Source organism: Marinobacterium nitratireducens, assembly GCF_014645375.1.
Taxonomy (GTDB): domain Bacteria; phylum Pseudomonadota; class Gammaproteobacteria; order Pseudomonadales; family Balneatricaceae; genus Marinobacterium_A; species Marinobacterium_A nitratireducens.
The window spans coordinates 504,653-617,950 of sequence record NZ_BMLT01000002.1; the positions used below are offsets into that span (position 1 = coordinate 504,653).

Here is a 113,298-nt window from a genome sequence, read left to right on the forward strand (position 1 = left end):
GCTAAAAAAGAAGGCGTCCATGCCTCAATCAAAAGGGGAGTGTGGAGGGGAAAATCAGAAACGGGGCGGCGCTGAATGCGCCGCCCCGGTGTGCCGGTGTCAGGCCAGCTGAGCGCGAATACGCTTCTTGTCGATCTTGCCGACCGAGGTTTTGGGGATGTCGTCGACGAAGTCGATCTGCTCAGGGATCGCCCACTTGTTGATATGTCCGGATTTGACGTACTGCAACAGGTGGAGTTTGAGGATGTCCGCGGTCAGCTCGTCGTTCCTGGCGATGACCAGCGCGTGCGGGCGCTCGTCCCAGCGCTCGTCTGGCACGCCGACCACGGCAACGCTGTCGACATCCGGGTGACTGCTGATCAGGCTTTCCAGCTCCAGCGATGACAGCCACTCGCCGCCGGTCTTGATCACGTCCTTGATGCGGTCGCGGATTTCGACATAACCGTCGGGGTGAATGGCGGCGACATCGCCGGTGTGCAGCCAGCCGCCTTGCCACAGCTCGTTGCCTTTTTCCGGCTCGTTGAGGTAGCTCTGGGTCATCCAGGGCCCGCGCGTGACGACTTCGCCGGTGGCCACGCCGTCGTGGGGCAGGGGCTTGCCGTCCGGTCCCCAGATCTGAATATCGACCAGGTTGGTCGGCACGCCGGCCTTTTTCCGATAGGCGATCTGCTGTTCGCTGTCCAGCGTACGCACATTGCGATCCAGACGGGTGGTGCTCATCAGCGGGCAGGTTTCCGACATGCCGTAGCCGCTGAAGATTTCGATGCCGAGGTCCGCAGCGGTGCGGGCCAGCCCTTCGGGCAGCGCGCTGCCACCGATCATCAGGTTCCATTTGGAGAAATCGGTTTTCTTCGCCTCCTCGCTGTGCAGCAGCATCTGCATGATGGTCGGCACGCAGTGGGAGAAGGTGACGCCCTCTTCGCGGATCGTCCGCACCAGACGGTCAGGCTCGTAGCGGCCCGGATAAATCTGCTGGGCGCCGAGCATGGTGGCGGCATAGGGAATGCCCCAGGCGTGCACGTGGAACATCGGCGTCACCGGCATGTAGACGGTGTCGTTGCTCAGCAGCGGCTTGCCATTGATGGTGGTCAGTGCGCTGATCATGTTGAGGGTGTGCAGCACCAGCTGGCGGTGGCTGAAGAACACACCCTTGGGGTTGCCGGTGGTGCCGGAGGTATAGAAGGTGGTGGCGATGGAGTTTTCGTCGAAATCCGGGAAGTCGTAGTGGCTGTCGGCGGCGCGCAGCAGGGCCTCGTACTCGCCGGCGGCGGGCAGGCGGGTGGCGGGCGCGGTATCGCCTTCGCTCAGCAGAATCCAGTTATCCACAGTGGTCAGCTCATTGCTGAAGCCTTCGGCCAGCGGCAGGAAGTCTTCATGCACCAGCACCACTTTGTCTTCGGCGTGGTTCATGGTGTAGACCATCTGCTCGGCGGACAGACGGATATTCACGGTATGCAGTACGGCGCCGATCATCGGCACGGCAAAGAAGCATTCGAGGTAACGGTGGCTGTCCCAGTCCATCACCGCAACGGTATCACCGGCCTTGACGCCGAGCTCGCCGAGCATATTGGCGAGGCGGCACACGCGCTCGTTGAATTCGCGATAGCTGAAACGCTGGCCGTCACGGTAGACGATGCCGTTCTCGCGCTCGTAGCGCTGGTTCGACAGCAGCAGCTGCTTGATGAGCAGGGGAAAATGATAGGCCTCTTCGGCCGGGGGCATGATACGTGTCTGCATGGTTCGGGTCTCGTGGTGTTGTAGTTATGCGAGAAGTTGCTGCGCGGGGATGCCGCCAGACCGGGCCGATCTTGCGCAGCAGATCAGCCTTAGGCTCGACAGACGCCCGGACGCAGTCAATGGTATTAAGATGCCCCCGGTGTTTTGGTGCGACAAGCCAATGGCATCAGGGGACAGCAAGTTGGCGTCTAGGGAATGCACAGGGTGCGGAATCGGGGTAATCTGTTGCCAATCGTGGTGCATTAACAGAACAAGGGCACAGGACGGCAAGAACCAGAATGGGCGAATCAGCGACGACGTTGGGCGGCTGGATACTGGCGATCGCACGGGCGCTGGATAGCTATGGCGTGGACGCCGAGCCGCTGATCCAAAGTGTCGGGATCGACCTCGAGGCGGCGCGTGACCCCAACGTACGTATCGACGTGCGCCGCACCAGCCGGTTGTTCCGGCTCGCCTCCGAAGCCAGCAAAGATCCCTGTTTCGGGCTCACAGTGGCGCGCCACGTCAGGCCACCCACCCTGCATGCCGTGGGCTTTGCGATCTGGGCCAGTGAAGATCTGCGCGCGGCGCTGGACCGCTTCAATCGCTATTTCGACATCCTCACCACCTGCGCCGAAACCGGCCTCGACGATCACGGCGACCGGCTGTGCTTCTGGGGCCGTGCCCGGCCCGGTTTTGCCGATATGCTCACCGATCAGCAGTTCGAGGCCATCATCGCGCTCAGTACCCTGACCTGCCGGCTGCTGGTACCGGGCGAATTCCGGCCGCTACGGGTTGGCCTGACGCGGCCGGAACCCGACGACATCAGCAGTTACCGGCGCATGTTCAAGTGCCCGATCCTGTTCGACCAGGGCTACGCCTGGCTGGAGGTCGACCGCGATACGGCGACGCAGCGATTGCCGACCGCCAACGCGGAACTGGCGCAGGCCAACGACCTGATCTGCGTTGAATACCTGCGGCGACTGCAGCAGGCCGACCTGCCGAAACAGGTCCGGCTTCTGCTGCGCGAGCGTCTTGCCGAGGGCGAGCCGGAAATGGATTTAGTCGCCCGCAGTCTCAACGTCAGCGTGCGAACCCTGCAACGCAAGCTGCAGGACCATGGCCGCAGCTACAAGCAGCTGGTGGACGACGTGCGCCGGGAGGAGGCGCTGCAGCTGATACAGCAGAGTCATATCTCCCTGGGCGAAATCAGTTACCGGCTGGGCTTCTCCCAGTCCAGCAGTTTCTGTCGTGCCTTCAAGCGCTGGACCGGCAAGACGCCGGCCGAATGGCGCAGCTGAAGACGGCGAGCCGCTCCTCCCGAGCGCCAGCATGACCTGCACCCTGATCGTCGAGGAATCCTGAGCCCCGGCCGGGGCTCAGGAACCTCAGAAGGTCCTGTAGGGCAGGAACTTGCCCGACAGCACCACCTTCACGCGGTCGCCCTTGGGATCTTCCTCGCGCTGGATGTCCATCGAGAAGTCGATGGCGCTCATGATGCCGTCGCCGAACTCTTCATGGATCAGTTCCTTGATGGTGCTGCCGTAAACGTTGACCACCTCGTACCAGCGGTAGATCAGCGGGTCGGTGGGCACCGCGGTCGGCAGCGAGCCCTTGTAGGGCGCAATCTGCAGCCAGGCGACCGCCTCGTCCGGCAGCTCGAAAATCCGGCCGGCGATCTCCGCCTGCGCCTTGCTGAAGGTCATCTGCCCCAGGCAGGCGGCGGTGACCCATTCCTTCGACTGGCCGATCTCGGCGGCCACGTCGCTCCATTTGATGCCCTTGCGAACCTTGGCGGCGACGATCATCCGGGTGACGGCTTCACGGCTTTCTATCATGGTGGTTTGCTCCTTTGGGATGGTCCTTTGGCCACTGCCGGTCAGGGCAGCAGCATGAAAACAATGACCAGCACCAGCGACAGCGAGACGCCCTGCCAGAACCGTACCGGATCGCGCTCCATCAACGGCGGTCGCGTGCGGTCGATAAAGGCCTGGCTGGGATGGCGCAGGTCGTAGACGAATTCCGACAGTTCCCCGTAGCGCTTTTGCGGGTCGGGGTGCAGCGCCTTTTTCAGGGTCTCGTCGATCCAGGACGGAATCTCGCGCTCGTCGTCGAGCAGCGGGCGGTACTGCAGGCGGCGCTGCGCGGCGGCGGTCCTGGCTTTGGGCACGTCGGTGCCATAGGGAAAACGGCCGGACAGCATGTGGTAGGCGATCACCGCCAGCGAGTAGAGGTCCGAGCGGGTGCTACCGGGCTCGCCGAGAAAGTACTCCGGCGCCGAGTAAAGCGCGGTGCCCAGCAGGTGCGGCTGCTCGTGCCCCTGGCCCGACTCGAGGATGCCGGCGACGCGGGTCGAGCCGAAATCGATGATCTTCAGGGTGCCCTGTTGGTCGATCATCAGGTTCTCGGGGCGCAGGTCCTGGTGCAGCATTTCCATGCGGTGGAAGGCGTTCAGGCCGAGGGCGATCTGCCCGACGAAGTCGCGCACCTTTTCCAGCCCGGGCTCCGGATTGTCGCGCAGCCACTGTGCCAGGGTGCGGCCCTCGATATATTCGCTGACGGTGTACAGGCAGCTGCGCGGGCGCGTCGCCGGCGCGGCCTTCAGCACGTGGACGCTGTTGATGCGCCGGGCGATCCACTCCTCCAGCATAAAGCGCTCGAGATAGGCCGGGTCCTCGCCAAGATCGATCGACGGGGTTTTCAGCGCCACCCGGGCGCCGCTTTCGAGGTCCTCGGCAAGATGGACGTGGCTGCGGCTACTGGCGTGGATTTCGCGCACAATGCGGTAGCCGTCCAACGGCAGGCCCGCTTGTGGCTGCGGCGGCAAAGGCAGTTCCTCGACCTGCAGCTGAAGCCCCCTGTGTTCGGGGCCCGGGACCTCGTCGACGCAGAGGATCTGCAGGCTGAGGTTGTCGCTGCTGCCGCGCTCCAGTGCGTGCCCGACGATCAGCTGTGCCGCGGCGTCGAGGTCATGCGCCTGGTCGCGCAGGCAGTCGAGCATGAAGCGGGTGTCGGCGTGTTCGTAGACGCCATCGGTGGCGATGAGGAAGGTATCGCCCGGATGCACCGGCAGCGCCTGATAGTCCAGTTCCAGCTGCTCGTCGATACCCAGCGCCCGGCTCAGGTAGCTTTCCTCGGCGGATAGCCACAGCCGGTGGTCCTTGGTCAGCTGCTCCAGGGCCTGGCCCCGGACGCGGTAAATGCGGGTGTCGCCGACGTGAAACAGATGTGCGGTGGCGCCCTTGACCACCAGGGCGCTGAGGGTGCAGACGTAGCCCCGGTCCCTGTCGTAGCGGTATTCGCTGTTGCGGGTCTGGGCATGGAGCCAGGAGTTGGTGGCGGTCAGCACGCGCTCGACGGCGTTGCGCACCGACCAGGCTTCGGAGGTGCAGTAATAGTCGTCGAGAAAGGACTGCACCGCGGTTGCGCTGGCAACCTGGCTGACACTGCTCGAGCTGATGCCGTCTGCCATCGCCAGGGCGGCGCCCTTGAGGCTAAGCTGCGGCTCGCGCGGGATCAGGGCGCCGTGGCAGTCCTGGTTCTGCGGCTTGCGGCCCCTGTCGGAGTGCTGGCCGATGCGAAGCTTGAGTCGGCTGGTCATAGTCTGGCCCGGAGAAGGCCCGGCCAGGAGCTGGCCGGGTAAGACAGGGGAGGGCTCAACAGGTTGTTAAACGGTTGCCACGGAGCCCTTGCCGGCCTGCGGCTTCACGGCACGCTTCTTGGCGGTGCGGACGTGGGTGGTGTAGAGGGTGAGGCCGGTGAAGGCCAGGCCGCCGACCAGGTTGCCGAGCGCGGTCGGGATTTCGTTCCAGACCAGGTAGTCCATGACCGAGAAGTCGCCGCCCATGATCAGCGCGAACGGGAACAGGAACATGTTGACCACGGAGTGCTCGAAGCCCATGAAGAAGAACAGCATGATCGGCATCCACATGGCCAGAATCTTGCCGCTGACGTGGGTGGAGATCATCGCGCCGACGACGCCCATCGACACCATCCAGTTGCAAAGCATGCCGCGGATGAAGATGGTCAGCCAGCCGTCGAAACCATAGGCGGCGTAGCCGACGGTGCGGGCTTCACCGATGCCGGCCACCTTCTCGGCGATGGCGCCGCCGTCGGTGTTGTAGCCGTAGGTGAAGACGAAGGACATCATGAAGGCCACGGTCAGAGCGCCGGCGAAGTTGCCGACGAATACCAGGCCCCAGTTGCGCAGAATCTGCTTTGGCGTCACGCCGGGGCGCTTGTCGAGCCAGGCCAGCGGCGTCAGCATAAAGACTCCGGTCAGCAGATCGAAGCCCATCAGGTAAAGCATGCAGAAGCCGATCGGAAACAGGATGGCGCCGATCAGGAACACGCCGGTCTGCACCGCGACCGTCACCGCGAACACCGCCGCCAGTGCCAGAATTGCGCCGGCCATGTAGGCCCGGATCAGGGTATCGCGGGTGGACATGTAAATCTTCGATTCACCTGCGTCCACCATCTTGGTCACGAACTCGGAGGGAATGAGATATGCCATCTTGGTTGCCTCGCTCAGTGGTAAAAAACCGGGTTGCGCCGATCCGCTCTGCTGCCTGAGCAGCACCGGCCCGATGCACAGATAAAAAAAACGGCGCCCAATGATCGCCCGCCTTTTCAGGAGGGGATTTGGACGCCGTTATCCAGGAAACTCATCAATTGTCGCGGGCCAACGCTGGCCCGACTCTTATCCGGTAAACAGCAATAGCCGTACCAGTTCAAAGGCTCATACTAAAAATCCTTTATATTCAATTGATTGAGCTGTCGGTGATGATGGAATTCGGGGCCGGAGCGAATCCATTTCGTGCGCCCGAGTGGTGCGGCCGCAGCGGGTTTTGCCCCGCAACGGCTCATCGGACGCTATTCGTGGCTGCCCCGGCCGAAATCGTCGATTACCAGCCGGGCGACATCGATCAGGCGCTTGTTGGCGGCCATTGCCGTCTGTTGCAGGGTGCGGTAGGCCTGTTCTTCGCTCAGGCCCTTGCGCTGCATCAACAGTCCCTTGGCGCGTTCGATACGCTTGCGGTCGCGCAGTGCTTCCCGCGCTTCGGTGAGCTCGTCATTGACTGTCTGCAGGCGTTCGGACTGCGCCTTGATCATGTCGTAAAGCGAACGCACCAGCCCGTGCTCCGGGGCCATGCCGGAGGCTGTCGCACTGTCCTCGTCCTCGAGCATCTGGCTCAGCGGCGAGGCGGTGGGGCCGGGCATCGAGGTGAGCAGTTGCAGGTGGTCGTGCTGCTGCTGCAGCTTGTCGCAGGCCTGACGCATCCGGTGACTGCTGAGCTGTGACAGCGACGCCGAGAGCTGGCGTTCCAGCGTCTGCATGGCGTCGATGCGCCGGGTGCAGACGTCGTACCAGACTTCGCTGATATCCGGCGGCAGGCCGGCGCCGGCCTCGACCCGGCTGATCACCTCGCGCAGCCGGGTCAGCTCGCCGGTGGCGTCGCCCTGTTCCAGCGTCTGCCAGCCGGCGACCTGCTCGGGCTCTGCGAACTGAACGAACAGCTCGAAGCAACGACTCTGGGAATCGCGCAAATGCGCCAGCCGTTCCAGCTGCACAGGCTCGAAGCGGCCGGCGGCAAAGCCCATCGCGCCCCAGGCGCGCTCCTGGCCGGCGTATTCCTTGCCCTGCATGAAGTTGAACAGTGCCACCAGCGAGCGGGTGAGCTCGGGGTCGCCGGAAATGTCCGCGGCCTCGAACACGACCGCCAGCAGGCCCGAGACCAGGTCGCTGAGGCTGGCGGTGGACTCCGTTGCGGTCAGGTGCTGGCGGTCCGTCGCCTCGCGCTGTGCCTGCAGCTCGTCGAGGCCGTGCAGTACATAGGCGATATTGTTGAACAGGCGGGCACTGCCCGACAGCGGCCCGGCTTCGGTATCGAGCTTGAGCAGATACTCGCGCAGCTGCTCCTCGGCGCAGCGACTGCGCTCGATCTGCTCGGCGCGTGGCTCACGGCTGCGCTGGCCGCCGGACTGCAGGAACAGGTTCGACAATCCGCGTTCGCGTTGCAGCTCGTGGATCAGGTCGTTGACCCGGGTGACCAGCTCGCAACTGGCGACCAGCTGATTGAGCGATGTGATCTCGGCGCGCTTGGCGGCGAGGAGGAATTCCGCCGTGGCATTTTTCGGTGAGTGCATACACAGTACCTCCCCGGTACTGACTGTGGGTATCCCCTGTCTTTAGCAAACCCTGTGCCAGTCTCCGCCCGTCGCCTTACCCGACGAACAGACGTACCGCGTCGACGTTCATGTCGGTATCCAGAGGGTCGGACGGTGCGACCGACGATTGTGGATATCTATAGTGTATGACCGAATCGGGGGATCGGGGGCGGCACTCGGGTCAGGGAACAAAGTTTCGGGTGGGACCGGTTTTGCTTTCCACCCGGCCATTTGGGTCTAGCCTTAATGGCAGATAGACGCACCGGCAAAGCCTGCGTCTGTATGAATCCGGAACGGGAGTGTGGAACGATGAAGGCAAGATTGGCGAAACGCCCGGGGCTTGCGCTGGTACTGGCGCTTAGTCTTCTTGGCAGTGCATCAACGGCAATCGCCCACGGCACCGGCATGATGTCCGGCTCGATGATGGACGAGGATGGCAAGGGCCGCCACGGCTGGGGCGAACACGGTTATGGTATGGGCTATGGCTGGATGATGGGTCCCGGCATGATGGGGCCGGGAATGATGGGCGGTGCTGGCATGATGGGGCCCGGCATGATGGGCGGTTGCGGACCGATGCACGGGGGCGATGGCATGGCCCAGCTGCTGGGGCTCAGTGACGATCAGCAGCAGCAGATTGCGCAGATTCATCAGGAACTGCGCAAAAAACACTGGGACCGGATGGGCACTATGCACGAGGGGGCCGGTAAACTGCGCCAGCTCTACCTCGCCGACAAGCGGAATCCCGACGCCATCCTCGAGCAGCAGCAGCGCCTGTTCGAATTGCGGCAGGAGATGACCCGGGACTGGCTGGAGGCGCAGAACCGGATCGAAGACCTGCTGACAGCAGAGCAGAAAGAGAAGCTGCAGCAGCACGGCCAGCACGGAATGATGGGCTGGTAGCGGCATTGCCCGGTGGCGTTGTCCGCCGCCGGGTGCCGCCTGAGTTCAGGGGCCGCATCTGGCTGGTGCCCGGAACGGCCTCAGACGTCGGGGCTTTTCACCCCCACGCGGCGCAACCTCAGTCGCAGCCTTATGCGCTGGCCGAAGACGTTGATCATCAGCCCCAGCAAAATCAGGACGATGCCAAACGCCTGGAGCAGGCTCACCCCTTCGCCCAGCACCAGCCAGGCCGTAAGCAGACCTACAACCGGCACCAGCAGGGTGAGTGGCGCCACGGTGGAAGCCGGATAGCGGCTCATCAGGAAGGCCCAGCTGCCATAGCCGAACAGCGACGCCACCAGTGCCAGATAAACCAGGGCTCCCACCGACTTCCAGCCCATGCCGGCCAGGCTTTCGGCGATCAGCGCCGGCCCCTCCAGCCAGAGCGAGAGCAGGAAGAACGGAATCGGCGGAACCAGCGCGCCCCAGACCACCAGGCTCATCAGGTTGAGGTTTCCGAGCTGGGCGATATGGCGGTTGATGATGTTGCCCATACCCCAGCTCGCCGCTGCGGCGACGGTCAGCAGAAAGCCGATCAGCGTCATTTCCGTGGTGGGAGTGGCCTGTGCCAGAAACACAAGACCGGTCACGGCAACCACGAGTGAGATAACCTGCGGCAGCTGCAGCCGCTCCCCCAGAAACAGCAGCGCGAAGAGCATGGTAAACAGCATCTGCGACTGCAGCACCAGCGACGCCAGGCCCGCCGGCATGCCAACATACATGGCGCTGAACAGGAGCGCGAACTGTCCGAGACTGATAAAGCCACCGTAGGCCAGCAGCCACTTGAGCGGCAGTTTCGGAGGTTTGACAAACAGCATCGCCGGAAAGGCGACCAGGGTGAACCGCAGCCCGCCAAGCAGCAGCGGCGGGAGTTCGTCCAGCCCGAAGCGGATAACGACGAAGTTCAGGCCCCATGCCAGCACGATCAGCAGTGCCAGGCCCCAGTGTGCAATGCTCAAGATAGCTCCGAACCGGCCGCTGCCGGAAGTTGCCCGATCGGGTTATCGGGGTGGGGGATAGTGAATCAGGTTGTGGAACACCGCCGGTTCAAGGCCCGGGTTACGATAGCCATGGGGGCGGTCGGCAGCGAAGCGGATGGCGTCTCCGGCCTGCAGCGGCTTCCACTGGCCGTCGATCAGCAGCTCCATCCCGCCACGCAACAGCACCACATGCTCGATCACGCCGGGTGCGTGGGGCTCGGAGCTGCGAGTATAGCCGGGCATCAGTGTCAGCTCGAACATCTCGAAGCCCAGCGCCGCATCATAGGGAAAGAGGGAGGCGACCAGCATCGCGTCGACGGCTGGCCGGTGTCTCAGCTCGTCGGTCTGGCGCACGGCGCTGTCGTCGTCCAGCGCCGGCGGCTCGAGAAAATCGGATAGCGCCGCGCCGAAACCCGTGGCGATTTTCCACAGCGTTGCCACCGTCGGGCTCGACTCGCCGCGCTCGATCTGGCCCAGCATGGCCTTGCTGACCCCCGTATGCCGCGAGGCCTGATCGAGGCTCCATCCTTTGGTCTGGCGTCGCGATCTGAGCGCCTGTGCCAGATACTGACCGGGTTCTTTCATCGGGTTCCCATACGGCAAAATGATTGTGCGTTATAACGCACGGGCGTATCCTTGCGGGTATTGTGCGTTATAACGTCCATCCTTTCCAGGCATGGGGTCGGCAAACGCGAAGCTCCGGTTCAGCAGCAGTGACATCGGCACCTTTATCGGCGGGAAACATTATGCGCTTTTCACCCAGCCTTTCTCATATTTCGGCCGGTTTCGTGGCCGTTCTCGTCGGCTATACCAGCTCTGCCGCGATCATCTTCCAGGCCGCCTCCGCCGCCGGCGCCAGCGCTGCCGAAATCAGCTCCTGGCTGTGGGCGCTGGGAATCGGCATGGCGCTGACCAGCGGCGGCCTCTCGCTGTATTTCCGCACGCCGGTGCTCACCGCCTGGTCGACGCCGGGGGCCGCGCTGCTGGTCACCGGCCTGTCCGGTCTGAGCCTGAACGAGGCGGTGGGGGTGTTCCTGTTCAGTTCGGCACTGATAACCCTCTGCGGCATCACCGGATGGTTCGATCGTTTGATGCAGCAGGTGCCCGCGCCGCTGGCGGCGGCCATGCTGGCCGGGGTTCTGTTTCAGTTCGGGCTGCAGCTGTTCACGGCGATGGAAAGCCAGCTGCTGCTGGTCGGTGCCATGCTGCTGACTTTCCTGCTGGGGCGCCTGCTGCTGCCCCGTTACGTTATCCCGCTGACGCTGGCGGCGGGCCTGTCGGTCTGCGCGCTTCAGGGATTGCTGCAGGTCGGGTCGCTCGGCTGGGAGCTGGCCATACCGATCTGGACCTCGCCGACGTTCTCCGTACCGGCCCTGATCGGTGTCGGCGTGCCGCTGTTCATCGTCACCATGGCCTCGCAGAACGTGCCCGGACTCGCGGTGCTGCGCGCCAACGGTTACGACACCCCGGCATCACCGCTGATCACCAGCACCGGCATCACCGGCCTGCTGCTGGCGCCGTTTGGCGGCTTTGCCTTCAACCTGGCCGCCATCACCGCCGCCATCTGCATGGGCCGGGAAGCGGACCCGGACCCGCAACGACGCTATCTCGCATCCGCCTGGGCCGGCTTTTTCTACCTGCTGACGGGTATCTTCGGCGCCACGGTCGCCGCGCTGTTCGCGGCCTTTCCGTCACAGCTGGTGATGGCCATCGCAGGCCTGGCGCTGCTCGGCACCATCAGCAACAGCCTGGCGGCAGCGCTGAAAGAGGATGCAATCCGGGATGCAGCCTTGCTGACCTTCCTGGTGACCGCCTCGGGCATGGCGCTGGCCGGTGTCGGCAGCGCCTTCTGGGGACTGGTGATCGGCTTGGTTGCTTACCATCTGCCCAGGGTTCTGCAGCGTGAACCGACGTAGGCGCGCTACCCCCTGCAGGAGCCCGCTCCGCGGGCGATGAGTTCGATCTGCCTCAACGGTTTCGGGCAAGGTGCATTACCCCGAGAAAGGAGCACGAAGCTGTGCGACAGGGGAGGGCTGGGCTTACATTTTGTTCCGGCATTTTATCGGTAGGCAAAAAGCAGAACCTGACCCCGTTCATGTACTCTCCCCTCTGAGCGGGATCTCCGCCGGGATCCGTCGGGCCGGCCCCGCGGCGGTCAGGCCGCCGCGGGAACCCGCCGCTCCAGGTCGCCGCCCCGGCGTGCCAGCAGGCGGCGCTGCAGCGTGGCGGCGAGGAGTCCCAGGCCGATGCCGCCGGCGATCGCCAGGGTGTCGACCAACGGGCCCTTTCCGTCGATTCCTGCCATCGGCAGTAGCACTTCGGGGACCAGACGGTGCAGCAAGTAGATCGGGAAGGCCGCCTGGGCGAGCCGCATCAGCGGCCGGACCGCCCGCCGCGGCAGCCGGATGAAGGGCACGAAGCACAGCAGGCCGACCAGCGCCAGCAGGCTCAGGTACTTGATCCAGCTACCGTGCCAGTTGCCGCCGAGGTAGGCCGCCAGCGGCATGATCAGGCAGGCGAGGCCGAACACCCCGAGGCGGCCCCGGGCCGTTACGACGGCGGTGATGCACCAGCCGAGCGCGAACAGGTATAGCACCCAGGGCAGGGTGAACAGCGCCCGGCCGTGCATCGGCCAGATTTCGGGCACGGTCAGGCGCAGCAACAGCGCCAGTGCCAGCAGGCCGAGCCCGAAGCGCAACCGCCGCGAAGCCCGTACCGACGGCGGCCCTTTCAGCCAGCGCCGCAGCGGCGGCAACAGGAACGGCAACGCCAGCAGCAGCGAGATCTGTACGTACGCCTCGACGAACCAGTAAAGGTACGGCAGCATCTGGTGCGTCTCGGGGGTGGTCAGTGCGAAGTTGCCGAGCATCAGCACCGACACCCAGGGTACCTGTTCCCAGGCCAGCGCGTAGCCGGCGAGTACCGCGTAGTAGGGCAGCAACACCCCCGCCATTGGCGCCAGGTAGGACCTGAAGTCGCCGTCGGCCAGCGCATCCCAGCGGTAGGCGGCAACGCTCATGCCCATCAGTATCACCATCGCCGCGGCGCCGCCGTAGACGGGCCAGAGCGTCTGGTGCGTAACCACCACCGCGAGGATCGCCAGCACCCGCGCCAGCAGTTCGGTGGGCACGCCGTGGCGCTGCGCGGGCCTGGCATTCTCGAGTTCGGAGATAGGCATCCGTTCCCAGCCGTTGGGTACGCCGCCGAGGCGTTCCTCCAGCGCCAGCGTCAGCTCCACGTGGCACAGCGAATCGCCGCCCAGCCCGGCGAAGGAATCGTCGGGACGCACCCGGCGTGGCGCGAAGGTAGCGCGAAACGCCGCCAGCACGCTGCCGGTCCCGGCGTTCGCGCCGGGTTCGGCCTTCAGTGCCGGGTAGTCGATCTTGCCATTGGCGCGACGCGGCAGCTCGCTCGGCAACCGGATCTCGAAGTGTCGCTCGCCGATGCCGGCGAGTTCGGCGGCGCGGGAGCGGATCGTCGTGACATCGACGCGGGCGCCGGTAACCGCGATGGCGATACGGCGGTCGTCGCCCCAGACAGCGACCTCGTTCCCGCAGTCCGCCAGCGCCCGCTCCAGGGCGTCGTGGCCAATGCGCAGGCCGGCGATCTTGGACATCCGCGAGAGCCGGCCGGAGATGCGGTATATGCCGTCGCGGTCGCGCCGGGCCAGATCACCGGTTGCGAGTTCACTGAGTTCGGCGCCGCGCATGAGGTCCCTGTGGTCCTCGGCATAGCCGAGCATCAGGTTCGGGCCGCGATAAACCAGCTCGCCCTCCGCCTCGGGTGTCTCGATGAGCAGGCCGTTCGCGTCCCGCAGCAGCAGCTCGCCGCCGGGAATGGCGATGCCGACGGCGTCCGGTTTCTCCGTCGCCAGGGCGGGCGGCAGCCAGGCGATACGCGCGGTGGCCTCTGTCTGCCCGTACATCACCACGAAGTCGCCGTTGCGGGTCGCCATCCGCTGCGCCCATTTGCGCACCTGTGGCGCCGGCATGGCGCCGCCGGCCACCGTCATCAAACGCAGGCGGTCCGGCAGCCGGGCGCCGAGACCGGCGCTCTCGAGCAGACTGTAGTGATGCGGCACGCCGGCGAGGTTGGTGGCCCCGCTTTCTTCAAGCGCGGCCGCGAATCCGGACTCGAGCACCGAATTCGGGTACAGCCAGAGGCTGGCACCGCACAGCAGGTGGGAGTGCAGTACCGACAGACCGTAGGAGTAGTGCAACGGCAGGATCAGCGCTGCGCGATCGTCGGCGCGAAGGCCGAGGTATTCGACGATGGACGCGGCGTTGGCCGCCACAGCCCGGGCGGACAGCCGCACGCCGCGGCCGTGCCCGGTGCTGCCGGAGGTCTGCAGCAGCAGCGCCAGGTCCGGGTGCAGTGGCGCTGCCGGCTCTTCGTGCCATACCAGTTGCCAGTGCCCGTCAATGCGGCGAAAGCTCGCTGCCGGGCGAAAGCGCTGCGCGAGTCGTTCGGCGGTGGCCGTATCGCCCGCCGGCACCGGCATCGCCGCGTGCCCCGCCGCCAGGGTACCGATATAGGCGGCGATGGCGTCCGGCTCCGAGGCCGCTTCTATGGCGATCAGCTGCCGTTCGCCACCGGAGCCCAGCGTCCGGGCGAAGGCTTCGGCGCGGTCGGCAAAACCGGCGTAGTCAAGAACGGTGCCGTCAGCCTCGATGAGGCAGGGACGGTCGCCAAAGGCGCGAAGGCGATCGATATCGAAAATCATTTAGGTTACGACTTGTGAAGCTATTTGCGATTGAGATGGCGACTATTCTAAGCCAGCCGGGCGGCGCTGGCGACAGTGGAGGGGCCTTTGGTAGGGAGTGCAGGCGCAGTTGTGTGGGGCGTCGACGCCAGTATGCGCAAAGTCTCGCTTGAACGAGTCGCCGACATAGATCAGCGTCCAGCTCAATTGTTTTCGCAGTGCGGCACCCAGTCGGTCAGGAGTGGAATCGAGTATACTGTCCCCGGAGCTGCAACCGAAGGGGCTGACCGAGGCGACGATAAATGCAGGCTACCCCTTCCGGTATCGAAAGGTAACGTCATCGTGAGCGACGTCATTCTAGAGTCCGAGTTAACCTGCCCGCATTGCGGGCATACCCACCGGGAAACCATGCCTACGGACGCTTGCCAGTTCTTTTACGAGTGCGGCCATTGTAAGGCGTTGCTGCGCCCCAAACCGGGTGACTGTTGCGTGTTCTGTTCCTTCGGCTCCGTGCCCTGTCCGCCAATCCAGCAGCAATGCGGGTGCTGCCATAAGAAATCCTAGCCGGTTCCAGGGAAGTGAAGCCAGGTCGTGCCGTTTTGCTTGAGCTTTTCAACTCGGTTGCAGGACGTTGATGCCGTTCAGGGAGCAGGGGGCGATGGGTTACGCCGCCGGAGGCCTGGTGCCAGGCGGTGAGCCTGGCACGGTGGCGGCTCCACCCATCCTACGGTGCGAGATTGCCTTCAAAATTGCACAAAAAAGGCCACCTTCGGTGACCTTCTTTTGTGCAATTTGGTGGAGGTGGCGGGTTTCGAACCCGCGTCCGCCAATCCTCTGCCTTAAGCTCTACATGTTTAGGCTTCTCTATTGGATTAACCCGTCACGACCCGAGAGCCAGGGTGTTGTGGGCGAGCCCTTTTAGTTTTAGCCGTTCAGCTTAGGGCAAAGCTTCCGGGCGATTCTGTCTCGTATGACACCGCAAAATCTTTAAGTTACAGACACCTTAAAGCGCGGCGCTGGCTGACTTAAGCAGCCAGAGCGTAGTTATCGTCGTTAGCAACTATAACTAGTGTAGTGACGGATTTACGAGATTCACTACGAACTCGACATGCACCCAAGGGTTCGTAATCGGCGTCGAAGCCAAGTCACCCCCGAATCTGACGGCCATTATACGGCGTTTGCGGCGCGGGTGGTATCCCTCATTTCCCGTGCTGCGAAGCCGATGTTCCCTGGCCTTTCTCTGTGACCGCCGCTTATTGCGGAAAGTTCACAGCATATTGCAAAAAAGATCAAAGGAGCCGTGAGCCGGTGCTTCAGTGCGCCGCCATCACGCGTTGCTTCTGGCGATCCCAGTCCTTCTCCTTCTCGGCGGCACGCTTGTCGTGCAGCTTCTTGCCCTTCACCAGTGCGATTTCGCACTTCACGCGACCCTGTTTCCAGTACAGTGCCAGCGCCACGCAGGTGTAGCCCTTGGCCTGGACGGCAGCAGAGAGTTTGTCGATCTGGCGTCGGTGCAGCAGCAGCTTGCGGTCGCGGCGCGGATCGGCGACGACGTGCGTGCAGGCGCTGATCAGCGGGGTGAAGTGCGCCCCGACGAGCCAGGCCTCATCGTTTTTGAGCACGACGTAGGAGTCGACCAGCTGGGCGCGGCCGTCGCGCAGGCTCTTGACTTCCCAACCGGTGAGCGCGAGTCCTGCCTCGAATTTCTCTTCGATGCTGTATTCGTGCTTCGCCTTCTTGTTGAGACAGATGGTCGAGCCGGTGTTCTTCGGTTTCTTCTTTGCCATGGCGGGCGATTATATCGGTGCGCAGTGTGGCTGGAAAGAGAACTGCTAACCTTTCCGTCATTGTGGGCGGCAATTCGGTGGCGGGACCTAAAAAAGTTGCCTGATCCGCGCGAAATATGAACAATGCCCCGCTTTGCGTTGCATATTTCACATCCGTCAGTCGATGCGTAGCGGTCGACCAACAGACCGGCGCCCCGACGGAGACAGCAACGCGGTTCACGTCACAGGAACAAGAGGCAATAATGCAGGAAAGGCAGTCTATACACGGTACCTGGGCCAGCCGCTGGGTGTTCATCCTGGCCGCGACAGGGTCGGCGGTGGGGCTTGGCAATATCTGGAAGTTCCCCTATATCACCGGTGAGCACGGCGGCGGCGCCTTCGTGCTGGTTTACCTGGTCTGCATCCTGCTGGTGGGCATTCCGATCATGATGGGCGAGGTGCTGGTGGGCCGTCGCGGCCGCTGCAGCCCGATCAACTCGGTCAAGGAAACCGCGCTCGAGTCGGGTCTCTCCAGCCGCTGGCAGCTGCTGGGCTGGATGGGCGCGCTGGCGGGCTTCATGATCTTCACCTTCTATTCGGTCATTGCCGGCTGGGTGCTGCACTACATCGCCGGCATGGCCAACGGTGACTACACCGATATCGGCCGCGACCAGGCCGGCAGCCATTTCGAGGCGCTGCTGGCGGCGCCGCAGACGATGCTGATCTATCACTCGATCTTCGTGGTGCTGGTGATGCTGGTGGTGGTCGGCGGCGTCAACAAGGGCCTGGAGCGCGCCACCCGCATCATGATGCCGGCGCTGTTCGTGCTGCTGCTGTTGCTGCTGGGTTACTCCTTCACCACCGGTTCCTTCGGTGAGGGGCTCTCCTTCCTGTTCAGCTTCTCCCTCGAGGCGCTGACCTGGGACAGCGTGCTGGTCGCGCTGGGGCATTCGTTCTTCACGCTGTCGCTGGGCATGGGCGCGATCCTGGCCTACGGCGCCTATATGCCGAAGAATGCCTCCATCGGCGGTACCGTGCTGACCATCGGTATTCTCGACACCGTAGTGGCGCTGGTCGCCGGCATGGCGATCTTTCCGATCGTGTTCGCCAATGACATGGACCCCGGCGCCGGCCCCGGCTTGATCTTCATTACCCTGCCGGTCGCGTTCGGCCAGATGCCGGGCGGCCAGATCTTTGGCTTCCTGTTCTTCCTGCTGGTGGGCGTCGCGGCCTGGACCTCGGCGATTTCGCTGATGGAGCCGGCCACCGCCTGGTTGGTGGAGCGCTTCGGCCTGGAACGTCTGCCGGCCTGCCTGTTGCTGGGCTTTGCCGGCTGGGCCGTTGGCATTGCCTGCCTGGGATCGTTCAACTTCCTGTCCGACTTCACGCTGCTGGGCATGAATACCTTCGACTTCCTGGACTTCGTGACGGCGAACATCATGCTGCCGCTGGGCGGGTTGCTGCTGGCGATCTACGTCGGCTGGTTCCTCAAGACCCGGGTGGTCGAGAGCGAACTGGCAATTGCCAAACAGCTGCATTTCCGTCTCTGGTATCTGGTGCTGCGCCTGGTGTCGCCGGTTGCCGTGGCGATCATTTTTGCGCTTAACCTATACCAGAAACTGGCCTGATAGCGATGGCGATGACCCGTGTAGAGCGCAGCGCTCTGGTGTTCCACACCGCCGAACAGATGTTCGAGCTGATCAACGACGTCCGGGCGTACCCGCAGTTTCTGCCCTGGTGCGCTTCGGTCGACGTGATCCGCGATACCGATGAGGAACTGGTGGCGCGGCTGCATCTGTCCAAGGCGGGGCTGAAATACAGCTTCGCCACCCGCAACCGGCTCGAGCATCCGGTGAAGATGACCATCGAACTGGTCGAGGGGCCGTTTTCGACGCTCAGCGGTGTCTGGACCTTCAAGCCGCTCAGCGACGAGGCCTGCAAGGTGAGTCTCGATCTGAGCTTCGATTTCACCGGCAAGCTGACCGGGCTCGCCATGGGCAAGGTGTTCAATCAGGTCGCGACGACGCTGGTTGACGCCTTCGTGACCCGGGCCGACCAGATTTACGCTTGAGAGGACTCAGGATGATTACAGTCGAGGTGGCCTACGCGCTGCCGCACGAGCAGAAGATCATTTCGCTGCATGTCGAGGATGACTGCACCGCGCACGAGGCGGTGGTGCGTTCCGGTATCGTCGAACTGTTTCCGGAAATCGACCCGTCGAACGCCCCCATGGGCATCTTCGGCAAGGCGATCGCCAATCCGCGCACCCAGGTGCTGAAAGACGGGCAGCGGGTCGAAATCTATCGGCCCCTGATTGCGGATCCGAAGGAGGCCCGGGCCAAGCGGGCGGCGAAAATGAAGGCGAAGAAGGAAGCCGGGAGCGGCTGAAGCGGGAGTCCGGCGGTGTCAAGGCACCGCCGCTCGGGCACTCTGTGCGGGGAAGGCTTACTGCGCAGCGCCACCCGGGCGGTAGTCGCCGCTGATGCGCTGGAGGCTGTTGTCGCTGAAGAACAGTGAAAGGTTTTTCTGCGTACGTTCCTCGCCGCCTTTCTGCTGGCTGTAGATGTAGTCCCAGCGGTCGGGGCTGAAGGTGTCGGTCACCAGCGGAGTGCCCATGATGTAGCGCACCTGATTGCGGGTCATGCCGGGCTTGAGCTGGTCGACCATCTCCTGGGTCACGACATTGCCCTGGGGAATGTCGATCTTGTGGACGCCGGGGAATGTGCAGCCGGTAATCAAGAGACTGACGGCGATGCTTGCGAGAAACTTTCGCATCTGCTTTAAACTTCCACTTTCGTGCATAAATAAAGATAATGGAGTCTAAGGAGCCGTTCGAAGGGTGTCAATTTGTTCGGCGGTCCGGGACTTAAATACGCGATTAGCATAGAGATTACATTGTATGGCGCTTGAAAATCAGGAACTGCGTAAAGCAGGACTGAAAGTCACCCTGCCGAGGGTAAAGATCTACCAGATTCTGGAACGAGCAGGTGAGGGCGATCACTTCAGTGCCGAAGATATCTACAAACTGCTGATGGAGCAGGGCGAGGACGTTGGGTTGGCTACGGTCTACCGCGTGCTGACCCAGTTCGAGTCGGCAGGCCTTGTGTCCCGGCACCACTTCGAGGGCGGTCATTCGGTGTTCGAGCTGTCCCGCGACGAGCAGCATGACCACGTGGTGTGCGTGAAATGCGGCAAGGTCCGCGAGTTCCACGACCCCGACCTCGTCAAGCGTCAGAACGCCATTGCCGAGGAATTGGGCTTCACCATTACCGACCGTACGCTGTACCTGTACGGCGTCTGCAAGGACGGGTGCGAGAAGAAGTAAAGTACGCGTGAGGGGTTAGGCGTGAGGCGTAAAGGGTGCTGGCTTCGTTGGTTCAGTGCTTTGCCAGGCGGCGAAGTAGCCCCGAAATCAGCATGCTCGTCCGGTTGATCTGCGCTTCCAGATCCTTGTCACGGCTATTGAATCCCAAGTCCGAAGCAATCAAGTACTGCGTTTCCAGTTCGCTCAGAGAGCCACGGGCTATTTTCAGGAAATAACAGAAGGCGCTGGTAGATCCCCTGCCAGCGCCTTCTGCAATGTTAGATGGAATGGATATGGCGGCACGGCGGATCTGAGCCGTGAGGCCGAACCGTTCATCCTCCGGAAATGGCTGGCTCCAGAGATAGATTGATCTTACGAGGGCCATAGCGGCTTGCCAGGCTTCCAGTCTGTAATGTGACTTCATCAGAGCCTCTCTGCTCGAACGACACCACCTGCCCGCGAAGTCTTATTGCCGGGGATTGATCCGTGGTTCAGTACAGCCATACTGATCCACGCCTCACGCCTCACGCCTCACGCCTCACGCCTCACGCCTCACGCCTCACGCCTCACGCCTCACGCCTCACGCCTCACGCCTCACGCCTCACGCCTCACGCCTCACGCCTCACGCCTCACGCCTCACCACATCACCCCAACCCAAGCATTTCCCGTGCGTGCGCCATCGAGCGTTCGGTGATGTCGATGCCGCCGAGCATGCGGGCGACTTCCTGTACACGGTCGTCGCGACCGAGGTTGCGGATGCGGGTCTGGGTACGGGCGGTGCCGTTTTTCTTGCTGACGAACAGGTGCTGGTGGCCCTGGGAGGCGACCTGGGGCTGGTGGGTGACGCAGAGGATCTGGGCGCGCTCACCGAGTTCGCGCAGTTTGCGGCCGACCACTTCGGCGATGGCGCCGCCGATGCCGACGTCGACCTCGTCGAATACCAGCGTCGGGGTCGAGGAGGTTTCGGCGGTGATCACCTGGATCGCCAGGCTGATGCGCGACAGTTCGCCGCCCGAGGCGACCTTGCCCAGCGGACGGGCCGGCTGACCGCGGTTGGCGGTGATCAGGAACTCGACGTCCTCCAGTCCCTGCGGGCCGCGGCGCTCCGCCGGCAGCTCGGTTAGGGCGACCTCGAACTGCGCCACCGGCATGCCCAGCTCGTGCAGCTGGCCGTCGACGGCCCTGGCCAGCTTGCGCGCCGCTTTCTGCCGCGCCTGGCTCAGTTTGGTGGCGTTGTCGAGATAGGCGTCGCGGGCCTTGCCGGCGCGCGCGGCCAGGGCGTCGAGCTCTTCGTCCGAGCGACTCAGGGACTCGAGTTCGCGGCGCAGGCGCTGGTGGAACTCGATCAGCTCTTCGGGCTGGATGCGGTGCTTGCGGGCAAGGTCGTAAATGCCGCTCAGGCGCTCCTCGACCTGCTGCAGCCGGCCGGGGTCGACCTCGACGCGGTCGAGGTAGTGCCGTACTTCCTGGCTCGCCTCTTCGATCTGGATCTGGGCGCTGCTGAGCATTTCGGCGGCCTGCTGCAGTGCCGGTGACTGGCTGTCGAGCGACGCCAAAAGCTGTTCGCAGTGGTTCAGCAGGCCAAGGCAGTTTTCCTGGTCGCTGTCGGCGGTCAGCTGCAGTAACTGGTGTCCGGTATGCAGGATCTGGCCGGCGTTCTCGAGCATTTTCTGCTCTTCTTCCAGCGCTTCGAGCTCGCCCTCGGCAAGGCCCAGCTGGTCGAGTTCCTCGGTCTGATAGCTCAGCAGCTGAATGCGGGCGGTCTGCTCCTCGCTCTGCTCGGTCAGGGTTTTGAGTTCCTGGTCGAGGCGGCGCCATTCCTGGTAGCGCTCGCGTACCTGCTCCGCGCGGCTCATCTGCCCGGCGTACTCGTCGAGCAGGGTGCGGTGATACTCGCGCTTGAGCAGGCGCTGGTGCTCGTGCTGGCCGTGAATGTCGACCAGGTGGCCGGACAGGGCGCGTACCGCGGCAACCGGACAGGGCTGGCCATTGATGTAGGAACGCGAGCGGCCCTCGGCGGTGATCACGCGCCGCAACAGGCACTCGCCGTCCTGATCCAGGTCCTGGGCTTCGAGCCAGGCGGCTGCGGTGGGCAGCTGGCTGAGATCGAAGCGGGCGACGATCTCGGCGCGCTCGGCGCCAACGCGCACCACGCCGCTCTCGGCGCGATCGCCCAGGGCCAGGCCCAGGGCATCGAGCATGATGGATTTGCCGGCGCCGGTTTCGCCGCTGACCACGGTCATGCCGGTTTGAAGTTCAAGGTCCAGACTTTCGACAATGGCGAAGTTGCGAATCGTCAACTGACTGAGCATGATCTGTTCGTACCTGTGTTTTCATACAGTGTTTTCATTGTATAGGTCATTTCCACGGGCGTTGCAATCGGCAAGCGCTCAGGCGTGCAAAAAATTTCCGGGGCGACGGTTGAATCGCCGACGAATAGCCCCATATAGAGCACCAGTATTACTGAGCAATCATCCTTGTGGTGGAGAAAACGCATGGCAGAACAGCAGAAGCATCCGGCGGACGAAACGCTTGAGACCCCGGTAACCGAAGACTCCGCGGCACAGAGCGCCGAAGCGGAAGCCCAGGCCGCCGACAGCGCCTCAGACTCGCCCGAGGCCGATGCCGCCGAGCTGCCCGACGCCGCCACCCTGGCTGCGGACCTGGAGAAAGCCTCCGCCGAGGCGGAAGCGCTGCGCGATCAGATGCTGCGGATCCAGGCGGAAGCCCAGAACGTTCGCCGTCGTGCAGAGCAGGATGTCGAGAAGGCGCACAAGTTCGGTGTCGAGAAGTTCGCCAACGAGATGCTGCCTATCGTCGACAGCCTGGAGCGCGCCATCGAGGCCTGCGGCGACGACGAGGCCAACAAGGCGATTCGCGAAGGTGTCGAGATGACCCTCGGCATGCTGCTGTCGGGTCTTGGCAAGTTCAATGTCGAGCCGGTGGATCCGCAGGGCGAAACCTTCGACCCGGCGCTGCACCAGGCGATGTCGATGGTGCAGGTACCGGACGCCGCACCCAATACCGTGGTGACGGTGGTGCAGAAGGGTTACACCCTGAGCGGCCGTCTGCTGCGTCCGGCGATGGTGATGGTCGCCAAGGGCTAGTTAGGAGCCTGTAAACCAGTCCCAATGAGGCTCTGGTTTTGATCAAAGTTTGCGCGTCCGCCCTTGAAACTGCATCCGGCGGACTCATATAGAGATTCAAGCTGTATTAATCGGATTTCGTGCCGCCCCCCGGGCGGGCACTGCTAAACACTGGAGTGAAGACGAATGGGTAAAATCATCGGTATCGACCTGGGGACCACCAACTCCTGCGTGGCTATCCTCGACGGTGAAAAAACCAAGGTAATCGAGAACGCCGAGGGCGATCGCACCACCCCGTCCATCATCGCCTATACCGATGATGGCGAGACCCTGGTCGGCCAGCCGGCCAAGCGTCAGGCTGTCACCAACCCGGACAACACCCTGTTCGCGATCAAGCGCCTGATCGGTCGCCGCTTCTCCGACGACGTCGTGCAGAAAGACATCAAGATGGTGCCGTACAAGATCGTCGAAGCCGACAACGGCGACGCCTGGGTCGAGGTCAAGGGCAAGAAGATGGCCGCACCGCAGGTTTCCGCCGAAGTGCTGAAGAAGATGAAGAAGACCGCCGAGGACTACCTGGGCGAGCCGGTGACCGAAGCGGTCATCACCGTACCGGCCTACTTCAACGACTCCCAGCGTCAGGCCACCAAGGACGCCGGTCGCATCGCCGGTCTCGAGGTCAAGCGCATCATCAACGAGCCGACCGCCGCCGCACTGGCCTACGGTCTGGACAAGGGCAAGGGTGACCGCACCATCGCCGTATACGACCTCGGTGGCGGTACCTTCGATATCTCCATCATCGAGATCGCGGACGTCGACGGCGAGCATCAGTTCGAGGTACTGGCCACCAACGGCGACACCTTCCTCGGTGGTGAAGACTTCGACCTCAAGCTGATCAACTACCTGGCCGAAGAGTTCAAGAAGGAATCCGGCATCGATCTGCACCACGATCCGCTGGCGCTGCAGCGTCTGAAGGAAGCGGCGGAAAAGGCCAAGGTCGAGCTGTCCTCCGCGCAGCAGACCGACGTCAACCTGCCGTACATCACCGCCGACGCCACCGGTCCCAAGCACCTCAACGTCAAGGTCACCCGCGCCAAGCTGGAGTCCCTGGTCGAGGAACTGGTCAAGCGTTCGCTCGAGCCGTGCCGCATTGCGCTGAAGGACGCCGACCTCGGCGCCTCCGACATCGACGAGATCATCCTGGTCGGCGGTCAGACCCGTATGCCGCTGGTTCAGCGTTCCGTTGCCGAGTTCTTCGGCAAGGACGCGCGCAAGGACGTCAACCCGGATGAAGCCGTCGCCATCGGCGCCGCCATCCAGGGCGCGGTCCTGTCCGGCGACGTCAAAGACGTACTGCTGCTCGACGTGACCCCGCTGACCCTCGGTATCGAAACCATGGGTGGCGTCGCCACGCCGCTGATCGAGAAGAACACCACTATCCCGACCAAGAAGTCGCAGATTTTCTCGACCGCCGACGACAACCAGGGTGCCGTCACCATTCACGTGGTACAGGGCGAGCGCAAGCAGGCGGCGCAGAACAAGTCGCTGGGCCGTTTCGACCTGGCCGACATTCCGCCGGCGCCGCGCGGCGTGCCGCAGATCGAAGTCACCTTCGACCTGGACGCCAACGGTATCCTCAACGTGTCCGCCAAGGACAAGGCGACCGGCAAGCAGCAGTCCATCGTGATCAAGGCCTCGTCCGGCCTGTCCGACGAAGAGATCGATCAGATGGTGCAGGATGCCGAGTCCCACGCCGAAGAGGACCGCAAGTTCGAGGAACTGGCGCAGGCCCGCAACCAGGGCGACGCCATGGTTCACTCCGCGCGCAAAACCCTCGAAGAGGCTGGCGACAAGGCGACCGCCGAAGAGAAGGAGCAGGTCGAGAAAGCCATCACCGAGCTGGAAGAAGCCCTCAAAGGCGACAGCAAGGACGATATCGAGACCAGGACCGCTGCGCTGACCGAAGCCATCTCCGGCATCGCCCAGAAGATGTACGCGGACGCCGCTCAGCAGGCCGAAGCCGGTGAGGCGGGCGCCGAGCAGGCTTCCGGCAAGACCGGCGACGACGCCGTCGATGCGGAGTTCGAAGAGGTCAAGGACGACAAGAAGTAAGTCGTCGAACCTGTGACGCACCGCGCCGGGCAGTCAGTGTCCGCGTGGGCGTCAGGCTCTGAAACGAGGCAGCGCGGGCGACAGCCCGCGTTGTCGTGTCCGGTTCCCGGCGGTCAGACCGCCGAAACATGACAGATCCGCTTATGTCGAAACGAGATTATTACGAAGTGCTGGGGGTGTCGCGCGATACCTCCGACCGCGATATCAAGAAAGCCTACCGGCGCATGGCCATGAAGTTCCACCCGGACCGCAACCCGGGGGACGCCGAGGCCGAGGACAAGTTCAAGGAGGTCAACGAGGCCTACGAGGTGCTGTCCGACGCGCAGAAGAAGGCCGCCTACGACCAGTACGGTCATGCCGGTCTCGAGCAGGGGGCCGGCGGTTTCGGTGGCGGCGGCTTCGATGGCAGCTTCTCCGATATCTTCGGTGACGTCTTCGGCGATATTTTCGGAGGCGGCGGTGGCGGTCGTCGTCGCAGCTCGGTGCAGCGCGGCGCGGATCTGCGCTACAACCTCGACCTGAGCCTCGAAGAGGCGGTTCGCGGCGTCGAAAAATCCATCAAGGTACCGACCCTGGTGCCCTGCGATACCTGTGACGGCTCCGGTGCCAAGCCCGGCACCAGCGCCAAGGCCTGCGGCACCTGCGGTGGCCACGGCCAGGTGCGCATGCAGCAGGGGTTCTTCTCGGTACAGCAGACTTGCCCGACCTGTCGCGGCGAAGGCAAGGTCATTTCCGACCCCTGCGGCAGCTGCCGCGGTCACGGCCGTGTCGAGAAGGTCAAGACGCTGTCGGTCAAGATTCCCCCGGGGGTCGACACCGGCGACCGTATCCGTCTGTCCGGCGAGGGAGAGGCGGGCAGCCACGGCGGGCCGGCGGGCGATCTCTATGTTCAGGTCAACGTGCAGCAGCATCCGATCTTCGAACGTGACGGGCGCAACCTATACTGCGAAGTGCCGATCAGTTTTGTCGACGCTGCACTCGGCGGCGAGCTTGAAGTGCCGACCCTCGATGGCCGGGTCAAGCTGCGGGTGCCGGCCGAGACCCAGACCGGAAAGCTGTTCCGGCTGCGCGGCAAGGGCGTGAGCCCGGTGCGTGGCGGCCCCACCGGCGACCTGCTGGTGCGTGTCGTGATCGAGACGCCGGTGCACCTGACCAGCCGCCAGAAGGAACTGCTCAAGGAGTTTCAGCAGGCGACAGAAGAAGGCAGCGATCACAAGCACAGCCCGAAAAAAACGTCGTTCTTCGATTCCGTGAAGCAGTTCTTCGAGGATATGACCTGATACCGACCCTGAGGGTCGTGACATTCAGTGGGGCGCCCCGGCGCCCCGGCTGCCCAACCAGGGGGAAGCATGAACAGCATTGCCGTGGAGCCCGAAGCGCTCTGGTCACGCATCCAGGATGAGGCGCGTCGGGAAGTGGAGCGCGAGCCCTTTCTCGCCAGCTTCTACCACGCCGCCATCATCAGCCACCAGGATCTGGCGTCCGCGCTGTCGTTTCTGCTGGCGTCGAAGCTGGCCGACGAAGTCATGTCGGCGGTCTCGATGCGTGAGCTGATCGAGAAGGCCTACGCCCAGGATCCCGTGATTATCGAGTGTGCCTGCCAGGACCTTCTGGCCGTTACCACCCGTGACCCGGCGGTCGACAGTCTCTGCACCGTGATGCTCTACCTGAAGGGCTTTCACGCGTTGCAGTCCTACCGTATTGCGCATTACTTCTGGCGCGAGGAGCGCCGCGCGCTGGCGCTGTATATTCAGAGCCGCGTCAGTTCCACGCTGCAGGTCGACATTCATCCGGCGGCCCGTATCGGGCGCGGGGTGATGCTGGACCACGCCACCGGTATCGTCATTGGCGAAACCAGCGTGGTGGAGAACGATGTCTCCATCCTGCAGAACGTCACCCTCGGCGGTACCGGCAAGGAAAGCGGCGACCGCCACCCGAAGATCCGCGAAGGCGTGCTGATCGCCGCCGGCGCCAAGATCTTCGGCAATATCGAGATCGGCGCCGGCGCCAAGGTCGGCGGTGGCAGCGTGGTGCTGGAGAGCGTGCCGCCACATACCACCGTGGTCGGCGTGCCGGCCCGGGTGGTGGGTCACCCCGGCTGCGACAAGCCGGCACTGGACATGAACCAGTCGTTCCCCAAGGACGATAGCTGAGGCAGTCGATGCCTCCCGAACAGTTTTCCGACAGAGATTCTGACACGATGATTCGAGTAGCGGTAACCGGTGCGGCCGGTCGAATGGGCAAGACCAATATCGAGGCGTTGCAGCTGGCCGAAGGCGTGGAGCTGAGCGCTGCCATCGTCGAGCCGGGCAGTTCGCTGATCGGTGCCGATGCCGGCGAGCTGGCGGGCGTCGGCAGGCTGGGCGTGGCACTGGTCGCAGACCTCACCAGCGTGCTGGACGATTTCGACGTGCTGATCGACTTCACCACGCCGCAGGCGACGATGGAAAACGTCGCCCTGTGCGCGCAGCACGGCAAGAAGATCGTGATCGGCACCACCGGTCTGACCGAAAGCCAGAAATCCGAACTCAAGCTGCGTGGCCGGCAGATTCCGATCATGTTCGCGCCCAATATGAGCGTCGGCGTCAACGTCTGCTTCAAGGTGCTGGATCTGATCGCCCGCACCCTCGGCGACGACTACGATATCGAGGTGATCGAGGCGCATCACCGTCACAAGGTGGATTCGCCCTCGGGCACCGCGCTGCGCCTGGGCGAAGTGGTGGCCGATGCGCTGGGACGCGATCTGAAGGAATGCGCGGTTTATGGCCGCGAAGGCCAGATCGGTCCGCGCACCCGCAAGGAGATCGGTTTCGAGACCATCCGTGCCGGCGATGTGGTCGGTGATCACACGGTGTTGTTCGCCACCGAGGGTGAGCGCATCGAGCTGACGCACAAGGCCAGCAGCCGCATGACCTTCGCCAAGGGCGCCGTGCGCGCCGCCCGCTGGCTCGGCGAACAGGAGCCCGGACTCTATGACATGCAGGACGTGCTGGGCCTGCGCTAGGCACGGCTGTTGGGTTACGCACCTTCGGTGCTAGACCCAACCTACCCGACTACGAAGTCGGAACCGGAGGGTGGGTCTAGCGATGCAGTCCAATGAAATTGAACGATTGTTCCGCCTTATGGGCATCGCGTAACCCCCAATATTGATCGCAGTACAGATCGATTGGTGTCAGTTGGCACGGCTGTTGGGTTACGGTCCTTCGGTGCTAGACCCAACCTACGTAAAACCCAGGGAGCATGCCCATGTACAAACTCTGCTTTTTCGTTCCGGATGCCAATCTCGAAGCGGTCAAGCAGGCGGTGTTCGACGCCGGCGCCGGCCGGATTGGCGACTACGACAGCTGCTGCTGGCAGACCCGGGGGACCGGTCAGTTCCGACCGCTCGCCGGCAGCAACCCGCACATTGGCGAACAGGGGGCGCTGGAGCAGCTCGAGGAATGGAAGGTCGAGGTGGTCTGCGCCAATGACCGAATCGACGCGGCGATTGCGGCGCTAAAACTCGCCCACCCCTACGAGGAAGTGGCATACGACGTCTGGCGCCTTGAGGCTCTCTGACGTCCGCCATCCGTTCGGTCCAAGCCGGCAGCTCCGAATAGGGCTGTACATGCCGTTTTCCTGCATCTATTGATCCAGGTCAGCCAAAAGCGCGGCCGCATTTGCAAGGCGATTGCCCCTCTGCTACAAGACGCGGTTTGTCAACTTTAGGCCCCGCTGGGCACGGCGCTGCTGGCACGGATACCGCTGACCTTGGATTATCGAATCAACTCGCAAGCTCTTCCCCGTTACCTGGTCCTGGGCATGGTCGGTACGGTGGCCGTACTGCTGCTGGTCATCATCGGCTATCTGATGGCGGCCAACTACTCGCAGCGCGAAGCGCAGCTCCAGACCCTGGAAGCCGAGTTCGACGCCGCCCTGCACGCACAATTACAGGCCAGTATCGAAACGGTCAGGGAGCAGGCCAGCTTCGTTTTCGACCGCGCCGAATCGATTCTGCGACAAGAGGCCCGGGAGCAGGTGAATCAGGCCCACAGCATTGCCTCTGCGCTTTACAGGCGAGAGCGCTGGCGCCTGCCGGACAGCGAGGTGCAGGCCCTGATTCTTGCCGCGCTGCGTGATCAGCGCTTCTTCAACGGCCGTGGATATTTCTTCGTCGACGACGGCAAGGGCTGGTCGCTGCTGTCCCCGGTCATACCGAGCGTCGAAGGCACCAATCAGCTTGAGCACAGCGACCCGCTGATGCGGCAAAGCACGCGCGCAATCCTCGATACCGTCGCCAATCACGAGGGGGCGGGGTTCGTCAGCTATGACTGGTACGTGCCGGGCGGCGACGGCGCCAAGGCGCAGAAAATCACCTATGTGCGCCGTTTCGATCCCTATGGCTGGATTCTCGGCACCGGCGATTACGTGTTCCGGATTCGCGAGGACCTCAAGGCGCTGGTGCTGGACCGGCTCGATCGGCTGGAACGGGATGGGCAGACCTTTCTGGCGGTGCTGGACGGCCGTGGAAAGGTGGTGCGTTACCCCAGTATCACGCTCCCTGACGGCGGCGTCAGGGCGGTGCAGGCGTTGCAGGACGCAGGTAACCTGCGGCCGCTGCTCGAGCGGTCACAGATGTCGAGCGAAGGCTTCATCGAGACTCGCTGGCGCCATCCGGTTTCGGGCGAGCTGGCGCCGGTGTTGCTGCGGGCGGAAAACCTGCCGATGGCGGACTGGGTACTGGTCTCGGGTATCTTCCCGGAGGATGCAGGCCAGCAGTTGCAGCAGCAATGGACGCAGATGCGGGACGGACTGCGTCAGAACATTTACCGGCTGCTGGTGGCGCTGGGCGTCGCGGCGCTGATCACGCTGCTGCTGTCGCTGGTCTACGCCCGCTGGCTGCGCCGGTTGTTCCGGCAATACCAGTCCAGCATCGATCGCAGTCAGGAGGCGCTGGAGCGCAATTCCCGGCAGTTGCAGCTGTCGGCGCGGGTGTTCGAGGCGGCGCGCGAGGGCATCATCATCTCCGATGCCGGCAACCGCATCCTGGCGGTGAATGGCGCTTACAGCCAGATCACCGGATACGTGGCCGATGAAGCGGTGGGGCGGGACCCGGGCTTCATGGGATCCGGGCGGCACGACAAGGCGTTTTACCAGAAGCTCTGGCAGGAGCTTCACCGCGACGGCCACTGGCAGGGCGAGGTCTGGAACCGGCGCAAGAGCGGCGAAATCTATCCACAGTGGCTGTCGATCAGCGTCTGCCGTAACGCTGCGGGCGATGTCGAGAATTACATTGCCACCCTCAGCGACATCAGTGAACACAAGCGGGTCGAGGAGCGCCTCAGCTATCTGGCCAACTTCGATCCGCTGACCGACCTGCCGAATCGGCGCATGCTGGAAGAGCGGATCTCGCAGGCCGTGGCGCTGTCGCGGCGCCACCCGGAAATCGGCTTTGCGCTGCTGCTGGTTGGCATCGACCGACTCGAATACATCAATGATTCCCTTGGTCACGCTACCGGAGACCGGGTGCTCCAGCAGCTGGCCCAGCGACTAAGGCATCAGGTGCGCGCGGAGGATACGGTATTTCGCCTCGGCGGCGACGTCTTTGCCGTTCTGGTACAGGACGGGCATTCGATGTTCGAGGTCGCGGGGCTGGCCCGCCGGCTGCTCAAGCATCTGTCGGAGCCGCTGCGCCAGAGTGGCGTCGACCTTGTGATGACCCAGAGTATCGGTATCGCCGCCTTCCCGGCGGATGGCGAAAACGTGGAAACGCTGCTGAGCAATGCTGCGGCGGCACTACATCACGCCAAGGCGCAGGGACGAAACCGATCTCAATTCTTCACCCGGGAAATCAACGACAGCCTGGCGCAGCGGCTGCAGATGGAGCAGGCGTTGCGCCAGGCGCTTGCCAACGATGAGCTGAGCCTGAACTACCAGCCCCAGTACCGATTGTCGGACGGCGCCCTGATCGGCTGCGAAGTGTTGCTGCGCTGGCATTCGGCGGAGCTGGGGCCGGTCGGGCCGGACCGCTTTGTTCCGCTGGCCGAGGAAACCGGCATGATAGGGGCTATCGGTCACTGGGTACTGCGCTCGGCGTGCCTGCAGGCGGCGCTCTGGCGGGCGCAGGGGCTGGAGATTCCGGTGGCGGTCAACGTCTCCGCCTGTCAGCTGACACCGGGGCTGGTCAACGAAGTGGCGGGCGCGCTGGCGGAGACTCGGCTACCCGCCGGCCTGCTGACGCTGGAGCTGACCGAAACCGTGCTGATGCAGCGTCAGGACGAAACGCGGGCGCTGCTGCATGAATTGCGGGCACTGGGCGTGGGGCTGGCGATGGACGATTTCGGCACCGGCTATTCCAGTCTCGCCTACCTGAAGCGCTTCCCGATCGACAAGCTGAAGATTGACCGTGCCTTTGTGCATGGCCTGCCAGCCGACGGTGATGGCTGCGCTATCATCCGGGCGGTGCTGGAAGTTGCGCGCCACCTTGGACTGGCGACGGTGGCGGAAGGTATCGAGACCCCCGAGCAGCATGCGTTTCTCAATGGTATCGGTTGCGAAGAGGGACAGGGCTATCTGTTCGCCAGACCGCTGCCGGTGGACGCGATGACCGATCTTCTGCTTGCCGCCCGCGCGCAGGAGGTTGAGCCGGCGTTGTGTCAGGGCTCGTCGCGCTGACGCATCAGCGCCTCGCTCTGCTCGAGCCGTTCGCGCACCTGGACTTCGCTTTGCTGAAGTTTTTCTTCAATTTCCTGCTTATGCATCAGCGTCTGCTGGTTCTGCAGCGAAACGGCGCTGTCGCAGCTTTTCATGCTGACAAAGCCGACTGCAACCACCGCCAGCACCATCATCAACCTCAGCATATTGGGATCTCCCTGTGGCCCTCCCGATGCAGTTTAGCAGGCTGATGAAAATCTATCTGCGTTGTCGAATACTGCGTTAAAAACAGGCTCAAAATGCTGATTTAGTTCACTAAACTGCGTTTTTTCGCCTGTTTTTGCCTTGTCTCGACTGCCTCGATGACGCTTCTCATCAGTCTGCTCGCGGGCTGTTCAGAGGCCGTTGCTTTGCATGAAGCCGTGGATCCCGGTCAGCACGATTTGCGACGCCATCGCCGACAGGATCAGGCCGGTTACCTTGCTGAGGATATTGAGGCCGGTGCGGCCGAGCAGTTTCTCCATCGCGCTGGCGGTATGCAGCAGCGCCAGCAGGCAGCCCAGCGCCAGCATCATGCCGCCGATGCCCCAGACCATGTCCATGCCCCGCATTTCCGCACCGTAGACCAGGATGGCACCGATGGTTGCCGGGCCTATGATGGTGGGCAGCGCCAGCGGCACCACGGCCACATCGTCCCGCTGCTCGTTGGGCACCTCGGCGTTGACGCGTACGCCATCCCTTACCAGGCTCACCCCGGACAGAAACAGCAGGATACCGGCGCCGATGCGAAAGGAGTCCAGGGTGATGCCGAGGGCCTCGAACATCGGTGTGCCGAAAAAGAACAGCACCAGGGAAATGCAGAAAGCGGCGAATACGGCCCGGTTGGCGATCGAGCGTCGTTCAGCGCGGCTCTCGTTGCGGGTCAGGGAGAGAAACATCGAGACCACGAAGAAGGGGGCGAACAGGAAGGAGAACTTGATCCAGGTGGTAACCAGCAGCGTCATGGTGGCGGACTCGCTCGCAAAGCGCGCATTCTAGCACCGGCGCGCTGGACGCCGAAGCAATACGGCACTCTGGCGATAAGTATTGCTAATGCAGATTAAAAATTATTCGCTTCACTTATCCGTTATCGGCGCTAATCTGCCCGGTCCGCCGTTGCACCCGCGACTCCGCCCTATCGAGGACTGGCCCATGAATTCCCGCGCTTTGCCGATGCTCTGTCTGATAGTCGCCATGCTGCTGTGGGGGAGTTCCTTTGTGGTGCTCAAGTACGCTTTTGCCCATTACCATCCGATGGTGGTGCTGACTGGTCGCATGCTGGTCGCGTCCTGCTGTTTTGTCTGGCTGCTGAAGCGCTTTGGCCCCGTCGACTACCGCCCCGGCGACTGGAAACTGCTCGCCGGACTGATGCTGGCGGAGCCCTGTCTCTATTTCCTCTTCGAAGCCAGCGCGCTGCAGTACACCAGCGCCGCCCAGGCCGGCATGATCACGGCGCTGCTGCCGCTGCTGGTGGCGGTCGGGGCCTGGTTCTGGCTGCGCGAGCGCCTGCACCGGCAGGCCTGGGCCGGCTTTGCTCTGGCCGTTGCCGGCGCGGTCTGGCTGAGCCTTGCGGCCGAGGAAAGCGCCGCCGCGCCGAATCCGCTGCTGGGCAACTTTCTCGAATTCTGCGCTATGCTCTGCGCCACCGTTTACACCCTGTGCCTGAAGCGGTTGTCGTCACGCTATTCGCCCTGGCTGCTGACGGCGCTGCAGTCATTCTGTGGCGCGCTGTTTTTCCTGCCGTCGCTGGCGCTGCCGCAGGTCAGCCTGCCCGATGCCTGGATACCGCAAGCCGTGGCGGCGATACTGTTCCTTGGCGTGGCGGTCAATATATTCGCTTACGGCCTCTACAACCTGGGGGTTTCCCGGATGCCGGCCAGCCAGGCATCCGCCTACATCAACCTGATTCCGGTTTTCACCCTGATCCTGGCGTACCTGGTGCTGCGCGAGACCCTGAATTACGAACAGCTGGCTGCCTCGGCGCTGGTGATCGGCGGCGTTGTCCTCAGCCAGTGGCAGCCGTCGCGGCGGTCTGCCGCCCTGGAAGTGGCCTGATCATGCCGTAGCGTGCCCACAGCGAAGCGAACGGCACCGATTTTGCGGCACGTTTCGCTTCGCTCAAGGTGCCCTACGGTTCCTGTGTGTGGGGTGGTTAGGGCCTAGTCTACCGCTGTGCCGGCTGAAACCAATCGATCTGTACTGCGATCGATATTGCGGGTTCCCTGATAACCGCTCCTGCGTAATCAGGATTTCCGCCTTCCCTGGCGGTTTCGCGATGCCTGCGAACCGGTGTGGGCGTGAAGGCCTCTGCGATGCATCGCTCTACCCAGCCTCCGGTCCGTGGTTTCGGCGCGGTTGGGTGTGGTGTTGTACAGGCTCTTCGTCCAACGCACTGCCATCCATAACAAAAAGCCGCCCGAGAGCGGCTTTTTATCACAGCGAGTTATGCGCTGTTAACGCCTAACGCGTCACTCGATCTCGATCAGGACCTCGCCGGGGGTGACGCGGTCGCCCTTGACCACGTGCACTGCGGTCACGGTACCGCCGATCGGCGCCTGCACCTCGGTTTCCATCTTCATCGCTTCGGTCACGAGCACCGCCTTGCCGGCGTCGACCTTGTCGCCCACCGCCACCAGAACGTCGACGATGTTGCCCGGCATCGAGGTGGTGACATGGCCCGGCGCGGAGGCCTTGGCGCGACCGCTGGCGCCGCCCGACACGTAGAGGTTCTTCGGCTCGAACAGCACTTCTTCAGGCATGCCGTCGAGGGTCAGGAAGACGTGGCGCTTGCCGGAGTCGAGGTTGCCGACGCCGGTGATCGAGACCTCGTAGGTCTCGCCGTGCACGTCGATGCTGAACTCGGTCGGCACGCCCTCGTCGACCGGGCGCTGGTCGCTGCCGGCCGGCGGCTGCAGGGCTTCGGGCTGCAGGGTGCCGGCGGCACGCTCGCTGAGGAACTGGCGGCCGATATCCTGGAACATGGCGAAGGTCAGCACGTCCTCGTCGCTCTGCGCCAGTTCGCCGATCTCGGCGCGCAGGCGCGCCATTTCCGGCGGCAACTGGTCGGCCGGGCGACCGTCGATCACCTCGCCGTTGCCGATGGCCTGCTTCTGCAACCCGGCGTTGACCGGCGCCGGCGGCTGGCCGTAGCCGCCCGCGAGGTAGCGCTTCACCTCGTTGGTGATGGTCTTGTAGCGCTCGCCGGCAAGTACGTTGAGTACCGCCTGGGTGCCGACGATCTGGGAGGTCGGCGTGACCAGCGGCGGGAAGCCGAGGTCCTCGCGCACGCGTGGAATTTCGGCGAACACTTCGCGGATCCGGCCCAGCGCATGCTGCTCTTTCAGCTGGTTGGCGAGGTTCGACATCATGCCGCCCGGCACCTGGTTGATCTGTACCGATACGTCCTCGCGGGTAAACTCGCTCTCGAACTGGTGGTACTTCTTGCGTACCTCGCTGAAGTAGTCGGCGATTTCCTGCAGCAGCTCCAGATCCAGTCCGGTGTCGTACTTGGTGCCGCGCAGCGCCGCAACCTGCGACTCGGTGGCCGGGTGGCTGGTGCCGGAGGCGAAGGCGGAGATGGCGGTGTCGATATGCTCGGCGCCGGCCTCGATGGCCTTCAGCTGGCACTGGGCCGCCAGGCCCGCGGTGCTGTGGGAGTGAATGAAGATCGGCAGGTCGACCGCTTCGCGCAGCGCCTTGACCAGATCATAGGTGGCGTAAGGCGTCAGCAGGCCGGCCATGTCCTTGAGCGCCAGGGAGTCGGCGCCCATTTCTTTCAGGGCTTTTGCCTGCGCGACGTAGAGCTCGGTGGTGTGCACAGGGCTGGTGGTGTAGCAGATGGTGCCCTGGGCATGCTTGCCGGCTTTCTTCACCGCGCGGATGGCGGTTTCGAGGTTGCGCAGGTCGTTCAGCGCGTCGAATACGCGGAACACGTCGATGCCGTTGGCCGCCGCCTTTTCGACGAATGCCTCGACGACGTCATCGGCATAGTGGCGGTAGCCGAGCAGGTTCTGACCGCGCAGCAGCATCTGTAGACGGGTGTTCGGCAGCGCTTCGCGCAGTTTGCGCAGGCGCTCCCACGGATCTTCCTTGAGGAAACGGACGCAGGCGTCGAAGGTGGCGCCGCCCCAGACTTCCAGCGACCAGTAGCCAACCTGGTCGAGCTTGTCGCAGATCGGCAGCATGTCTTCGGTGCGCATGCGGGTGGCGATCAGGGACTGATGGGCATCGCGCAGGATGACGTCGGTTACTTTTATCTTGCTCATATTTTACTCCTTCAGTCCCGGGTTAGAGCCCGGCGTGGGCCGCTACCGCGGCGGCGATCGCCAGCGCGAGTTCACTGGGGTGTCGTTTTTCCGAATACTGCAGCAGCTCCGGATGGTTCGGTACGAAGCTGGTATTGAAGACGCCGCTGCGGAATTCCGGGTTCTTGAGGATTTCCTGGTAGTAGGGTGCGGTGGTGCGAATGCCCTGAAGGCGCATGTCCGCCAGCGCTCGGGAGCCGCGATCGAGGGCGTCTTCCCAGTTCAGCGCCCAGACGATGAGCTTGAGGCACATCGAGTCGAAGTAGGGCGGAATGGTGTAGCCGGTGTAGATGGCGGTGTCGGTGCGCACCCCGGGGCCGCCCGGCGCATAGTAGCGTGTCACCTTGCCGAAACTCGGCAGGAAGTTGTTCTTCGGGTCCTCGGCATTGATGCGGAACTGCAGCGCAAAGCCGCGGTGCTGGATATCCTGCTGGCGATACTGCAGCGGCAGTCCGGCGGCGATGCGAATCTGCTCGCGCACGATGTCCACGCCGGTGATCTGCTCGGTGATGGTGTGCTCCACCTGGACCCGGGTGTTCATCTCCATGAAGTAGACTTCATTGTCGGTCTGCAGGAACTCGACGGTGCCGGCGTTTTCGTAGCCGACCGCCTTGGCGGCCTTGACCGCCAGCTCGCCGACGTAGGCACGCTGTTCCGGTGTCAGCTGGGGGCTGGGGGCGATCTCGATCAGCTTCTGGTTGCGGCGCTGGATGGAGCAGTCGCGCTCGAACAGGTGAATGGCGTTGCCCTGGCTGTCGGCGAGAATCTGCACCTCGATGTGTTTCGGGTCGACGATGCACTTCTCCAGGAAGACCTCGGCCGAACCGAACGCCTTGGTGGCCTCGGAGATCACGCGCGGATACTGTGCGCGCAGCTCGTCCGGGCTGTCGCAACGGCGAATGCCGCGGCCGCCGCCGCCGGAGGTGGCCTTGAGCATGACCGGATAGCCGATCTTTTCGGCCACGGTGATGGCTTCGTCGAGGTCGGCGAGGTTGCCTTCGGAGCCGGGGGTGACCGGCACGCCGGCCCTGATCATGCTGTCACGGGCGGCGGTCTTGTCGCCCATGCGGGCGATTACATCGGCGGCAGGGCCGACGAAGGCAATGTTGCGCTCGGCGCAGATGCGCGCGAATTCGGAGTTTTCGGACAGGAAACCGTAGCCGGGGTGGATGGCGTCGCAGCCGGTTTCGGCGGCGAGGTTGACGATACGGCGAGGGTCGAGATAACCGGCCAGCGGATCTTCGCCCACGAAGTGGGCCTCGTCCGCACGCTTGACGTGCAGGGCGTGCCGGTCCGGTTCGGTGTAGATCGCCACCGAGCGGATACCCATTTCGGCGCAGGCACGCACGATGCGCACCGCTATTTCGCCGCGGTTGGCGATCAGTAACTTCTTGAACATGCTGCTCCTCCGTCGGGTGCGGAATCCCTGAGGCTCGGTCACGGGACGCCGCTGAGTCTCTAAATTAGTACAGAGCCAGTCGTCAGTTAAAATTGATATTTTTTTTAATTTGTATAAATTTCTGCTTATGCCTGATTCTGACGTCCTGCTTGCAGCGCGTGCCAGGGGCTGAAACCGAATCTTTGATCGAGGACCTTTTATGGCTTACACGCTGCCGCAGCTGCTGAACCGACTGTCGTTCCGTCAGCTCCAGGTATTCGCTGCGGTCTATCGGCTCAAGGGCTACAGTCGTGCCGCCACCGAGCTTGGTCTGACGCAGCCGGCAATCAGTGCCCAGGTGCGCCAGCTGGAGCAGGCGCTGGGGCAGCCGTTGTTCGACTACGTCGGCAAGAAGCTCTATACCACCGCCGCCGGCGAGCAGGTCGCGCGTTCTGTGCAGCAGGTTTTCGGCGAGCTGGAAAACCTGCAGATGCAGCTGTCCGAGCTGGAAGGAACCGTCTGGGGCACCCTGAACCTGGCCGCGGTGAGTACCGCGCAGTATGTGGTGCCGCATCTGCTGGCGGGCTTTCTCAAGCAGTATCCCAAGGTCGATGTGAAGCTGAAGGTGGTGAATCGCGCCCAGGCGATCGAGCGGCTGGCGGAAAACCACGACGATCTGGTGATCATGGGCATGGTGCCGGAGGATCGCTCCCTGACCTTCATGCCGTTTCTCGACAACGAACTGATCCCGGTGCTGCCCCGCGGACATGCGCTGGCAGGGCGCAAGGATCTGACGCTGGCGGACTTTCTCGAGTATCCGCTGCTGCTGCGCGAGCAGGGGTCCGGCACCCGCAAGGCGCTGGAGGCCTTCTGCGTCGAGCAGCGGCTGCAACTCAACGGCATCATGGAGCTGGGCTCCAACGCGGCGGTCAAGCACGGTGTGCTGGCAGGGCTGGGGGTGGCGGTGATGCCGCGCCTGAGCGTTCAGCTCGAACTCGAGAACGGGTTGCTGGAGCAGGCCGAGCTGGCGGGATTCCCGCTGCGTCGCTCCTGGTGCACGGTTTACCCGCGCAGCAAACACCTGACGCCGGTGGCGGAGGCGTTTCTGACGTACGTGCAGGACAATCTCAAGCCGATCAAGGCGCAGTTCGAGGACCTGTACAGGCTCGGTTCTGGCGCGAAGTCGGCCTGAGCGGGAGCCGGGTTCAGTCCCGGGTCGGCCGGTCAGTTGTCGATGTACTGACCGGGCCGCGTTTCGAGGTCGATATGGCGCAGCGGGAAGTGCTGCCTGCGCCGGTCCTCGAAGTAGAACCGCAGGGCGTTGCGGATGGTCTGGAAGGCCAGTTCGTCCCAGGGGATTTCATCCTCGCGGAACAGCGCGACCTCGAGGGATTCATCGCCGGGGCCGAACTCCGGTTGCGGCAGCTCCGCCAAGTAGAGCATCTGCACCTGGCCCAGATGAATGATCGAGGTGACGGTGTAGAGATCGCCGATGCGTACCTGAGCGCGGGCTTCCTCGAGGGTTTCCCGGGCCGCGGCCTGCTCGGTGGACTCGCCGTTTTCCATGAAACCTGCCGGCAGCGTCCAGTAACCGCGGCGGGGCTCGATGGCTCGCCGGCACAGCAGCACCCGGTCACCATGGACCGGCAGACAGCCGGCGATGATCTTGGGATTGAGGTAGTGGATGGTGCCACAGTCATCGCAGACGTGGCGCGGACGGTTGTCGCCCTCGGGAATCTTCTTGCTGACGCTCTTTCCGCACTGGCTGCAGTATTTCAAACCCTTTCCTCGATCTGCCGGCAATGGGGTGTCCGGCCAAAGGTCATTCTAATGGCCCTTTTCCGCACATCGCAAGCCGGAGCCTGCGCAGGGGGCCTTCGCCTGCCGGTATTCGTCTTTGCCGCCGGGCCGGGGTATCATGATACTATTATCCTTTGATTGCGTATCCCGATGCTTGAGTTGTTACGTCATCGCCTGACGTCCTACCGACCCCGCCAGCTCGAAACCATGAAGTCCCGGGCAGGCGTCCTGATCGCCCTGACCGACGAGCCGGACCCCCAGGTCATCCTTACCCGGCGCGCCTCGCATCTGTCCACGCACCGCGGGGAAGTCGCCTTTCCCGGCGGCAAGCAGGATGCGACCGATCCGGACCTGCTCTATACCGCGCTGCGGGAGGCGGAGGAAGAGGTGGGGCTGGATCCGGCCCTGGTCGATGTGGTCGGTCCCCTGGGTCAGGTGATGTCGAAGCATCTGATCCAGGTCACGCCCTTTGTCGGTGTGGTGCCGCCGGATGTCGTCCTCAGCCCCAACCCGCATGAACTCGAGAGCCTGTTTCGGGTGCCGTTGAGCTTTTTTCTCGAGGATCGTCGCCAGCGTACCGATGTCGTCGAGTTTCGTGGCAAAACCCATTACGTGCCGGCCTACCGCTTTGGCGATTACATAATCTGGGGGCTGACCGCCTACATGCTGGTGGAGCTGCTCAATGTCGGGTTCGATGCCCGCATTCCGATGAAGCCGCGCCCCGAGCACCAGGAAACCCCCGCTTCCGGCACCCTTCGCTGATCTGAATAGGAACACCATGAGCAATACCGAAACCGAAGCGCCGGTCCGCAGCCCCTGTGTGGGCGTCTGCTGCCCCGGTGATCACGATCTTTGCACCGGCTGTCTGCGCAACGCGATGGAGATCGCCGAGTGGGGCGTGCTGAGCAACGATGAGAAACGCGAGATACTGGCGAAGATTCGCCGCCGCGAGAAAGGGGAGATCTGCTGATGCAGGTGATGATCGATCTGTGCGTGGTGCCGCTGGGTGTCGGCGTCTCGGTTTCGGAATACGTGGCGGCCTGTCAGCGCATCCTGCGCGAGGCCGGGCTCAGCTATCAGATGCACGCCTACGGCACCAATATCGAAGGCGAGTGGGACGAGGTGTTCGCGGCGGTGAAACGCTGCCACGAGGTGCTGCACGACATGGGCGCACCCCGCATCACTTCGTCGCTGCGGGTCGGTACGCGCACCGACCGCGACCAGACCATGACGGATAAAATATCCAGCGTGGAAGAAAAGCTGTCGGGTGATGCGTAAGACGTTAGGCGTTACTTGCAATGACATTGCAACCAGCCGTCCCGAACCCGCGAATCGGAGGGTGGGTCTAGCGATGCAATGGCAAGTGCTTGAACGCTTGGCAGGGATTATGCGCATCGCGTAACCCGTCAAATCGATCGCAGTACAGATCGATTGGTGTCGGCTGGCAGAGCGCATGCGGGGCGCCCCCGTAATGCGTAACGAGTATCCCGTCACCCGTCACCCTTCTCCCGTATTCAGCCTTCCTCGTCCTCATCGCTGATGCTGGGGATATTGCGCAGCACCCGCACCGTTTTGATCAGGTTGTCGCTGATCTGCAGCGTCTCGATGCGGTAGCCGTTCAGGTCGAGGCAGACGTTGGCGTCCGGGATCGACTCCAGGTGCTCGGTGATCAGGCCGTTGAGGGTCTTGGGGCCGTCGGTGGGCAGGTCCCAGCCGAGGTTCTTGTTGATCTCGCGGATGTAGGCGGTGCCTTCGATGAAGTAGCTGCCGTCCTCCTGCGGGTGGATCTCCTGATTGCTGGCCTTGTTGGTGGCGGACAGCTCACCCACGATCTCCTCGAGAATATCCTCCAGCGTGACCACGCCCTGGATGTCGCCGTATTCGTCGACCACCAGGCCGATGCGGCGGCTTTCTTTCTGGAAGTTCAGCAGCTGGGTCTGCAGCGGCGTGCTTTCCGGCACGAAATAGGCTTCGCGTACCACCTGCAGGATCGCGGCCTTGGTGACCTTGCCCTGCTGAATCAGCTGTGCCAGGTTGCGCATGTGCAGGATGCCGACCACCTTGTTGATGTCGCCGTGGTAGACCGGCAGGCGGGTGTGGCTGGTATGTGACAGCTGCTCCAGCAGATGATCGAGGTCGTGATCCAGATCGATCCCCTCGACCTCGTTGCGCGGGATCATGATGTCGTTGACGGTGACTTCGCTCAGTTCCAGTACGCCGAGCAGCATCGACTGGTTGGACTGCGGCAGCAGGGCGCCGGCTTCGTGCACCAGGGTGCGCAGCTCTTCGGTGCTCAGGTGATGGTTGTTGCCGGTGCCGGAGCGGATGCCGAACATCCGCAGGAGGCTGTTGGTGATGCCGTTGACGATCCAGACCAGCGGATAGATCAGCTTCAGCAGCGGCAGTAGTATGTAGGATGCGGGAAAGGCGATGCGTTCCGGAAACATGGCCGCGACCGTCTTGGGAGAGACTTCGGCGAAGATCAGGATCACCAGGGTCAGGCCGGCGGTGGCGATGGCGATGCCGGCGTCGCCCCAGAGTCGAACGGCGATGACGGTGGCGATGGCCGAGGCGAGGATGTTGACGAAATTGTTGCCGATCAGGATGACGCCAATCAGCCGGTCCGGTCGTTCCAGCAGGTGGCTCGCCTTGCGGGCACCGCGATGCTTGTTCTTCACCAGATGACGCAGCCGGTACCGGTTCAGTGACATCATGCCGGTTTCGGAGCTGGAGAAAAATGCGGAACAGAATATAAGGAAGATGAGAATCCCGATCAGGGTACTTATCGATGCGTCTTCCAAGACAGGGGGACCTTAGGATAACCGAGTGGATGTCCATTGTCTGGCCCGCTGTCGGGGCTGTCAAGGACTGCGCCGGCAAATGGGGTTTCGCTGCGGAAACTGCTGATTTTGCAGCTGTTGTCGGGCGGGTTCAGGCTGTTATCAGGAACTCGATCACCAGCTTGGTGCCGAAGAACGCCAGCATCAGCGCGACGAAGCCGCCAATGGTCCAGCGCACCGCCCTGAGGCTGCGCCAGCCCAGCAGCGCATGACCGGCCAGCAGGATGCCGTAGACCAGCCAGGCCAGCAGCGACAGCGTGGTCTTGTGCACCAGATGCTGGGCGAAGAGGTCCTCGACGAAGAGGAAGCCGCTGACCAGCGAGGCGGACAGCAGCAGGAAGCCGGTCCAGAGCATCTCGAACAGCAGTCGTTCCATGGTCTGCAACGGGGGCAGGCTGGCGACCAGCCCGCGGGTGTGGTGCTGTTTCAGTGCGGTATTCTGGCGCCACAGCAGTACCGCCTGCAGGGTCGCGAGGGTGAAGATGCTGTAGGCGAAGATGGACAGCAGAATGTGGGTGATCAGCCCAGGGCCGTAGCTGCGGTGCAGGCTGGTGTCGGGGTCGAGGCTTGCGGTCAGCACGGTGGCGGCGGCCAGTGGAAACACGCCGACGAACAGGTTGTCGATCTGCTGGCGGCAGCTGCTGAGCAGTACCAGCGCCGACAGGATCCAGGCGACCTGGCAGCCGACGCTGAAAAAGCCGAGATTCATGCCCTCGGGCTGGTTCATGACCTGGAAGACGGTGACGCTGTGGGCGATCAGGCCCGCGAGGCCGAGCCCGCGAATCAGGTTGCGCGAAGGCCTGGCCTGGCCCTTGAGGACCCGCCATTGCAGTGCGGTCGCTGCCAGATAGCAGAGCGCGGCAACTAGAATCGATGTCGGCAGCATCCGGGTTCCTCCATGGAAAGGCGCCAGCCCGCGAGTGTCATGAGGGGTTCTGATTCGGGTGATGCCCGGTGCCCGAAGCGGTCGCGGTCATCGCTCCGCCCGCAGGCAGAGTCCGCCGCCCGCAGCTTCGGTCAGGCAAAAAGCCGGCCTAGTTTGTCACAATTTACGCGGCGGTGAAATATGAGGTGCCCCGTGCCTCGGGGGTCCTGTATAATGCCCGACCTTTGCGGCGTCGGAAACTGAATCTTACTGAATCCCCCGAGTCGTCGCCCGCCCATCGCCGGCGTAGAGATACAGAGGCAGGATATGTTCGAGAATCTGACAGAAAGGCTCACGAAAACGCTCAAGGCCGTTACCGGCCAGGCGAAACTCACCGAAGACAATATCAAGGACACGCTGCGCGAAGTGCGCATGGCGCTGCTGGAGGCGGACGTCGCGCTGCCTGTCGTCAAGGAGTTCGTCGCGGGCGTCAAGGAGCGGGCTGTCGGCCAGGAGGTCAGCAAGAGCCTGACGCCGGGACAGGTATTCGTCAAGATCGTCCAGGAAGAGCTGGTCAAGGTCATGGGGGAGGCGAACGAGAAGCTGAACCTGGCCGCCAAGCCTCCGGCCATCGTGCTGGTGGCGGGTCTGCAGGGTGCAGGCAAGACCACCTCCGTCGCCAAGCTGGCGCGCAACCTCAAGGAGCGCGAGAAGAAAAAGGTGCTGGTGGTGTCGGCGGACATCTACCGTCCGGCGGCGATTCGTCAGCTCGAGACCCTCGCCAGCGAGGTGGGCGTCGACTTCTTCCCGTCCAGCGCCGACCAGGATCCGGTGGATATCGCCAATGGCGCCATCGGTCACGCCCGCATTCAGCACCATGATGTGGTGCTGGTGGATACCGCCGGTCGTCTGCATATCGACGGCGACATGATGGACGAGATCAAGCGCCTGCACAGTGCCATCGATCCGGTGGAAACGCTGTTCGTGGTCGACGCCATGACCGGTCAGGACGCGGCCAATACCGCCCGGGCCTTTGGCGAGGCGCTGCCGCTGACCGGCGTGATCCTGACCAAGACCGACGGTGACGCCCGCGGCGGCGCCGCGCTCTCGGTGCGTCATATCACCGGAAAGCCGATCAAGTTCATCGGTGTCGGCGAGAAGATCGACGCCCTGGAAGCCTTCCATCCGGACCGTGTTGCCTCGCGTATCCTCGGCATGGGCGACGTGCTGTCGCTGATCGAGGAAGCCGAGCGCAAGCTCGACAAGGACAAGGCGGAGAAATTCGCCAAGAAGATCAAGAAAGGCAAGGGGTTCGACCTCGAGGATTTCCGCGAGCAGATCCAGCAGATGAAAAAGATGGGCGGCATGATGGGGCTGCTCGACAAGATGCCGGGCATGGGGCAGATGGCGCAGATGGCCGATGCCGCCAAGGCGGAGAAGGGCGTGCATCAGATGGAGGCGATCATCAACTCCATGACGCCGGGCGAGCGCCGCAATCCCGATATCATTTCCGGATCGCGCAAACGCCGTATCGCCATGGGCTCGGGCACCCAGATCCAGGACGTCAACCGGCTTCTGAAACAGCACAAGCAGATGTCCAAGATGATGAAAAAGATGTCGTCCAAGGGCGGAATGGCCAAGATGATGCGCGGCATGAAGGGCATGTTGCCGCCGGGCATGGGCGGCGGTGGCGGTTTCCCGATGTGACCGCCGGCGCTGCAGGTGCGGCGCTGCCTAAAAAATATCCAGAAAATGCTTTTTTCGGGCGGGGGTTTGACGTAGAATCTCCGCCCTGATTTTTATAGGCCCGGTATCCTGGTTGCGGCGCAAGCGGCACCCCGGACCGGAAACCAGAACCGCGGGCGATCTCAAAACTCGCGAAAATAAAGGGACCATTCACATGGTAACAATTCGTCTGGCACGTGGCGGCTCCAAAAAGCGCCCCTTCTACCACCTTACCGTCGCTGACTCTCGCAATGCGCGTGATGGTCGCTTTATTGAGCGCGTCGGTTTCTTCAACCCGGTCGCACGCGGTCAGGAAGAAAGTCTGCGCGTCAACCTGGAGCGAGTCGAGTACTGGCAGGAGCGCGGTGCGACCCTGTCCGAGCGCGTTGCTCAGCTGGTCAAAGAAGCCCGCAAGGCTTCCTAAGCAGACGGGCCGGTTCGCAGGATGTCTCTGGTAACACTTGGCAAGATAACGTCGGTGTATGGTGTCCGGGGGTGGGTCAAGGTGCATTCGAGCACCGAGCCCATGGAAAGCATCCTCGATTACTCGCCATGGCAGCTCAAGATAGGCGGTGAGTGGAAAAACATCGTCGTCGAGAGCGGCAAAGTACATGGCAAGGGCCTGGTCGCCAAGCTGGCCGGTGTCGACGATCGCGAGGTGGCGCGGCTTTACTGCGGTGCCGAGATCGCGGTCGACGAAAGCGCTCTTCCGCAGCTGGAAGAGGGCGAATACTACTGGAGTCAGCTGGAGCAGCTGTTGGTATATACCCTGTCCGGCGAACTGCTTGGGCGGGTGGATCATCTGATGGAAACCGGCGCCAACGATGTCTTGGTGGTGCGGGGTACGGCAGAAAGCATCGATCGCCGCGAGCGGCTGATCCCCTATCTGCCGGATCAGGTGGTCCGTGAAATTGACTTGGAAAAGGGTTGCATTCGGGTCGACTGGGATCCGGAGTTCTGAGCCGTGAGGTTCGGTGTGGTCACCCTGTTCCCGGAAATGCTGGAGGCTGTGACGGCCTATGGCGTTACCGGGCGGGCCGTACGCAACGGGCTGATCGAGGTCGAGTGCTGGAATCCGCGGGATTTTACCCACGACAGGCACCGTACCGTCGATGATCGCCCCTACGGCGGCGGCCCCGGCATGCTGATGAAAGTTCAGCCGCTGAGGGACGCCATAGGTGCGGCCCGGGAAGCGCTGGGTGAGGGTGCGACAACGATTTATCTGTCGCCCCAGGGGCGCAAGCTCGATCATGCCGGCGTGCGGGAACTGGCCTCAAGGCGCAAACTGATACTGGTGGCCGGTCGTTACGAAGGTATCGACGAGCGGTTGCTGGAAACGGAGATCGACGAGGAATGGTCGCTCGGGGACTTTGTCCTGAGCGGGGGCGAGCTGCCCGCCATGACTCTGATCGATGCGGTGTCCAGGCTGGTACCCGGCGTGCTCGGGCATCAGGATTCGGCGGCCGAAGACTCCTTTTGCGAGGGGTTACTGGACTGTCCGCATTTCACCCGGCCGGAACAGTTTGACGGAATGCAAGTACCCGAGGTGCTGCTGGGCGGCAACCACGAGGAAATCAGGCGCTGGCGCCTGAAACAGCAACTGGGACGGACCTGGCAACGACGTCCGGACCTGCTGGAAGGCCTCGAACTGGATCGCGAGCAGCAGACGTTGTTAAACGAATACATCCGTGAGACCCAGGGGTCGGACGGTTGAATACTCTCTCTAGGAGCGAGCGATGAGCAGCAAAAACTCTATCATTCAGCAGATCGAAGCTGAGCAGATGGGTAAGCAGGTACCTGAATTCGGCCCGGGTGACACCGTTGTCGTACAGGTAAAGGTAACTGAAGGCACTCGTACCCGCCTGCAGGCGTTCGAAGGCGTTGTTATCGGCAAGCGTAACCGCGGCCTGAACTCTGCCTTCACCGTACGCAAGATCTCCCACGGCGTGGGCGTTGAGCGTACTTTCCAGACTTTCAGCCCGACCGTCGACAGCATCGACGTCAAGCGTCGCGGCGACGTGCGTCAGGCCAAGCTGTACTACCTGCGCGAGCGCAGCGGCAAGTCTGCACGTATCAAGGAAAAGCTGGGCTGAGTTCCGGTGCATTCCTGAAAAAGGCGGCCTGCGGGTCGCCTTTTTTGTTCGTCATTCCCGTGTATGCGGGGAGCCCTATGACCGGTATTGATGGATTCCTGCGTGCGCGGGGATGACGCTGCCTCACCATTCATGCCTGCCGGTCTACTGTTGTTCCATACCCTTGACAGAGCGATAGCCATTTCCCGGCAACAGTCCTAGAATAGGGGATCAGTAAGCCGGTACTGACGGATCGCAAGGAGCTGTATAGATGGGAAAGCTGGTCAAGGGGCTGGGTGTGCTGCTGGTGCCGGTGGCGGTCGCGGGTGGCGCCTACGGATATTACTGGTATCAGGTCAAGACCAGTGTCGATCAGCTCGCCGAGTCGATGGCGCCTTTCGCCCGTCTCAGCTACGACCGGGTCGTAGCGGGTCTCGATGGTACGGCCGGCGTCAGTGGCGTCAGGCTGGTGCCGGGTGGCAGCAATGATGCCATCAGCATCGGGTCTGTGCTGTTCCACGCCCCCGATCCCCTGTTTTACCTCAACGCCGAGGAGCGCCTGCGCCAGGAGGCCTGGCCGGAGCAGTTGTCGCTTGAACTCAAGGGGCTGCAGCTCGACCTGGGAGCCGACTATCTGGTCCAGTGGGAGCAGATGGCCGAGGCCCTTGAAGCCCAGAGTGGACTGCCCGCCGAAGCCGGCACCAGTTTCGAGGCGCTGGGCTGCGGCGATGTCGAGCGTTTCGATCTCGCAGCGACCCGGGCCATGGGCTATCAGCGTCTGAGTCTGGACGCGCGCCTGGGGATGCAGTTCGTGCCCCGCCAGCAGGTGCTGACACTGCGCAGCGACGCCACTGTCGATGGCATGGCTCAGACCGGCGTTGCCGTCGAGCTTTCAACCGGGACGGCCGTGCTGTCGGCGCAGGCGCTGGCAGCGGCGCAGCCGACTCTCAAGCGTGTCACCTTCGATTACAGCGACCTCGGTTACAACCCGCGGCGCAACAGCTACTGCGCCAAGCAAGCCGATATGGCGCCGGACGACTATCCGCAGTATCACAGCGGCCTGTTGCAGGCGGAACTCAAGCGCCTTGGCTGGTCGGTTCCCGACGAGCTGGTCAATGCCTACGCCGACCTGCAGCGGCCCCGTGCCATCATGCAGCTCTCTGCCGAACCGCCTCCGGGCTTTGGCCCCGAGTCGCTGGGCACCATCAGCTCGCCCGAACAGCTTTTGGACCTGTTCAACCTCAAAGTCTCCGTCAATGGTCGCCGGCAGGATCTGAGCGAGGTTCGCTGGTCGCTGCTCGACGACGAGGCGCTTGCCGCGGCCGCCTCGGGTGCGGACGGCAGCGTCAGCAGCGAAAGTGTCGGCTCCGTCGCCAGCGAAGCCGCGGCCGCGCAGCCCGAGGAACCGGCCGAGCCCGATCTGGTCGTCGAGCTAGAGGCGCCGGCACCCGAACCGCAGCCTCCGGCCGTGACCATCACCGACCCGGACGTGGTCGAGGTGATGCCGGGAATCGTGGTCAAGGCGAAAGAGGCGGAGAAAGGCTTCAAGCCAACGGCGCTCAAGGATGCCCATGCCTACTCCGGCAAACCCGTCCGTCTGCGGACCTACTTCGGCCGCAATATCGAGGGTACGCTGTTGCGGGTCAGCAACGGTACCCTGGAGGTCGAGCAGCGGCTCGATCGTGGCGTGGCGGTGTTTCCGATTGCCGCCGACAAGGTTTCCGAGCTCTCGATCTACCGCTGAGTCGTGACTGAAGCTGCAGTGGTCGATGGTCGCCTGCGGCGCCGTCTGCCCGGCGACGCCGACCAGCGCGATATCGAAGGCTATCTCGACGCGGTCTGGCTCGAAAAGGGACTGAGTCGCAATACCCTGGCGTCGTACCGGCGTGACCTCTCGCACTATGCCTGCTGGCTCAACGGGCATGATGTGTCGCTGCTGCAGGCCGACCAGGCCTGGCTGCGGCGTTATCTGGACTGGCGTTTGCAGGCCCGTCTCAAGGCCAGCTCCACCGCGCGTCAGCTTTCCTGCCTGCGAGGCTTTTACCGCTACTGGTTGCGGGAAGAGCGTATCGCCGCCGACCCCACGCTCAATATCGACAGCCCCCGGCGTGGTCGTCCCTTGCCCAAAACCCTGACCGAAGACGATGTCGACCGCCTGCTCGCCGCGCCATCGCTGGAGGAGCCTCTGGGGTTGCGCGATCGCGCCATGCTCGAGGTGCTGTACGCCACGGGGGTGCGGGTTTCGGAACTGGTGGAGCTGACACGTGGGCAGCTCAACCTGAGGCAGGGGCTGATACGGGTATTCGGCAAGGGCAGCAAGGAACGCCTGGTGCCGCTCGGCGAGGAGGCGGCCGACTGGTTGCAGCGCTATATGAGGGAGGCGCGGCCGGAGCTGGCGCCGCCGGGCTCGGAGGTGCTGTTCCCCAGTCTGCGCGGCCGGCAGATGACGCGCCAGACCTTCTGGCATCGTGTCAAGCGCCATGCCCAGGAGGCCGGCATCGACAAACCGCTGTCACCTCACGTGGTGCGTCATGCCTTCGCGACCCATCTGGTCAATCACGGCGCGGACCTGCGTGTGGTGCAGATGCTGTTGGGGCACAGTGATCTGTCCACCACTCAGATCTATACCCATATCGCGCAGCAGCGCCTGCAGTCGCTGCATCGCGAGCATCATCCGAGGGGGTGATTTTCCTGTAGGAGCTCGCTCTGCGAGCGAACCGGGATTCGCTTCAGGTTATGCAGTCGGTTCGCCCGGAAACCGGTCTCCTACGGCTCTACGGGGGCCGCGTCCTGGTCTTTGCGATATACTCCGGGAACTAGTGCCGCCCCGGCGCGTCTGACCGGACATGGCAAATTTCATCTGATATCGAGGACACTATGCGTAAAACGATCCTGAGCGCCCTGCTGGCGATGAGTGTGAGCGGGGCGCTGCAGGCGGCCGATGTCGACCAGGCCGTGGTCGACACCATCACCGGTCAGTTGATGAAAGTCGATGCCCGTATTCCGGTGGAGTCTGTGCTGCCCTCGCAAATGCCGGGTATTTACGAAGTGGTACTCGGAACCGGTGAGGTGCTGTACGCCGATGAGAAGGGTGAGTACTTCATGCTCGGTCAGCTTTATCGCCTCAACGACGAGCAGGGCTTCGTCAACCTGACCGAAGAAAAACTCAAGGCCAAGCGGCAGGAGTTGATCGCCGGGGTCGCCGCCGAGGATCGTATCTCGTTCAAGCCTGAAGGTGAAGTCAAGGCCACCATTGCGGTGTTCACCGACGTCGATTGCCCCTATTGCCGCAAGCTGCATCAGGAGGTCGACGAACTCAACGCGCTCGGCATCCAGGTCGACTATCTGGCGTTTCCCCGCGGCGGCGAGCGTTCCGGTGCCTACGCCAAGATGCAGTCGATCTGGTGTAACGATCCGGCGCAGCGCCCGGCCGACATGACCCGGGTCAAGAGCGGCGGCTCGATCGAGCCCAAGGACTGCGATTCGCCGGTGATGGAGCAGTTCGCGCTGGGCCAGAAGGTCGGCGTTACCGGCACTCCGGCGCTGGTTTTCCCAGATGGCAGCTTGGTACCCGGTTACGTGCCTGCCGATCGTCTGGCGCAGATGCTGGGCCTGAATGCGGTCGAGTAGGTGGCGAGTCGGAAGTGGTGAGTGCTTAGGCGTTAGGCGTAAAACGTACAGCTGCGACTGCGGTCAATCGGATCCTCGATGGGAGGATGGGTAGAGCGATGCACCGGTATGGGCATGATCGGTAGCAATACCGTTGGGGCATCGCGAACCCCGTTAAATCGATCGCAGTACAGATCGTTTGGCGTCCGTTGGCGCGGACGAGAACAAACGCAGGTAGGAGCTCGCTGCGCGAGCGAACCCTGGCAGCGTGCTGCAAGGCTGTTCGCCCACGGAGTGGGCTCCTACGTCCGCTGCGCGGGAGCTGCGGCGCGCGGCGAACGGGTTTGAGGCAGCGGTCGACAGCTAACGGCCGGCAATCACACTGATTCACGCCTCACGCCTCACGCCTCACGCCTCACGCCTCACGCCTCACGCCTTTCTTTTCGCCCCCTATCCAATCCGGGGCCTTTAACCGCTATAATACTTCCCCTTTTTTGCCGCGGACGCGGTGTGCGTCGTCGGATCCTCCGGCGTGCACGGGCAATCGGATCGACTCCGCAACGAGTGAGGTATTGATTTGAAACCGGTTAAAGTGGGTATCTGTGGGCTGGGTACCGTAGGCAGCGGTACTTTCAACGTACTGAAGCGCAACGAAGACGAAATCAGCCGTCGCGCCGGCCAGCGAATTATTGTCGCTCAGGTGGGCGCGCGTCGCGAGAACCCGAACTGCGATACCAGCGGCATTGACGTCACCTCCGATATTTTTGCGGTGGCCACGAACCCGGAAATCGATATCGTTATCGAACTCATCGGCGGCTACGACGTTGCCCGCAAGCTGGTGCTGACCGCCATCGAGAACGGCAAGCACGTGGTCACCGCCAACAAGGCGCTGATCGCGGTGCACGGCAACGAAATTTTCGAAGCGGCGCAGAAGAACAACGTCATGGTGGCGTTCGAAGCCTCGGTGGCCGGCGGCATTCCGATCATCAAGGCAATCCGCGAGGGCCTGGCGGCCAACCAGATCAACTGGCTGGCCGGCATCATCAACGGCACCGGCAACTTCATCATGACCGAAATGCGCGACAAGGGCCGTGATTTCGCCGACGTTCTGGCGGAAGCTCAGGCGCTTGGTTATGCCGAGGCGGACCCGACCTTCGACGTCGAGGGCATCGACGCCGCGCACAAGCTCACCATCCTGGCGTCACTCGCATTCGGCATCCCGCTGCAGTTCGAGAAAGCCTACACCGAGGGCATCAGCCAGATTACCCAGGACGACGTCAAGTTCGCCGAGGAGCTGGGCTACCGCATCAAGCATCTGGGCATCAGCCGCCGTACGCCGGACGGCGTCGAGCTGCGCGTGCACCCGACGCTGATTCCCAAGCAGCTGCTGCTGGCCAATGTCGAGGGCGTGATGAACGCCGTGATGGTCGACGGCGACGCTGTCGGTCAGACGCTCTATTACGGCGCCGGCGCCGGCGCCGAGCCGACCGCCTCTGCGGTGGTCGCGGACGTCGTCGACGTGGTGCGGACGCTGTCGCTGGAGAACGGCAACCGCGTGCCGCACCTGGCGTTCCAGCCCAGCGCGCTGTCGGACCTGCCGGTACTGCCGGCCGAGGAGATCGAAACCGCGTACTACCTGCGCATTCACGCCATCGAGCGTCCGGGCGTGCTGGCGCACATCACCAAGATCTTCGGTGACAGCGGTATCAATATCGAGGCGATCATCCAGAAGGAAACCACCGCCGAACAGGTGCCTGTGATTATCCTGACCCAGCGGGTGAAGGAACGCGTGATGAACGACGCCATCGCCCAGATCGAGTCGCTGGACGATATTCTCGGCAAAATCACCCGCATCCGCGTCGAGCAGCTGAAGGACTGAGGAGACTAACGTGAAGTACATTTCCACCCGAGGCCAGGCGCCGGCGCTCAACTTCGAAGAAGTTCTGCTGGCGGGCCTTGCCAGCGACGGCGGTCTCTACGTGCCGGAACAGCTGCCTTCCTTCAGCCAGGACGAGATCGCGTCCTGGGCCGGCCTGCCGTACCACGAGCTGGCGTATAAGGTGATTCAGCCGTTCGTTTCCGATTGCATCAGTGATGCCGATCTCAAGCGTATGGTCGACGAGACCTACGCCGGCTTCAAGCATCAGGCGGTCGCGCCGCTGGTGCAGCTCGACGCCAACGAGTGGGTGCTGGAGCTGTTCCACGGCCCGACCCTGGCGTTCAAGGACTTCGCGCTGCAACTGCTCGGTCGTCTGATGGATCACGTCCTGGCCAAGCGCGGTGAGCGGCTGGTGATCATGGGCGCAACCTCCGGTGATACCGGCTCCGCCGCGATCGAAGGCTGTCGCCACAGCGATCATCTGGATATTTTCATCCTGCACCCCTACAAGCGCGTATCCGAGGTGCAGCGCCGCCAGATGACCACGGTAATGGCCGACAACGTCTTCAACATCGCGCTGGAAGGCAACTTCGATGACTGCCAGCAGATGGTCAAGGACAGTTTCGCCGACCAGGGATTCCTCAACGGTCTCAAGCTCGGTGCGGTCAACTCCATCAACTGGGCCCGCATCATGGCCCAGATCGTCTACTACTTCGCCGCCGCGCTGGCGGTGGGCGGCCCACACCGCCCGGTGGCCTTCTCGGTGCCGACCGGCAACTTCGGCGATATCTTCGCCGGTTACCTGGCCAAGCAGATGGGCCTGCCGATCGCGCAGCTGGTGGTCGCCACCAACCGCAACGACATCCTGCACCGCGTCATTTCCGGCAACGACATGAGCCGCGGCGAGCTGGTGCACACCCTGTCGCCGTCGATGGATATCATGGTGTCGTCCAACTTCGAGCGCCTGCTGTTCGACGTTTACGACCGTGACGGTGCCGCGGTATCCGACCTGATGGCACGGTTCCGCAACGAGGCGGTACAGCTGGATCAGACGCGCTGGGACAAGGTGCGCGAGCTGTTCGACAGCTACGCCGTCGACGACGAGACCACCTGTCAGGTGATTCGCCAGGTGCACGACGAGAGTGGCTACCTGCTCGATCCGCACACCGCCATCGGCGTCAAGGCTGCGCGCGAGTGCAACCGCGACAGCAGCGTGCCGATGATCACCCTGGCCACGGCGCACCCGGTGAAGTTTCCGGACCCGGTGGTCAAGGCCGGGCTGGAGTCGCCGCAGTTGCCGGAGCCGATGGCAGACCTGTTCGAACGCGAAGAGCGCTACGAAGTGCTGAGCAACGACCTGTCGGTGGTGCAGCAGTTCATGGCCTCGCACGTTCACAAAGCCTGAGTGCCGAGCGGCCGTTCGGGCCGCTCGACCATAGCCTGTGGAAAACGCGCTCTTTCTGCTGTCCAAGACGGCCTGGCTGCTGCTGCAGCCCGATAACCTGCTGGTATTGCTGCTGCTGGCCGGCGTCGCCGGCCTCTGGCTGGGTCGGCGTGGCGCCCGCGCGTTGCTGACGCTGCTCGCCATTCCGGCTGCGCTGCTGCTGGTGCTGCCGGTCGGCGACCTGCTGTTGCGACCGCTGGAAAGCCGCTTTGCGCAGCCGCCACTGCCCGAGCGGGTAGCGGGCATCCTGGTGCTGGGCGGAAGCGAGGATGCAGAGCTCAGCGCCCGCTTCGGACAGCCGCAGTTCAATATGGCGGCGGAGCGGCTGATGCTGCTGCCGGCGCTGATGCAGCGTTACCCGACGGCGGCTGTTGTGGTCACCGGCGGTTCGGCGTCGGTGCTCCGTCCCGATTATCGCGGTGCCGACGTGGCCGAGGCCTGGCTGCAGGGCCTGCCGCTGCAGAGCGACAGGGTGATCTTCGAGCGCGATGCCCGCAATACCTGGGAAAACGCCCACGCAAGCGCCCGGCGTCTTGGCGGCGTGCCGTCCGAACCCTGGCTGCTGGTGACGTCGGCGTTTCATATGCCGCGCTCGTTCGGTATCTTTCGCCGGCTTGGCTGGCAGGTTATACCCTATCCGGTCGACTACTACGACACCGGCGGACGCTACCGGCCGCAGTTTGCGGTGAATCTGCGTGATCTTGTGACCGCCGTGCGCGAGTGGACCGGATTGCTGATCTATCATCTGCTGGGGCGCACCGATACGCTGTTCCCTGCGCCCAGAACCTGAGGACAGGATGCCGGAAGTACTGATCGAACGCCGACCCGAGCCGGATGCCTCGCTGCCGATATTCCGCGAGACCGATCCGGTGCTGGCGCGTATCTACGCCGCGCGCGGGGTCGACTCCCTCGAACGGCTCGGCCGTACCCTGCACGAGCTGCTGCCCGACTCGGGGCTGCAGGGCCTTGACGCCGCGGTCGTACGCCTGGCGCGCGCGGTCAGGGCCGACGAGCCGGTGCTGGTGGTGGGCGACTTCGATTGCGACGGCGCCACCAGTACCGCGGTGGCTGTGCTGGGCCTGCGCATGATGGGCGCATCCCGGGTCGACTATCTGGTGCCCAACCGTTTCGAGTACGGCTACGGACTCAGCCCCGAAATCGTCGAGGTGGCGGCGCAACAGGCGCCGCAGCTGCTGGTTACCGTCGACAACGGCATTTCCAGTATCGAGGGTGTGGCGCGTGCCAACGCGCTGGGGCTCGACGTTATCGTCACCGATCACCATCTGGCTGGCAGCGAACTGCCGGCGGCCTGCGCCATCGTCAATCCGAACCAGCCGGGCTGCGGTTTCATCGCCAAGTCCACCTGCGGTGTCGGCGTCATCTTCTACGTGCTGATCGCGCTGCGCCGGGCGCTTCAGGCCGACGGCTGGTTCCAGCGGCGCGGTATCGCGGCGCCCAACCTGGCATCGCTGCTGGATCTGGTGGCGCTGGGCACGGTGGCGGATGTGGTGGCGCTGGAGCACAATAACCGGGTGCTGGTGCACCAGGGGCTGCAGCGCATTCGGGCCGGCCAGACCCGGCCCGGCATCCGCGCGCTGATCGAGGTGTCGGGACGCCGTCGGGATCGCCTGGTGGCGAGCGACCTGGGCTTCGCGCTGGCGCCAAGGCTCAACGCCGCCGGGCGCCTCGAGGATATGTCGATCGGCATCGAGTGCCTGCTGTGCGATGATGGCGACAAAGCGCTGGAGCTGGCGCGTACGCTGGACGATCTCAATCGCGAACGCCGCGGTATCGAGCAGGAGATGCAGCAGCAGGCGCTGGACTCGCTGGAGCGGCTGTCACTGAACGAGTCCGAGCTGCCGCTGGGCCTTTGTCTCTACGACGAGAGCTGGCACCAGGGGGTGATCGGCATCCTGGCCTCGCGCATCAAGGAAAGGGTGCACCGGCCGGTGATTGCCTTTGCGCCGGGAGACGGCGGCGAGATCAAGGGCTCGGCGCGCTCGATACCGGGTTTCCATATCCGCGATGGCCTCGATGCCATCGCGGCGAGGCACCCGGGTCTTGTGACCAAGTTCGGAGGACACGCCATGGCGGCCGGGCTGACCCTCGAGGCCGACAGCCTGGAGACCTTTCGCGCGGCCTTCGATGCCGAGGTGCGGCGACAGCTTGACGAGGGCGCGCTGCAGCGGCGGCTGTTGACGGATGGTGCCCTGAGTGCAGCCCAGCTTAACCTGGAGCTCGCCGAACGCCTGCGCGAAGGCGGTCCCTGGGGGCAGCAGTTTCCGGAGCCGCTGTTCGACGGCGAGTTCCGGCTGCTGCAGCAGCGGATCGTCGGTCAGCGTCACTTGAAACTGGTACTGATGGAGCCCGCTTCCGGGCTGGCGGTGGATGCTATCTGGTTCAATGTCGATACCGCCAGCTGGCCCAACGAGTCGGCACAGCGGGTGCGCGTGGTTTACCGGCTCGACGTCAACGAGTTCCGCGGTCAACGCAACTTGCAGTTGATGGTGGAATATCTTGCAATTATTAACATTTGAGTAAGTATCCCTCTGAAGGGAATCCTCTGGAGAAAACCGATGAATGACCTGACCCTCGATGAGCTCAATACTCTGCTGGCCGTATTCGAACGGGCCAATGTGGTCGAAGGCGAAGGCGCCGAGGGCTCCCTGATGGCGCGCCTGCGCGTCAGCCGGGACGAGCGCGCGGAGCTCGAGAGCATGGACTTCGACGACTGTCTGGGTGGAGCCTGCAAGCTCTGATGTGTCGTTGAGCCGGAGTTCAACGTGACGACGAAGCTCAAACCCCGCAACATCGGCGACCGCAACTGCGGTGGCCGGACCTCCAGGCGTCTGCCGTGATCGCGGGACGTCGGTCACAATCCGTGCCGGCTGCTGCCGCGCGGGTCGGCCTGTGCATGACGGCGTTGCTGGTACCGGCGCGGGCCCGGGCCGGCGACTGGTTATGGCAGCCGGACGTCACGCTGCTGATGGTCGGACTGGTGATTCTGTCGACGACGCTGTCGGCGCTTTACTGGTACGTGCACCGGCGCGCGCTGCTGCGCCGGATCGACGGGCTCGAAAACGATATCGGCAACCTGCGTGCGGCCTTCGATGCCATCCCCTATCCGATCACCCTCCAGGGTCCCGACGGACGCTATCGCGACTGCAACGAGTCATTTCGGCAGCTAAGCGGTCTGCCCGCGCAGGCGGTCGTCGGTCAGAACGCCAGCGATATTTTCCCGGCGCCGGTGGCACTGCGCATCATGGCCCAGGATCGCCTGGCGTTAAACGGCGGCAGTCCTCAGTGTGACGAGGATTGGGTCAATTTCGCCGGCCAGCGGCCGCGGCTCTACAGCATCCAGCGTCTGCCCCTCGGCGACGACAGGGGGCTGATGCTGCTGAGCCAGGATGTGACCCGGCAGCGCCAGCAGGAGCTTGGCATACGCCTGCAGAGCATCACCCTGGACTGTCTGTTGCGCGGCGAAGCGCTTAACCGGGTGCTGGATCGCCTGGCGGCCATGGTAGAGGATGCCTATGGCGGTATTGCCTGTTCGGTCATGCTGCTGGACAACGAGGGCAATCTGCGGGTCGCCGCCGCGCCCAGCCTGAGCCCGGCGTTTGTCGCTTCGGTCGATGGGCTGCCGGCGCTCGAGGGGGCCGGTTCCTGTGGCAGTTGTGCGGCGACCGGGCGGCGGGTACTGATCGATGACGTCCAGACCCACCCCTGGTGCGAGGGGATGCGTGAGCTGGCGCTGGATGCCGGGGTCTCGGCCTGCTGGTCGGAGCCCGTGATCGGCAGCCAGGGGGAGGTGCTCGGCACCTTCTGCCTCTACAGCTTCGAGATCGGCCTGCCGACGCCGGCGCAGATCGCGCTGCTCGAACAGGTGGTGCGGCTGGTATGTCTGGCGGTCGAGCGCAGCCGGCAGGAAGAGCAGCTGCGCAAGCTGTCCCGGGCGGTGGAGCAGAGCTCCAGCATGGTCATCATCATGAACGAGCGCGGCGCCATCGAGTATGTCAACGCCGAATTCTGCGAGGTCACCGGCTACCGGCTCGAGGAAGTTCAGGGGCAGGAGCTGCGGCTGCTGCAGGGGGACGAGTCCGACGACGATACCTTCCGGGAAATGTGGGAGCTGCTCAGAAGCGGATGCGACTGGCACGGCGAACTGCGGGCACGCAAGAAATCCGGCGCCCTGTACTGGTCGACGCTGTCGGTTTCGCCGATCGTCGAGGACGATGGCAGCGTCATCCACTTTGTCGGCATCAGCGAGGATATCTCGGCACAGAAGCAGAGTCAGGAGCAGATCGAGCAGCTCGCCTTCTACGATCCGCTGACGCAGCTCGGCAACCGGCGCCTGTTCCGCGAGCAGCTCGACCAGGAGTTGCGCAAGGTGCGGCGCAGCGGCAAGCAACTGGCGCTGTTCTACCTCGATCTCGACAACTTCAAGCAGATCAACGACACCCTGGGGCATGACGTCGGCGACCGGCTGCTGCAGGCCGTGGCGGAACGGTTGCGCCAGACGCTGCGCGAGTCCGATATCATTGCCCGCCTTGGCGGCGACGAGTTCATTATCCTGCTGCCTGAGCTCGAGGGTCTGCAGCAGGCCAAACGGGTGGCGGAAAAACTGCTGTCGGCGCTGCTGACGCCGATCGTTCTGGGCGCCCACGAAGTGCTGATTACTTTCAGCATCGGTATCACTCTGGCACCGGAGGACGGGGATTCCTGGGCGGTGCTGATGAAGAACGCGGATCTGGCGATGTACCGCGCCAAGCGTCAGGGTCGGGACAACTACCAGTTCTTCACGCGCGAAATGAACGAAGAGGTGATGCGCCGCGCCCGTATGGAGGGCGAACTGCGCATGGCGCTGGAGGAAAAACAGTTCCGCCTGCATTATCAGCCGCAGTGGAACCTGCTCGGCGGGTTGCAGCTGGTCGCGGTGGAAGCGCTGATCCGCTGGGACCATGCCGAACGCGGGCCTGTCTCCCCGGCGGAGTTTATCCCGGTGGCTGAGGAGCTAGGGCTGATCGTTCCGCTGGGGCACTGGGTGATCCGCGAGGCCTGCCGCGCCGGCAAGGTATTGTTCGATCAGGGGCACGAGGTGCGTGTGGCGGTCAACCTGTCGTTGCGCCAGTTCCGCGACCCGCTGCTGCTCGATACAGTCCGCAGTGCGCTGGATGACGCCGGCCTGCCGGCGCGTTTCCTGGAGTTCGAGATCACCGAATCGATGATCATGGACGATATTGGCCGGGTGCTCGAGATTCTCGGCGCGCTGAAGGCGCTTGGAGTCACCCTGGCGATCGATGACTTCGGTACCGGCTACTCGTCGTTGAGCTACCTCAAGCGACTGCCGGTGGACCAGCTCAAGGTCGATGCCTCCTTCGTGCGCGACATCCCCCAGGACCGCAACGATATGGAAATTGCCGCCGCGGTTATCGCCATGGCGCACAAACTCGGCCTCAAGGTGGTGGCCGAGGGAATCGAGACGCACGATCAGCTGGCGTTCCTGCGCGACAATCGCTGTGAGATGGGACAGGGCTATCTGCTGGCCCGACCGGCGCCGCTCGACGAGGTGCTGGAGATGCTGGAAGTCGAAATCGCCGACTGAAGCCCGGACTTCGGGCCTGTCACGGGGTTGTCATCAATGGTCGTTAATCTGGCGGCTATTTCCCCCGGTGATGCCACGAAATGCAAGCAACTCTTCGCGCCGAACCGGCGCCGAACCTGACCAGCCTGCTGGACCAGGTGATTCGCAATGAGTCACTGACCCCCGTTTTCCAACCCGTCGTCGATATTCAAAGCGGTGAGGTCATCGGTCACGAGGCGCTGATCCGCGGCCCGGTGAACACTCCGTTGCACATGCCGGGGCCGCTGTTCCAGACGGCGATGGGCGCCGGTCGCCTGTCCGAGCTGGAGCTGCTGTGCCGGCGCCTGGCGTTGCAGCGTTTCGCCGAGCTGAACCCGGCCGGCAAGCTGTTCATCAACGTCAACGCATCGCTGCTGGGGCTGCCGGGACACCCCCAGGGACTGACGCGGGAATGGCTCGAGGAACTCGATATTCCCCAGGAACGCATTGTCATCGAACTGTCGGAAGAGCACCCGTTCGACCATTCCGGCATCACCCGCGCTGCCGTACAGCACTACCGGGAGATGGGATTCTGGATCGCCATCGACGACCTCGGCTCGGGCTATTCGGGACTGCGGCTCTGGTCCGAGCTGGAGCCGGCCTACGTCAAGATCGACAGGCATTTCGTGCAGGGCGTCGACCGCGACAGCGTCAAGCGCGAGTTCGTCAAGTCGATCATCAATATCGGCAACAGCACGGGCTGTCGCATCGTGGCCGAGGGCATCGAAACCCAGGGCGAACTGCATACGCTGCAGCTGCTGGGTGTACGCTATGGACAGGGTTTCCTGCTGGGCAAACCCGAGGCATTGCCGGTCGCCGCCGGCGCCTGTCGCCATATCGCCATGCAGCCGCTGGATCGCACGCCCGGCCGCCAGCATACGGAAACCGCTTCCGTACTGCTGCGCCAGGCGCCGGCCGTGGCGCTTGACGACCCGATTGCGGCCGCTGCCGAGCTGCTGCGCCAGCATCCGGATCTGAGCGTGCTGCCGGTGCTGGAGGACGGACAGCCGGTGGGCGTGATTCGCCGAAACCAGCTTTGGGAACTCTATTCGACGCCCTACGGGCGAGCGCTATACGACCATAAGCCCGTTACCCGGCTGCTTTGCACCGACTTTCTTGCCGTCGATCAGACCATGCCGCTGGAGGAGGTCTCGCGGCGTCTGACCGGGCGCGACAGTCAGGATCTGCAGCAGGATATCCTGATCACTCAGGATGGCGGCTACCTCGGCATGGGCCATCTGCGCGACCTGTTGCGCAGTATTACCGAGCTGAAAATACGCAGCGCGCGCCAGGCAAATCCGCTGACCCAGTTGCCCGGCAATGTGCCGGTGAAGGACGAACTCGACCGGCTGCTCGAGGGGACCTGCGACATTCACGTCGCCTATATCGACCTGAACAACTTCAAGGCCTACAACGACCGCTACGGTTATGCCCGCGGTGATCAGGTCATCCGCCAGCTCGGCGACATGATCGACCGGCATGCCGGCGGGCCCGAGAGCTTCGTCGGTCATATCGGCGGCGACGACTTCGTGGTGATCTTCCGTCACGCTCTCTGGCGCGAGATCTGCGAGCGTATCGTGGAGGTGTTCGAACACTCCGTGAGCGAGTTTTACAATCCCGAGCACCTCGAGGCCGGCGGTATTCACGCCCTCGATCGTCAGGGCAAGCGTCAGTTCCACGGGCTGCTGTCGGTGTCGGTCGGGGTCGTCCACCCGGACCCCTATCGCTGCTCCAGCAGCCAGGAGGTGGCGGAGCTCGCCGCCGGGGCGCGCAAGGCGGCCAAGGGCAGCCTGGGGCCGGTGTACCTGTCCGCGCGCCGGGCGTTGTGATGGTGCATCCTGAGTGGTGAGTCGTTAGTGGTTAGGCGTTAAGCGTAAGGCGTAAGGGGCGGCGGCCGATAGATGTGTAGGAGCTCGCTCCGCGAGCGAACCGAAGATTGGCTGCGTGCTGCAAGGCTGTTCGCCTGTAGGAGCCCGGTCTCCGGGCGAATCCTTTCTGGCACTGCGGTTGTTCGCCCACGGAGTGGGCTCCTACGATTCACCACTAACCACTAACCACTCACCACTCACCACTCACCAATCTTTGCTATAGTGTCGTTTTTTGCGTTGGCAGGACGGCATGGGCAAGGACTGGAAACCCCAATTCGGGCACCGGGATTTTCGCATCGAGCAGGACGAGCCGCTGTATCACGGTTTCTTCCGCCTTGACCGCCTGAGGGTGACCCACCGCTGCTTTCTCGGCGGCGAAGTGACGATTCAGCGGGAACTTTATCGTCGTCGCGATGCCGTTTGTGTGCTGCCTTACGATGCGCAGCTCGACTGCCTGGTGCTGATCGAGCAGTTCCGCGTTGGCACCCTCGATCATCCGGACACGCCCTGGCAGCTCGAGCTGGTGGCGGGGCTGGTGGAGCAGGGGGAAAGCGCCGAGGATGTGGCCTGCCGGGAGGCGGTCGAGGAAGCGGATCTTGCGCTTGGCGAAATCGAGCACATCACCCGTTTCACACCGAGCCCCGGAGCGGCGCGCGAATATATCGACCTGCTCTGCGCCCGGGTCGACGCCCGCGATGCCGGCGGCGTTCATGGCCTTGCCGAGGAAGGTGAGGACATCAAGGTGCACAGGATAGCGAGCGACGCGGCCTTCGCGATGGTACGCAGCGGGCGCATCGATAACGCCCCGGCGATCATTGCGATACAATGGCTGGAAATGAACCGTCCCCGCCTGCGGGCGCGCTGGACGAACGCGGAGAACGAATGAAACGCAAGTACGTCCCCGACCTGACGCGGCAGATGGCCCAGTGCGAGGCCAACTACGCGCGCATGCTGAAACTGCTGCCGGAACTGGATAGCCGCGATAGCCGCGAGTTCCAGGTCTGCTGGCAGCAGCATCAGGTCGTGGTGCGTCTGCAGATCGAGGAGCGTTTCGCCTACACCACCACGGTGCTGGTGCAGCAAAAGCACGAGGGTGTATCGGCCTGGCTCGAGCCGCCGTCGCTGGTGGTGCGTCTCTATCACGATGCGGCGATGGCCGAGGTCATCTGTCTCAAGAGCCGGCGCCAGCTCGCCGGCGTCTACGGTTACCCCAACCGGGACATGCACCACCCTGATGAAAAGGTCCAGCTCAACGAGTACCTGGGCGAGTGGCTGAGCCTATGTCTCAGTCACGGTCACCATAACGAACCCGTCTTTGTGTAAGCGCCTGCATGGGGTTGGTTGCACGCGGCGTCGTCGGCCAGTGAGGCGCTGAGCATGGGGCGACTGCTCGTTCAGATCAGCGACTGTCATCTGCCGGCAGAGGCCGGCGGGCTTTTTCGCGGTACCGATCCACAGCGGCGGCTGCAGGCCGTGGTCGCCGATATCCGCATGCGCTTCCCCGATGTCGACTGCCTGCTGCTGACCGGCGACCTGACACACCACGGCGGCGCCGATGCCTACCACCGGCTGCTGGAGACGGTGGAAGGCCTGGCGCCCGACTGCTACTGGCTGCCGGGCAATCACGATCGCTGCGAGGTGATGCGCGATGTCGCCACCGGGCCGCTGCAGCAAAAGTGCATCGATCTTGTCCGCTGGCGCCTGCTGATGCTGGATTCGACGGCGCAGCCCGACGGGCGCGGCGGCGGCAGCCTGGCGCAGTCGGAGCTGAACTGGCTCGAGGCATCGCTGGCGGCGGCGGGGGAGCGGCCGGTGCTGATTGCACTGCATCACAATCCGGTCGCGGTCGGCAGCGCCTGGCAGGACGAAATCATGCTTGGCAATGCCGCCGACTTCTGGCGTATCGTGGACGCTTATCCACAGGTGCGGGGCGTGATCTTCGGACATGTGCACCAGGCCCATGCGTTGCAGCGAGGCGAGGTGTCGCTGTTTTCGGCGCCCTCGACCGCGGTGCAGTTCCAGGCCCATCAGGCAGAGTTCGCGCTGGAGCCGGATCCGCAGCTGGCGCGGCCCGGCTATCGACTCTACCGGCTGCAGGACGACGGGCGGCTGAAATCCCGCGTGATCCGGGTCGATGAGCTCACCGTGGCCGATCCCGGACAGCGCTGACCTTGCCTATTTGATCGGACTCCCCGAGAATCGGGCGGGTATTTACAAAATCCTTGATTTTCAATGACTCGCATTGGGCCTATCGAGTTTTGCCGGTGCGAGCCCGCGCGGCGGTGTCAGCCAGGTATCCGGCTGACGGGCTATCTTGTTGCGGCCATGCGGTCTTCGGAAGGATGAGAATGACGCAGACGTTAATAATCTATATCCACGGTTTCAACAGCTCGCCGGCGTCGGCCAAGGCGCGACTGCTGCACCGTTACCTCCTGACGCTCGGACTGGCCGAGCACTACCGGGTACCGGCACTGTCGCACTGGCCCGTCGAGGCGATGCAAAAGCTCGAGGCGCTGGTGAGCGCCGAGCCCGAACGCCCGGTGCTGCTGATTGGCAGCTCCCTTGGCGGCTACTACAGCACGGCGCTGGTGGAACGTTACGACAATTGTCGTGCGGTGCTGATCAATCCGGCGGTGGAGCCCGACCGGCTGCTGGCAGGCTGGCTGGGCGTCAACGAGAATATCTATACCCACGAAGCCTATATGCTGACGCCGCAGCATCTCGAACAGTTGCGGGCTCTGGGGCAGGGGCCGTTGCGCGATCCGTCGCGCTACCTGCTGCTGCAGCAGACCGGCGACGAAACGCTGGACTACCGCGAAGCCGTCGAACGCTACCGCGACTGCCCGCAGTTCGTTCAGCCCGGCGGCAGCCACGGCTTCGACCGCTTCGAGGATCTGCTGCCGGCGCTCCTGCCGTTCGCCGAAGGCCGGGTCGAGCTGCCCGAGCCCGTGGCATTGCCTTTTTCCCAGCTTGAGCACTGACAGGATTCGTAGCGATGGCGACACAGTACACAGCCGAGGCGATAGAAGTCCTCAGCGGTCTGGACCCGGTCAAGCGCCGGCCGGGCATGTATACCGAAACCGACCGCCCCAACCACCTGGCCCAGGAGGTGATCGACAACTCCGTCGACGAGGCCCTGGCCGGGCATGCCAGCCAGATCGATATCGTGCTGCACAAGGACGGCTCCATGACGGTCAGCGACGACGGCCGTGGCATGCCGGTGGACATCCACCCCGAGCAGGGCGTCAGCGGCGTCGAGCTGATTCTCACCAAGCTTCATGCCGGCGGCAAGTTCAGCAATGACAACTACCAGTATTCCGGCGGCCTTCACGGCGTTGGCGTATCGGTCGTCAATGCGCTGTCGAAACTGCTGGAGGTACAGGTCAAGCGCGACGGCAACGTTTACCGTATTGGCTTCGCCGACGGCGACAAGGTCTCGGAACTCGAGGTCGTCGACAGCTGCGGCAAGCGCAACACCGGCACCAGCCTGCGCTTTTTGCCGGATCCCAAGTACTTCGACAGCCCGAAGTTCAGCGTTTCGCGCCTCAAGCACGTGCTGCGCGCCAAGGCGGTGCTCTGCCCGGGGCTGCGCGTCACCTTCCACGACCAGAGCGATGCCAAGGCGGAGAAGGAGGAGTGGTACTACGAAGATGGCCTGGTGGCTTATCTCAAGGGCTCGACCCAGGTGTACGAGGCGCTGCCGGCGGAGCCGTTCAGCGGCAGTCTGCAGGGGGACGAGGACGCCGTCGAGTGGGCCGTGCAGTGGCTGGTGGAGGGCGGCGAGCAGATCACCGAGAGTTACGTCAACCTGATACCGACCGCCCAGGGCGGCACCCACGTCAACGGTCTGCGTACCGGTCTGCTGGAGGCGATGCGCGAATTCTGCGAGTTCCGCAATCTGCTGCCGCGTGGCGTCAAGCTGAGCCCGGACGATGTCTGGGAGCGCTGCTGCTACGTGCTGTCGGCCAAGATGCGCGACCCGCAGTTCGCCGGCCAGACCAAGGAGCGGCTGTCGTCACGCCAGATCGCCGCCTTTATCTCCGGTGCCATCAAGGATGCCTTTTCGCTGTGGCTCAACCGCCATGTCGAGGAGGGCGAGCAGCTCGCCGAGCTGGTGATCGCCAACGCCCAGCGCCGCCTTCGCTCCAACAAGAAGGTGGTGCGCAAGAAGGTCACCCAGGGCCCGGCGCTGCCCGGCAAGCTGGCCGACTGCGCCGGTGGCGATACCCAGGCCTCGGAGCTGTTCCTGGTGGAGGGCGACTCTGCGGGCGGCTCCGCCAAGCAGGCGCGGGATCGCGAGTTTCAGGCGATCATGCCGCTGCGCGGCAAGATCCTCAACAGCTGGGAAGTCGAATCCGGCGAGGTGCTCGGTTCCCAGGAGATCCATGATATTTCGGTGGCGATCGGCGTCGAGCCCGGCTCCGACAAGCTCGCGGGGCTGCGGTATGGCAAGGTCTGTATCCTTGCCGATGCCGACTCCGACGGTCTGCACATCGCCACCCTGCTGTGCGCGCTCTTCGTGCGTCATTTCCGCCCGCTGGTCGCTGCCGGCCACGTCTATGTGGCGATGCCGCCGCTGTACCGCATCGATGTCGCCAAGGAAGTGTTCTACGCCCTCGACGACGACGAGAAGAACGGTATCGTCGAGCGCATCCGGGCCGAGCGCAAGAACGCCAAGATCGGCGTCCAGCGCTTCAAGGGACTGGGCGAGATGAACCCGATGCAGCTGCGTGAAACCACCATGTCGCCGGACACCCGCCGGCTGGTGCAGCTGACCATCGAGGATGAAGACGGCACCGACGAGATCATGGACATGCTGCTGGCGAAGAAACGCTCCACCGACCGCCGCAGCTGGCTCGAGGACAAGGGCAATCTCGCTGACACCTCGATTGGTTAATGGATTGAGCAAATGAGTACAGAAACCACTTTCGAGAACGGCGTCGAACGCCTCTCGCTGAAAGATTTTACCGAGAAGGCGTACCTCGACTATTCGATGTACGTCATCCTCGACCGCGCCTTGCCACATATCGGCGACGGCATGAAGCCGGTGCAGCGTCGCATCGTTTACGCCATGTCGGAACTGGGCCTGAAGGCGACCGCCAAGTACAAGAAATCGGCGCGCACCGTCGGTGACGTCCTGGGTAAGTTCCACCCCCATGGTGATTCGGCCTGTTACGAGGCCATGGTGCTGATGGCGCAGCCGTTCAGCTACCGCTATCCGCTGATCGACGGCCAGGGCAACTGGGGCTCGCCGGACGACCCCAAATCCTTCGCCGCCATGCGTTACACCGAATCGCGACTGGCGCCCTACGCCGAGGTGCTGCTGAAGGAACTCGGCCAGGGCACGGTCGAGTGGGCGCCGAACTTCGACGGCACCCTGAATGAGCCGACGGTGCTGCCGGCGCGGCTGCCCAACGTGCTGCTCAACGGTACCACCGGTATCGCCGTGGGTATGGCCACCGACATACCGCCGCACAACCTGCGCGAGGTAACGGCGGCCTGCGTGCACCTGCTGGATCACCCGGAAGCGGACCTCGACCAGCTGTGCGAGTTCATCCCGGGGCCGGACATGCCCACCGAAGCGGAGATCATTTCCTCCCGCGCGGACCTGCGCAAGCTTTACGAGACGGGGCGCGGCTCGGTGCGCATGCGCGCGGTCTATCAGCGCGAGCAGGGCGAGATCATCATTACCGAGCTGCCGCACCAGGTGTCCGGCGCCAAGGTGCTGGAACAGATCGCCGCCCAGATGCAGTCCAAGAAGCTGCCGATGGTGGCGGACCTGCGCGACGAATCGGACCACGAACACCCGACCCGCCTGGTCATCGTGCCGCGTTCCAACCGCGTCGACGTCGAGCAGTTGATGGCGCACCTGTTCGCGTCGACCGATCTCGAGCGCACCTATCGCGTCAACCTCAACATGATCGGTATCGACGGCCGGCCCCAGGTCAAGGATCTGCGCCAGATCCTGACCGAGTGGCTGGTATGGCGTACCCAGGTGGTACGGCGCCGGCTGCAGCACCGTCTCGACAAGGTGCTGGACCGGCTGCATATCCTCGAAGGCCTGATGATCGCCTACCTCAATATCGACGAGGTCATTGCCATCATCCGCTACGAGGATGAGCCAAAGCAGGAGATGATGCGGCGCTTCAACATCAGCGAGCGTCAGGCAGAAGCGATTCTCGAGCTGAAGCTGCGCCACCTGGCCAAGCTTGAAGAGTTCAAGATCCGCGGCGAGCAGGAAGAGCTTGAAGCCGAGCGCAAGCGCCTCGAGGAAATCCTGGGCTCCGACAGCCTGCTGCGCCAGCTGATCAAGGAAGAGCTGGAGGCGGACGCCGAAACCTTTGGCGACGCGCGCCGTTCGCCGATCGTCGAGCGCGGCGAAGCCCAGGCGTTCAGCGAGAAGGACCTGCTCAGCGCCGATCCGGTCACGGTGGTGATCTCGAAGCAGGGCTGGATACGCGCTGCCAAGGGGCATGACATCGACGCCGAGGGGCTCAGCTACAAGTCCGGCGACGGTTTCAAACTGGCCTGTCCCGGCCGCATGAATCAGCCGACACTGCTGATCGACTCCACTGGCCGCAGCTATACCATCGATACCCATACGCTGCCGTCGGCGCGCGGTCAGGGCGAGCCCGTGACCGGCAGCATTTCGCTGCCCAAGGGCGCGACCGTCGAAGGCGCGATTTCCGGGCGCGACGATGACCGGGTGCTGCTGGCGTCCGATGCCGGCTACGGCTTCGTCGCCAGGGTGGCGGATCTGACCAGCAAGACCAAGAACGGCAAAGCCGCGCTGACGCTGCCGCAGAACAGCCAGACGCTGCCGCCGCTGCTGCTGCAGGATCCGGCCCGGGACTGGCTGGCGGCGGTGACCAGCGAGGGTCGCCTGCTGCTGTTTCCGGTCGCCGACCTGCCGGAGCTGGCCCGCGGCAAGGGCAACAAGATCATCAATATCCCGAGTGCCCGCGCCAAGGCGCGGGAGGAGCTGGTGGTGGCGCTGGCGACACTGCCGCCCGACGCCACGCTGCAGGTGCATGCCGGCCGCCAGCATCTCAAGCTCAGGGGCGCGGATCTCGAGCACTACCGCGCCGAGCGCGGCCGCCGCGGCAACAAGCTGCCAAGGGGTTACCAGCGTGTCGACAGGCTTGAAGTGCTGAGCCAGGAATGACACGGGAGGCTGCCGCGGCAGCCAACTAAGGTCTGGCCAAGGGGGGTTACCAGCGCCTGGGTTCGTAGGATGGGTCTAGCGATGCAATGGCAATTGCCTGACCGTCTGGCATGGCTCTCGGGCATCGCGTAACTCATCGTTGCCGCCCGCCAGAGCGATTTGGTGTGGCGGGTGCTGGAAGCGTAGGTCGTAGGATGGGTCTAGCGCTGCAATGGCAATTGCCTGACCGTCTGGCATGGTTCTCGGGCATCGCGTAACCCGTCATATCGTTCGTCGTCCAGATCGATGAGTATCGGACGGCACTTGACCACCCTGAAGCTTCCGTTGTTGGGTTACGCGGCTGCGCCGCTAGACCCAACCTACGAAGCCAGACCCAACAAGATCCGGTGTTGGCTCGGAACAGTCGTAGGAGCGGCGTCTCGCCGCGAATGACCGCGTAGCCGGACCGGTTCGCCGCGAGGAAGTGCCCGTAAGTTTGGGTGCGCGGCTCTACGGCTTGTTGATCAGGTGCTCGGCCTGTTTCTGCAGCAACTCTTCGTAGCCTTCGCTCAGGGTCAGGATCAGCACCTTGTCCTCGCTTTCGCGCCGCACGTCGGCGCCTTCGAGCAGATGCTGCTTGAGCATCGGTGCTTCGGTGAGCGCCGTGTGGCTGATCAGCTCGTTGCTCTGGGTCGAGCGGGTCAGGAACTGGGCCTCGTCGAGAATCCGTTCCCGGCGCTCGCGGTTGCCCCGTACCAGCGCCATGTGCAGGCTCAGCACCGGCTGGAAGTTGCGGATGCGGGACTGATTCCAGGTCCGGTACAGCAGCGTGAACAGCTTGGCCGCGCACAGGGCATTGGCGCCGTGGCCATCCTCTTCGACCGGGTCGCGGAACCAGATGCGGATATCGCCGTTGGCCAGGGGTTCGACTTCGCCGCTGTAGATGCCGGCGATCTGCTCGGCCTGGCGGCGATACTGCTGCAACAGTGCGGTGCGTTCCTCTTCCTCGACAAAGTCGGCGTGGCCGCTGGCGGCGTCGATCAGCAGCAGATACTGGGCGTCTTCCGGCGCCAGTATCAGTTCCAGCTCATGTTCGAAGCTGTAAAGGCCCAGTTGCTCCTCTTCGTCGTCGCGCGCGCGCAGCGGGTTGGCGCGGCGTGGCGCGGGTGCCGGCGGCGGCAGGTCCGGCTCGTCGTCGATATCGACGAACTGCTCGTCGTCCGTGCCCTGGGGCGCCGAGGGCTGGAAACGCGGCATCAGGCGCTCCTTGACCGGGCGCAGCAGGTCCAGCAAACCTTCGAACCCCGGCTCCTGGCGGCCGTTCTCCGGCGCAGGTTCAGGCTCTGCCACTTCTTCGTCCGTCGCGCCGGCTAGCGGCTGTGCCGCGTCGGCAACAGGCTCCTCCGGCTCCTGTTGCGCCTCCGGTACGGGCTGCGGCGGCTCCGTTGCGGGCTCGGGCGCCGTTGCGATCACGACAGGCTTCGGTCGCAGGCTGGTCCAGAGCGTTGCCAGCACCGCCAGCGAAGTCAGCAGCCAGAACAGGCCAAGCGGGTAGAGCTGCGCCAGTTGCCGGCGCTCCAGCGGCGCCGGGTCGAGCCAGAACTGCAGGCGGCCCAGGTTCTGCTGCTCTCGCTCCAGCGTCATCGACTGCTCGATTGGTCCGTCGCCGGCGCCGCTGCGGGCGACCAGCTCGCCGTCGGCGCTATGCAGGGCGATACCGGCGACGTCGGGTCGCTCGCCGAGCTCGTTGACCAGGTAGTTGAGACTGACGCGGTCGTCGGCCAGCAGCAGCGGCTGCAGCAGACGGGCGGCCTGGTGCATCAGGGCATTGCCGGTGTCGACGGTCTGCTGGCGTGCACTGTTGGCGGCGTCGTAACGCAGGTAGCCGACGCACAGCAGCAGCCCCAGGATCAGCACCAGGCCGACCTGGGTCAGGACACGGCGCCGCCGCGGGCGAAATTCGGTTGTCGGAGTGGCTTGGGCAGCGGACATGGGATCTGGATCGGTCTCGTAATCCGGGAACGGGAAAGAAGCCGATCATAGCAGCTATGCGAACAAGTCCCAATCAGGCGATGGCGTCAGGTTCCGCTCGTTGCCGGAGCACGGTTCCAGGGCGTGCAGGCGCCTGCCCGGGAGCCCTGCCCGCGGGGCGGCAGCAGGGCGCTGCGGACCTGCGCTGCGGAGCCGGCCGCTGCGTCGACGGCAAAATTCCAAATCCCTCATGCAATTAGGGAATCCGCGGCGGTATAATGCGCAGGTTTACGACCGGAATCCAAGGGCGGGGAATGAACGTAGAGTCATACATGATCGAACTGGGTCAGCGGGCGAGGGAGGCTTCCCGGCTGATGGCGCGTGCCGATACCGGCAAGAAGAATGCTGCGCTTAAATACATGGCGGAGGCGATCGAGGCCAGTCGCGAACGGCTGGCCGAGGCCAACCGCGAGGATCTCGAACGCGGCCGCGAGAACGGTCTCGATGCGGCCATGCTTGATCGCCTGGAGCTGACGCCGGCCCGGATCGACACCATGATCGAGGGGCTGCGACAGGTTGCCGCCCTGGCCGACCCGATTGGCGGCATCACCGATATGAATTACCGCCCAAGCGGTATCCAGGTCGGCAAGATGCGTGTGCCGCTGGGCGTCATCGGCATCATCTACGAGTCTCGCCCCAACGTCACCGTCGAGGCCGCCAGCCTGTGCCTGAAGTCCGGTAATGCCACCATCCTGCGCGGGGGATCCGAAGCGATCCACTCCAACCAGGCGGTAGCGGCCTGCATCGCCGAAGGTCTCAAGCGCGCCGGTCTGCCGGAAACGGCGGTGCAGGTGGTCGAAACCACCGACCGTGCCGCCGTCGGCCAGCTGATCACCATGCCCGAGTACGTCGACGTCATAGTACCGCGCGGCGGCAAGGGTCTGATCGAGCGCATCAGCCGCGAGGCGCGGGTGCCGGTGATCAAGCACCTCGACGGTATCTGCCATGTCTATCTCGACAGCGAGGCGGACAAGGCCAAGGCGATCAATATCGCGCTCAACGCCAAAACGCACCGTTACGGCACCTGCAACACCATGGAAACCCTGCTGGTCGATAGCGCCGTGGCGGGCGAGCTGCTGCCGGAGCTGGCCGAAGCCTATCGCAAGGCCGGCGTCGAGTTGCGCGGTTGCGAGCGCACCCGTGAGCTGCTGCCGGACGCCAAGGTCGCCACCGAAGAGGACTGGGCCACCGAGTATCTGGCGCCGGTGCTGGCGATCCGGGTGGTGGATGGGCTCGATGCGGCCATCGAGCACATCAACCGCTACAGCTCTCAGCATACCGATGCCATCGTCACCGAGAACTACACCAAGTCGCGACGCTTCCTGCGCGAGGTCGATTCCAGCTCGGTAATGGTCAACGCCTCGACCCGTTTCGCCGACGGTTTCGAGTATGGTCTCGGTGCCGAAATCGGTATCTCGACCGACAAGATTCACGCCCGTGGCCCGGTGGGCCTCGAGGGCCTGACGTCGGAGAAATACGTGGTACTGGGCGATGGTCATATCCGTCAGTAAGCCCGCATGAGCCAGGAGGTACGGGCCGTCGAGGGCGCGAATGCCTCCGGCGCCTACGTCTTCATGGGCGGCACTTTCGACCCCATTCACAACGGGCACCTGCGCACGGCGCTGGAGCTGCAGCAGTGGATGGGGGTCGAGCGTGTCTGTCTGGTGCCGTCCCGCAAACCGGTGCACCGTGAGGCGCCGGGCTCGTCGTCCGAAGCGCGGCTGACGATGGCGCAGCTGGCGGTGGCCGATGAGCCGGCGCTGGATGTCGACGACCGGGAGGTACGCTCCGGCCAGCCTTCCTTCAGCTACCTCACCCTGCGCTCGCTGCGTGCGGAGCTGGGGCCCGAGCGCCCGCTCTGCATGGTGCTGGGGATGGACGCCTACCTGGGCCTGCCAAGCTGGCATCAGTGGCAGGAGCTGATCGAACTTTGCCACATCATCGTGGTCCGTCGTCCCGGTTACATCTACGAGCCGGATCCCGGTATGGCCCGTTTTACGCGGGCCCATGAAACGACGTCTCTGGCGGCGGTGCTCGGTTCGCCCTGCGGCCGGGTGCTGATGCACGAACTGACGCCGCTGAGTATTTCCGCCACCCAGATACGACAACTGGTGGCCAAGGGGCTGTCGCCCCGCTATCTGTGCCCCGACCCTGTCTGGCACTTTATTCAACAACACAGGCTTTACGGTCTTAACGAGGGTAGTTAACCGAAGATGCAGATCGATCAACTGATCAAGGTGGCGCAGCAGGCGCTGGAAGACATGAAGGCCAAGGATGTCGTATTGCTGGATGTACAGGGAAAGTCCAGCGTCACCGACTTCATGCTGATCGCCAGCGGCACCTCCCGCCGGCACGTCAACTCCATCGCCGACGAGGTGGTCGAGAAGGTCAAGGAAGCAGGCCTGCGTCCGCTGGGTACCGAAGGTCAGGAAACCGGTGACTGGATCCTGGTGGATCTGGGCGACCTGGTCGTTCACGTCATGATGCCGGATGCCCGCAGCTTCTACGACCTGGAACGACTCTGGCGCTTCGAAGAGGACACCGCCGAGGCATCGGAGTAGGAAATGAAGGTCCGTCTGATCGCCATCGGCGGCAAGATGCCGCGCTGGGTGACCGAAGGCTACGACGAATACGCCAAACGGCTGCCGCAGGATCTGTCGCTGGAACTGGTCGAGCTGCCGCTCGGCCATCGCGGCAAGGGCGCGGACCTGGCGCGGGCCAAGCGCCAGGAAGGCGATCAGATGCTGGCGGCGATCCCGAAGGGCGATCGGGTGGTGGCGCTGGAGGTCGGTGGCCGTAACTGGTCGACCGAGCAGCTGGCGTCGCAGCTCGAGGACTGGCGCATGGACGGCCGCAACCTGTCGTTGCTGGTGGGGGGGCCGGATGGCCTCGATGCCCGCTGTGTCGCGGCGGCGGACCTCAAGTGGTCGCTGTCGGCGCTGACGTTGCCGCACCCGCTGGTGCGGGTGCTGCTGGCGGAGCAGCTGTACCGCGCCTGCACCATTTTGCAGGGTCATCCCTACCACAAATAGCGATTTCATGGCCTTCGAACGCTTCAAGGATTACAGCCAGGAGAGCCGCACCTTCCGTATTCGGGCGGCGCTCGCCTTCCTGGTGGTGCTGGCGCTGGTCGGGCTGCTGGTGGCCCGGCTCTACTATCTTCAGGTGCTGGAGTACGACCGCTTCGCGGCGATGTCCGAGGACAACCGGGTGCATCTGCAGCCGGTTGCGCCCACACGCGGGCTGATTTACGACCGCAATGGCATCCTGCTGGCGGAGAACCGGCCCAGCTACAGCGTTACGCTGCTGAAGGAGGAGGTGAAAGATCTCGAAGGCACCCTCTCCATGCTGCAGCAGCTGATTCCGATCACCGATCGCGAGCTGGAGCGGTTCCGGCAGCGCTACGCCCAGCGTCGGCGTCCCTTCGAAACGGTGCCGCTGCGCTTTCGTCTGACCGAGGATGAGATTGCCCGCATCGCGGTCAACTATCATCGTCTGCCCGGGGTGCAGGTCGAGGCGGACCTGATCCGTCACTATCCCTTCGGCAAGGCGCTGGTACACGCGCTGGGTTACGTCGGCCGTATCAACGAGGCCGAACTGCAGCGACTGGACCCGAACAACTACGCGGCCACTCACTACATCGGCAAGCTCGGCATCGAGAAATTCTACGAGCCGGTGCTGCACGGCAAGGTCGGCTTCCAGAAGGTCGAGACCAACGCCCGCGGCCGCGTGTTGCGGGTGCTCGAGCGTACCGACCCGGTGCCCGGCGAGGATCTGGTGCTGAGCCTCGACCTGCGGCTGCAGCAGATCACCGAAAAGCTGATCGATGGCCGTCGCGCCTCGGTGGTGGCGATCGACCCCAAGACCGGCGGTATTCTGTCGCTGGTCAGCGAACCGGGTTACGACCCCAACCTCTTCGTCACCGGCATCTCCAGCAAGGACTACAGTGCGCTGCGCGACTCGCCGGACCTGCCGCTGTTCAACCGCGCGCTGCGCGGCGGTTATCCGCCCGGGTCCACCATCAAGCCGGTCATCGCCCTGGCGGCGCTGGACGGGGGGGTCGTCACGGCCAACCATACGGTCTGGGATCCGGGCTTCTTCACCCTGACCCAGGGCGGGCGTCGTTACCGCGACTGGAAGCGCGGCGGTCACGGCCGTGTCGACATGAATCTGGCCCTCGCCCAGTCCTGCGACGTCTGGTTTTACGATGTGGGCTACCGCATGGGTGTCGACCAGATGTCCAGCTACCTCGGTCGTTTCGGCTTCGGTGCGGTGACCAGCCTCGACCTGCCGGAAGCGATTCCGGCGGTACTGCCGTCCAAGGAGTGGAAGCGTGCGGCGCGCAACCGGCCCTGGTATCCCGGTGATTCGGTCAACCTCAGCATCGGCCAGGGCTTCCTGGTGGCCACTCCGTTGCAGCTGGCCACCGCGGCGACGGTGCTGGCGAACCGCGGCGAGTGGGTGCAGCCCAAGCTGCTGCGGGGAGCCCTGCACGAGGATGAAGCCGGCAACCAGGTCATCGAGATGCCGGAACTGGAAGATCCGAGGCCGACGCCACCGGACATCCTTACCCGCAGTCCCGCGTACTGGGATCAGGTGATACAGGGCATGGTGGATGTCATGCACGGCGAGCGCGGTACCGCGCGCAAGGTGGGTCACGATGCGCCCTACACCATCGCCGGCAAGACCGGTACGGCCCAGGTGGTCGGCATCAAGCAGGACGAGCGCTACGACGCCAGCAAGCTCGACGAACGTCACCACGACCACGCGCTGTTCATTGCCTTTGCACCGGTCGAGGATCCGCAGATCGCCGTCGCGGTGGTGGTCGAGAACGGCGGCGGCGGCTCCAGTACCGCGGCCCCCATTGCACGCCAGGTCATGGATGCCTGGCTGCTGGGCGTGGACCCGACCGTCGATCCCATCGACGAGGACGCCGTGCAGGAAATGGAGGTATCCCGATGAACTCGCGAGGTAGGGTGCCGGTGAGCGAAGCGAACCGCAACGCTGTGATCGTATTCTGGCGGGGGGGGATGCGATGAGCCTTCGCGATTTTCAGCGTTCGATGCCCGAGTCCGGACAGCATCTCGCCGCCCGTCCGGGCTGGTGGTCGTACACCCATCTCGACGCCTGGCTGATGCTGTTTCTGCTGATGCTCTGCGGTTTCGGTCTGTTCGTGCTCTACAGTGCGTCGGGGCAGGATATCGACTACGTGACGCGTCAGGCCGTTCGCATGGGCGCCGGATTTGTCGTGATGATCGTGCTGGCGCAGCTGACGCCCCGTTTTCTGTCGCGCTGGTCGCCCTGGCTCTATGCCGTCAGTATCGCGCTGCTGGTGGCGGTTCTGCTGTTCGGCGTCGGCGCCAAGGGCGCGCAGCGCTGGCTGGCGCTGCCGGGTTTCCGCTTCCAGCCGTCGGAGATCACCAAGCTGGTGCTGCCGCTGATGATCGCCTGGTATCTGGCCAGCCGGCCACTGCCACCGCGCATCTGGCATATTCTGCTGTCGCTGGTACTGATCGGCATCCCCACGGTGCTGATCATGAAACAGCCCGACCTTGGCACCTCGCTGCTGATCGCGGCATCCGGCGTTTTCGTGCTGCTGCTGTCGGGCGTCTACTGGCGTTATGTCTTCATCGCGCTGGCGGCCGCCGGTGCCGCGCTGCCGGGCCTGTGGATGGTGATGAAGGAGTATCAGCGCCAGCGCGTGCTCACCTTCCTCGACCCCGAGAGCGATCCGCTGGGGTCGGGCTGGAATATCATCCAGTCCAAGACCGCGATCGGCTCGGGCGGCGTCTGGGGCAAGGGGTATATGGACGGCACCCAGTCGCAGCTGGATTTTCTGCCCGAGTCCCATACCGATTTCATCATTGCGGTGATTGCGGAGGAACTTGGGCTCGTCGGTGTACTCACACTGCTGATCCTCTACCTGCTGGTGATCGGTCGCGGCCTTATCATCGCCAGTCAGGGGCAGGACAGCTTCGGCCGGCTGGCCGCCGGCAGTATCATTCTGACGTTTTTCGTCTATGTGTTCGTGAACATCGGCATGGTCAGCGGACTGCTGCCGGTGGTCGGTGTGCCGCTGCCCTTGATCAGTTACGGCGGTACCTCTATTGTGACGCTGATGGCCGGGTTCGGCATCATGATGTCGATCCATACCCACCGGCAGATGCTGCGTCGATAAACTGCAACGTGCCCACGCCGGTGACAGTACCGGTTTAAAGGATTGAACATGCGTAAAGTACTAGCCCCCGCAATGGTTACACTCGCACTGGTGCTGCAAAGCGGCTGTGCCTCCACGGCGACCGGTATGGGTACCGGCTATGCCAATCACCCCGACGCTCAGCCGCTGATCAACGAGCTGGTTGCCGAGGGCTTCGATCGCCGTTATCTGGAGGATCTGCTGGGCGACGCCAGCCGTCAGGAATCCATCCTCAAGGCAATGTCCCGACCGGCGGAGCGGCGCCTGAACTGGGGCGAATACCGCAAGATATTCATCGAACAGCAACGCATCGATCAGGGCGTTCAATTCTGGCGAGAAAACGCCGCCGCTCTGGCCCGCGCCGAGCGCGAGTACGGCGTGCCGGCCGAGATCATCGTCGCCATCATCGGTGTCGAGACGCGCTATGGCCGTATCACCGGCAGCTATCGCGTGATCGACGCGCTGGCGACACTCGGCTTCGACTATCCCAAGCGCGGCGAGTTTTTCCAGGGCCAGCTGAAGGAATACGTGCGCCTGGTGCAGGAGGAGCAGATCGACCCGCTGTCGCTCAAGGGCTCCTACGCCGGTGCCATGGGCTACGGTCAGTTCATCCCGTCGAGCTACCGCGCCTATGCGGTGGACTTCGACGGCGACCACAAGCGCGACATCTGGAACAACAAGACCGATGCCATCGGCAGCGTCGCCAACTACTTCGCCGAGCACGGCTGGAAGAACGGCGAACCGGTACTCAGCAATGTGGTGATCAACAAACCGGCCGATCCGTCCTGGTTCAATGCCGGCCTGAAGCCGGAAGTGTCGCTGGCGCAGTGGCGCGAACGCGGCATCACCACCCGTCAGGGACTCGATCAGGACCAGTTGGCGACGCTGATGGAGTTCCAGACCGCCGACGGTGAGTTCTATCGCCTGGGACTGCACAATTTCTACGTCATTACCCGCTACAACCACAGCCGTCTCTACGCCATGGCCGTCTACGAGCTCAGCCAGCTGATCCGCGACGCCTACGGTCGGAGCACCCAGGGATGAAGCGGCCGGCGTCGGGGCTGGCCTTGATGCTGGCGTTTGGCCTTCTGGCCGGGTGTGCCGGCAAGGTTAAGGACGAGCAGGCCGGCCAGTCCGGGGAGGCGTCGGCCGGACCCAACGCCGGTCGCTATGCCCTGGAGCACGATGTCGCGCCCAAGGACCCGATCGATGTCTCCCGGGTGCCCGATGCGGTGCCCCGCATCGAGCCGAAAAGCCGGGGCGGCAATCGCAGCCCCTACGAGGTATTCGGCAGGACCTACCATGTCATGAACAGCGCCAGCGGTTACCGCGAGCGCGGTACCGCGTCCTGGTACGGCCGCAAGTTCCATGGCTACGAGACGTCCAACGGCGAGGTGTACGACATGTACAGCATGACCGCTGCGCACAAGTCGTTACCGCTGCCCAGCTACGTGCGGGTGACCAACCTCGACAACGGCCGCCAGGTGGTGGTGCGGGTCAATGATCGCGGACCTTTCCACCAGGGGCGCATCATCGACCTTTCGTACGCTGCCGCGCATCGCCTGGGGATGCTCGGCAAGGGTACCGCCCGGGTCGAGGTGACGGCGCTCGATGCCCGCCAGTCGCTGAGCAGCGGCGAGCTGGTCAAGGCTGGCGCGGCAGCGCTCGAATCGGAGTCCAAGGGCGCGGCGGTATCCCCGCCTGCCGTGAAGCCGCGCGCGCCGGCGCCTGTGTCCGCACAGGGCCGCTATCTGCAGGTCGGGGCCTTTGCCGACGTCTCCGCCGCCGACCGTATCGGCAAGCGTCTGGGACCCCTCTCGCCGGGGCTGGATCTGCGTGTCACACCTGTGCAGCTTGATGGCCGTACGCTTTATCGCGTTCAGCTCGGGCCGGTGCCGGATACCGCGACCGAACAGCGGCTGATGCGCCAGCTGGCGGACGCCGGCTACGGCGCGGCGCGGCCGGTGGACTTGCCCTGAGTGGCTGGGTAGAGTAGAACCTTTGCCCGCCCGGCGCGTCTACCCGACAGCTTTTTCCTTTTAATCTCCAGCAATCACTGACCATGGCATATAGACTGATTTCAAAACCGTTTCTTTACCTGTTTTTGTTCGCATTCGGCCTGGCAGGACAGCTGCAGGCTGCCACCATGATTCCGGCTGCGCCGCAGATCAACGCCACCTCCTATCTGGTGATGGATGCCGATACCGGCGAAGTATTGCTGTCCGATCGTGCCGACGAGCAGTTCGCCCCGGCGAGCCTGACCAAAATGATGACCAGCTATATCGTCGAGTACGAGCTGGCCAAGGGCAACCTGTCCAAGGACGACATGGTGCCGATCAGCGTCAAGGCCTGGCGTACGGAAGGCTCGCGCATGTTCGTGCGCGAGGGGACGTCGGTGAAGCTGATCGACCTGCTCAAGGGCATCATCATCCAGTCGGGCAACGACGCCTCCGTGGCCGTGGCCGAGCATATCGGCGGCAGCGAGTCGGCTTTCGCCGACCTGATGAATCAGCACGCCAGCCGCCTCGGGATGCGCAATACCCACTTCGTCAACGCCACCGGTCTGCCGGCCGACGGACACCTGTCGACGGCGCACGACCTGGCCAAACTGGCGGCTGCCATCATCAAGCAGTTCCCGGAAACCTACCCGATCTACGCCGAAAAGTACTTTACCTACAATGATATTCGCCAGCCCAACCGCAACCGCCTGCTGTGGCGCGACGACTCGGTCGATGGTCTGAAGACCGGTCATACCGAGGAGGCCGGCTACTGTCTGGTGGCCTCGGCCAAGCGCGACGACATGCGTCTGATCACGGTGGTTCTGGGTACCTCCAGCGAGGAAGCGCGTGCTCAGGAAACCCAGAAACTGCTCTCCTATGCCTTCCGCTATTTCCGTACCCACAAGCTGTACGACAGCGGCTCGCCGCTCAATACCGCCAAGGTCTGGGGTGGCAGCAGCGATGAGGTTCACCTGGGACTGACCGAGCCGCTGGCGGTCACAGTGCCCCGCGGCCAGTCCGAGCAGCTCGAAGCGTCGCTGGATATCGACCGGGTGATCGAGGCGCCCATCGCCCTGGGGCAGGAATTCGGCAAGGTCAGGGTGACGCTCAACGGCGAAACCGTACGCGAGGTGCCGCTGGTGGCGCTCGAAGAGGTGCCGGCCGGCGGTCTGCTCAAGCGCATCTGGCACAGTATCCTGCTGTTCTTCTTCAGCCTGATCGGCTAAACCTAGAGCAGGGCTTATCGCAACCGCCCACGGCCCGGCCGTGGGCGGGCGGACCTTGCGTTTGGGGTGAAGATGGATATCGTATATCTCGACGGACACTATATCCCCGCCGGCGAGGCGCGCATCTCGCCGTTCGACCGCGGATTTTTGTTCGGCGACAGCGTCTATGAAGTGATACCCTATTTCCGTGGTACCGGTTTCAGGCTGCGGGAGCACATTGCGCGCCTCGAGCACAGCCTGCGGGCGGTGCGCATTCGCAGCGGGCGCGACTGGTATGCCATCCTCGACCGGCTGGTGGAACTGAACGGCGGAGGCAATCTATCGGTCTATCTTCAGGTGACCCGTGGCGACAGCGGCAGCCGAAGCCATGCCTATGATGCCAGTCTCGAGCCCACCGTCTTTGCCTGCTGCGCGCCGGTGCGCGACTTCGCGTCGGTTGCGGCAAAGGATGTGAAAGGGCTGGCCGCGATCGTCACCGCGGATCTGCGCTGGCATCGCTGCGATATCAAATCCACCTGCCTGCTGCCCAACATCCTGGTGCTGCAGCAGGCAAGAGACCACCAGGCCGACGAGGCGCTTTTGCTGCGTGACGGCCTGGTCACCGAAGGGACTTCGTGCAATATCTTTCTGGTGCGCCAGGGGGTGGTTTACACACCCAAGCGCAGCTCGGAAATACTGGGCGGCATCACGCGCGAACTGGTGCTGGAACTGGCCGACGAGAACGGCATCCAGTATCAGGAAGCGGATATCGACTACGATGCGCTTATGGCGGGCGACGAGGTCTGGATCACCAGTTCGACCCGCGGTGTATTGCCGGTAACCCGCATCGACGGTCAGCCTGTCGGTGACGGCGAGAAAGGGCCGCTCTGGGCCCGGATGTTTGAACTGTTGACCCGTTACCAGCGCAGGCTGATGACGGGGGAGTGACTGATGAGCGAGCAACAACCCCCGAAAATCGAGTTTCCCTGTCCCGACTATCCGATCAAGGTGATCGGTCACAATGCCGACGACTTCCGCGGCTTTGTCATCGAAACGGTGCAGATTCACGCACCGGATCTCGATATCACCCAGGTGACGGTGCAGGACAGCCGTAACGGCCGTTTCCAGTCGGTGCGGTTTACCATCACCGCCACCGGAACCGACCAGCTGAAGGCTCTGCATACCGAATTGATGGCCTCCGGTCGCGTACAGATGGTGATCTGATGGCGCCGGCCGAACAGCAAGGTTCCGCGGCTTTGGCCAGTGCCGCCGATACCCTGTATCTGCGCGAACTCGGACGGGTGCCGTATCTCGACACCTGGCAGCGGATGCAGGATTTTACCCAGAATCGCGACGATACGACCCCGGACGAAATCTGGCTACTCGAGCACGAGCCGGTCTATACCCAGGGGCAGGCCGGCAAAGCCGAGCATGTGCTAAATGCCGGCGATATCCCGGTGGTGCAGGCTGACCGGGGTGGCCAGGTGACCTATCACGGTCCCGGCCAGCTGGTGATCTACCTGCTGCTGAACCTGCGCCGCAGGGGCCTCGGCGTGCGCGAGCTGGTGGATCTGATGGAGCAGTCGGTGGTCGAACTGCTGGCCGGGTACGGCGTCGAGGCCTATCCCAAGCCGGACGCTCCCGGTGTCTACGTTGGCGACGCCAAGATCTGTTCGCTGGGACTGCGGGTGCGCCGCGGCTGCTCCTTTCACGGCCTGGCGCTGAATCTGGACATGGATCTGGAGCCGTTCCTGCGCATCAACCCCTGCGGTTACGCCGGCATGGCGATGACCCAGCTGTCGAGCCTGGTCCCGCAACTCGACAGCGCGGAGGCCAGTCGCCGCCTGGGCGATATTTTGATCAATAAAATCGGGTATACTACTGTTCTTTTCCACGCCAACGGGCGTGATGAAGCAGAGACCCGCGAAAACAGAGTGGATTAGAGCGTTTATATGGCAGAAACCGAAAGCAAGTCCGCGACGCGCGTCGAGCAGGGCGTGAAACTGCGTGGCGCAGAGAAGGTCGCCCGCATTCCGGTCAAGGTCATCCCGACGGAAAAGGACGCAATGCCGCGCAAGCCCGAGTGGCTGCGCGTACGCATGGGTTCGTCGGCTGAGGTCAAACGCATCAAGGACAAGCTGCGCAAGCACAAGCTGGCATCGGTCTGCGAGGAAGCCAGCTGCCCGAACCTGGGCGAGTGCTTCAGCCACGGCACCGCGACCTTCATGATCATGGGCGATATCTGTACCCGTCGCTGCCCCTTCTGCGACGTTGCCCACGGGCGTCCCAACGCCCTCAACCCCGATGAGCCGCGCGAGCTGGCCACCGCGATCGCCGATATGGGGCTGCGTTACGTCGTGATCACCTCGGTCGACCGTGACGACCTGCGTGACGGCGGCGCCCAGCACATCGCCGACTGTGTCCGCGAAACCCGCGAGCGCTGCGAGACGATCCAGGTCGAAACCCTGGTGCCGGACTTCCGCGGTCGTATGGATATCGCGCTGGAGATTCTTGCCGCCACGCCACCGGACGTGTTTAACCATAACCTCGAAACCGTGCCGCGTCTGTACAAGCAGGTACGTCCGGGTGCCGATTACGAGTGGTCGCTGGACCTGCTCGAAGGCTTCAAGCAGCGCCAGCCCGATATCCGCACCAAGTCCGGTCTGATGGTCGGCGTCGGCGAGACCAACGAGGAAATCATCGAGGTCATGCGCGACCTGCGCGAGCACAAGGTCGACATGATCACCATCGGTCAGTACCTGCAGCCGAGCCGCAGCCATCTGCCGGTGGATCGCTTCGTGACGCCGGAGGAGTTCGACGAGTTCGCACGTATCGCCAGGGAGCTGGGCTTCAGCCACGTGGCGTCCGGCCCGCTGGTACGTTCGTCCTACCATGCCGACCTCCAGGCCAAGGGCGAGAAGGTCGGTTAAATCACCGCATCGTCCCGACTTGCAAGGGAGCCTCAGGGCTCCCTTGCTGTATCTGTAGGTTGGGTCTAGCGCCGAAGGCGCGTGACCGCCAAGAAACCAATCGATCTGCACAACGATCGATATGATGGGGGCGCGATGCCCTTACCTCGCAGCAACCGGCATGATAGCGGCACCGCATCGCTTGCCCCATCCTACGACTTGCCGCTTACCGCTTACCGTGGAGCTGTTCGACGAAGCCCGCTTCGTCGCGGATACCGACGCGATTGCCGTCGGGGTCATGGATATTGATCGTCGAGCCCCAGGCGCTGCGCACAATCTCGGCTTCGATATCGAAAAGCCTCAGGCGTGCGAGCATGGCGTCAAGATCATCGACGTTGAAGCGCAGCTTGGTGGCGTTCTGTTCGATCGATTTGCCCGCAGGGTTGGCGACCCCTTCGCTCTCGATCATCAGATAGCTGCCGCCGAACGACAGGCAGCAGAGCCTGAAGTCTCCTTCCGTTTTCGAGAACAGCACGGGCAGATCGAAAAGATCGCGATAGAAGGCGACGCAGTCATCAAAATGTTCGGTATTGAGAATGATGCCGGTGCGGGCAAATTCCATGGCTAAGCTCCCATAAACTGGAAGGCCTATATTCGGTCAATTGTGGGGGCTTGTCACAGGACTGCCCGACCAGGCTGCAAACATCCGCGCCCCGGCGATGCCCTGATAAGGCCGCAGTAAGTTGTAGTGCTACTACATAAAGTGGTGGCCGCGGCGCGGCGCTCCGGGATGGGCGTACCGGCGCCTGTGGGTATCGGAAACACCTCTGTCCTGGCGCCGCCCGGCACCGGTTGGCGTTGCCGAATGCTGACCTGGATCAACGTAAAACGCGATATACGGTCGTTTCGGATCAATATAAAGATGGTGAATGTTAAACATAACACCCATAAATACTATCTCTATAGAGTCTGGAAAAGCCGCTGTAAGCTACGGATTTTCGGGCTTTTACCGGTTTTGTAGTCGATGCCAAAAATAGCCAATTGGTCGTAATGGGGCGCGAATTTGGTTCTGACTACTTAAGTCCTGAGAGCGCTCGTCATACAATAACGGCCGGAAAACGAATCCTTCGGCCCCGGGCCTGCAGGCGGCGACCACAAGTTGCCGCTCGCCGGGGGCGTAGGCACTTTAGCCGCGCAAGACGGCCAGCCGTAAGACTCAGGGGGCACCATGACCGACAAATCCACTATCGTTTATACACTGACCGACGAAGCACCGTCGCTGGCGACCTGCTCGCTGCTGCCGATCGTGCGTACCTTCACCCGCGCCGCCGGTATCGAGGTCACCATCAGCGATATTTCCCTGGCGGGCCGTATCCTGTCTGCATTTCCCGAGCGTCTGAAAGAAGAACAGCGTGTCGTCGACGGTCTGGCCGAGCTGGGCAAGCTGACCCAGGACCCGCACGCCAATATTGTCAAACTGCCGAACATCAGCGCCTCCGTACCGCAGCTGCGCGCCTGCATCGCCGAACTGCAGGGCCAGGGCTACGACGTGCCGGACTATGTCGACGCACCGAAGACCGATGCCGAAAAGGACGCTCGCGAGCGTTACTCGAAAATTCTCGGCAGCGCGGTGAACCCGGTACTGCGCCAGGGCAACTCCGACCGTCGCGCTCCGGCCGCGGTCAAGGCATACGCCCGCAAGTACCCGCATTCCATGGGCGCCTGGAGCAAGGCCTCCCGTACCCACGCCGATTACATGACCGGCGGTGACTTCTTCTCCAGCGAGCAGTCCATCACGTCCGAAAAGGCGCAGGACGTACGCATCGAGTTCGTCTCCAAGTCCGGTCAGGTCGAGCTGAAGAAGACGCTGCCGCTGGAGCAGGGTGAAGTGCTTGACAGCATGTTCATGAGCAGCAAGGCACTGCGCGCCTTCTTCGAACAGACGCTGGAAGATTCCAAGAACACCGGAGTGATGTGGTCCCTGCACGTCAAGGCGACCATGATGAAAGTGTCCCACCCGATCGTCTTCGGTCATGCGGTTTCGGTTTACTACAAGGACCTGTTCGACAAGCACGGCGAATTGTTCAAGGAACTGGGCGTCAACCCGAACAACGGTCTGAGCTCGGTCTACGACAAGATCAAGTCGCTGCCGGACTCCAAGCAGGAAGAAATCCTGCACGATCTGCACGCCTGCTACGAGAACCGCCCGGAGATGGCCATGGTCGACTCTGTCAAGGGCATCACCAACCTGCACATCCCGAGTGACGTAATCGTCGATGCCTCCATGCCGGCGATGATCCGCAACTCCGGCCAGATGTGGGGGCGTGACGGCAAGCAGAAAGACACCAAGGCGGTGATGCCGGAGAGCACCTACGCCCGCATCTACCAGGAAGTGATCAACTTCTGCAAAACCAACGGTGCCTTCGATCCGACCACCATGGGCAGCGTGTCGAACGTCGGTCTGATGGCGATGAAGGCGGAAGAGTACGGCTCCCACGACAAGACCTTCGAAATGACCGAAGACGGCACCATGCGCGTCGTCGACGCTGACGGCAATGTCCTGATGCAGCACGAAGTCGAGAAAGGCGACATCTGGCGCGCCTGCCAGACCAAGGACGCGGCTATTCGTGACTGGGTCAAGCTGGCCGTTACCCGTGCGCGCAACTCCGACACTCCGGCGGTGTTCTGGCTGGACGAGGAGCGCGCCCACGACAACGAACTGCGCAAGAAGGTCGAAGCCTACCTGCAGGAGCATGACCTGGAAGGCCTCGATATCCGCATCATGTCCTACAACGAAGCGATCCGTTTCTCGATGGAGCGGATGAAGCGTGGCAAGGACACCATCTCCGTCACCGGCAACGTCCTGCGCGACTACCTGACCGACCTGTTCCCGATCATGGAACTGGGCACCTCGGCCAAGATGCTGTCCATCGTCCCGATGCTGGCCGGCGGCGGCATGTACGAAACCGGTGCCGGCGGTTCCGCGCCCAAGCACGTGCAGCAGCTGATGGAAGAGAACCATCTGCGCTGGGACTCGCTCGGTGAGTTCCTGGCACTGGCGGTGTCGCTGGAAGAGCTGGGTATCAAGGAGCACAACTCGCGTGCCAAGGTTCTGGCCAAGTGCCTCGACAAGGCGACCGAAAAGCTGCTGGAGAACGGCAAGTCGCCGTCGCGCAAGACCGGCGAGCTGGACAACCGTGGCAGCCATTTCTACCTCGGCCTGTACTGGGCTCAGGAGGTTGCGGCCCAGACCGAAGATGCCGAACTGGCTGCCGAGTTCGCGCCTTTCGCCAAGGCTCTGAGCGACAACGAAGAGCAGATCCTGGCCGAACTGGCTGCGGTGCAGGGCAAGCCGGCCGCTGAAGTCGAAGGCTACTACCACGCTGACCGTGAAGGCGTGAAGAAGGTTATGCGTCCGAGCGCGACCCTCAACGGTATTCTGGCGAGCGCGAACGCCTAAGCGTAGATAACGGTACATCAGTTACCGTTAACAGAAAACGCTACGTCTGCGCATCCATGCGCTGGTAGCATGACCGCCAGGGAGGGCGGGAACACCGATTTTGCAGGAGCCTCAATCGGTGATGGAGTTCCTTGTACAAAGGCCCGGGCTGCTTCGCAGCCCGGGCCTTTTTCGTTGAGGCTGACGGGTTATGACCCGCGTTACCGGCCTTGGTCTGTTTTCATGGCAGATGGAATGCACGAACCGGAGGGTGGGTGGAGCGATGCACGGCAATGATCGTTCCGTTTCCCATGTGATTTGGGCATCGCGAAACCGCCATGGACGGTGGAAATCCCGAAAACGCAGGAGCAGTTTTTCGGGGAACCCGCCATATCGATCGTATTGCAGATCGATTTGCGTCAGGCTGCACAAGCAGTTGTTCCCACTTTCTGTGGAAAACTATCTGAATAACTTATGGGTACCTGGCCCCGGGGCAGCAATGGCGGCGCCAAAGCCCCCGTGGCTACTAAATAATCGGAGAATATCCCCGTTTTTCAGGCATTTGAAGAAGTCAAGCGGCGGTGGATAAGTTGGATTTTTGAGGCCAATGTCAAGTCATCTGCAGGGTCTTTCAGGCCTGTGGAAAATCGTTTTTCCACAAGGCTGCGATTGGCAGTTCAGGCCCCGTAGCAGGCCTTGACCGCGGCCGGTCCCTGTTGTGCCATCGCCTGGTACTTCTTCCAGAATTCGGCGTCGATGGCGCGCAGGTGTTGCTTCGTCGTGTCCTTGCGGTAACGGCTCAGGTGCCCGGGACCGCCGTTGTAGACGGCATAGGTGGCACGGGCGAGGTCGAGTGGATTGCCGGTTATTTGGTGTTCCTTTTTTTTGATCGCGATATCAACCATGTAGTGCACCAGTATCTCGTTGCCGGCACGGGCGTTGTAGCCGATATCCCGGCTCAGGGAATCGATGTTGTAAACCCCGCGCCAGACATGGCGGTTGATCTGCATCAGGCCCAGTGCTCCGCCGGAGGACTGGATTGTTTTGACCTCACTGCCACTCCTGATGAACTGCCGCCAGCAGCTTTCCTGCCAGGCGGTCGTCCGCAACGCGTTGGCGTAGATCTCGAAGTACGCGACCGGAACCTTGGCCTTCTGGCGTTCCGTCGAAATGACCTGGTCGAGCAGCTGCGAAAGGGTGCTCAGATAGGTATCAATCTCCGCCGCCGTCGGAACCCAGCCGGTCAGCTCGGTCACCAGCACAGGGTCGATCGGGCCCGCCTGGGCCACCGGGATCAGCCAGGCAAAAGGGGACAGGGGGGGCTCCGGCTCTTCGCTGAGCTCCGGCTCGAGACCCAGCAGGGTGCGCAGCGCCGGGTCGATCTCGGTACCGTAGCGGAGATTGTCGTCGCTGACACCGGGCACCAGCAGCCGCGCCATGCTGCGCAGGCTGTTACGGTCGAGTACCAGGCCCAGGTGGGGAGCTGCCTGGTCGAGGGCCGCAAGCGCATCGGCTGCGCTGACGAAGGTGGCGAACTGGAGGGCATCCGCGCCGGGTATGTTTAGCCGTCTGTCGTGCAGCAGCGGTGCCAGACGCTCCCAGGTTTTCAGGAACAGGTCGCGCACAGGATCCCGGGTGTGATCCTCGAGTGCCAGGGCATCGCGCAGATCGTAGCGCGCCTCGAGCAGCAAGTCCGCCAGGGCGTTCGCGAGTTCGGGCCCGGCCGACACAGCCATGGTCTTGATCAGCCAGGTGGCGAAGCCGTCCCAGGCCTGCCAGGCGGCATCCCAGCGCGCCAGCTCTTCCTCGGTCAGCGGCATGAGCTCCGGCGGAAACTGATCGGGCACCGGCGGCGGGACCTGCAGCGCGAGCTGCACGCGAAGGCCCCGAGGCGTCGCCTCGACATCCTGGAGGCTGATGGCGACCGGCGATTTTTCCGGCGACACCGCCAGCTGCATCAACTGGTCCAGTCCGGCAAGGGTCGGTGACAGGTCGATACTGACGGTCTCCAGCCGGGGATGGACAATGCCCTTGATCCAGTTCCAGAGCACACCGGGAGGCGTCCGGGTCTGCTCGTCGGCTTTCAGGATATCGGAATCGACGACGCGAAAATCGAGACCCTTGCCGCCGGCGTCGGGATACACCTCCAGCCGGGTGTCGAGCACCGCCTGCCACTGCAGCGGAAAGAGGCACTGCGGGGGCGCGGGCGTACCGATCCGGGCGTCGATATCGCTCAGGATGCGAATGCGGCCGAAGGCATCGGTGTCGATGCGTGGATGGGCGAGCTGCAGACTGTTGCAGCCAGCGGTGTCCGAGTACAGCCTGGCCGACTGTTCGGGTCCCTGAAACAGCTGCTCCGCGAAGGCCTTGGCGAGAATTCGGTAATCGAGGGTAAGGGGAACTGTCAGCTCGTCCGGCCGGGCCTGGGCGGGCAACATCAGCAGCAGTACCAAAGCGACCCGGAGTGCCGCTAGCATGAACGGAACCTCTTTGTAGGTAGATCGAGTTTACACCCTGGTGCCGTCTCGGCGGGAGACTGCTGAAGAAAAAGTTTGCCGGGCAGGCTTCAGTCAGTGCGTTGCAGCCTGGCAAAATCCTCGGCGCCCGGGCCCAGCGGCTGTCCGTAACTGAACTCGACGTAGTTGCCGTTGGGGTCGCGCATGCCGCAGTAATAACCCACGGGGAAGGGCTCGTCGCGCGGGGCCCAGACCAGGCAGCCGGCCTTGTCGGCCCTGTCCGCGATACGGTCCACCGCTTCGCGGCTTTCGAGCGCGAAGCCGAAGTGACGGTAGTCGTTGTCCGGCAGGTCGAGATCCCGGCCGCCGTTCATCAGCACAAAGATGAAGTCGGTCTCCCGGTCGGGCTCGGCCATCCAGGCAATGGTCTGATGGGCGCTGTGCCGCTCGTGGATCACCGCCATGCCGCAGAAATCGCGGTAGAAGGCGATGCAGGCGTCGATATCGCTGACGTGCAGCGCGATATGGGTGATGCGGGGCGTAACGGGCATGGGAAGCTCCGGTTCAATGGCCTTCCTTAAAGCTAGAGGAGAAAGGTGCAGGACGAAAGGGACGCCAACCGAATCCACGACAGGAGTGTCGGTACAGCGACGCATCCGGCGGATTCAACGGGCTCCTCGCCGTGCGGTTATCGCGGAACCGCCAGGGATGGTGGAAATCCTGGCAACGCAGGAGCGGTTGTCAGGGAACCTGCTATATCGATCGCAGGTAGGATGGGACAGGCGATGCGTGAGCACCGGCGCGCCGCCGCCCCGTCGTTCGGGCATCGCGGCCCCATCATATCGATCGCAGTACAGATCGATTGCTATCGGTTGGCACTGTGCCGCCCCAATATCCTCTTGTTGGGTTATGTGGCTCCGCCACTCCAGCCTGCCTGCCCGGCTGGCAGCTTTCCCCCAAATTCTGTGGAAAACATTCTGGATAACTTATGGGTACTTGTCCCCAGGCCTGAAACGGCGCCGCCGGCGCGTTCTTGAACACCGATTGAACGGCCAAAAGCCCGTATTTTCGGGTGATTGAAGAAGTCAAGCAGCGGTGGATAAAGTTATCGAAAGGGCTTGATGTCAAGCTTGAAGCTGAAATTTGTTTGGCTGTGGAAAAGATGTTTTCCACAAAATGCCGGGGTAAGTCTGTGGGTATCATCGGGGTAAGCGTCAGGGTTGCCATTGTTGCAGGACTGCAATCTGCTGGCCAATCGATGTACAGCGGTTATTCGCCGCGACTGTGGAAGCCGCGCCCGCGGCGAATGAGATGCGTCATGGCGCTGGAAATATTCGCCCGGAGACCGGGCTCCTACGGATCAGCCCGGGGCTCTCAGCGGCAGCGGATGGCCCGAGAGATGCAGCACGATGCCAGTGAGGGGAACCCAGGGATCGCCGGCGGCGGCGCCCTTGATCATTCTGTCGACTTCGGCGCACGCCTGCAGCATTTCCTCGAGACTGGCGCGGCTTGTACGCTTGGCGCAGTTGCGCACCAGTTGCTTGCGCTTGCCGAAGATTCGCTGTTGCTGGCACAGGGTGTCGAAGGGCAGACCCTGGCTGAGTCCCGCCTGCACCGCGTACAGGGTGCGAATTTCGCGGGCCAGTGCCCAGAGAAGTACCGGGGCTTCGGTTCCCTCCTGGCGCAGTACCTGGATGATGCGGGTGCAGCGCTGGGGCTGTCCGTCGAGGGCGGCGTCGGTGAGAGCGAAGATATCGAAGCGTGAACTGTCGGAGACGGCGTCCATCACCTCGTCGGCGCCAAGAGTCATGTCCGGATAGAGCAGCTGCAGTTTGCTCATCTCCTGCCGCGCCGCCAGCAGGTTGCCCTCGACCCGTTCGCTCAGCAGCTCAACCGCGCTCTCGTCGAGTGAAAGGCCCATGGCGGCGGCACGCTGGCGGATCCAGCCGGGCAGTTGTGACGGTTCCACCGGCCAGATCTCGACGATGACGCCGGTCTTGTCGAGGGCCTTGAACCAGGCGCTCTTCTTGGCCGAGCCGTCGAGCTTGTCAGCGATGATCAGCAGCACATTGTCCGGGGCCGGATTGGCGAGGTACTGCTGCAGGATTTCGCTGGCATTCTTCTGCAGCTTCTGACTGCCAAGACGCAGCTCTATGATTTTGCGCTCGGCAAAAAGCGACAGCGCGCTGGCGCATTCGAGCAGGTATTCCCACTTGAAGCTGCCGTCGACGTGCAGCACCTCGCGTTCGGTGAACCCCTGTTGCTGGAAGGCCTTGCGCAGGGTATCGACGCTTTCCTCGCACAGCAGCGGCTCGTCGCCGGTTACCAGATAGCCAGGGGCGATGCCCTGTTTCAGGCGCCCGGCGAGCTGTTCGGGCTTGAGTTTCATTGCCCGGCGGACGACTTTCCGGCTGCGGCGACGTAGCGGCGCAGGATCTGTCGGGCGATATCCTGCTGCATTTCGCGGCGCAACAGGTCAGCCTGCTCGTTTTCCGCGGTAATGGCGCCGCTGTCGTAGCTGTAGACCCGTTCGGTACGGGCGACGCTCGGAGGCACCAGCAGTTTCTCGCCCTGGATGACCTGGAAGTGGACTTCGGTTCGCAGTTCGTATTCGTCGACCTTGATTTCCTCGTCCAGGCTGGCGGTACGGCGACCCTGCTTCTCTTCGAGGATTTCCAGCTGCTGCGGTGCCGCGGCGACCAGCTCGATGCCGTTGGCACGGAGGGTACGGGTCAGCTCGGTGCGCAGGGTGCTGCGGCCGGCGGGCATGACCAGTTCCAGTTCGCGCATCGACTCGGGCACGTCTACGTTGCCGCGCAGATGGAAGCCGCAACCGGCGACCGCCAGGGAGGCGAGCGCCAGTATCAGGTATTTCAGTTTCAGTCGCATCGAATCTGTCCATCCTTGCGTGTGCCGGCGCCGGACGGCGGTGACCGCCCGGCGCCGGGAAGGGGCTGTCAGCCCACGACGATATTCACCAGCTTGCCGGGAACGACGATTTTCTTGCGCAACTGCTTGTCGCCCATGTGCTTGCGTACGTTCTCGTCGGCGAGTGCCGTGTGCAGAATGACGTCCTGGTCGGCATCGGCGGCGACGCTGATTTTGGCGCGCACCTTGCCGTTGACCTGTACCACCATCTCGATGGAGCTGCGCTCGAGCGCGGCTTCGTCGACCTGCGGCCAGGCGGCGTCGAGCACGTCGCCGTCGTTGCCCAGCGCCTGCCACAGCACGTGGGTGATGTGCGGCACGATCGGCGACAGCAGCTGAGTCGCGGCCTGCAGCGCCTCGTGGGTCACGGCGCGGCCCTGTTCGCTGACGTCGACGAACTTGCCGACGGCGTTGGACAGCTCCATCACGGCGGCGATGGCGGTGTTGAAGGTCTGACGGCGCTCGATGTCGTCGCTGACCTTGCCGATGGTCTCGTGCACCTTGCGGCGCAGGTCGCGCTGCGCGTCATTGAGCGCGTCCGGCTTCAGAGCCGCCACCTCCGGGCCCTGCTGCAGGTGGTCGTGAACCTGCTTCCACAGTCGCTTGAGGAAGCGGTGCGCGCCCTCGACACCGGAGTCGGACCACTCCAGCGACTGCTCCGGCGGCGCCGCGAACATCATGAACAGGCGCACGGTGTCGGCACCGTAGCGGTCGATCATCAGCTGCGGATCGATGCCGTTGTTCTTCGACTTCGACATCTTCGACATGCCGGCGGGCTCGACCGGCTGGCCGTCCTCGCGGTGGCGGGCGCTGACGATGCGGCCCTTGTCATCGCTTTCGGTGACGACATCGGCCGGCGAGATCCAGTTCTTGCCGCCCTTTTCGTCTTCACGGTAGTAGGTCTCGGCCAGCACCATGCCCTGGCAAAGCAACCGGGTGAAGGGCTCGTCGGAGCCGACCAGGCCCTCGTCGCGCATCAGCTTGTGGAAGAAGCGCGAGTACAGCAGGTGCAGGATGGCGTGCTCGATGCCGCCGATGTACTGGTCGACCGGCAGCCAGTAGTTGGCCTGTTTCGGGTCCAGCATGCCTTCGCCGTTGCGGGCGCAGGCGTAGCGCGCGTAGTACCAGCTCGACTCCATGAAGGTGTCGAAGGTGTCGGTCTCGCGCTCGGCGGCGGCGCCGCACGTCGGGCATTCGCACTGGATGAAGCTGTCCATCTTCTTGATCGGCGAGCCGACGCCGTCGAACTCGACGTCTTCCGGCAGCACCACCGGCAGCTGGTCTTCCGGCACCGGCAGGGCGCCGCAGCTGGGGCAGTTGATAACCGGGATCGGCGCGCCCCAGTAACGCTGACGGGATACGCCCCAGTCGCGCAGGCGGTAGTGAATGGTGGTATGGCCGCGGCGGCGATTGTCGAGTTCCTTGGCGATGGCCTTGAACGCCAGTTCGAATTCCAGGTCGTCGAAGTCGCCGGAGTTGACCAGTACGCCCTTCTCGGTGAAGGCTTCCTTCTCCAGGTCGACCTCGGTGGAAGCGTCGAGCGGCTTGATGACCTGTTTCAGCGCCAGGCCGTACTTGCGGGCGAACTCCCAGTCGCGCTGGTCGTGGGCCGGCACGGCCATGACGGCGCCGGAGCCGTACTCCATCAGCACGAAGTTGGCGGTCCAGACCGGAACCTTCTCGCCGGTCAGCGGGTGCACCGCCTGGAAGCCCAGCGGCATGCCCTTTTTCTCCATGGTCGCCAGATCCGCCTCGGCGACCTTGGTGTGGCGGCACTCCTCGACGAAGGCGGCCAGTTCCGGATTGCCGGCGGCGGCGCGCTGCGCCAGCGGGTGCTGCGGCGCCACCGCGACGTAGGTCACGCCCATCAGGGTGTCCGGACGGGTGGTGAAGACCTCGAGGTCGCCGTCACCCTCGACGTGGAATTTCAGCTCCACGCCCTCGGAGCGCCCGATCCAGTTGCGCTGCATGGTGCGCACCTGCTCGGGCCAGTGTTCCAGCTTGTCGAGGTCGTCGAGCAGCTGGTCGGCGTAATCGGTGATCTTGAGGAACCACTGCGGAATCTTCTTGCGCTCGACCAGAGCGCCGGAACGCCAGCCGCGGCCGTCGATCACCTGCTCGTTGGCCAGTACGGTCTGGTCCACCGGGTCCCAGTTGACCTCGGATTCTTTCTTGTAGACCAGCCCTTTTTTCATCAGCCGGGTGAAGAACCACTGCTCCCAGCGATAGTATTCCGGATGGCAGGTGGCGACTTCGCGGTTCCAGTCGTAACCGAAGCCCATCTGCTGCAGCTGGTTGCGCATGTAGTCGATGTTTTCGTAGGTCCACTTGGCCGGTGCCACGTTGTTCTTGATCGCGGCATTCTCGGCCGGCAGACCGAAGGCGTCCCAACCCATCGGCTGCAGCACGTTCTTGCCCTGCATGCGCTGGTAGCGGGAGATGACATCGCCGATGGTATAGTTTCGCACGTGCCCCATGTGCAGCCGACCGCTGGGGTAGGGGAACATGGACAGGCAGTAGAATTTTTCCCTGGAAGGGTCGTCATCGCAGCGGAAGCTGTCGTTGGCTTCCCAGTGGGCCTGCGTCTGGGGCTCGATCACCCCGGGCTGGTATTGTTCGTTCATCGGCTCTCTAAACGCTAAAACCGGCATTCGAGAATGCCGGTCGTCCCGGAGCCTGCCGGCAAGCTGGTGTTCGGCGGGTTCCGTCGGTTCAATGGAAAGTTCACAATATGCGGCATAGCATACAATAGAAGCTACGCCATCAACAGTGGAACGCATTTTATGAGCGATGCCCCGCGCGACCCCAAAGACAAACAGGACAAGGCCACGACTGCCTACGACCGTATCCTCAAGCGCCTGCTCGACGACCTCGAGCATGCCGAAAACCGCTCCTGGGATTACCTGCAGGAGCGTATCGAGGACGCCGCACGGCTCGAGCTGACAGCGGAGGAGATGACCCGCGACGAGATGGACCTGCTGACCGCCTATCTCAAGCGGGATCTGAAGCGGCTCGGCTACTACGCCCACGAGACCGGCGAGGGGATTGCGGCCTGGCTGCACTTCGACCTCAACATCCTGGAGAGCCGCCTGGTGACCCTGCTGCGGGGACTGGCGGACCGTACCCGGATCGACCAGGAAGTGCTGCGCGAACGCCTCGATCACGGCGCAGACGACTATATCGCCGGCGAGATCGCCACCGCCGGAACCCTGGCCTGCCTCAGCTGCGGCGCTACCCAGGAACTGACGGAAACCTCCCGCATCGGGCCCTGCGCCACCTGCGGCAAGGAGTATTTCCGCCGTATCTCCCGTCCCTGGCCCGGGGCCTGAATCGACGCCGGAGGGATGACAGGATGACCGCGATGGATGCGAACAGACTGCTGCGCGAGGATGGCGAAGAACGCCGTCTGGGGATCGAGATCGAGCTTGCGGGTATCGAGCTGGATGATATCGCGGCTTGCATCCGCGATACCTTCGGCGGCCATGTCGAGCGCGTCTCTCCCTGCGAGCAGCGGGTGGTGGGCACGGCGTTCGGCGATTTCAAGCTCGAGCTGGACCTGAGCTACCTCAAGCAGCTCGGTCGCGAGCAGAGTCACGGCCACAGCAGCGAGCTGGAGCAGTTCGCCACCGAGGCGCTGGCCGCGGTGGCGAAGAACCTGGTGCCGTTCGAGGTGGTGGCGCCGCCGGTGGCGATATCGCGACTGGCGGAGCTGGAGCAGCTGACGAAGGCATTGCGCGAAGCCGGCGCGCTGGGCACCCGCAGCGCCGCGCGCTACGCCTTTGGCGTGCACTACAACCCGGAGCTGCCGGCGACCGATATCGCCACCGTGCTGCGCTACTTCAAGGCCTACCTGTGCCTGCACGACTGGCTGGCCGCCCGCGAACGGACCGATCTGGTGCGGCGCCTGAGCACCTTTATCCAGCCGTTCTCGCGTGACTACTGTCGTCACGTCCTCGATCCCGGTTACTGGCCCGATCAGGACGCCTTTATCGACGACTACCTGGCCTGGAATCCGAGCCGCAACCGCTCCCTCGATCTGCTGCCGTTGCTGGCCTGGCTGGATTCCGATCGCGTGCGTGCGGCGCTTCCGGACGAAAAGATCAGCAAACGGCCGACGCTGCACTACCGTTTACCCAACTCCGATATCGACAACCCCGAGTGGTCGCTGCTCGATGCCTGGAACGACTGGCTGCAGGTGGAGTCGCTGGTTGGGGACGCGGAACGGCTCGACGACCTTTGCCGGCGCTATCTGCAGCATTTTTCCCGGCTGGCGCCGCAATTGCTGGCGCCCTGGGCGGAACGGGTGGAACCCTGGTTGTGCGACCCGTCATAGGCGTCACCGGTCCCGACCACCGCTTCGCGCCGGCCTGGTGGGCCACGCGCCTGGCCGTGAGTCTGACCGGAGGCCGGGCACTGCGGCTGACCCCGTTATCCTATCAGCAGCACAGCCACGACAAGCTTCAGGGGCTGATCATCGGTGGCGGCGACGATATCGATCCGAGCCTCTATGGCGGCCAGGACGACGGCAAGGCACCGATCGATCCGGATCGCGACCGCTTCGAGATAGAGATGATCGAGCACGCGCTACAGACCCAGCTACCGCTTATGGGCATCTGTCGCGGCGCCCAGCTGATCAACGTGGTGCTCGGCGGTTCCCTGTTCGGCGACATTCGCGGCATGCGCAGCCGGACCTCCAATTTTCGCACGCCACTGCCACGCAAGACCGCGCTCGGCATCGAGTGCCGGCGGCTGTCACAGATTCTCGGCAGCCGGCGCTGGCGTATCAACAGTCTGCACCATCAGGCGATCGACCGTCTGGGCGACGGTATAGTGGTGGCCGCACGGGATCTCGACGGCTTCGTTCAGGCGGTGGAGTGCGAGCAGGGGCGCGAGATCATCGGCGTGCAGTGGCATCCTGAGTACCTGCCGTACCTGTCGACCCAGCGGCGCCTTTTCCGCCACCTGGTCGACTGCGCCCGCAGGTCCAAGCCGGAGTCGCTGGATGAATAATGCTTGAATATTTTCTTCTATTTGCCGGCGCTTTCGCCGCGGCGACGATTCTGCCTTTCTATTCCGAGGTTTACCTTGCGGCGCTGCTGATGGAACGGCCCGAACAGTGGCCGCTTTTGTGGCTGGTGGCGACGCTGGGCAACACCGGCGGCGCTGTGGTGAACTGGTGGCTGGGCCGGTTTATGCTGCACTATCAGGACCGGCGCTGGTTTCCGGCCAGGAAGCAGGAACTGGAGCGGGCGCAGCGCTGGTTCCAGCGTTTCGGCGTCTGGAGCCTGCTGCTGGCCTGGCTGCCGATCGGTGGCGATGCGCTGACCTTTATCGGGGGGCTGATGAAGGTGCGCCTCGATCTTTTCATCGCCCTCGTCGCCATCGGCAAGGGCCTGCGCTATCTGGTGGTGATCCTGTTCGCCGATGCGCTGCTGTTTTGAGTGATGGGTTACGCGTGACGGGTTACGCGTTACGTGTCACGCATTTTCCAATACGTCATCCACCCAGGACAGGGCCGCCATCACCGCCGGAAAACCGATGGTGCTGACGAGCAATAGCAGTGCATGGCGGATTTCGTCGTCGCTGGCGCCGGCATCGCGGGCGCGGCGGGCGTGGCTGTGCACGGCGCCTTCCGAGCGGGAGCTGGCGGCGGCGGCAAGCTGGATCAGCTGGGCGCTCTTGTCGTCGAGTGGGCCTTCGTCCCGTGCCGCCTGCCCGAGCGCATCGATGGCGCCGGCGAGGTGCTTGTAGCGGCTGCGAAAGCGGACGTAATTCTGCGGAAGCTGCTTTTCGGCCATGGCGGGATCTCGGGTTATCAAGCCATTAAGGCTTATCGCAAGTTAGCGGGAAGAAACCGTAATTTTCGGCGATGATGATGGGTTATGCCGCCGTCGGGGCTCGGTTGCAATTGCGCAGATCGTGCGGATGGCGACGTCACCCATTGTACAGCTTAGCAGCTTTGGCTGGCTGCGCCGGCAACGGCGGCTTTGCGGCGCGGGCGGGCCGCCACAAGGCAGCCGAGCAGCGCCAGACCCAGCACTGGCCAGACGCCCAGACGCTGATAGGGGGTCAGCCCCTGCATGCCCTGAACCTCGCCGGACAGCAGCGCCGGCTGGTAGCGCGCCGCTTGCGCATGGACGCGGCCGTCCGGAGCGACCAGCGCGCTGATGCCGTTATTGGTGGCTCGGATCAGCCAGCGGCCGGTTTCCAGCGCGCGCATCCGGGCGATCTGCAGATGCTGGTCCGGAGCGAAGGAGCGGCCGAACCAGGTATCGTTCGAGACCGTCAGCAGCAGGTCGGCATCGAGACTTTCGCGTCGCACCAGCTCCGGATAGGCGATTTCGTAGCAGATGGCGGCGCCGATGCGGTGATCGCGAAACGGCAACGGTCCCTGTTCTTCGCGGGGCAGGCTGAAGCTCGACATCGGCAGGTCGAAGAAGTCGATCAGTCCGCGCAGCAACCCTTCCAGCGGCACGTATTCACCGAAGGGCACCAGCCGCTGCTTGTGATAAACCGCCGTCTGTGGCGCCAGCAGGGCCAGGCTGTTGTGGAAAATACGTCGCGACGGATCGGACGGGTCCTGCAGGATCGACGGCAGGCCCGCGATCAGGCCGGTATCGCTGTGCTTCAGTTCGCGCAGGAAAGCCGCCAGGTGCGGTTCGGCCTGATCCAGAGTGGTCGGGATCGCGGTTTCCGGCCAGACCAGCAGGTCGACAGGTCCGAACTCGCGGCTGAGTGTTTCGTAACGCAGCAGAATGTCGGGCAGCAGTCCGCGCCGCCATTTCAGCTCCTGCGGGATATCCGCCTGCACCAGGCCGACCCTGAGCGGCTCGCCAACCGGTCGGGTCCAGTGGGATGGCAGCAGCAAAGGCCCGAGCAGCACCAGGCTGATCAGCCCGGCGGGCAGAATACGCTTTTGTGGGAGGCGCGTAGCCAAACTTAGGGGTACTTTTCCACCGCGCGGAGCCCTATCCATTCGCCGCGAGGCGCGGCTCCCACAGGCGCCGGTCCTGCGGGGAGATGGCGGGTTCGATTGCGTTTCGTAGGAGCGACGCCCCGTCGCGAATTCTTGTGCAGCGGTGCCGGATCGCCTCGGGGCGAGGTTCCTGCGGTGCTGCGAGCGCGGTGCCAGCAGCAGCTGGGCGCCGCCGACGCCGATCAGCAGCGCCGCCAGGCTGGCCGCCCAGACGCCGCCCAGCGGCGCCCAGGCCGCCAGCGGGGTATCCAGCAACGGGTATCCGAGGAAGAGCCAGGGAAAGCCGGTCAGCAGCCAGCTGCGTATCCATTCCCAGATGACCCACAGGCCGATGAATCCGAGCCAGTGGCCACTGCGACCGAACAGACGGCCGTAAAGCCAGCTCTGGGCCGCCATGAACAGCGCCATGCCGGCGACGAAGCCCGCCGTCAGCAGGCCCGCCAGCGGCACCGTGGCGTTGCCATAGGTATGGATGCTGACATAGACCCAGGAGGTGCCGACGCCATAGAAGCCAAGGCCGTAGATCCAGCCGAGCCAGCCGCTGCGCGCGGCACTCTGGCCGCGCAGCGTGAGCCAGAACAGCGCCGGCATGACCAGCACCAGCGGCCAGAGACCGAAGGGCGCGAATGCCAGCGGCGTCAGGGCGCCGGCGAGCAGGGCGGCAAGCGCCCGCGGCCAGAAGGACATTGGGCTTGATGTCGCTGTCATATCGCGGGCTTGTCTCAACGGCCTTTGCGGCTGACCTGCAGCAGGCGTATGCGGCGGTTGTCGGCCGCCAGTACCTTGCAGGTGAAGTCGTCGAGCTCGACGCTCTCGTCCTTGCGCGGCAGGTGGCCGAAGCGCTGGGTCACCAGGCCGCCGATGGTGTCGAAGTCGTCATCCGGCAGGCCGACATCGAAGTACTCGTTGAAGTCCTCGATCGGCGTCAGTGCCTTGACGATATAGCCGTTGTCGTCGAACGGACGGATGTTGCCGTCGTCGTCGTCGATATCGGTCTCGTCCTCGATCTCGCCGACGATCTGCTCGAGCACGTCCTCGATGGTGATGAGGCCGGCGACGCCGCCGTACTCGTCGACCACCACCGCCATATGGTTGCGGTTGGCGCGGAATTCCTGCAGCAGGGTGTTGAGACGCTTGGATTCCGGGATCACCGTTACCGGCCGCAGGGCGTTGCGAATGTCGAAGCTGTCGCAGTTGTCCTCCAGGATCAGCGGCAGCAGCTCCTTGGCCAGCAGGATGCCGAGCACATCGTCGGGGCTTTCGCCGATCACCGGGAAACGGGAGTGGGCGCTGGAGATGATCACCGGCAGGAAATCGCGCGGAGACTGTTCCACCTGCACGACCACCATCTGGGATCGGGGGACCATGACGTCGCGCACCTGCATGTCCGACACCTGCATCGCGCCCTCGATGATACCAAGGGCCTCGGAGGTGAGGATGTTGTCTTCGACGGATTCGCGCAGCAGGTACAGCAGGTCGTCACGGGTTCTGGGTTCGTCGGTCAGGGCCTGGGCAAGCCGGCCCAACCAACTTCGGGGTTGGCCTCCCGATTTGTCAACGCTCATCAAGGGTCCTCTGCTAGCGTTCCTGGTAGGGGTCTGGAATGGAAAGGCTTTCGAGGATCCGCCGCTCAAGCGACTCCATCTCCTCGGCGTCCTCATCATTTATATGATCGTAGCCAAGCAGATGCAAGGTTCCGTGGATGACCATGTGGGCCCAGTGGTGTGGCTCGGGTTTATGCTGTTCCACCGCTTCGTCAGCGACCACCTCGGCGCAGATCACCAGATCGCCGAGCAGGTCGAGCGGGACACTCTCGGGCACCTCGAACGGGAAGGAGAGCACGTTGGTGGGCCTGTCCTTGCCGCGATACTGGTGGTTGAGCGCCCGGCTTTCGTCGGCATCGACGATACGGATGCAGATTTCGCCGCCGTCGCGGCGCCCGTCGAGCGCCGCGTCGACCCACTGCTGAAGCTGCGCCTGTGATGGCAGCCCGGGCCTGTCGGTACCGATCTGCAACTCGATATCGGCACTCACGGTCTCGCGGCTCCCATGGCGTTGTTCTGCGACTCTTCTGACAGTTGCTCGAAGCGGTCGTAGGCTTCGACGATGTGCTGCACCAGCGGGTGGCGCACCACGTCCTTGGCCGAGAAGTGGGTAAAGCCGATGCCCTTGACGCCGTCCAGCACGCGCATCGCATGCAGCAGGCCGGACTGGGTATTGCGCGGCAGGTCGACCTGGGTGATGTCACCGGTGATGACCGCGGTGGAGCCGAAGCCGATGCGGGTCAGGAACATCTTCATCTGTTCGCGGGTGGTGTTCTGGCTTTCGTCGAGGATAACGAAGGAGCCGTTGAGCGTGCGGCCGCGCATGTAGGCCAGCGGTGCCACCTCGATGACATTGCGCTCGATCAGCTTGGTCACGCGTTCGAAGCCGAGCATTTCATAGAGCGCGTCGTACAGCGGACGCAGATAGGGATCGACCTTCTGCGCCAGGTCCCCGGGCAGGAAACCGAGCTTCTCGCCGGCCTCCACCGCCGGGCGCACCAGCAGAATGCGGCTGATTTCTTCGCGCTCCAGCGCCTCGACCGCGCAGGCCACCGCCAGATAGGTCTTGCCGGTGCCGGCCGGGCCTATGCCGAAGTTGATATCGTAGTCGCGGATCGCGCGCACATACGCCTGCTGGTTGGCGCCGCGCGGACGGATATGAACCTTCTTGGTGCGGATGCTGACTTCGGCATCGTTCGTTTCGAGACGGTTCTGCAGCTGTTCGACACCGGACTGCTGCAATTGCAGGTGCACCGCATCCGGTGTCAGCTGCACGCCCCTGGTGGCATCCTGGTAAAGACGTTCGAGGATCTCGGCGACGACCTTGACGATCTCCAGATCGCCAATCAGCTGAAAATGATTGCCGCGATTGCGGATCTCGATATGCAGGCGTTGCTCGATCAGCTTGAGGTGTTCGTCGAACTGGCCGCAGAGGTTGGCCAGGTGTTCGGGATTGTCGGGTTCGAGGGTGACTTTAAGCGTTTGCGCAGTGTTCAAGTTCTCTCCTGTCGTCCGGGCGGCCTCGCCGCCCGGTCACGAGTGCGGTGTTCAGTGGGTTTGATCCAGCTCCGAGCTGATCAGTTCCCCGCGCAGCGAGTTGGCATAGGCTTCGACAATACGAACATCCGCGAAGCGACCGATCAGATCGGGATTGTCGCAGCGGAAGTTTACCACCCGGTTATTCTCGGTGCGGCCCGACAGCTCGCCCGGGTCTTTCTTGGAATAACCGTTGACCAGTATACGCTGGTTGCTGCCGACCATGCGACGACTGATCTGCATGGCCTGGGCAATGATGCGGTCCTGCAGAATCTGCAGGCGCTGCTTCTTGGTCTCATCGGAGACGGTATCCGGCAGGTCCGCGGCGGGCGTGCCGGGACGGCGGCTGTAAACGAAGCTGAAGGAGTGGTCGAAGCCGATCTCCTGAATCAGATTCATGGTGGCTTCGAAATCGGCGTCGCTCTCGCCGGGGAAGCCGATGATGAAGTCGGACGAGAAGCTGATGTCCGGGCGCAGCTTGCGAATGCGGCGCAGTTTGGACTTGTACTCCAGCGCGGTATGGCCGCGCTTCATCGCCATCAGAATGCGGTCGGAGCCGCTCTGAACCGGCAGATGCAGGTGGCTGACCAGCTCGGGCACTTCGGCGTAGACGTCGATGAGACTGTCGCTGAACTCCACCGGGTGAGAGGTGGTGAAGCGGATACGGTCGATGCCGTCGATGCCGGCGATCAGGCGGATCAGCTCGGCCAGGTCCGCGGTGTCGCCATCATGGGTGGCGCCGCGATAGGCGTTGACGTTCTGGCCCAGCAGGTTGACCTCGCGCACGCCCTGTTCGGCCAGTTCGACGCATTCGGCGATGACGTCGTCGAGCGGACGGCTGACTTCCTCGCCCCGGGTGTAGGGGACGACGCAGAAAGTACAGTACTTGCTGCAGCCTTCCATCACTGAAACGAAAGCTTCGGCGCCTTCGACCTTCGGCGCCGGGAGGTGGTCGAACTTCTCGATTTCAGGGAAGCTGACGTCGACCACGCCTTTCTGGCCCTGATGTGTCAGGTCGATCATCTCCGGCAGGCGGTGCAGCGTCTGCGGGCCGAAGATCATGTCGACGTAGGGCGCGCGCTGATAAATGGCCTCACCTTCCTGGCTGGCGACACAGCCGCCGACCCCGATCACCAGATCCGGATTGCGTTCCTTGAGCTTGCGCCAGCGGCCCAGCTGATGAAAAACCTTTTCCTGGGCTTTTTCACGGATGGAACAGGTGTTGAGCAGCAGGACATCCGCGTCGTCGGGGTTGTCGGTCAGCTCGAGTTCATGGCTCTCGCCGAGCAGGTCCGCCATGCGGGCGGAATCGTACTCGTTCATCTGGCAGCCATGGGTTTTGATAAACAGCTTTTTCGCCATCTCTCACCTGTATCTGGTTGATCTGTTGCGTCGTCGGCCCGGTGTTGACGGTGCGGCATTTGCGGGCGCAGGCGTCGGGGTTTTGGCCGGCCCGAGACCCGCCCCCCGAAAAGGACCGCGCATTATACTGAAAGCTGAGGGGGCTGGCCAGAATTTGAGCAGCCTTGTAACTTGCCGGGGCGCCCCCATTATGAGTGCATGGAATTCAATGTTTTGAGCGAGATCGATTAGCAATGGCCAGTGACGATCGCATGTACCGGGTCCAGTTCGTCAACCAGGATCAGGTGTACGAACTATACGCCCGGCATGTCTACCAGAGTGAGATGTGGGGCTTTATCGAAGTGGAAGCGTTTGTCTTCGGCAATCGCTCCGAGGTGCTGGTGGACCCGGGCGAGGAGAAGCTGAAAAAGCAGTTTGGCGACGTCAAGCGATCGTTTATCCCGATGCAGGCGATCATCCGCATCGACGAGGTGCAGCACGAGGGCGTGCCGCGGATCAGCGAGGCGAAGGGCACCGTCACCGCCTTTCCGGTGGCGGTGCCGCCGCGCGGCAGCAAGTAGTTCCGGAGCACCTGCGCAGCCGCCTGCAGGCAGCCGGGCAGGCGCCCCGACAGATGATTACTGAGGCTGGCTTTGCTGCTGCGCCACGACGTTTTCGAGGCGGCAGCTGTTGTTCAGCGCCGGATCGATAATGTCGCCGAGGCGGGTTTCGTTGTAGTACTCGTTGGCGCCGTCCATATAGATGATTTCGACGCCCTCGACTTCGAAGCAGGCCAGATCGTTGCTCTGCCAGATCTTGTCCCATTTGTGATCGGTGGCGGGCTTGAACGGCTCGAACGGGCCTGCGACTCTCAGCCAGGCGGTGGGACGGTTGGTTTTCTTGGCGCGCACCACCCGGCCCTTGCTGTCATAGGCCGTGGTCTTGAACATCACGAACTGCAGCCGCTCGGCGGACACGTTGCTGAAGTTGATATGGGCATCGGTCAGGCCGCCGCGGCTCGGCTTGCCCGGCTTGAACCCGTGAACCTGTACCACCGGTTCCTTGAGCTTCTTCACTTTGACCACAGGTTCCGGTTCGGGGACCGGTTCGGGCTTCTTGCTGAACAGACTGTTGCAGCCGGCAATTGCAGTGGAGCAGGTTACAAGCAACAGTAGTTTCCAGGGTTTCATCTGACCAGGCTCCTGTTTACTTCCTGAAACGGTTGTATATCCATACGGAATTATTGTTGATCCTTATATCGGCGTTTGCCGGATCAAGCTGATTGAAATTTATGCAAGTTCCATTCTGCACCAGCTTTGGCCCGATTGTCGCACGATGCGAGCCAGTCTTGAACTGTCGCTTAATGGCGGCAAAAAAATATCATCGTTCGGGCAGGCCCAGCAGGGTTTTGGCCGGACGGCCGGGGATCTCCCGCGCCAGGCGCGGTACCAGGAAGCCCGGCAGTTCGGCCTGCAGCGCCAGCATCAGCCGGCGCGCCTCATCATCCGGTACGTCGAAGTGGGCGGCGCCGGCGACGGCATCCAGCACGAACAGGTAGTAGGGCAGTACGCCGGCCGCGAACAGGCGCTCGCTGAGGTCCTGCTGCGCCGCTACGCTGTCGTTGACGCCGCGCAGCAGCACCGCCTGATTGAGCAGGGTGACGCCGGCGCGGCGCAGACGTTCGAGCGCCTGTTCGACCTCGTCGTCGATCTCGTTGCCGTGATTGACGTGCAACACCATCACCGGTCGCAGCCGGCTGGAGGTGAGGGTATCGACGAGGCTGTCGGTCACGCGCTGCGGAATCACCACCGGCAGACGGCTGTGGATGCGCAGGCGCGTGAGGTGCGGGATCTCGCCGAGGTCGGCGATAAAGCGCGCCAGCCGGCGGTCGCTGGTCGCCAGCGGGTCGCCGCCGGAGAAAATCACTTCGTTGACCTCGGGGTGCGCGCGCAGATAGCCGAGCACCTCGCGCCACTGCTCCGGGCCCAGCCGGTTGTCGTCATAGGGGAAATGGCGGCGAAAGCAGTAGCGGCAGTTGATGGCGCAGGCCCCGCTCAGAATAAGCAGCACCCTTCTTTTGTACTTGTGAATCAGACCGTCACGGCGATTGGCGTTCGCCTCGGCGAGCGGGTCGCTGACGAAACCGGGCACCGGAATGCGTTCGGCGCCGAGCGGCAGTACCTGACGCAGCAGCGGGTCCTCCGGGTCGCCCTTGCGGATGCGCCGCAGGTAGGGTATCGGAATACGCAGCGGAAAATCGCCGGCAGCCTCAAGGGCCGGAGCCAGCAGCTCGTCCGGCAGCGCCAGCTGACGCAGCAGTTCGGCAGGGTCGTCAAGGGTGTGACTGAGCAGCGACTGCCAGTCGTCGAGTTGGGTCAGGGGGAGGTTCAAGGCACGTCCGGACACGGGAATTTGCTCGCATTCTCCTTTCAAGTAGAATAGCTGTCAATTTTCGGGCCCGCGCCCGTATCAATCCATGCTCATCAAGCTCCCGAGTCCTACCGAATATGGCAAATTATTCCGCGAACCAGTTCAAGAATGGCCTGAAAATCATGCTGGACGGTGATCCGTGCACCATGACCGACGTCGAATTCGTCAAGCCCGGCAAGGGGCAGGCGTTCACCCGCGTCAAGATGCGCAACCTGATCACCGGCCGTACCTGGGAGAAGACCTTCAAGTCCAACGAATCGGCCGAAGGCGCCGACGTCATGGATCGGGATATGGAGTTCCTCTACTTCGACGGTGAAATGTGGCACTTCATGGAGCCGGCATCGTTCGAACAGTACGCCGCCGACAAGAATGCCGTGGGCGACAGCCATCAGTGGCTCAAGGAACAGGATCGTTGCATGATCACCCTGTGGAACGACAACCCGATTTCCGTGACGCCGCCGAACTTCGTCGAGCTGGAAGTGACCGAAACCGATCCGGGCCTCAAGGGCGACACCGCCCAGGGCGGCTCCAAACCGGCGACTCTGAGCACCGGCGCCGTGGTCCGCGTGCCGCTGTTCGTCGAGGTGGGAGATGTACTGCGCATCGATACCCGTACCGGCGAATACGTCAGCCGCGCCTGATTTTTCGCGGTACCGCCCCTTCGCAACGGCAGCTTCGGCTGCCGTTGCCCGTTAAGGATGGGCGGTGACCATTTTGCTTTTGCAACAAGGCTGTTTCAGCCATCCCCCGGCGGTCTGCGCCACATGTTCCTGCACTGGCGACATCCAAACGGTAGTAACGATGACTTCAGAACACTGGCGCCCGAGTGCGCCGATCGATAACCTGCGCCGTCGCGCCGAGATTCTTGGCCGCATCCGGAGTTTCTTCGCCCACCGCGATGTGATGGAGGTGGACACCCAGCAGCTGTCGCACCGGGCCGTTAGCGATCCCTTTATCGACTCGATCGAAGCGCAGTTCCGGCCTACGCCGGAATCGCCGGCGCAGAGTCTGTACCTGCAGACTTCGCCGGAGTATGCCATGAAGCGGCTGCTGGCTGCAGGTGCCGGCGCCATCTATCAGCTTGGCAAGGTTTTCCGCAACGGAGAGGTGGGCGGGCGTCACAATCCGGAGTTCACCATGCTGGAGTGGTATCGTCCCGGTCTTGACGACTTCGCCTTGATGGACGAGGTCGAGGCGCTGGTAGCGGCGGTTCTGCCGGGCTTTGCTCCGGAACGCCTCAGCTACCGGACTCTGTTCGAGCGCGAGCTCGGCATCGATCCGCACCGTGCGAGCCTGACGCAGCTGCAGGCCGTTTGCCGCAACCATCTGGATGCGGATTTCGAGGACGACAGCCGGGACACCTGGCTCAATCTGCTGATGTCGCATGTGATCGAACCGCGGCTGGAGGGCGGCGTCTTCGTCCACGATTTCCCGGCGTCGCAGTCGGCGCTGGCGCGGGTGCGTGAGGACGCCACCGGCACCCGTGTCGCAGCCCGTTTCGAACTCTTTATCGATGGCATGGAGATCGCCAACGGCTACCACGAGCTGACCGACAGCGCCGAACAGGCGCGCCGGCTCGAGGCAGACCAGCGCTGCCGCAGTGAACTCGGCCTGCCGCAGCGGCCGCTGGAAACCCGCCTGGTGGCGTCGCTGGAGGCCGGCCTGCCGGAGTGCGCCGGCGTCGCCCTCGGCGTCGACCGACTGGTCATGCTGGCGCTCGGCACCCGTTCGATCCGGGATGTGATCGCCTTTCCGTTCGACCTCGCATAGTTGGTTACGGGTTACGGGTTACGGGTTACGGGTTACGGGTTACGTGGGATCATCAACCTCACGCCACCCCCTGAACCTCCCCGAAGCCACGAACCGGAGGATGGGTCTAGCGATGCAATGGCAGTTTCTCGGCCGGTCAATGATAGGTCAGGGCATCGCGTAACCCGTCAAATCGATCGCAGTACAGATCGATTGGTGTCGGTTGGCAGAGCCTCACCCGAAACCACTCGAATGGCACGTTTCGTTACACTCAAGGTGCCCTACGACTGGCAGCGGGTAGGATGGGACAAGCGATGCATCGGCACAGACGTACCGCTTCCGCGTCGCTCGGGCATCGCGGCCCCATCATATCGATCGCAGGACAGATCGATTGGGGCCGGTTGGCAGAGCGTTGGGCGTCACCCGTTACGCCGGCAGCGAATTGAGCATGGCGCTGCGGATGCGGTGCACCGCTTCTTCCAGCAGCCCGCGCGGGCAGCCGAAGTTGAGGCGCATGTAGCGGTCGTCGCCGAAATCGCGGCCCGGCGACAGGCCGACGCCGGCCTGTTCGAAGAAGTGCGCGGGGTTTTCCAGCTTGGCGGCGGAAATGTCGATCCAGGCCAGGTAGGTGGCCTCGACCGGCTCCATATGCAGCCCCGGTATCTGGTTGATCTCCGACACCAGGTAGTCGCGATTGGCGCGCAGGTACTCGAGTTGGCGCCGGTTCCAGTCATCGCCGTCGCGGTAGGCCGCGAGCGCTGCGGTATAGCCGAGCAGGTTGACACCCGGCACGATGCCCTTGCGCACCCGACGGAAGGCGCGGCGCAGCTCCGGGTCCGGGATGATGGCGAAGGAGCAGCCAAGTCCGGCGATGTTGTAGGTCTTGCTCGGCGCCATCAGTGTAATGGTACGCGCCTCGATGGCAGGTCCGAGGGATGCCAGCGGAACGTGACTGAGTTCTGGCTCCAGAATCAGGTCGCAATGAATCTCGTCGGAGCAGATCACCAGGTCGTGCGCCTCGGCGATCGCCGCCAGACGCGCCAGTTCCTCGCGCCGGTAGACGGCCCCGCCCGGGTTGTGCGGATTGCAGAACAGCAGTAGCCGGCTGTCCGGCTCGATAGCCGCCTCCAGCGCATCGAAGTCGATCAGCCAGCGATGGCCCTGCTGCTGCATCGGCACGGTGATCAGCTGGCGGGAGCTGAACCTCGGGGCCGACATGAAAGGCGGATAGACCGGCTTGGGCACCAGCACGCTGTCGTCATCCCGACCGACGGCGCGGCAACTGAGGTTGAGTCCGCAGACCAGCCCCGGCAGCCAGACCAGCCAGTCCGGCTCGATATGCCATCCGTAAAGCTGCTGCAGCCGCGCGATGACCCGCTCCACCAGTTCATCCGGCGTGTTGGTATAGCCGAAGACGCCGTGATCGATGCGCTGCCGCAGGGCCTCGATGACCGCTGGCGGCGACATGAAGTCGGTGTCTGCCACCCACATTGGCAGGATTTCGGTGTTGCGGTATTTTTCCCATTTCTCGCTGGCGGTATCGCGCCGGTCGATAATACGGTCGAAATTCTCAGGGGCCATGGTACACCCGTCGTTTCTGTTGCATCGAAGGCACCTGTCGAGAGGTCCCTTTGGCATTGTAGCGGCCGCGGGTTGCAAATGGCCAAGGCGGCGTTTAAGTTACCGCCACGAATCCCGCGCGCAGCGCCCGTGCCGGCCCAGGCCGACGTTCTCCTTCCCGCCGGTTTGGCTGTATTCTTAATTCAGGCACGACGTCGGTGGTCGGGCAATCCATTTGGAGCATTTCCGATGAGCGATAACAACAGAGTCATTATTTTCGATACTACCCTGCGCGACGGCGAGCAGAGCCCCGGCGCCTCCATGACCCGGGACGAAAAGCTGCGTATCGCCCGGCAGCTGGAAAAAATGCGCGTCGACGTCATCGAGGCGGGCTTCGCCATCGCCAGCCCCGGCGATTTCGAGGCGGTCAAGGCGATCGCCGATACCGTGAAAGACAGCACCATCTGCTCGCTTTCCCGCGCCCTCGACACCGATATCGACCGGGCCGGCGAGGCGCTGCGCGGGGCCAACAGCGGCCGTATCCATACCTTTATCGCCACTTCGCCGATCCATATGAAGTACAAGCTGCAGATGGAGCCGGATCGCGTGGTGGAGCAGGCGGTACGGGCGGTAACCCGGGCGCGGGGCCTGATCGACGACGTCGAGTTCTCCCTCGAGGACGCCAGCCGTTCCGAGTTCGACTTCATGTGCCGCATCATCGAGCGGGTCATCGATGCCGGCGCGCGCACCATCAATATCCCCGATACCGTCGGTTACGCGGTACCGGAGGAGTTCGCCACCACCATGCGACGCCTGCTCGAGACCATTCCCAACGCCGACAAGGCGGTGTTCTCGGTGCACTGCCACAACGACCTGGGCCTCGCGGTGGCCAACTCCCTGGCGGCGGTTTCCGCCGGGGCGCGTCAGGTGGAGTGTACCGTCAACGGTCTCGGCGAGCGTGCCGGCAACGCCTCCCTCGAGGAAATCGTCATGGCGCTGCGAACCCGCCGCGACTGCCTGGGGCTGGAAACCAATATCGATACCACCCAGATCGTGCCGGCGTCGAAGCTGGTTTCCAGCGTGACCGGTTTCCCGGTGCAGCCGAACAAGGCAATCGTCGGCGCCAACGCTTTCGCCCACGAATCCGGCATCCACCAGGATGGCGTGCTGAAGCACCGCGAGACCTACGAAATCATGACCGCCGAAGACGTCGGCTGGAACACCAACCGCATGGTCCTGGGCAAGCATTCGGGTCGCAACGCCTTCCGCACCCGTCTCGAGGAGCTGGGTACCAGCTTTGCATCCGACGCCGAGCTCAATACCGCCTTCGCGCGTTTCAAGGAGCTGGCGGACAAGAAGCACGAAATCTTCGACGAGGACCTGATGGCGCTGGTGTCCGATGCCCGCGCCATTGCCAACAACGAGAAGTACCAGCTCAGCAGCCTCAGGGTCACTTCCCAGACCGGCGAGGTGCCGGAAGCATTGGTGACGCTGAGCATCGGCGGTGTCGAGAATACCTCGGTGTCCGAGGGCTCGGGGCCGGTCGACGCCACCTTCAAGGCGATCGAGGCAATGGTCCATTCCGGTGCCAGCCTCGAGCTCTACTCCGTCAACGCCATCACCAGCGGCACCGACTCCCAGGGTGAGGTGACGGTTCGCCTCGAGCTGGGCGGCAGGATCGTCAACGGGCTCGGCGCCGACACCGACATCATCATCGCCTCGGCGAAAGCGTATGTGCATGCGCTCAACATGCTCGACGCCAACGTCCAGAAAGCGCATCCGCAGGTCTGAACCGGTCGATGATTCAGGAGCAGCGGCGCCATCAGTATCTCGATGCGCTCGGGGTCACCAGTTGGCTGCCCAGGGCGCCGTTGCCGGGCGCCCGCGCGTCCCGGGACTGGGTCTGGGGGTTTCGTCAGGGCGAGAACTCCGTCGGGGAGGGTGACTTCTTCGACGACGACGTTGCCGAGGCTGCGCAGGAGGCGACGGCGGCCCCGTCCGCTCCGCGACCGCAGCCCAGCGGTGTTGGGCGTGCGGCGCTGCTCGACAGCCTCGGCGCAGACGCCGAGGCGCGACCGGCGGCGCCGAAGCCTGCGCCACAGTCGCAGCCACGGGCGCCTGTCGCGCCCAGCGCCGCCCCGGCCCCCGAATCCGCTGCGGCAGCGGCGCCCGTGCCTCTGCCGCCGCTGGCGCCGCAGGACATTCCGCAGTTCAAGCTGGCCTTCCTGCGCCTCGGGGACGTCCTGCTGATCGATTCGTTGCCGCCCCAGTCCCGTGGAGGCCTGACGCCGGCCCATCAGCGCCTGTCGATGGCGCTGGTACGGGCCCTGGGACTTGCCGTGGAACAGCCGCCGACCGCGCAGATGCTCCCCTGGCCCGCGTTTACCAGTCGTACCCTGGATCAGGGCTGGGAGCAGGCCGAGGCGGCGGTGCAGCGCAAGCTCGAACGCATGCTCGAAAGCACTTCGCCACGCTTTGTGCTCCTGCTTGGCGAGACGGCGGCCAGGCTGGTGCTACGCACCCGCGAGGCCGGGGACGGCGTGCGCGGCGTCGTCTTCCGTCCCCGCAGCGACCTGCCGGCCATTGCCACCGCAAGTCTCAGCGAGATGTTGCAGGTGCCGGGCTGCAAGCGCGAGGTCTGGCGTGACCTGCAGCCGTTGATCGGTCTGTTGGCCGATGGCTGAAGTCCGCGCGCTGTCCGCTGCCCACCTGACGGCGCTGAGCCTGCTGGAGGCGAGCAGCTTCGAGCCGCCCTGGAGCGAAACCCTGCTGCAGCGCCAGCTCGGTCAGCCGGGCGGTTTCAATCTTGGACTGTTCGAGGGCGACGAGTTGCTGGCCTTTGCACTGTGCAGTCGCCTGTTCGATGAAGCGGAGCTGCTGCAGATCGCGGTGCAGCCGGCGCGCCGGCGCGAAGGGCTGGGTCGCCAGCTGCTCGAGGAGGTAATGGCGCGTCTGGCCGGGGACGGATGCGAACGGCTTATGCTCGAAGTGCGGGCATCCAATGCCGCCGGGCTCAGCCTCTACCGCATCCTGGGCTTCGCGGAAGACGGCCGGCGAAAAGGCTATTACGCCAGCGGATCCGGCCGCGAGGACGCGGTGCTGATGAGCCGAATACTGTCCGGAACGCCCTGAACCATGAGTATCTCGCAAGGGTTGCTGAGCCCGCTGCTGGTGTGGATCGCTTCTCCGCTTTTCGCGCTGCTGCTGTTGCTGGCGCTGTGGCGTCTGCCGTGGCGGGTGCTGGCGTCGAACCGGCAGCTCCAGCATCTGTTTTTTGGCGCGACCGTTACGCTGATGCTGCTGTGGGTGCTGCGCGCCGGCATCTCACCGGGGCTCGGCATCCACTTCCTTGGCATGACAACGCTGACGCTGATGTTCGGCTGGGACCTGGCCGTGGTCTCGGCAACGCTGGCGTTGCTGGGGATGACGCTGACGGGCCAGGAGAGCTGGGAGGGCTTCGGGCTCAACGGACTCTGCTCGGTGGTGTTGCCGGCGTGGGTCAGCTATGGCCTGTTGTGGCTGGTGGAAGCGAAGCTGCCGAAGAACTTTTTCGTTTATCTCTTTCTCTGCGCCTTCATTGGCGGCGGACTGGCGGTGGCCGTGTCCGGGCTGTCGACGGTACTGCTGCTGTGGCTGGATGGCGTCTACGACTGGTCGCGGCTGTACCGCGAATACGTCATGCTGCTGCCGCTGATCATGTTTCCCGAAGGGCTGCTCAACGGCATTCTGATGACCGGCATGATGGTTTTCTACCCGGACTGGATCCGCACCTTCAATGCCCGGGCGTATATCGATGAACAATAACGGCGTGACGGGTGACGGGTTACGGGTTACGGGTTACGGGTTACGGGTGACCCGTAACCCGTAACCCGTAACCGAATTACCGCCTCACCGGCCTTTTCAGCAGTTTGCGCTGCAGGGTGCGGCGGTGCATGCCCAGCGCCCGGGCGGTGGCGGAGATATTGCCGTCGTGCTCGCTCAGAACCTTCTGAATATGCTCCCATTCGAGCCGGTCCACGGACATCGGCTGGGCCTCGATCTCGGCTTCGACGCGGGCCTCCTGCTGCGACAGCGCGGCGAGGATCTGGTCGGCATCGGCGGGTTTGGGCAGGTACTGGGTGGCGCCGAGCTTGATGGCGTCGACCGCGGTGGCGATGCTGGCGTAGCCGGTCAGCACCAGAATACCCATCTCGCCGGATGCCGCCCGCAGATCCGGAATCAGCGCCAGGCCCGACGCGCCCTCCATCTTCAGGTCGACGGTTGCCAGCACGGGAACCCACTCGCTCAGCAGACGGCGGGCCTCTTCGACGCTGCGTGCGACCTTGACCGCATAGCCGCGGCGGGTCAGGGCGCGGGACAGCACGCGGGTGAAGGTGGCGTCGTCGTCTACGATCAGAAAGGGTGTCGGGTCGGTCATGGCTGTGCTCGTGGCTGGCGGTCGTCGTTGGCGGTTGCCCGGGGCAGGCGGACCTCGGTCAGGGTGCCGCCCTCCGGATCATTGTAGAGGCGCACCTCGCCGTCGAGGCTGGCCAGGGTGCTGGTGGTGAGGAACAGCCCGATCCCCAGGCCCCGCCCCTTGGTGGTAACGAATGGCTTGCCCAGCTCCTCGCTGCGTTCTAGCGGCAGTCCGGGACCACGGTCGCGGATGCGCAGCCAGCAGTCGCGGGCGTCCCACTCCAGGCGGATGTCGATGTTGTCGGGGCAGGCGTCGGCGGCGTTGTTGAACAGGTTCAGCAGGGCCTGGATCAGGGTCGTCTGGCAACGCAGCCACGGCGAGTCTCCGGACGGCTGGTGGCGCGAGAAACTGACCTCCGGTCGCATCAGCAGCCACTGATCGATGACCTCGTCCAGTATCTCGACGAACGGCCTCAGCGGGGCCTGCAGCGGTTCGTCCTGCACCGAGCGGGCCAGGCTCTGCAGCCGGTCGGAGCAGACTGCCACCTGCTGCTGAAGCAGGTGGATATCCTCCAGCAGTTCGCTGTCGTTCCGGTGCTCGATCTCCATT

The 113,298-nt window shown here is 63.5% G+C and carries 103 protein-coding genes and 1 other RNA gene (1 of these 104 running past the window's edge); 66 read left to right on the forward strand and 38 right to left on the reverse strand.

Going from position 1 to position 113,298, the window contains the following annotated elements:
* Nucleotides 1-99 precede the first annotated feature (99 nt).
* A complete protein-coding gene (locus tag IEX85_RS05220; protein WP_188859051.1) occupies nt 100-1,737 on the reverse strand; it encodes a fatty acid--CoA ligase in 1,638 nt (545 codons plus the stop codon).
* Nucleotides 1,738-2,015: 278 nt separating this feature from the next.
* Between IEX85_RS05220 and IEX85_RS05225 the strand changes: the two genes are divergently transcribed.
* Complete coding sequence (locus IEX85_RS05225) at nt 2,016-3,017, forward strand: AraC family transcriptional regulator (RefSeq protein WP_188859053.1); 1,002 nt, start codon at nt 2,016-2,018, stop codon at nt 3,015-3,017.
* A gap of 87 nt (nt 3,018-3,104) precedes the next feature.
* Here IEX85_RS05225 and cynS read toward each other — a convergent pair whose 3' ends face one another.
* The 4 genes from cynS to IEX85_RS05245 form a co-directional block, all read right to left on the reverse strand.
* Complete coding sequence (cynS, locus tag IEX85_RS05230) at nt 3,105-3,554, reverse strand: cyanase (protein WP_188859055.1); 450 nt, start codon at nt 3,552-3,554, stop codon at nt 3,105-3,107.
* Between the two features lie 41 nt (nt 3,555-3,595).
* Nucleotides 3,596-5,317, reverse strand: a complete 1,722-nt coding sequence (locus IEX85_RS05235; RefSeq protein ID WP_188859057.1) for a bifunctional protein-serine/threonine kinase/phosphatase — start codon at nt 5,315-5,317, stop codon at nt 3,596-3,598.
* Nucleotides 5,318-5,383: 66 nt separating this feature from the next.
* Nucleotides 5,384-6,229, reverse strand: coding sequence for a formate/nitrite transporter family protein (locus tag IEX85_RS05240; RefSeq protein ID WP_188859059.1), 846 nt, complete (start codon nt 6,227-6,229; stop codon nt 5,384-5,386).
* 359 nt (nt 6,230-6,588) lie between these two features.
* Nucleotides 6,589-7,863, reverse strand: coding sequence for a nitrate regulatory protein (locus IEX85_RS05245; RefSeq protein ID WP_188859061.1), 1,275 nt, complete (start codon nt 7,861-7,863; stop codon nt 6,589-6,591).
* Nucleotides 7,864-8,193: 330 nt separating this feature from the next.
* Here IEX85_RS05245 and IEX85_RS05250 point away from each other — a divergent pair, with 330 nt between their 5' ends.
* Nucleotides 8,194-8,784, forward strand: coding sequence for a Spy/CpxP family protein refolding chaperone (locus tag IEX85_RS05250; RefSeq protein ID WP_188859063.1), 591 nt, complete (start codon nt 8,194-8,196; stop codon nt 8,782-8,784).
* An 80-nt stretch (nt 8,785-8,864) separates the two neighbouring features.
* On the opposite strand, the gene IEX85_RS05255 is transcribed toward IEX85_RS05250, so the two are convergent.
* Together IEX85_RS05255 and IEX85_RS05260 are read right to left on the reverse strand one after the other, a co-directional pair.
* Nucleotides 8,865-9,782, reverse strand: coding sequence for an EamA family transporter (locus IEX85_RS05255; protein ID WP_188859065.1), 918 nt, complete (start codon nt 9,780-9,782; stop codon nt 8,865-8,867).
* 42 nt (nt 9,783-9,824) lie between these two features.
* Entirely contained in the window at nt 9,825-10,388 is a 564-nt protein-coding gene (locus tag IEX85_RS05260) for a helix-turn-helix domain-containing protein (protein ID WP_188859067.1), read from the reverse strand.
* 161 nt (nt 10,389-10,549) lie between these two features.
* On the opposite strand from IEX85_RS05260, the gene IEX85_RS05265 reads away from it, so the two are divergent.
* On the forward strand, nt 10,550-11,719 hold the full coding sequence (locus IEX85_RS05265; RefSeq protein WP_188859077.1) for a benzoate/H(+) symporter BenE family transporter: 1,170 nt from the start codon (nt 10,550-10,552) through the stop codon (nt 11,717-11,719).
* Nucleotides 11,720-11,958: 239 nt separating this feature from the next.
* On the opposite strand, the gene IEX85_RS05270 is transcribed toward IEX85_RS05265, so the two are convergent.
* Nucleotides 11,959-14,526: an AMP-binding protein gene (locus tag IEX85_RS05270; protein WP_188859080.1), complete on the reverse strand. Its 2,568-nt coding sequence runs from the start codon at nt 14,524-14,526 to the stop codon at nt 11,959-11,961.
* Nucleotides 14,527-14,658: 132 nt separating this feature from the next.
* Between IEX85_RS05270 and IEX85_RS24295 the strand changes: the two genes are divergently transcribed.
* On the forward strand, nt 14,659-15,069 hold the full coding sequence (locus tag IEX85_RS24295) for a GDCCVxC domain-containing (seleno)protein (protein WP_505717683.1): 411 nt from the start codon (nt 14,659-14,661) through the stop codon (nt 15,067-15,069).
* A gap of 229 nt (nt 15,070-15,298) precedes the next feature.
* Here IEX85_RS24295 and ssrA read toward each other — a convergent pair.
* Nucleotides 15,299-15,658, reverse strand: a transfer-messenger RNA (tmRNA) gene (gene ssrA / locus IEX85_RS05275).
* A gap of 160 nt (nt 15,659-15,818) precedes the next feature.
* Entirely contained in the window at nt 15,819-16,292 is a 474-nt protein-coding gene (smpB, locus tag IEX85_RS05280) for an SsrA-binding protein SmpB (RefSeq protein WP_188859087.1), read from the reverse strand.
* Nucleotides 16,293-16,534: 242 nt separating this feature from the next.
* Between smpB and IEX85_RS05285 the strand changes: the two genes are divergently transcribed.
* The 3 genes from IEX85_RS05285 to IEX85_RS05295 are packed head-to-tail and all read left to right on the forward strand — an operon-like array spanning nt 16,535 to nt 18,659.
* Nucleotides 16,535-17,899, forward strand: a complete 1,365-nt coding sequence (locus IEX85_RS05285) for a sodium-dependent transporter (RefSeq protein WP_188859089.1) — start codon at nt 16,535-16,537, stop codon at nt 17,897-17,899.
* Between the two features lie 11 nt (nt 17,900-17,910).
* Nucleotides 17,911-18,342, forward strand: coding sequence for a type II toxin-antitoxin system RatA family toxin (locus tag IEX85_RS05290; protein ID WP_188859091.1), 432 nt, complete (start codon nt 17,911-17,913; stop codon nt 18,340-18,342).
* An 11-nt stretch (nt 18,343-18,353) separates the two neighbouring features.
* Complete coding sequence (locus tag IEX85_RS05295) at nt 18,354-18,659, forward strand: RnfH family protein (RefSeq protein WP_188859093.1); 306 nt, start codon at nt 18,354-18,356, stop codon at nt 18,657-18,659.
* Between the two features lie 57 nt (nt 18,660-18,716).
* On the opposite strand, the gene IEX85_RS05300 is transcribed toward IEX85_RS05295, so the two are convergent.
* Nucleotides 18,717-19,046, reverse strand: coding sequence for an outer membrane protein assembly factor BamE (locus IEX85_RS05300; protein ID WP_188859095.1), 330 nt, complete (start codon nt 19,044-19,046; stop codon nt 18,717-18,719).
* 124 nt (nt 19,047-19,170) lie between these two features.
* On the opposite strand from IEX85_RS05300, the gene fur reads away from it, so the two are divergent.
* On the forward strand, nt 19,171-19,596 hold the full coding sequence (fur, locus tag IEX85_RS05305) for a ferric iron uptake transcriptional regulator (protein ID WP_188859097.1): 426 nt from the start codon (nt 19,171-19,173) through the stop codon (nt 19,594-19,596).
* Nucleotides 19,597-19,648: 52 nt separating this feature from the next.
* Here fur and IEX85_RS05310 read toward each other — a convergent pair whose 3' ends face one another.
* On the reverse strand, nt 19,649-19,999 hold the full coding sequence (locus tag IEX85_RS05310; RefSeq protein ID WP_188859099.1) for a four helix bundle protein: 351 nt from the start codon (nt 19,997-19,999) through the stop codon (nt 19,649-19,651).
* Nucleotides 20,000-20,219: 220 nt separating this feature from the next.
* Nucleotides 20,220-21,887 (reverse strand): DNA repair protein RecN, encoded by a 1,668-nt coding sequence (recN, locus tag IEX85_RS05315; protein WP_188859101.1) that lies wholly within the window; start codon nt 21,885-21,887, stop codon nt 20,220-20,222.
* A 183-nt stretch (nt 21,888-22,070) separates the two neighbouring features.
* Between recN and grpE the strand changes: the two genes are divergently transcribed.
* The 7 genes from grpE (at nt 22,071) to IEX85_RS05350 (ending at nt 31,427) form a co-directional block, all read left to right on the forward strand.
* Nucleotides 22,071-22,682, forward strand: a complete 612-nt coding sequence (gene grpE, locus IEX85_RS05320) for a nucleotide exchange factor GrpE (RefSeq protein WP_188859102.1) — start codon at nt 22,071-22,073, stop codon at nt 22,680-22,682.
* Nucleotides 22,683-22,847: 165 nt separating this feature from the next.
* Entirely contained in the window at nt 22,848-24,773 is a 1,926-nt protein-coding gene (gene dnaK / locus IEX85_RS05325; protein ID WP_188859110.1) for a molecular chaperone DnaK, read from the forward strand.
* Nucleotides 24,774-24,916: 143 nt separating this feature from the next.
* The gene (dnaJ, locus tag IEX85_RS05330; protein WP_188859112.1) at nt 24,917-26,053 is read left to right on the forward strand and encodes a molecular chaperone DnaJ; all 1,137 of its coding nucleotides are present in this window, start codon (nt 24,917-24,919) and stop codon (nt 26,051-26,053) included.
* 69 nt (nt 26,054-26,122) lie between these two features.
* A complete protein-coding gene (cysE, locus tag IEX85_RS05335; protein ID WP_188859114.1) occupies nt 26,123-26,926 on the forward strand; it encodes a serine O-acetyltransferase in 804 nt (267 codons plus the stop codon).
* A gap of 47 nt (nt 26,927-26,973) precedes the next feature.
* Nucleotides 26,974-27,777: a 4-hydroxy-tetrahydrodipicolinate reductase gene (gene dapB / locus IEX85_RS05340; RefSeq protein WP_188859116.1), complete on the forward strand. Its 804-nt coding sequence runs from the start codon at nt 26,974-26,976 to the stop codon at nt 27,775-27,777.
* Between the two features lie 242 nt (nt 27,778-28,019).
* The gene (locus tag IEX85_RS05345; protein WP_188859118.1) at nt 28,020-28,331 is read left to right on the forward strand and encodes a YqfO family protein; all 312 of its coding nucleotides are present in this window, start codon (nt 28,020-28,022) and stop codon (nt 28,329-28,331) included.
* Between the two features lie 192 nt (nt 28,332-28,523).
* Nucleotides 28,524-31,427, forward strand: a complete 2,904-nt coding sequence (locus IEX85_RS05350; RefSeq protein WP_188859120.1) for a bifunctional diguanylate cyclase/phosphodiesterase — start codon at nt 28,524-28,526, stop codon at nt 31,425-31,427.
* Here IEX85_RS05350 and IEX85_RS05355 read toward each other — a convergent pair.
* Nucleotides 31,409-31,612 (reverse strand): hypothetical protein, encoded by a 204-nt coding sequence (locus IEX85_RS05355; RefSeq protein ID WP_188859122.1) that lies wholly within the window; start codon nt 31,610-31,612, stop codon nt 31,409-31,411. The two genes, IEX85_RS05350 and IEX85_RS05355, sit on opposite strands and share 19 nt — an antisense overlap.
* 189 nt (nt 31,613-31,801) lie before the next feature.
* On the reverse strand, nt 31,802-32,410 hold the full coding sequence (locus IEX85_RS05360; protein WP_188859125.1) for a MarC family protein: 609 nt from the start codon (nt 32,408-32,410) through the stop codon (nt 31,802-31,804).
* A gap of 187 nt (nt 32,411-32,597) precedes the next feature.
* On the opposite strand from IEX85_RS05360, the gene IEX85_RS05365 reads away from it, so the two are divergent.
* A complete protein-coding gene (locus IEX85_RS05365; protein ID WP_188859127.1) occupies nt 32,598-33,500 on the forward strand; it encodes a DMT family transporter in 903 nt (300 codons plus the stop codon).
* Between the two features lie 413 nt (nt 33,501-33,913).
* On the opposite strand, the gene oadA is transcribed toward IEX85_RS05365, so the two are convergent.
* Together oadA and IEX85_RS05375 are read right to left on the reverse strand one after the other, a co-directional pair.
* The gene (gene oadA, locus IEX85_RS05370; protein ID WP_188859129.1) at nt 33,914-35,710 is read right to left on the reverse strand and encodes a sodium-extruding oxaloacetate decarboxylase subunit alpha; all 1,797 of its coding nucleotides are present in this window, start codon (nt 35,708-35,710) and stop codon (nt 33,914-33,916) included.
* A 22-nt stretch (nt 35,711-35,732) separates the two neighbouring features.
* Nucleotides 35,733-37,148, reverse strand: a complete 1,416-nt coding sequence (locus IEX85_RS05375) for an acetyl-CoA carboxylase biotin carboxylase subunit (RefSeq protein WP_188859131.1) — start codon at nt 37,146-37,148, stop codon at nt 35,733-35,735.
* 199 nt (nt 37,149-37,347) lie between these two features.
* Between IEX85_RS05375 and IEX85_RS05380 the strand changes: the two genes are divergently transcribed.
* Nucleotides 37,348-38,319 carry a LysR family transcriptional regulator gene (locus IEX85_RS05380; protein ID WP_188859133.1) on the forward strand — a complete coding sequence of 324 codons (972 nt, stop codon included), beginning with the start codon at nt 37,348-37,350 and terminating at the stop codon, nt 38,317-38,319.
* Nucleotides 38,320-38,351: 32 nt separating this feature from the next.
* On the opposite strand, the gene IEX85_RS05385 is transcribed toward IEX85_RS05380, so the two are convergent.
* Complete coding sequence (locus tag IEX85_RS05385; protein WP_188859135.1) at nt 38,352-38,906, reverse strand: NUDIX hydrolase; 555 nt, start codon at nt 38,904-38,906, stop codon at nt 38,352-38,354.
* 171 nt (nt 38,907-39,077) lie between these two features.
* Between IEX85_RS05385 and IEX85_RS05390 the strand changes: the two genes are divergently transcribed.
* The 3 genes from IEX85_RS05390 to IEX85_RS05400 are packed head-to-tail and all read left to right on the forward strand — an operon-like array spanning nt 39,078 to nt 40,205.
* Nucleotides 39,078-39,689, forward strand: a complete 612-nt coding sequence (locus tag IEX85_RS05390) for a CoA pyrophosphatase (protein WP_188859137.1) — start codon at nt 39,078-39,080, stop codon at nt 39,687-39,689.
* 16 nt (nt 39,690-39,705) lie between these two features.
* Nucleotides 39,706-39,897 carry a DUF1289 domain-containing protein gene (locus IEX85_RS05395; protein ID WP_188859139.1) on the forward strand — a complete coding sequence of 64 codons (192 nt, stop codon included), beginning with the start codon at nt 39,706-39,708 and terminating at the stop codon, nt 39,895-39,897.
* Nucleotides 39,897-40,205 (forward strand): MTH1187 family thiamine-binding protein, encoded by a 309-nt coding sequence (locus tag IEX85_RS05400; RefSeq protein WP_188859141.1) that lies wholly within the window; start codon nt 39,897-39,899, stop codon nt 40,203-40,205. Before IEX85_RS05395 ends, IEX85_RS05400 begins: the two co-directional genes overlap by 1 nt.
* Nucleotides 40,206-40,441: 236 nt before the next feature.
* Here IEX85_RS05400 and IEX85_RS05405 read toward each other — a convergent pair whose 3' ends face one another.
* Nucleotides 40,442-41,728, reverse strand: coding sequence for an HlyC/CorC family transporter (locus tag IEX85_RS05405; protein WP_188859143.1), 1,287 nt, complete (start codon nt 41,726-41,728; stop codon nt 40,442-40,444).
* A gap of 130 nt (nt 41,729-41,858) precedes the next feature.
* Nucleotides 41,859-42,653 (reverse strand): cytochrome C assembly family protein, encoded by a 795-nt coding sequence (locus IEX85_RS05410; protein WP_188859152.1) that lies wholly within the window; start codon nt 42,651-42,653, stop codon nt 41,859-41,861.
* A gap of 306 nt (nt 42,654-42,959) precedes the next feature.
* Between IEX85_RS05410 and ffh the strand changes: the two genes are divergently transcribed.
* The 21 genes from ffh to parC all read left to right on the forward strand — a co-directional run bounded on the left by ffh (nt 42,960) and on the right by parC (nt 68,014).
* Nucleotides 42,960-44,339: a signal recognition particle protein gene (ffh, locus tag IEX85_RS05415; RefSeq protein ID WP_188859154.1), complete on the forward strand. Its 1,380-nt coding sequence runs from the start codon at nt 42,960-42,962 to the stop codon at nt 44,337-44,339.
* A gap of 193 nt (nt 44,340-44,532) precedes the next feature.
* A complete protein-coding gene (rpsP, locus tag IEX85_RS05420) occupies nt 44,533-44,781 on the forward strand; it encodes a 30S ribosomal protein S16 (protein ID WP_188859157.1) in 249 nt (82 codons plus the stop codon).
* A 21-nt stretch (nt 44,782-44,802) separates the two neighbouring features.
* Entirely contained in the window at nt 44,803-45,318 is a 516-nt protein-coding gene (gene rimM / locus IEX85_RS05425; protein WP_188859159.1) for a ribosome maturation factor RimM, read from the forward strand.
* Nucleotides 45,319-45,321: 3 nt separating this feature from the next.
* On the forward strand, nt 45,322-46,071 hold the full coding sequence (trmD, locus tag IEX85_RS05430; protein ID WP_188859161.1) for a tRNA (guanosine(37)-N1)-methyltransferase TrmD: 750 nt from the start codon (nt 45,322-45,324) through the stop codon (nt 46,069-46,071).
* A 22-nt stretch (nt 46,072-46,093) separates the two neighbouring features.
* On the forward strand, nt 46,094-46,450 hold the full coding sequence (rplS, locus tag IEX85_RS05435; RefSeq protein WP_188859163.1) for a 50S ribosomal protein L19: 357 nt from the start codon (nt 46,094-46,096) through the stop codon (nt 46,448-46,450).
* A 250-nt stretch (nt 46,451-46,700) separates the two neighbouring features.
* On the forward strand, nt 46,701-48,173 hold the full coding sequence (locus IEX85_RS05440; RefSeq protein ID WP_188859164.1) for an aq_1923 C-terminal domain: 1,473 nt from the start codon (nt 46,701-46,703) through the stop codon (nt 48,171-48,173).
* A gap of 3 nt (nt 48,174-48,176) precedes the next feature.
* Nucleotides 48,177-49,115 (forward strand): site-specific tyrosine recombinase XerD, encoded by a 939-nt coding sequence (gene xerD, locus IEX85_RS05445; protein ID WP_229721799.1) that lies wholly within the window; start codon nt 48,177-48,179, stop codon nt 49,113-49,115.
* 191 nt (nt 49,116-49,306) lie between these two features.
* Entirely contained in the window at nt 49,307-50,059 is a 753-nt protein-coding gene (locus tag IEX85_RS05450; RefSeq protein WP_188859166.1) for a DsbC family protein, read from the forward strand.
* A gap of 556 nt (nt 50,060-50,615) precedes the next feature.
* The gene (locus IEX85_RS05455) at nt 50,616-51,917 is read left to right on the forward strand and encodes a homoserine dehydrogenase (RefSeq protein ID WP_188859168.1); all 1,302 of its coding nucleotides are present in this window, start codon (nt 50,616-50,618) and stop codon (nt 51,915-51,917) included.
* A 10-nt stretch (nt 51,918-51,927) separates the two neighbouring features.
* On the forward strand, nt 51,928-53,322 hold the full coding sequence (thrC, locus tag IEX85_RS05460; RefSeq protein WP_188859170.1) for a threonine synthase: 1,395 nt from the start codon (nt 51,928-51,930) through the stop codon (nt 53,320-53,322).
* A gap of 37 nt (nt 53,323-53,359) precedes the next feature.
* Nucleotides 53,360-54,151 carry a YdcF family protein gene (locus IEX85_RS05465; RefSeq protein ID WP_188859173.1) on the forward strand — a complete coding sequence of 264 codons (792 nt, stop codon included), beginning with the start codon at nt 53,360-53,362 and terminating at the stop codon, nt 54,149-54,151.
* 7 nt (nt 54,152-54,158) lie between these two features.
* Complete coding sequence (recJ, locus tag IEX85_RS05470) at nt 54,159-55,898, forward strand: single-stranded-DNA-specific exonuclease RecJ (protein WP_188859175.1); 1,740 nt, start codon at nt 54,159-54,161, stop codon at nt 55,896-55,898.
* 39 nt (nt 55,899-55,937) lie between these two features.
* Nucleotides 55,938-56,120: a hypothetical protein gene (locus IEX85_RS05475; RefSeq protein WP_188859177.1), complete on the forward strand. Its 183-nt coding sequence runs from the start codon at nt 55,938-55,940 to the stop codon at nt 56,118-56,120.
* Nucleotides 56,121-56,242: 122 nt separating this feature from the next.
* The gene (locus IEX85_RS05480) at nt 56,243-58,963 is read left to right on the forward strand and encodes a sensor domain-containing protein (RefSeq protein WP_188859179.1); all 2,721 of its coding nucleotides are present in this window, start codon (nt 56,243-56,245) and stop codon (nt 58,961-58,963) included.
* 80 nt (nt 58,964-59,043) lie between these two features.
* The gene (locus IEX85_RS05485) at nt 59,044-60,810 is read left to right on the forward strand and encodes a GGDEF domain-containing protein (RefSeq protein ID WP_188859181.1); all 1,767 of its coding nucleotides are present in this window, start codon (nt 59,044-59,046) and stop codon (nt 60,808-60,810) included.
* Nucleotides 60,811-61,099: 289 nt separating this feature from the next.
* On the forward strand, nt 61,100-61,735 hold the full coding sequence (locus IEX85_RS05490) for an NUDIX domain-containing protein (protein ID WP_188859183.1): 636 nt from the start codon (nt 61,100-61,102) through the stop codon (nt 61,733-61,735).
* Nucleotides 61,732-62,172, forward strand: coding sequence for a DUF1249 domain-containing protein (locus IEX85_RS05495; RefSeq protein ID WP_188859184.1), 441 nt, complete (start codon nt 61,732-61,734; stop codon nt 62,170-62,172). Before IEX85_RS05490 ends, IEX85_RS05495 begins: the two co-directional genes overlap by 4 nt.
* 54 nt (nt 62,173-62,226) lie before the next feature.
* Nucleotides 62,227-63,018 (forward strand): phosphodiesterase, encoded by a 792-nt coding sequence (locus IEX85_RS05500; protein WP_188859186.1) that lies wholly within the window; start codon nt 62,227-62,229, stop codon nt 63,016-63,018.
* A 179-nt stretch (nt 63,019-63,197) separates the two neighbouring features.
* Nucleotides 63,198-63,830 (forward strand): YqiA/YcfP family alpha/beta fold hydrolase, encoded by a 633-nt coding sequence (locus IEX85_RS05505; protein ID WP_188859187.1) that lies wholly within the window; start codon nt 63,198-63,200, stop codon nt 63,828-63,830.
* Nucleotides 63,831-63,844: 14 nt separating this feature from the next.
* Nucleotides 63,845-65,746 (forward strand): DNA topoisomerase IV subunit B, encoded by a 1,902-nt coding sequence (parE, locus tag IEX85_RS05510; RefSeq protein ID WP_188859189.1) that lies wholly within the window; start codon nt 63,845-63,847, stop codon nt 65,744-65,746.
* A gap of 12 nt (nt 65,747-65,758) precedes the next feature.
* Entirely contained in the window at nt 65,759-68,014 is a 2,256-nt protein-coding gene (gene parC / locus IEX85_RS05515) for a DNA topoisomerase IV subunit A (RefSeq protein WP_188859191.1), read from the forward strand.
* Nucleotides 68,015-68,503: 489 nt separating this feature from the next.
* On the opposite strand, the gene IEX85_RS05520 is transcribed toward parC, so the two are convergent.
* Entirely contained in the window at nt 68,504-69,985 is a 1,482-nt protein-coding gene (locus IEX85_RS05520; protein WP_188859193.1) for a hypothetical protein, read from the reverse strand.
* A gap of 293 nt (nt 69,986-70,278) precedes the next feature.
* On the opposite strand from IEX85_RS05520, the gene IEX85_RS05525 reads away from it, so the two are divergent.
* The 13 genes from IEX85_RS05525 to lipA all read left to right on the forward strand — a co-directional run bounded on the left by IEX85_RS05525 (nt 70,279) and on the right by lipA (nt 82,355).
* The gene (locus IEX85_RS05525) at nt 70,279-71,535 is read left to right on the forward strand and encodes a glutamate-5-semialdehyde dehydrogenase (protein ID WP_188859195.1); all 1,257 of its coding nucleotides are present in this window, start codon (nt 70,279-70,281) and stop codon (nt 71,533-71,535) included.
* A gap of 6 nt (nt 71,536-71,541) precedes the next feature.
* Nucleotides 71,542-72,231: a nicotinate-nucleotide adenylyltransferase gene (gene nadD, locus IEX85_RS05530; RefSeq protein ID WP_229721800.1), complete on the forward strand. Its 690-nt coding sequence runs from the start codon at nt 71,542-71,544 to the stop codon at nt 72,229-72,231.
* Between the two features lie 6 nt (nt 72,232-72,237).
* The gene (rsfS, locus tag IEX85_RS05535; protein WP_188859197.1) at nt 72,238-72,585 is read left to right on the forward strand and encodes a ribosome silencing factor; all 348 of its coding nucleotides are present in this window, start codon (nt 72,238-72,240) and stop codon (nt 72,583-72,585) included.
* A gap of 3 nt (nt 72,586-72,588) precedes the next feature.
* Nucleotides 72,589-73,056 (forward strand): 23S rRNA (pseudouridine(1915)-N(3))-methyltransferase RlmH, encoded by a 468-nt coding sequence (gene rlmH / locus IEX85_RS05540; RefSeq protein WP_188859199.1) that lies wholly within the window; start codon nt 72,589-72,591, stop codon nt 73,054-73,056.
* Nucleotides 73,057-73,063: 7 nt separating this feature from the next.
* Nucleotides 73,064-74,986 carry a penicillin-binding protein 2 gene (mrdA, locus tag IEX85_RS05545; protein ID WP_188859201.1) on the forward strand — a complete coding sequence of 641 codons (1,923 nt, stop codon included), beginning with the start codon at nt 73,064-73,066 and terminating at the stop codon, nt 74,984-74,986.
* A gap of 73 nt (nt 74,987-75,059) precedes the next feature.
* Nucleotides 75,060-76,202 carry a rod shape-determining protein RodA gene (rodA, locus tag IEX85_RS05550; RefSeq protein WP_188859203.1) on the forward strand — a complete coding sequence of 381 codons (1,143 nt, stop codon included), beginning with the start codon at nt 75,060-75,062 and terminating at the stop codon, nt 76,200-76,202.
* Nucleotides 76,203-76,250: 48 nt separating this feature from the next.
* A complete protein-coding gene (mltB, locus tag IEX85_RS05555; RefSeq protein ID WP_188859205.1) occupies nt 76,251-77,264 on the forward strand; it encodes a lytic murein transglycosylase B in 1,014 nt (337 codons plus the stop codon).
* On the forward strand, nt 77,261-78,199 hold the full coding sequence (locus IEX85_RS05560) for a septal ring lytic transglycosylase RlpA family protein (protein ID WP_188859207.1): 939 nt from the start codon (nt 77,261-77,263) through the stop codon (nt 78,197-78,199). The genes mltB and IEX85_RS05560 overlap by 4 nt, the downstream gene beginning before the upstream one ends.
* Before the next feature lie 83 nt (nt 78,200-78,282).
* Nucleotides 78,283-79,446, forward strand: a complete 1,164-nt coding sequence (locus IEX85_RS05565; protein WP_188859209.1) for a D-alanyl-D-alanine carboxypeptidase family protein — start codon at nt 78,283-78,285, stop codon at nt 79,444-79,446.
* Nucleotides 79,447-79,518: 72 nt separating this feature from the next.
* Nucleotides 79,519-80,373 (forward strand): aminotransferase class IV, encoded by an 855-nt coding sequence (locus IEX85_RS05570; protein ID WP_188859212.1) that lies wholly within the window; start codon nt 79,519-79,521, stop codon nt 80,371-80,373.
* 3 nt (nt 80,374-80,376) lie between these two features.
* The gene (locus IEX85_RS05575) at nt 80,377-80,649 is read left to right on the forward strand and encodes a YbeD family protein (protein WP_188859214.1); all 273 of its coding nucleotides are present in this window, start codon (nt 80,377-80,379) and stop codon (nt 80,647-80,649) included.
* Complete coding sequence (gene lipB / locus IEX85_RS05580; RefSeq protein WP_188859215.1) at nt 80,649-81,368, forward strand: lipoyl(octanoyl) transferase LipB; 720 nt, start codon at nt 80,649-80,651, stop codon at nt 81,366-81,368. The genes IEX85_RS05575 and lipB overlap by 1 nt, the downstream gene beginning before the upstream one ends.
* 9 nt (nt 81,369-81,377) lie before the next feature.
* Nucleotides 81,378-82,355, forward strand: a complete 978-nt coding sequence (gene lipA, locus IEX85_RS05585) for a lipoyl synthase (RefSeq protein WP_188859218.1) — start codon at nt 81,378-81,380, stop codon at nt 82,353-82,355.
* 205 nt (nt 82,356-82,560) lie between these two features.
* On the opposite strand, the gene IEX85_RS05590 is transcribed toward lipA, so the two are convergent.
* Nucleotides 82,561-82,956, reverse strand: coding sequence for a VOC family protein (locus tag IEX85_RS05590; protein ID WP_188859220.1), 396 nt, complete (start codon nt 82,954-82,956; stop codon nt 82,561-82,563).
* Nucleotides 82,957-83,562: 606 nt separating this feature from the next.
* Here IEX85_RS05590 and IEX85_RS05595 point away from each other — a divergent pair.
* Complete coding sequence (locus IEX85_RS05595; protein ID WP_188859222.1) at nt 83,563-85,794, forward strand: NADP-dependent isocitrate dehydrogenase; 2,232 nt, start codon at nt 83,563-83,565, stop codon at nt 85,792-85,794.
* A 656-nt stretch (nt 85,795-86,450) separates the two neighbouring features.
* Here IEX85_RS05595 and IEX85_RS05600 read toward each other — a convergent pair.
* The 5 genes from IEX85_RS05600 to leuS all read right to left on the reverse strand — a co-directional run bounded on the left by IEX85_RS05600 (nt 86,451) and on the right by leuS (nt 93,781).
* Nucleotides 86,451-88,250 (reverse strand): transglycosylase SLT domain-containing protein, encoded by a 1,800-nt coding sequence (locus IEX85_RS05600; protein ID WP_188859230.1) that lies wholly within the window; start codon nt 88,248-88,250, stop codon nt 86,451-86,453.
* 89 nt (nt 88,251-88,339) lie between these two features.
* On the reverse strand, nt 88,340-88,780 hold the full coding sequence (locus IEX85_RS05605) for a VOC family protein (RefSeq protein ID WP_188859233.1): 441 nt from the start codon (nt 88,778-88,780) through the stop codon (nt 88,340-88,342).
* Between the two features lie 809 nt (nt 88,781-89,589).
* On the reverse strand, nt 89,590-90,618 hold the full coding sequence (gene holA / locus IEX85_RS05610; protein ID WP_188859236.1) for a DNA polymerase III subunit delta: 1,029 nt from the start codon (nt 90,616-90,618) through the stop codon (nt 89,590-89,592).
* A complete protein-coding gene (locus IEX85_RS05615; RefSeq protein WP_188859238.1) occupies nt 90,615-91,118 on the reverse strand; it encodes an LPS-assembly lipoprotein LptE in 504 nt (167 codons plus the stop codon). Before IEX85_RS05615 ends, holA begins: the two co-directional genes overlap by 4 nt.
* A gap of 68 nt (nt 91,119-91,186) precedes the next feature.
* Nucleotides 91,187-93,781, reverse strand: a complete 2,595-nt coding sequence (gene leuS / locus IEX85_RS05620) for a leucine--tRNA ligase (protein ID WP_188859246.1) — start codon at nt 93,779-93,781, stop codon at nt 91,187-91,189.
* A 159-nt stretch (nt 93,782-93,940) separates the two neighbouring features.
* Here leuS and IEX85_RS05625 point away from each other — a divergent pair, with 159 nt between their 5' ends.
* Genes IEX85_RS05625 through IEX85_RS05640 form a run of 4 tightly spaced genes read left to right on the forward strand, consistent with a single transcriptional unit; the run spans nt 93,941 to nt 96,598 of the window.
* The gene (locus tag IEX85_RS05625) at nt 93,941-94,486 is read left to right on the forward strand and encodes a zinc ribbon-containing protein (RefSeq protein WP_188859248.1); all 546 of its coding nucleotides are present in this window, start codon (nt 93,941-93,943) and stop codon (nt 94,484-94,486) included.
* A 32-nt stretch (nt 94,487-94,518) separates the two neighbouring features.
* The gene (locus IEX85_RS05630; protein WP_229721801.1) at nt 94,519-95,490 is read left to right on the forward strand and encodes an amidoligase family protein; all 972 of its coding nucleotides are present in this window, start codon (nt 94,519-94,521) and stop codon (nt 95,488-95,490) included.
* Complete coding sequence (locus IEX85_RS05635; RefSeq protein ID WP_188859252.1) at nt 95,475-96,167, forward strand: gamma-glutamyl-gamma-aminobutyrate hydrolase family protein; 693 nt, start codon at nt 95,475-95,477, stop codon at nt 96,165-96,167. Before IEX85_RS05630 ends, IEX85_RS05635 begins: the two co-directional genes overlap by 16 nt.
* The gene (locus tag IEX85_RS05640) at nt 96,167-96,598 is read left to right on the forward strand and encodes a YqaA family protein (protein WP_188859254.1); all 432 of its coding nucleotides are present in this window, start codon (nt 96,167-96,169) and stop codon (nt 96,596-96,598) included. Before IEX85_RS05635 ends, IEX85_RS05640 begins: the two co-directional genes overlap by 1 nt.
* Before the next feature lie 36 nt (nt 96,599-96,634).
* On the opposite strand, the gene IEX85_RS05645 is transcribed toward IEX85_RS05640, so the two are convergent.
* The 6 genes from IEX85_RS05645 to miaB form a co-directional block, all read right to left on the reverse strand.
* Nucleotides 96,635-96,955, reverse strand: coding sequence for a carboxymuconolactone decarboxylase family protein (locus tag IEX85_RS05645; RefSeq protein WP_188859256.1), 321 nt, complete (start codon nt 96,953-96,955; stop codon nt 96,635-96,637).
* Between the two features lie 152 nt (nt 96,956-97,107).
* Nucleotides 97,108-98,820, reverse strand: a complete 1,713-nt coding sequence (gene lnt, locus IEX85_RS23955; RefSeq protein WP_229721802.1) for an apolipoprotein N-acyltransferase — start codon at nt 98,818-98,820, stop codon at nt 97,108-97,110.
* A gap of 35 nt (nt 98,821-98,855) precedes the next feature.
* Nucleotides 98,856-99,698, reverse strand: a complete 843-nt coding sequence (locus tag IEX85_RS05655; RefSeq protein ID WP_188859264.1) for a CorC family transporter — start codon at nt 99,696-99,698, stop codon at nt 98,856-98,858.
* A gap of 13 nt (nt 99,699-99,711) precedes the next feature.
* A complete protein-coding gene (gene ybeY, locus IEX85_RS05660; RefSeq protein WP_188859266.1) occupies nt 99,712-100,167 on the reverse strand; it encodes an rRNA maturation RNase YbeY in 456 nt (151 codons plus the stop codon).
* Nucleotides 100,164-101,174: a PhoH family protein gene (locus IEX85_RS05665; RefSeq protein ID WP_188859268.1), complete on the reverse strand. Its 1,011-nt coding sequence runs from the start codon at nt 101,172-101,174 to the stop codon at nt 100,164-100,166. The genes ybeY and IEX85_RS05665 overlap by 4 nt, the downstream gene beginning before the upstream one ends.
* A 51-nt stretch (nt 101,175-101,225) precedes the next feature.
* The gene (gene miaB, locus IEX85_RS05670) at nt 101,226-102,575 is read right to left on the reverse strand and encodes a tRNA (N6-isopentenyl adenosine(37)-C2)-methylthiotransferase MiaB (protein WP_188859270.1); all 1,350 of its coding nucleotides are present in this window, start codon (nt 102,573-102,575) and stop codon (nt 101,226-101,228) included.
* 233 nt (nt 102,576-102,808) lie between these two features.
* On the opposite strand from miaB, the gene IEX85_RS05675 reads away from it, so the two are divergent.
* Complete coding sequence (locus tag IEX85_RS05675) at nt 102,809-103,135, forward strand: DUF1820 family protein (protein WP_188859271.1); 327 nt, start codon at nt 102,809-102,811, stop codon at nt 103,133-103,135.
* Between the two features lie 57 nt (nt 103,136-103,192).
* Here the strand turns inward: IEX85_RS05675 and IEX85_RS05680 are convergent, their stop codons facing one another.
* Complete coding sequence (locus IEX85_RS05680) at nt 103,193-103,744, reverse strand: hypothetical protein (RefSeq protein WP_188859273.1); 552 nt, start codon at nt 103,742-103,744, stop codon at nt 103,193-103,195.
* A 190-nt stretch (nt 103,745-103,934) separates the two neighbouring features.
* Nucleotides 103,935-104,945: an EF-P beta-lysylation protein EpmB gene (gene epmB / locus IEX85_RS05685; RefSeq protein WP_188859275.1), complete on the reverse strand. Its 1,011-nt coding sequence runs from the start codon at nt 104,943-104,945 to the stop codon at nt 103,935-103,937.
* A gap of 116 nt (nt 104,946-105,061) precedes the next feature.
* On the opposite strand from epmB, the gene efp reads away from it, so the two are divergent.
* Both efp and epmA read left to right on the forward strand, forming a co-directional pair.
* Complete coding sequence (gene efp, locus IEX85_RS05690) at nt 105,062-105,625, forward strand: elongation factor P (protein ID WP_188859277.1); 564 nt, start codon at nt 105,062-105,064, stop codon at nt 105,623-105,625.
* 160 nt (nt 105,626-105,785) lie between these two features.
* The gene (gene epmA / locus IEX85_RS05695) at nt 105,786-106,754 is read left to right on the forward strand and encodes an EF-P lysine aminoacylase EpmA (RefSeq protein ID WP_188859278.1); all 969 of its coding nucleotides are present in this window, start codon (nt 105,786-105,788) and stop codon (nt 106,752-106,754) included.
* Nucleotides 106,755-107,159: 405 nt separating this feature from the next.
* Here the strand turns inward: epmA and IEX85_RS05700 are convergent, their stop codons facing one another.
* Nucleotides 107,160-108,314 carry a MalY/PatB family protein gene (locus IEX85_RS05700; protein ID WP_188859280.1) on the reverse strand — a complete coding sequence of 385 codons (1,155 nt, stop codon included), beginning with the start codon at nt 108,312-108,314 and terminating at the stop codon, nt 107,160-107,162.
* A gap of 228 nt (nt 108,315-108,542) precedes the next feature.
* Here IEX85_RS05700 and IEX85_RS05705 point away from each other — a divergent pair, with 228 nt between their 5' ends.
* From IEX85_RS05705 to IEX85_RS05720, 4 genes are read left to right on the forward strand one after another with little or no spacing between them, the layout of a single operon-like run.
* Entirely contained in the window at nt 108,543-110,084 is a 1,542-nt protein-coding gene (locus tag IEX85_RS05705) for a 2-isopropylmalate synthase (protein WP_188859282.1), read from the forward strand.
* 8 nt (nt 110,085-110,092) lie between these two features.
* Nucleotides 110,093-110,977, forward strand: a complete 885-nt coding sequence (locus IEX85_RS05710) for a uracil-DNA glycosylase family protein (protein WP_188859284.1) — start codon at nt 110,093-110,095, stop codon at nt 110,975-110,977.
* Nucleotides 110,970-111,425, forward strand: a complete 456-nt coding sequence (gene rimI, locus IEX85_RS05715; RefSeq protein ID WP_188859286.1) for a ribosomal protein S18-alanine N-acetyltransferase — start codon at nt 110,970-110,972, stop codon at nt 111,423-111,425. Before IEX85_RS05710 ends, rimI begins: the two co-directional genes overlap by 8 nt.
* A 3-nt stretch (nt 111,426-111,428) precedes the next feature.
* Nucleotides 111,429-112,097 carry an energy-coupling factor ABC transporter permease gene (locus IEX85_RS05720; protein ID WP_188859294.1) on the forward strand — a complete coding sequence of 223 codons (669 nt, stop codon included), beginning with the start codon at nt 111,429-111,431 and terminating at the stop codon, nt 112,095-112,097.
* A gap of 76 nt (nt 112,098-112,173) precedes the next feature.
* On the opposite strand, the gene IEX85_RS05725 is transcribed toward IEX85_RS05720, so the two are convergent.
* Together IEX85_RS05725 and IEX85_RS05730 are read right to left on the reverse strand one after the other, a co-directional pair.
* A complete protein-coding gene (locus IEX85_RS05725) occupies nt 112,174-112,710 on the reverse strand; it encodes a response regulator transcription factor (protein WP_188859297.1) in 537 nt (178 codons plus the stop codon).
* Nucleotides 112,707-113,298, reverse strand: the final stretch of a protein-coding gene (locus IEX85_RS05730) for an ATP-binding protein (protein WP_188859299.1). Its footprint extends 683 nt past the window's final position; 592 of the gene's 1,275 nt are visible here — the last part of the coding sequence; its start codon lies beyond the right edge, outside the window; the stop codon is at nt 112,707-112,709. Before IEX85_RS05730 ends, IEX85_RS05725 begins: the two co-directional genes overlap by 4 nt.

Excerpts from the sequence above, each read along its gene's own strand:
- IEX85_RS05220 (WP_188859051.1), bottom strand. The coding sequence starts at position 1,737 with ATGCAGACACGTATCATGCCCCCGGCCGAAGAGGCCTATCATTTTCCC.
- IEX85_RS05225 (WP_188859053.1), top strand. The coding sequence starts at position 2,016 with ATGGGCGAATCAGCGACGACGTTGGGCGGCTGGATACTGGCGATCGCA.
- cynS (WP_188859055.1), bottom strand. The coding sequence starts at position 3,554 with ATGATAGAAAGCCGTGAAGCCGTCACCCGGATGATCGTCGCCGCCAAG.
- IEX85_RS05235 (WP_188859057.1), bottom strand. The coding sequence starts at position 5,317 with ATGACCAGCCGACTCAAGCTTCGCATCGGCCAGCACTCCGACAGGGGC.
- IEX85_RS05240 (WP_188859059.1), bottom strand. The coding sequence starts at position 6,229 with ATGGCATATCTCATTCCCTCCGAGTTCGTGACCAAGATGGTGGACGCA.
- IEX85_RS05245 (WP_188859061.1), bottom strand. The coding sequence starts at position 7,863 with ATGCACTCACCGAAAAATGCCACGGCGGAATTCCTCCTCGCCGCCAAG.
- IEX85_RS05250 (WP_188859063.1), top strand. The coding sequence starts at position 8,194 with ATGAAGGCAAGATTGGCGAAACGCCCGGGGCTTGCGCTGGTACTGGCG.
- IEX85_RS05260 (WP_188859067.1), bottom strand. The coding sequence starts at position 10,388 with ATGAAAGAACCCGGTCAGTATCTGGCACAGGCGCTCAGATCGCGACGC.
- IEX85_RS05265 (WP_188859077.1), top strand. The coding sequence starts at position 10,550 with ATGCGCTTTTCACCCAGCCTTTCTCATATTTCGGCCGGTTTCGTGGCC.
- IEX85_RS05270 (WP_188859080.1), bottom strand. The coding sequence starts at position 14,526 with ATGATTTTCGATATCGATCGCCTTCGCGCCTTTGGCGACCGTCCCTGC.
- IEX85_RS24295 (WP_505717683.1), top strand. The coding sequence starts at position 14,659 with ATGCGCAAAGTCTCGCTTGAACGAGTCGCCGACATAGATCAGCGTCCA.
- smpB (WP_188859087.1), bottom strand. The coding sequence starts at position 16,292 with ATGGCAAAGAAGAAACCGAAGAACACCGGCTCGACCATCTGTCTCAAC.
- IEX85_RS05285 (WP_188859089.1), top strand. The coding sequence starts at position 16,535 with ATGCAGGAAAGGCAGTCTATACACGGTACCTGGGCCAGCCGCTGGGTG.
- IEX85_RS05290 (WP_188859091.1), top strand. The coding sequence starts at position 17,911 with ATGACCCGTGTAGAGCGCAGCGCTCTGGTGTTCCACACCGCCGAACAG.
- IEX85_RS05295 (WP_188859093.1), top strand. The coding sequence starts at position 18,354 with ATGATTACAGTCGAGGTGGCCTACGCGCTGCCGCACGAGCAGAAGATC.
- IEX85_RS05300 (WP_188859095.1), bottom strand. The coding sequence starts at position 19,046 with ATGCGAAAGTTTCTCGCAAGCATCGCCGTCAGTCTCTTGATTACCGGC.
- fur (WP_188859097.1), top strand. The coding sequence starts at position 19,171 with ATGGCGCTTGAAAATCAGGAACTGCGTAAAGCAGGACTGAAAGTCACC.
- IEX85_RS05310 (WP_188859099.1), bottom strand. The coding sequence starts at position 19,999 with ATGAAGTCACATTACAGACTGGAAGCCTGGCAAGCCGCTATGGCCCTC.
- recN (WP_188859101.1), bottom strand. The coding sequence starts at position 21,887 with ATGCTCAGTCAGTTGACGATTCGCAACTTCGCCATTGTCGAAAGTCTG.
- grpE (WP_188859102.1), top strand. The coding sequence starts at position 22,071 with ATGGCAGAACAGCAGAAGCATCCGGCGGACGAAACGCTTGAGACCCCG.
- dnaK (WP_188859110.1), top strand. The coding sequence starts at position 22,848 with ATGGGTAAAATCATCGGTATCGACCTGGGGACCACCAACTCCTGCGTG.
- dnaJ (WP_188859112.1), top strand. The coding sequence starts at position 24,917 with ATGTCGAAACGAGATTATTACGAAGTGCTGGGGGTGTCGCGCGATACC.
- cysE (WP_188859114.1), top strand. The coding sequence starts at position 26,123 with ATGAACAGCATTGCCGTGGAGCCCGAAGCGCTCTGGTCACGCATCCAG.
- dapB (WP_188859116.1), top strand. The coding sequence starts at position 26,974 with ATGATTCGAGTAGCGGTAACCGGTGCGGCCGGTCGAATGGGCAAGACC.
- IEX85_RS05345 (WP_188859118.1), top strand. The coding sequence starts at position 28,020 with ATGTACAAACTCTGCTTTTTCGTTCCGGATGCCAATCTCGAAGCGGTC.
- IEX85_RS05355 (WP_188859122.1), bottom strand. The coding sequence starts at position 31,612 with ATGCTGAGGTTGATGATGGTGCTGGCGGTGGTTGCAGTCGGCTTTGTC.
- IEX85_RS05360 (WP_188859125.1), bottom strand. The coding sequence starts at position 32,410 with ATGACGCTGCTGGTTACCACCTGGATCAAGTTCTCCTTCCTGTTCGCC.
- IEX85_RS05365 (WP_188859127.1), top strand. The coding sequence starts at position 32,598 with ATGAATTCCCGCGCTTTGCCGATGCTCTGTCTGATAGTCGCCATGCTG.
- oadA (WP_188859129.1), bottom strand. The coding sequence starts at position 35,710 with ATGAGCAAGATAAAAGTAACCGACGTCATCCTGCGCGATGCCCATCAG.
- IEX85_RS05375 (WP_188859131.1), bottom strand. The coding sequence starts at position 37,148 with ATGTTCAAGAAGTTACTGATCGCCAACCGCGGCGAAATAGCGGTGCGC.
- IEX85_RS05380 (WP_188859133.1), top strand. The coding sequence starts at position 37,348 with ATGGCTTACACGCTGCCGCAGCTGCTGAACCGACTGTCGTTCCGTCAG.
- IEX85_RS05390 (WP_188859137.1), top strand. The coding sequence starts at position 39,078 with ATGCTTGAGTTGTTACGTCATCGCCTGACGTCCTACCGACCCCGCCAG.
- IEX85_RS05395 (WP_188859139.1), top strand. The coding sequence starts at position 39,706 with ATGAGCAATACCGAAACCGAAGCGCCGGTCCGCAGCCCCTGTGTGGGC.
- IEX85_RS05400 (WP_188859141.1), top strand. The coding sequence starts at position 39,897 with ATGCAGGTGATGATCGATCTGTGCGTGGTGCCGCTGGGTGTCGGCGTC.
- IEX85_RS05410 (WP_188859152.1), bottom strand. The coding sequence starts at position 42,653 with ATGCTGCCGACATCGATTCTAGTTGCCGCGCTCTGCTATCTGGCAGCG.
- ffh (WP_188859154.1), top strand. The coding sequence starts at position 42,960 with ATGTTCGAGAATCTGACAGAAAGGCTCACGAAAACGCTCAAGGCCGTT.
- rpsP (WP_188859157.1), top strand. The coding sequence starts at position 44,533 with ATGGTAACAATTCGTCTGGCACGTGGCGGCTCCAAAAAGCGCCCCTTC.
- rimM (WP_188859159.1), top strand. The coding sequence starts at position 44,803 with ATGTCTCTGGTAACACTTGGCAAGATAACGTCGGTGTATGGTGTCCGG.
- rplS (WP_188859163.1), top strand. The coding sequence starts at position 46,094 with ATGAGCAGCAAAAACTCTATCATTCAGCAGATCGAAGCTGAGCAGATG.
- IEX85_RS05440 (WP_188859164.1), top strand. The coding sequence starts at position 46,701 with ATGGGAAAGCTGGTCAAGGGGCTGGGTGTGCTGCTGGTGCCGGTGGCG.
- IEX85_RS05450 (WP_188859166.1), top strand. The coding sequence starts at position 49,307 with ATGCGTAAAACGATCCTGAGCGCCCTGCTGGCGATGAGTGTGAGCGGG.
- recJ (WP_188859175.1), top strand. The coding sequence starts at position 54,159 with ATGCCGGAAGTACTGATCGAACGCCGACCCGAGCCGGATGCCTCGCTG.
- IEX85_RS05475 (WP_188859177.1), top strand. The coding sequence starts at position 55,938 with ATGAATGACCTGACCCTCGATGAGCTCAATACTCTGCTGGCCGTATTC.
- IEX85_RS05485 (WP_188859181.1), top strand. The coding sequence starts at position 59,044 with ATGCAAGCAACTCTTCGCGCCGAACCGGCGCCGAACCTGACCAGCCTG.
- IEX85_RS05490 (WP_188859183.1), top strand. The coding sequence starts at position 61,100 with ATGGGCAAGGACTGGAAACCCCAATTCGGGCACCGGGATTTTCGCATC.
- IEX85_RS05495 (WP_188859184.1), top strand. The coding sequence starts at position 61,732 with ATGAAACGCAAGTACGTCCCCGACCTGACGCGGCAGATGGCCCAGTGC.
- IEX85_RS05500 (WP_188859186.1), top strand. The coding sequence starts at position 62,227 with ATGGGGCGACTGCTCGTTCAGATCAGCGACTGTCATCTGCCGGCAGAG.
- IEX85_RS05505 (WP_188859187.1), top strand. The coding sequence starts at position 63,198 with ATGACGCAGACGTTAATAATCTATATCCACGGTTTCAACAGCTCGCCG.
- parE (WP_188859189.1), top strand. The coding sequence starts at position 63,845 with ATGGCGACACAGTACACAGCCGAGGCGATAGAAGTCCTCAGCGGTCTG.
- parC (WP_188859191.1), top strand. The coding sequence starts at position 65,759 with ATGAGTACAGAAACCACTTTCGAGAACGGCGTCGAACGCCTCTCGCTG.
- IEX85_RS05520 (WP_188859193.1), bottom strand. The coding sequence starts at position 69,985 with ATGTCCGCTGCCCAAGCCACTCCGACAACCGAATTTCGCCCGCGGCGG.
- IEX85_RS05525 (WP_188859195.1), top strand. The coding sequence starts at position 70,279 with ATGAACGTAGAGTCATACATGATCGAACTGGGTCAGCGGGCGAGGGAG.
- nadD (WP_229721800.1), top strand. The coding sequence starts at position 71,542 with ATGAGCCAGGAGGTACGGGCCGTCGAGGGCGCGAATGCCTCCGGCGCC.
- rsfS (WP_188859197.1), top strand. The coding sequence starts at position 72,238 with ATGCAGATCGATCAACTGATCAAGGTGGCGCAGCAGGCGCTGGAAGAC.
- rlmH (WP_188859199.1), top strand. The coding sequence starts at position 72,589 with ATGAAGGTCCGTCTGATCGCCATCGGCGGCAAGATGCCGCGCTGGGTG.
- mrdA (WP_188859201.1), top strand. The coding sequence starts at position 73,064 with ATGGCCTTCGAACGCTTCAAGGATTACAGCCAGGAGAGCCGCACCTTC.
- rodA (WP_188859203.1), top strand. The coding sequence starts at position 75,060 with ATGAGCCTTCGCGATTTTCAGCGTTCGATGCCCGAGTCCGGACAGCAT.
- mltB (WP_188859205.1), top strand. The coding sequence starts at position 76,251 with ATGCGTAAAGTACTAGCCCCCGCAATGGTTACACTCGCACTGGTGCTG.
- IEX85_RS05560 (WP_188859207.1), top strand. The coding sequence starts at position 77,261 with ATGAAGCGGCCGGCGTCGGGGCTGGCCTTGATGCTGGCGTTTGGCCTT.
- IEX85_RS05565 (WP_188859209.1), top strand. The coding sequence starts at position 78,283 with ATGGCATATAGACTGATTTCAAAACCGTTTCTTTACCTGTTTTTGTTC.
- IEX85_RS05570 (WP_188859212.1), top strand. The coding sequence starts at position 79,519 with ATGGATATCGTATATCTCGACGGACACTATATCCCCGCCGGCGAGGCG.
- IEX85_RS05575 (WP_188859214.1), top strand. The coding sequence starts at position 80,377 with ATGAGCGAGCAACAACCCCCGAAAATCGAGTTTCCCTGTCCCGACTAT.
- lipB (WP_188859215.1), top strand. The coding sequence starts at position 80,649 with ATGGCGCCGGCCGAACAGCAAGGTTCCGCGGCTTTGGCCAGTGCCGCC.
- lipA (WP_188859218.1), top strand. The coding sequence starts at position 81,378 with ATGGCAGAAACCGAAAGCAAGTCCGCGACGCGCGTCGAGCAGGGCGTG.
- IEX85_RS05590 (WP_188859220.1), bottom strand. The coding sequence starts at position 82,956 with ATGGAATTTGCCCGCACCGGCATCATTCTCAATACCGAACATTTTGAT.
- IEX85_RS05595 (WP_188859222.1), top strand. The coding sequence starts at position 83,563 with ATGACCGACAAATCCACTATCGTTTATACACTGACCGACGAAGCACCG.
- IEX85_RS05600 (WP_188859230.1), bottom strand. The coding sequence starts at position 88,250 with ATGCTAGCGGCACTCCGGGTCGCTTTGGTACTGCTGCTGATGTTGCCC.
- IEX85_RS05605 (WP_188859233.1), bottom strand. The coding sequence starts at position 88,780 with ATGCCCGTTACGCCCCGCATCACCCATATCGCGCTGCACGTCAGCGAT.
- holA (WP_188859236.1), bottom strand. The coding sequence starts at position 90,618 with ATGAAACTCAAGCCCGAACAGCTCGCCGGGCGCCTGAAACAGGGCATC.
- IEX85_RS05615 (WP_188859238.1), bottom strand. The coding sequence starts at position 91,118 with ATGCGACTGAAACTGAAATACCTGATACTGGCGCTCGCCTCCCTGGCG.
- leuS (WP_188859246.1), bottom strand. The coding sequence starts at position 93,781 with ATGAACGAACAATACCAGCCCGGGGTGATCGAGCCCCAGACGCAGGCC.
- IEX85_RS05625 (WP_188859248.1), top strand. The coding sequence starts at position 93,941 with ATGAGCGATGCCCCGCGCGACCCCAAAGACAAACAGGACAAGGCCACG.
- IEX85_RS05630 (WP_229721801.1), top strand. The coding sequence starts at position 94,519 with ATGGATGCGAACAGACTGCTGCGCGAGGATGGCGAAGAACGCCGTCTG.
- IEX85_RS05640 (WP_188859254.1), top strand. The coding sequence starts at position 96,167 with ATGCTTGAATATTTTCTTCTATTTGCCGGCGCTTTCGCCGCGGCGACG.
- IEX85_RS05645 (WP_188859256.1), bottom strand. The coding sequence starts at position 96,955 with ATGGCCGAAAAGCAGCTTCCGCAGAATTACGTCCGCTTTCGCAGCCGC.
- lnt (WP_229721802.1), bottom strand. The coding sequence starts at position 98,820 with ATGTCCTTCTGGCCGCGGGCGCTTGCCGCCCTGCTCGCCGGCGCCCTG.
- IEX85_RS05655 (WP_188859264.1), bottom strand. The coding sequence starts at position 99,698 with ATGAGCGTTGACAAATCGGGAGGCCAACCCCGAAGTTGGTTGGGCCGG.
- miaB (WP_188859270.1), bottom strand. The coding sequence starts at position 102,575 with ATGGCGAAAAAGCTGTTTATCAAAACCCATGGCTGCCAGATGAACGAG.
- IEX85_RS05675 (WP_188859271.1), top strand. The coding sequence starts at position 102,809 with ATGGCCAGTGACGATCGCATGTACCGGGTCCAGTTCGTCAACCAGGAT.
- IEX85_RS05680 (WP_188859273.1), bottom strand. The coding sequence starts at position 103,744 with ATGAAACCCTGGAAACTACTGTTGCTTGTAACCTGCTCCACTGCAATT.
- efp (WP_188859277.1), top strand. The coding sequence starts at position 105,062 with ATGGCAAATTATTCCGCGAACCAGTTCAAGAATGGCCTGAAAATCATG.
- epmA (WP_188859278.1), top strand. The coding sequence starts at position 105,786 with ATGACTTCAGAACACTGGCGCCCGAGTGCGCCGATCGATAACCTGCGC.
- IEX85_RS05700 (WP_188859280.1), bottom strand. The coding sequence starts at position 108,314 with ATGGCCCCTGAGAATTTCGACCGTATTATCGACCGGCGCGATACCGCC.
- IEX85_RS05705 (WP_188859282.1), top strand. The coding sequence starts at position 108,543 with ATGAGCGATAACAACAGAGTCATTATTTTCGATACTACCCTGCGCGAC.
- IEX85_RS05710 (WP_188859284.1), top strand. The coding sequence starts at position 110,093 with ATGATTCAGGAGCAGCGGCGCCATCAGTATCTCGATGCGCTCGGGGTC.
- rimI (WP_188859286.1), top strand. The coding sequence starts at position 110,970 with ATGGCTGAAGTCCGCGCGCTGTCCGCTGCCCACCTGACGGCGCTGAGC.
- IEX85_RS05720 (WP_188859294.1), top strand. The coding sequence starts at position 111,429 with ATGAGTATCTCGCAAGGGTTGCTGAGCCCGCTGCTGGTGTGGATCGCT.
- IEX85_RS05725 (WP_188859297.1), bottom strand. The coding sequence starts at position 112,710 with ATGACCGACCCGACACCCTTTCTGATCGTAGACGACGACGCCACCTTC.